The following is a 111,686-nucleotide window of genomic DNA, read 5'->3' as shown; positions in this document are numbered from 1 at the left end:
TTCGCCAGTGTGGTGATTTTAACAATGCTTGCTGCAGTAACTTTCGATCCCCGACTGATTTGGGATAACACGGAGTCGGACGACGACCATGACTGATTTGCCTAAAGCTAAAACTCGACCGGCTTCGAACTGGTCGGCCATTTGGGTTCTGCCCCTGATCGCCTTGATGATTGGCGGATGGCTGGGCTGGCGTGCTTACAATGAGACCGGTATCGAGGTTCAGGTTCGCTTTGAAAGTGGCGAGGGCATTCAGGTCAACAAGACTGAAGTAGTCTACAAAGGTATGCCGGTCGGCAAGGTAAAAAGCCTGACGCTGGATGACGAGGGAAAAACCCGCGGGGTTATCGCCACCATCGAAATGAACAAGGACGTTGAACAGTACCTGAGGACCAGTACGCGCTTCTGGCTGGTTAAGCCGAGCGTCACCCTGGCCGGGATTACTGGCCTGGAAACGCTGGTTTCAGGTAACTACGTGGCGATCAGCCCGGGTGAGGGTGAGCCAAGCCGCAAGTTCACGGCCTTGACCAAAGAGCCACCGCTTTCCGACTCCAAGCCCGGCTTGCACTTGACCATCAAGGCTGATCGTCTGGGTTCTCTGAACCGTGGAAGTCCGGTGTTCTATAAACAGATTCAGGTTGGTCAGGTGAAAAGCTACCTGCTGTCCGAAGACCAGAGCACCGTCGAGATCAAAGTCTTTATCGAGCCCACCTACGCCAATCTGGTGCGCAAACATACGCGTTTCTGGAATGCCAGCGGGATCAGCATCGATGCCAACCTGTCAGGGGTAAAAGTGCGCAGCGAGTCGCTGGCCAGTATCGTTGCGGGCGGTATCGCCTTCGCCACGCCGGACAACCGCAAAGACAGCCCGCCTACCGATCCAAGTTTGCCGTTTCGTCTCTATGAAGACTTCGACGCCGCTCAGGCCGGTATTCGTGTCAAAGTGAAACTCAGCGACTTTGAAGGCCTGCAGGCCGGCCGCACACCCGTGATGTACAAAGGCATCCAGGTCGGTAACTTGAAAGCGCTCAAGATCGACCCGGACTTGTCCAGTGCCACGGCCGAGCTGACCCTTGATCCACTGGCCGAGGATTACCTGGTGACCGGGACCCAGTTCTGGGTGGTCAAACCGTCAATCTCGCTGGCAGGGATCACCGGGTTGGAGGCGTTGGTCAAAGGTAACTACATTGCCGTGCGCCCAGGCGACAAGGGCGGCGCGCCGCAACGCGAATTCGAGGCCCGGCCGAAGCCGCCGCCTCTGGATCTGCGTTCTCCAGGTCTGCACCTGGTGCTGTTCACCGAAAACCTCGGTTCGCTGGAAGTCGGCAGCCCGATTCTCTACAAGCAGGTCAAGGTCGGGTCGGTGCAGAGCTATCAGTTCTCTCGTACCAAAAAGCAGTTGGTCATCGGTGTACACATCGAGAAGGAGTACGAAGGACTGGTCAACGCCTCGACGCGATTCTGGAACGCCAGCGGAATTACCCTGACCGGTGGCCTCACTGGCGGGATTCAGGTCAAAAGTGAATCTCTGCAAAGTCTGATGGCCGGCGGTATTGCGTTCGAAACACCGAAAGCTACGGCGCCGTTGCAGAAGCGGATTCCGCGTTTCCGTTTGTTCGCCAACCGTGACGAGGCGAGCCAGAAAGGCGCTGTAGTCACGATCAAAGTCGATCGTGCCGACGGTTTGCGTACCGGCACGCCGATTCGCTTCAAAGGTCTGGATGTCGGTAAGGTAGAAAACGTCGACCTCAGTGATGATCTGCAGTCGGTGCTGCTTACCGCACGCATCACCGAAGTGCCGGAGCGCATTGCTCGAGTCGGCAGCCAGTTCTGGGTGGTCAAGCCGGAGCTGGGGCTGATCAAAACGTCCAACCTGGAAACCCTGGTCACCGGGCAATACATCGAGGTTCAGCCCGCCGCGAAAAACCTCGGTCCACAGAAAAATTTTGTGGCACTGGCCAATCCTCCGGAGTCTGCCAAGGAAGAGGCCGGTCTGAGTCTGGTGTTGAGCGCCGCTCGCCGTGGTTCACTGAAAACCGGCGTGCCGGTGACTTATCGTGAGATCACCGTTGGCAAGGTCACTGGCTACGAACTGGGTCAAACGGCGGATCGCGTGTTGGTCCACATCCTGATCGAGCCGAAGTACGCGCCGTTGGTACGCAGCGGAACACGCTTCTGGAACACCAGTGGCTTTGGCCTGGACTTCGGCCTGTTCAAAGGCGCAACGGTGCGGACCGAGTCGCTGGAGACGCTGATTCAGGGCGGCATTGCGTTCGCTACTCCGGAAGGAGATCGCATGGGCAGTCCGGCACGGCCCGAGCAGACCTTCCCGCTTTTCAACAAGTTCGAAGATGAATGGCTGACCTGGGCGCCGAAGATTTCCCTCGGTAAATAACTCGCAACGACAAACCATAAAAAAAGGCCGCGATCCATTGGATCGCGGCCTTTTTCGTTACGACACCGGTGAAAGGATCAGACCTCGTCCAGTTCCGGTTCAGTCGACTCAACGTTGACCGTCGCCTTCACTTCGTCATGCCGGCGAATGTACTTCCAGTCCGCTTCGTCGATGTAGATACCGTGCGGCCCGCTGCCACCTTCCAGGTCAATGGCGACACTGGCGCAGACCTGCGGCTTCACACTGGCGAGGATCGGTACGAAGCCCAGTTGCAAGCTGGTTTCCAGCAAGGCGGCCTGGTTTTTCTCGTCGATGTCCGCGGCCTCATCGAGGTAGTACGGTAAACGCACGCGCCCGGCCTGGTCGCGATCCATCAAGTGCAGCAACAAGTACATGTTGGTCAGCGCCTTGATGGTCATGGTGGTGCCGTTGGACGCCGCGCCATCGATGTCGGTGTGAATCACCGGCTGGCCGTTGACCTTGGTGATTTCGAACGCCAGCTCGAACAGGTCCTTCAAGCCCAACTGGTTGTGGTTCGCAGCCACCAACCGCGCCAGGTATTCCTTGGCTTCTTCGTTCTTGTTGTCCTGATCGGCGCTTTGACTCAGGTCGAACACCGACAGGGTTTCGCCTTCCTCATACTGACCTGCGCTGTGGATGATCTGGTCGATGTGCTTGAGGGCTTCCTTGTTCGGCGCCAGCACGATGCGGAAGCTTTGCAGGTTGGAGACCTGACGTTTGTTGATCTCGCGGTTGAACAGCGCCAGTTGGTGTTCAAGGCTGTCGTAGTCGCTGCGAATGTTGCGCAGGGTCCGGGCGATGTCGGTGACCGCTGCACGGCGGGCCTTGCCGAGGGTCAGGGCTTCGTCGGTGCGGTGCGCGTAAGCGTTGATCAGCAATTGCAGGCGACGCTCGACATCGTCTTCGCTGTCGAACTTGGCCACGCCCTTGAGGCGAACCTGCGCGTAAAGCGCTTCAATCTGCCCGTCGACACGCAGCAGGCCTTGCCAGCTGTCCTGATAGTCATTGAGCAGCGGCAGCAGGTTGTCCATGGAATCGTCGATCGGGTCCATGAACGGCGTACCGAACGGCAGGTCTGCCGGCAACAGCTGCCGGCGGCGCAGGGCGTCGTCGAGGGTGCGTTGCTTGGCTTCCATGTCGCCGATCTGCCGGCCGACCAGTTGCAGCTTGGCCGACAGTTGCTGGACGCGTTCGGTGAAGGCATCGCTGGAGCGCTTCAACTCGTCCTGTGCAGCTTCCATCTGCGCCAGTTGTTCCAGCTTGTCGCCTTCCTCGGCGCTCAGGGTTTGCGAGCGGCGGAAGTCTTCCAGGGCTTTTTGCGCATCCAGCACTTGCTGGTACAGCGCTTCGGTCTGGGTCTTGCTGGCCGCGCGGTCCGCCACGACGGCCGCTTGGGTTTTCAGTTGCTTGAGTTCTTTGTCCAGACGGTCTTTCTGGTCACGCAGCGCGGCGCGGTCGGCCAAGGCTTGCAAGGCCGGTGGTTCGATGTGCGACAGGTCGATGGACAGGCCCGGCACTTCGAAGCGCTCGCCTTTGAAGCCATCGAGGATCAGCTCCATGGATTTGACCCACTGGCCGTCTTCGTCCAGGGCAATGCCATGTTCGCCCAGGGGCAAGCTGAACAGCGCACTGTTGAACAGACGCATCAGGCGTTCGACATCCTGTTGCGAGAACTCTTCGCGCAAGCGGGCGTAGCTATTGTTGTCGGCGTGATCGAGTTGCTGCTTGACCGACTTCAGGCGTTTTTCCAGATCCCGCAGACGCTCTTCGAGGTCTTCGGCACTGAATTGGCGGGACTGTGCCAGCGCACCGGCCAACTCATCGTGCGCGTCCTTGGCGGCGAGCAGTTGTTGCTCAAGCACCTTGACGTCGTCGACCAGGGCAAAGCGATGCTTGAGCACCGACAACTCGCCCAGCCAACGCTGGATGCCGGTGATTTCGCGCTCCAGGCGCATCAGTTCCTGAGTGCCACCGCGTTGATCGTTTTGCAGTGCGTCCTGCTCGTTGCGGTAGTGTTCGGCTTGAACCGTCAGCTCTTCCTTGCGCGCGCTGGCATAGTCCGACCAGGTGCCGAGCAACGAGTCGAGCAGCGGCGAGATGCGGTGCAACTTGCCACGCAGGATGTTGCGCTGAGTCACCCCGGCGGACAGTGCTTCGACCAATGGACCGGCAGTGACCAGCGAGTTGTAGTCCTGCTCCATGCGGCGCACGTCGCGGAAGGCTTCTTCGCAGGCGGCGATGTAATCGACACTGCCGGAACGCAGGCTGTGTTCAAAGGCATCGAGGAACAGTTGCTTGAGCTTGGCCGCAGTGATTTCGCGCATGTGCAGCAGGTTGATGAACAGCGCGCGGAAGGTCTTCAGGCTCTGCTCGCTGGTGGAGCGCAGCGGGATCAGTGTCAGGTCCAACGGAACTGACGTGTGGCCACCGACCAGCAAGCGGCGCAGCTCATCCGGCTTGAGTTCGTAAGCTTTCAAGCCTTCGCGCTCAAGGTTGGTGAACAGCTCTTTCTGGCGCAGGCAGGTATCGTTTTTCTGGTAATGGGCCAGGTCCAGTTTGCCGGCGTAGGCGAAGAACTGGTGACCGAAACCACCGCCCGGGCCACGTCCGACCACGCCAATCACGTGGGGGCCGTGGGGCAGGGCGACTTCGACCAGGATGTAACTGGTGTCGGTGGCGAAGTAGAACCGCCGCGATTGTTCAAGGCTGTACTTGCCGAAGCTCATGTCCGACATGCGCGCCAGGATCGGGAACTGCAAGGCGTTGATCGAGGCGGATTTACCGAGGTTGTTCGCGCCGTAGACCGACAGCGGCTCTTCCAGCGGGAACAGACCGAGGCTGTAACCGGCGGTGTTCAAAAGGGCAAAGCGGCGAATGCCGTAGCGTTCCTTGCTCATGCGTCGAGCTCCTGTTCTTCGGCAATGGCACGGGCCAGGGCGTCTTCTTCACTGTCTTCAGCGAAATCGCTCAGGTCGAGTGGATCATCGGTTTGCAGCAGTTTTTCGTCGCTGTCGTCATCGATCAACACCGGCGCCGGCAATGGCAGCACACTGTGCAAGCTGGCGGCCAGGTCGCGGTCTTGCTGGACCGACAGGCAAACGTCGAGGAAACGGTGCATCGGCGGCAGGAAACGGTAGATGCCGTTCTCTTCGCCGGCGAAACCGAGTTGGGTCATGCGGCGCATGATCTTTTCTTCGAGTTCTTCGACGGTCTGCACTTCGGCCTGAATGAACAGGTCGCGGTATTTTTCCAGCAACGACGGCAGTTCATCGCGACCGAGGCTGCCGCCATCAAGCACGGCAATCGGATCGCGGCCCTGGTCAGCCAGATGCTCGACGAGGATGAAGGTGAACAGTGCCAAGCGCTGGGCGGTCTTGTTCACCGCTGCAGCGGCGAGGTCCGGCACAAAGTAGTAGAAACCACGGGTGTCGCAGACCAGTTCAAACCCCAGGGCCTTGAACAGCGTGCGGTACTGGTCCTGAAAGTTCGACAGCTGCGCGTAGAGTTCAGGATCGCGACGGCTGACGTGGTAGCCCTTGAACAGCTCGCGAAAGATCGGTGCCAGCTGAGACAGTTCGGATAGATCAAGATGCATGAGGAGTGCTCGCGGAATTCTCGGCCACGTCATCGCGGGCCGAGAGCAGGGCGAAGGAGCGCAGGCTGACCTGGTGCTCGTGAGTGTGGTAATCGCGGCGTTCGAGGCGCTCGCGTTTGAAGCGTTTTTCCCGTGACAGGCGGGAGAACCAGTACAGCAACTCGTCGGTCGCGCCGTCCGGTTCCTGTTCCAGCAGCCAGGTCATCAAGTCCGGCATCGGCAGCGCGTCTTCGCAGCGTTCGAGCATTTCCCGAACGGTGCGTGGTGCCCGGGGGGCTTCGCCTTTTTGGGTTTTGTGGGCCTTGGGGAAACGTGCCGGTTTTGGCTCGAAACGCGCCAGTGCATAAACGTAGGCTTCGACCTGACTGGCGCTGCCGAGGAAGGTGCTTTGCGGGCGGGTGAACATCGGCATCGCCGCTTGTGGCACTGCGTCGATGCCCTTGCGGCGGATCATCGACAGCGCCAATGCCGCGCCACGGGTCACGGCGTTGTGCCGGCGGGCTTCTTCGCGCAGCGGCAGCAACAGCTCGCGAGCGTGACGCAAGGTTAGTTGGGCACTGGTCTGCATTTCGAGGATGCGCGCGTGGGTACGCAGCAACATATCGTCGTCGACCAGGTGGCCGAGACGCTGTTGTTCGCTGAGCATACGCAGCAGCACGTTTTCAACCTTGCGCACACCTTGCTCGAAGGCGCCGTCGGCGTTGACCAGTTGAATCATCGGCTCGACGTATTCGTCCCAGGTTGCCAACACTTCGGCATAACGCTGACGCAACGGGATCTGCCGGTCGCTGGTCTTGGCCCGCTCGGCAACGGCCACCAGGGCCTGTTCGTCGTTGGCGAGCTTTTTCAGGACATCGCGCACGCGCATGTCGAGCAGGCGCAGCTGGCGCGCCAGATCATTGCCGTCGCGGATGTCAAAGGCGTCCTGAATGTAACCGGCCAGCCGCTCCAGATGGCGCAGGTAGGCTTCGATTTCCAGGCACAGGCCAAGGCGGTGCTCGCGGCGCAGGTAGGCGAGGAAATCGTGAATCTGCGCGTTCAGTTCAAAACGGTTCGGGCTTTTGGCCACCGGAACCAGAATGTCGAGGCGGATCCACACGTCCAGCAGGCTGGTGATGTCCTGTGGCGTGCTGTCCAGTTGCTGGGCGGCCAGCTGTGAGCGCAGTTCGTTGAGGCTCAGGGTGCCTTGGTCGAAGTGCTCGCACAATGGCTCCAGAAGTGCCCAGTGTTCGGCGAGGGCGCGCAAGACGCGCTTGGGTTCGATCATTGGAATGGCCGGCTGGTTGGCGATTAAAAGCAGCGATTGTACTGCATCACGTGCGATGGGAATCACTCTCGAGGGATCGACGGGACGGACAGTCGCTTTTCTATCGATCAACTGCGGGCGATCTTGAGCGAAGGGCGGTAGAATCCCTGCATTATCCGTTATCCACAAGTGGCCGACCTTTGCTTATCGAGTCCCGTCGCCGCGCCTATTTGACCGCCATGCAGGTGGTCAACTGGCTGCCGCGCACCGAATTGCCCTTTGCCGCGCCGTCGCGGCCTGAGCTGCTGGAAGCGCCAGAGCCGTTGGTCGAGACGCCGATTGCGCCGGCTCAGGTCGCGAAAGCTGCTGCCGAGCCTGTGGCCAAGCCGGCCGAGCGAATCAAGGTTGAAGTGCCGCGCCCAACGCCTTCGGTCGCGCGCCCGGCGAGCAAGCTGGCCGAAGACGTCGACGACGCACCGGTCGTGACCAGGGTGCCGCTAGTACCGCCTCCACGGTTTGCCCTGCAATTGCTGCGGGCCGGCCGCTGCCTGCTGCTGGTGGAGTTACCCACAGGTGGTGCGTTCCAGACTCGCGATCCGGCCTACTTGCTGCTCAAGGACATGCTGCGCGCCGCCGGTCTGCCGGACAGCCCGCAAATTGTCGGCGAACCGGTCCGCTGGCCGCTGCTGGCACGTGGAACGATGGATCAAGGCCCGGAAGCTGCCCGTGATTTCGTTCAAGGGTTCCTTTCGGCTCGCCTGGAAGACGCGCCTTGTGTGTGTCTGTGGTTGATCGGCCTGCCGGCGGTGCGTTTTGCCGGTGAGGCGAATGCCGAGTCCTACAATCGCGAACTTCAGGTCGAAGGCCTGGGGTCGGTCTGGGCGCTGCCCGGCCTGGAATTATTAATGGAAGAGCCACAGCGTAAGGCTGATGTCTGGCAAGCCATGCGTCGGCTGATGGCGCGTTGGAAAGAATCGAATGAGTGACGCTGTATCGTTCCGCCCGATGACCGAAGCGGATTTGGACGCTGTACTGAGAATCGAATACGCGGCGTTCAGCCATCCCTGGACCCGTGGGATTTTTCTTGATGGTCTGGGCAAATACCAGATATGGCTGATGTTCGAAGGTCAGCAACAGGTTGGCCACGGTGTGGTGCAGATCATCCTCGATGAGGCGCATCTGCTGAACATCACGGTCAAGCCGGAGAATCAGGGGCGCGGGCTGGGTTTGAGGCTGCTTGAGCACTTGATGTCGATTGCTTACAAGGCGCAGGCACGGGAATGCTTCCTGGAAGTGCGCGACAGCAATCAGGCGGCTTTCCGTCTGTACGAGCGTTATGGTTTCAATGAAGTCGGTCGCCGTCGTGATTACTACCCGGCGGTCGGTGGGCGTGAAGATGCGGTGGTGATGGCCTGCACGTTAGTGGACTGATACATAACCATTGTGGCGAGGGAGCTTGCTCCTGTTGGGTCGAGAATCGGCCCTGAAATCTGCAACCGCAATTTATCAGAAAGAACGCGTTAGCCGATTTTACGGCTGCTTCGCCCGAGCGCGGACCGGCCGGCGGGAGCAAGCTCCCTCGCCACAGGATTACCGATTACCATCAACCGGATCGCGTTCTGCCAGTTCCGCCTCATCCAGCCCGTTACCACCGCCGATTTCGTCCTCATCGACAATGCTCAAGTCCCAATCGGCGCTGAAGTCTTCTCCGGCTTCATGAGCGTCACGGGCGCCATCTTCGCGGATCAGGTTTTCCGGGGTCATGTCGTCGTCATTGGGCTCGTCGTCATCAGCCGCGGTCCCGCCCATGCCTTTTTCACGTACGCGTTCGCTGGGCAGTTGTTGCTCACGCTCGTGCTCGCGGGTCAGGCCGCCGATGGTCTCGCCGGGTTCTTCTTCATCGAAATCCAGCTCGCGCATCGAACCCATGCGGTCTTCGTTGTCGTCGATAGGCTCGGGTTGGACCGCGCCGTAAGGACGTCGTGAATCAGTCATGGAAATTCCTCATAATGTGGGGCCTTATAGGGTGGACAGGCGATACCCTTAAAGATTCCAAGGCATTTCTGTTCGGCTACCTACAACACCCGCGTGACCCCGACGGGCGGTTGTCTGTCAAAGCAGTGCACCATTCTTGAGGCTTCAGAGCATGAACGAATTACAAGATCTGATTGATAACAACGCGCGTTGGGCCGATGCGATCAAGCAGGAAGATCCTGAGTTTTTCGCCAAGTTGGCGCGCCAGCAAACCCCGGAATACCTGTGGATCGGTTGCTCCGACGCGCGTGTACCGGCCAACGAGATCGTCGGCATGCTGCCCGGCGACCTGTTTGTACACCGTAACGTTGCCAACGTGGTGCTGCACACTGACCTTAACTGCCTGTCAGTGATTCAGTACGCGGTGGATGTGCTGAAGGTCAAACACATCCTGGTTACCGGCCACTACGGTTGCGGCGGCGTACGCGCCTCGATGCAGGACCGCCAGTTGGGCCTGATCGACGGCTGGCTGCGTTCGATTCGCGATCTTTATTACGAACACCGCGAAGAGCTTGGTCAATTGCCGACTGAAGAAGAGCGGGTCGACCGTCTCTGCGAACTCAACGTGATCCAGCAAGTGGCCAATGTCGGTCATACCAGCATTGTGCAAAATGCCTGGCACCGTGGGCAGAGCCTGTCGGTCCATGGTTGCATCTACGGCATCAAGGACGGTCGCTGGAAGAGCCTGAACGCGACCATCAGCGGTTTCGAGCAACTGCCGCCGCAATACCGTTTGCGTCCGGTCGGTGCCTTGTAAACGGCGCTCAGCCTCCGTTTATCAGTGGCTATGTCGATGCCAGTGTTGCAAGAACTTCTGGCCTTCGGCGTTTGGCGGATCATTGTAACCGGTGATCCAGCCACGGCAGTCGGGCGAGCAGCACTGACAGGCGAACTGATGCGTCAGCTTCTCTTCAGTGCTGGCGTAGTCCATGCACAGCACAGTGCCAGGTACGATGTCCTTCAGCGCCCATAACCACAGTTCGCTCATGTCGAGAAAGACGTTCGGGTCGCAGGAGTGCAGCAGCAGTCCGGAAAAAAACGGGTCGTAGACGTGGATACCTGGCGCCAGTTGCAGGGTATGCAAACGGCGGGTATGGATCAGCAGTCCCGATACCCGACAGATGCGACTGATGCGCAGATAATCGCGCTGTGCCGTGATTGCCGCGCCGCGCCCATCTTCAGCCTGGTTAACCGTGAAGTGAGCTGTGGAGGGGTAGCCCTGGCTGACTCTCAGTTCTTTGTACGGGTAAATGCAGCTGCTCGACAGCGTAGCTGCCTTGTCCCTGGCCTGGGGCTTCATAACGATCCTTGTTCATTGGGCGCTGCGACCACCGGAGGCTGGCGATCCTGCCAGCCCTGCAGCACATGGGTACGCTTAAAGAGTCTCGCAAATGAAACAGAGGGTCTACTGTCAGATCTGACAGGCGATAGAGGCTGCCTGCTGCGTCAGCGAATGCTTACGCAGCAGGCGTGTCCGCAGGATTACAGGTGCGATGTCGCCAGTTCGGGTGCAGGCTCCTTCAACTGGTTCAGTTGGGGTTTGATGTCGGGGGCCGAACACCTGGCTGCAGCTTGCTCGGGCGTCTGATGGCGGATCGAGGTGTAGAACAGCTCGCAGGTTTTCTCTTTCTGGGCCACTTGCCAGGTTTGCGTGCAGGTGTTGAGTTGTGTACTCGGGTCACTGGCGGGTTTGCTGCCCATCCCCGCTTGCCAGCAAGCCGCACTCAAGTCCTGGCCCATCACCTTCAAACCCGCTGCATCGGCCTTGGCCTGATCGTTGTCATAGTTCGCCGGGTCGGCCGCATACCAGATGTAGCTGGGATGGTTAGAGCCCAGTACCGGTACCTTCACGCCCGGGGTTGGGCTGATTTGTGCCAGCCCCAACACGGCCACGCTCTGCCCATACTGCTCCTTGACCCAGTTACGCACTGGTGCTCCGAACGCGACCATAGGCAAGGTCACGCCGCTGGCGGTCTGGCTGAATTGTTTGACCAGGGTGGTCTGGTAGTCCTTGAAATAGCCGTAGACGCCCACAAGGTCATTGCCGGCGGTGGACGGAGCGGCAATCGGCGCAATATCGATAATGGTCTGGTAGGCCGGTGTTTGTTCGGCAGCGATGCCGTTGGCGGTCAGCAGCGTCGCCCAGCGGTCGGTGGTCTTCGATTCCAGGTAATCCTGGGCCTGGGTCAGCGAATAGTCCGGAGGGAAATGCAGCAGCTCGACGCTTTTGCGGTTTTCCAGCGCCATGCCCAAGGGCAGGAACAGGTACCAGCTGTACGCCCACTTGCCGTCAGCATTCAGCTTGTTGGCGCCGGCGTGGGCCAGATCCCCGGCATCGAGCAATGCAGTCAACGGTTTTGCGTAGTCCTTTGGCACGCCGCTGATGTTTGCGTAGAGTTGATTGTTATCGGTTTTTACCTGGACTTTTGCCGTGGTGTAGCCATCTCGTTGAACACTTTGAGTCAGGTAGTGCTCGACCGTTTGCTCCAGCGTCCAGTTGCGATAGCAAATCACGTTGCAGTTGTTGGGGTAGGCAAACAGCTGAGTTACCCGTTCGGTACTGCCCAGTTTCAGGTCGGTATCGGCGTGGGCGGTAGCGCCCAAGGTAAGGGCGGCCAGGGTGAGACTCAATCCTGCGAGTTTGAACATGCTCAGATCCTTTTCAGCGTGGGTCCCCGGAAGCGAGGGCGGTTACATACTGAAACCACTTGCGTCGATAGGTCTAGTACCCACGCGAAAAGATCGCAAGACTGAAAATCAATCAGCCGGGAAAATGCAGCGCATTGCTCAAGTCGCCCATCGGCTTCTGACCCCGGGCAATCATTGCGGTATCACGCTGCTTGATCCCGTCGAGCGTCTCAAGCTGGAACACCCGGGTGATCAGCCGCAGGATCGACGCGGTGTCGTACACCGTGTGATCCACCGTACCTTTACGCGCGAATGGCGACACCACCAGCGCCGGTACCCGTGTGCCGGGGCCCCAGCGATCGCCTTGCGGCGGCGCGACATGGTCCCACCAGCCGCCGTTTTCATCGACCGTGACCACGACCACCATGTTTTTCCATTGCGGGCTTTCGCGCAGTACTTTCAGCGCTCGGACGATATGCCGGTCACCGGACGCCACGTCGGCGTAACCGGCGTGCATGTTCAGGTTGCCCTGGGGTTTGTAGAAGCTCACCGCCGGCAACTTCCCGGCTTCGGCATCGGCAAAAAACCGGTTGGTGCTCGACTCGTCACCCAGACCGCCATCGCGCAGGTGTTTACTGCGTTCGGTCGGGTTTTCCGGGCCCAGTTGCTTGAAGTAGTTGAACGGCTGATGGTGATACTGGAAGTTGGGGATCTTCGGAATGCCCCCCGAGTCCTTGAACTGCTCCAGCGTCGCCTGCCAGGCGCCGGCGTACCAGGCCCAGTCGATGTTCTTCTTCGACAGCTTGTCGCCGATGTGTTCGTGAGTTTGCGGCACCAGCACACTGGGTAGATCGGCTTTGGCATATTCCGGGCGTTCCGGGTCGCGGATCCAGGTCGGCCAATAAGGCGGGGCCATGGTGTTGACCGCATAACCATCCGGGGTCAGGGCGCTGGGGCCGAACTGCGGTGGACCAGTCATGGCGCTGGCCGGGGATTTCTCCAGTGGCTTGAGGCGCGTGTCGAGCGGGTCATCGCTTTGCAGTGAAGCGATTTGCGCCTTGGCCACCGAGTTGACGGCATCCGGGTAAAACGGCACGGCGGCACTGATCAGGTACTGATGGTTGAGAAACGAGCCGCCGAAAGCACCCTGGAAGAAGTTGTCGCACAGCACAAACTCCCGGGCCACGTCCCATAGACGCAGGGAATAACGGCTTTGGGCGTAATGCCCCATGGTCAAGCCGCCCGAGTCGGCCCAGGCGACAAAACGGTCGTTCTTGCCGCCGTTGATCTGCATCTGGTTCTGATAGAACACATGCCACAGATCCCGCGTCACCAGGCCAAGCGGCAGGTCTTCGCCATTCGGGCCCTTGAGGGCGTAGGGGGCGTTGGGCAGGTGTTGCTGAAATTGGGTTTCGCTCGGATACGCCACGCCATCGAGGGTTTGCGGGCCGATCTGCAACACGCCACCCCAGGCCGGCGGCAAGGTTTCCAGCAGGCTGCCATCCCGGTCGCGCTGTTGATAGTCCTCAGGCTTGAGCGCTGACAACGGTTTTTCAAGGCCCGGGAAGTCACCGAACAGGTTATTGAAACTGCGGTTCTCGGCAAAGATCACCACCACGTTTTTCACCTGATCGCGCAACGCCTTGTCCAGTTCGGCAGGCGACAGCGGCCGCTCTTCCGGCTTGCACGGCGTGTCGCCAGTGTTGCCGCAGGCACTCAGTGTCGCGCCGACACCCAGGACTGCAACGCCGCCCAGAAAGCGCCGACGGCTGGTGTCGGTGGGGCTGTCGTCTGCTGGAGGAGGTGCATCGTTGCCGGTTTTGTCGTCGTTCATCCTGAATCCTGTTTTGCGGAAAAGTGTTGCCGTATGTTTCGGCTGGACGCTAGCAGCGAGATATGACGGCGAGGTGACAATGGGGTTTCAAAGCTCTTTTGACTACGGCATCACTGGCGCCACATAAGTCAGCGTCGTCCCCAGCGCCCACAGCAGAAACAGCACCAGAGGCGTGTGCACCAGCAGTTGCACGAACGAAAAACCGATCAGGTCCCGCGCCTTCAAGCCGAGCACGCCGAGCAGCGGCAGCATGTAGAACGGGTTGATCAGGTTGGGTAGGGCTTCAGCGGCGTTGTAGATCTGTACGGCCCAGCCCAGGTGGTATTTAAGGTCGTTGGCGACTTGCATCACGTACGGCGCTTCGATGATCCATTTACCGCCGCCGGACGGAATGAAGAAACCCAGGATCGCCGAGTAAACGCCCATCAGCAGGGCGTAGGTGTCGTGGGAAGCAATGCTGACGAAGAAGGTCGAGATGTGGTGCGCCAGGGTCTGGCCGTCAGTGCCTTTGACCACGGTCATCAGCGCGGCGATGGAACCGTACAGCGGGAACTGGATCATCACGCCGGTGGTGGTCGGCACTGCGCGGGCCACGGCATCGAGGAAACTGCGCGGGCGCCAGTGCAGCAGTGCGCCAAGCATCAGGAACAGGAAGTTGTAGGTGTTCAAGCCCGAGATCGCGCTGATCGCCGGTTTGGTCGCAAACTCATGAAACAACCATCCGGCCGCCAGCAACACCAACAGAATGGTCAATATCGGGCTGTATTCCAGCCATTCGCCGGGGCGGGTACGTGCTTGTAGCGCCGGCATGCTGAAGCTGGGGTCGATGCCGCAGGCCTTGGCGTCACGGGCGGAGTTCGGGCCGGGGGCGGTGGCATAGGCGATGATCAACGAGACCACGATCAGCGCCAGCAACAGCCCACCGGACTGCCAGAGGAAAATCGTTTGGGTGAATGGAATCATCCCGGTGATCGACAGGATCGACGGCGGCAAACTGGCCGGGTTGGCCTGCAACTGCGCTGCCGACGAAGACAGTCCCAGTGCCCAGACAGCGCCGAGCCCCAGGTAAGCGGCGGCACCGGCGGCACGGTAGTCCATGCGCAAGTCGGTACGACGCGCCAGTGCACGCACCAGCAAACCGCCAAACACCAGCGACAGCCCCCAGTTGAGCAATGACGCGACCATGGAAATCAGTGCGACCCAGGCCACGGCCGAGCGACCGTTTTTCGGGATGCGCGCCAGGCGGTCGATCAGTTTCACCGCCGGTGGCGAGCTGGCGACCACATAGCCGCCGATCACCACGAAGGCCATTTGCATGGTGAACGGGATCAGGCTCCAGAAGCCGTCACCGAAAGCCATCGCGGCATCGGTGGGCTTGGCACCCATGATCATGGTGGCCACGGCTACGATAATGACCGCGAGCGCGGCAAACACCCAGGAGTCGGGAAACCAGCGTTCGGCAAAGTTCGAGCAGTGCAGGGCAAAGCGGGCGGAGCGGCTATCTTCGATTGCAGCGGCCACGGGAGTACCTCGATTTTTATGTTTATTGTGGTGCGAGCCGGGCCGTGCAGGCCCTTGCGGTCAGACATAAACAGTAAATCAATCAAGATGTATTTGCGGTGCTGTTTTGCACACTTGGGACTATGGTCTAACGGGTTGTTCGAACGCGTTTTTGCGTAGACCATGGGCGCCGTATTTTTTTGCCCATTTCAGAGCATTTTTATGACTGCCATCCTTGATGCACGACCGGCACCGTTCTCCCGGTCTGACTACAAGACCCTGGGTCTGGCGGCGCTCGGCGGGGCACTGGAAATCTACGACTTCATCATCTTCGTATTTTTCGCCCTGACCCTCAGCCAACTGTTCTTTCCTCCGGAAATGCCCGAATGGCTGCGTTTGCTGCAAAGTTTCGGGATTTTTGTCACCGGTTACCTGGCGCGGCCGCTGGGCGGGATTCTGATGGCGCACTTCGCTGACCGGCTGGGGCGCAAGAAGGTCTTCAGTCTGAGCATCCTGATGATGGCGCTGCCGTGCCTGCTGATCGGGATCATGCCGACCTACGCCCAGATCGGCTATTTCGCACCGTTGCTGTTATTGCTCCTGCGAGTGCTACAAGGCGCAGCGGTGGGCGGTGAAGTGCCAAGCGCCTGGGTGTTCGTGGCAGAGCACGCACCGGCCGGGCACCGGGGGTATGCCTTGGGCTTCCTGCAAGCCGGGCTGACCTTTGGTTACTTGATCGGTGCATTGACGGCGACCTTGCTGGCGCGGGTCTACACCCCGACGGAGATCCTCGATTACGCCTGGCGTTACCCATTTCTGTTAGGTGGCGTGTTCGGGGTGATTGGCGTCTGGTTGCGTCGTTGGCTGAATGAAACCCCGGTGTTCATGGCCATGCAGGCGAGTCGCGAACGGAATGTCGAGCTGCCGCTGCGCACAGTGTTGCGTGAGCATCGGCTGGCAATGCTGCCGGCAGTGCTTCTCACCTGCGTGCTGACCTCGGCGGTGGTGACCTTCGTTGTCATCACCCCGACCATGATGCAAAAGACTTTCGGCATGAGTGCCAGCCATACCTTCGCCCTGAGCAGTCTGGGCATCGTGTTTCTGAACGTCGGCTGCGTGATCTCCGGGTTGATCGTTGACCGCCTCGGCGCCTGGCGTACGGTGATGCTCTATAGCTTGCTGCTGCCGTTGGGGATTGGCGTGCTCTACACCAGCCTGATTGGCGGTGCACACTGGATTGGCCTGGCCTATGCCATTGCCGGTCTGGGTTGCGGGGTGGTCGGTGCGGTGCCGTCGGTGATGGTCAACCTGTTCCCGGCGCGGATTCGCGTCTCGGGGATTTCGTTCACCTACAACATTGCCTACGCCATTTGGGCCAGTATCACGCCGTTGTTGCTGATTGGCCTGATGCCGTGGAGCCCATGGATCTGCGTGATGTTTTGCGCGGTGATGGGGGCGGTCGGGATTGGCGCAGCGCTGTACTTCGGCTCACGCCTGCCGCGGGTCGATCATGCGGCTGGCGTGACCTGCAATCCCTGAGGCACTTCAATCGTAGGGTTCATCTTCCTCGATCGGTGTTGGTTCAGGCTCAAGCGCGACGATCATGTCGACTTCGACCGAGGCGTTTTTCGGCAACTGATACACGCCCACCGAGGTCCGTGTGTGCACACCGGCTTCGGCAAAAATCCGGTAAAGCACCTCCGACGCACCGTCGGCGACTTCACTTTGTTGCGTGAAGTCGGCGGCGCTTTGCACGTAGACGTTAATGCGCAAGATCTTCTTGATACGGTCGAGGTCGCCGAGCAACTGCATGAGGATCGCCAATGCGCGCATCGTGCAGATCTGCGCGGCATACCGGCCTTGATCCAACGACACTTCGGCACCGACCCGGCCCACCACCATTACCGTATTTTCAATGCGTGGAATCTGTCCGCTGACGTACACCTCATCACCGTTTTGCACCGCAGGCACGTAGTTGCCGCCAATGCGCATTTCACCGTCGAAGCGCTGTCCCAATTGCTGTGCCATGTCTTCAAATAGCGCTTTGCGTGACTGATCCATGCCTCGATTCTCCTAACGGTAGTGATTGTGCGTGGCCGACTATAGCGCGTTGAATCACCCTTCAAAACGCCGCTTTTGAGGCATTACGGGCGAATAGTGGCTAGGTGCCAACTATTTTTGTAGGACAACCCGGCAAAGCTCTTCAGAAAAGCTGCGTAAGGCCGATGGTAAGTCTGAAGGACGCTCTCAACCCTGCCCATCGGTGCATCGCAATGTTCAATAAACGCTTGAAGCAGGAGCTGTCGGCTCTTCGCGAGGAACTCTCCAGCCTTCAACAAGTGAAGGAAAGCCTGGAAAGCGAGATGCTCGTGCTAACCCTGGACCCTGATGGACGGGTGCAATCGATTAACCAGAATTTCGCCCAGGAAATGCTCTACAAGGGCAATGACCTGATTGGTCGGCACATCGAAGAGATCGTTCCGGCCCACGTCAAGACCGATGAATTTCACCAGCGCTTCAAGAATGCCATGACCCGTGGCGAGCACTTCGCGGGCGCTGTGCGCTTGCTCAGAGGCAATGGCGAGGAGGCGTGGTTGCGCTCTATTGCCCAGCCGATTCGTAGCTCGGACGGCCGGATCAAACACTTTTCGATTTACTCCAGTGACCTGACCCGCACCATCGAGGCGTCACGTGAACACGAGAACCTGATCGGGGCGTTGGTTCGTTCGACAGCCGTCATCGAGTTCGACCTCAACGGTAATGTGCTGACGGCCAATGATCGGTTCTTGAACGGTATGGGTTATAGCCTGGCGCAGATCAAAGGCAAACATCACCGCATGTTCTGTGAGCCCGAGGAGTACAACAGCTCCGCGTATCAGGACTTCTGGCGACGCTTGAACGCCGGCGAGTTCGTGGCCGACCGCTTCAAACGCGTCGACGGCCATGGTCGAGTGGTCTGGCTTGAAGCGTCCTACAACCCCGTGCACGACGCCAATGAAAAGCTCTACAAAGTGGTCAAGTTCGCCACCGTGATCACCGATCAGGTCAATCAGGAACAAGCGGTTGCCGAAGCGGCGAACATCGCTTACAGCACCTCATTGCAGACCGACAACTGTGCACAGCGTGGCACCGCCGTGGTGACCCAGGCGGTGGACGTGATGCGAGAGCTGGCCAAGCACATGCAGCAGGCTGGTGAAGGCATTGAGGCGCTGAATGAACAGTCGCTGGTGATCGGCACCATCGTCAAGACCATCAGCGGCATTGCCGAACAGACCAACCTGCTGGCGCTCAACGCCGCCATCGAAGCGGCCCGTGCCGGTGAGCAAGGTCGAGGTTTTGCGGTGGTGGCGGACGAGGTTCGACAACTGGCTTCGCGCACCAGCAAAGCCACCGACGAAATTGTCGGTGTGGTGCGTCAGAACCAGGACATGGCGCGTGATGCGGTGGTGCTGATGACGGACGGCAAGCTCCAGGCCGAACAAGGTTTGGCGCTGGCCGCCGAGGCTGGCACGGTGATCGTCGAGATCCAGGATGGTGCGCAGAAGGTGGTCAACGCGGTCGGGCAGTTCGCCAATCAGCTGTCAACCTAAGCTGGGCTCGAGCGAGCCTGTCCTCGTGTTTGAGGTGCAGGCCGCTGTTCAGTTTCGCTCTGCACTACGTCCGGGCCGATACCGTTACACTTCGCTCTTTTCTCCGGAGCAGATACCCATGAGCGTTTCCCATCGCCGGCCGGTTCCCTTGTCCAGGGCCTACCGTCTGCTCAACCATGGGCCGACCGTGCTGGTCAGCGCGGCCCACGACGGCAAGCGCAACATCATGGCGGCGGCCTGGGCCATGCCGCTGGACTTCGAACCGCCGAAAATCGCCGTGGTGCTCGACAAGCCGACCTGGACTCGCCAGCTGCTCGAAGCTTCAGGCAGCTTCGTGCTGAACGTTCCCTGTGTGGCCCAGGCCGACATCGTACAAACCGTCGGCTCGACGTCCGGCCTTGAGCGAGACAAGTTCCAGGCCTATGGTTTGCAAACATTCACCGGTGAACAGCTCGATGCGCCGATGCTCGACGGTTGCGTAGCCTGGCTGGAATGTCGTCTGCTGCCCGAGCCGCACAATCACCAGCAGTACGACCTGTTCCTGGCCGAAGTGATTGCCGCCCAGGCTGACGAGCGCGTATTCAGTGATGGCCGCTGGCACTTCGAAGGGCACGATGCGCTGCGCACGCTGCACCACGTCGCCGGTGGGCATTTCCTGAAAATCGGCGATCCGGTGACGGGTAAAAACCTGGACGATTGAGCCTCGTCAGACCCACTGATCATTCAGTGCCGTACGCTCCCCACCTTCGCTCCCGGTATTGAGCACGCCCTTGGGTTCGATCAGCAGCAGTTTGACTTCCTGTTCGGCAAACGGCTTGTGCTCGACGCCCTTGGGCACCACGTACATTTCGCCTGGGGACACCAGCACCTGGCCATCGCGAAAATCGATGCGCAGTTGGCCTTCGAGGACGATAAACGTTTCGTCAGTGTCCTGATGATCGTGCCAGATGAAATCTCCCAGCAGTTTCACCACCTTGAACTGGTAGTCGTTCATTTCGGCGATGACCCGCGGCGACCAGTGCTCGTTGATCTGCGCAAGCTTGTTGGCAAAATTCAGGCTTTGATACGGCTGCATGGCACGGCTCCCGTTGGTGATTGTGAGCCCACGGTAGCGCTGCGGCGCAGCGCACTTCTTGCACGATTGTGCGCGGCTCAGCGGCGGTGCATTTTCATCCAGCGGGCGGGTGACAGGCCGTAGGTTTTGCCAAACTGCCGGGTCATGTGGCTTTGATCGCTGAAGCCTGCGATCAGCGCGGCATTGGTTAGCGACTCACCTTGCATCAGCAATGAGCGCACCAGATCCAGGCGGCGCATGGTCAGGTAACGATAGGGGCTGGTGCCGAACAGCAGGCGAAAGTCCCGCGACAGACTCCAGCGATCACGCCCGCTGTGTTCGGCCAGTTGATCCAGGGTCACCGTTTGGTCCAGGGCGCTATGCATGAACTCGCGAGCGCGTTCTGCTGCGCGGTAATCAAAGCTCTGGTGATGGGCGGTCACTCCCGATATGGCGCTCATGGCCTGCGCCAGATCGAACAGCGCATCCTGCTGCTCCAGCGGGTGGAGAGGGCGATCGATGCTCTGCAGCAAGACCTCGGTTGCCGCGAACAAGCGCGGATCAGTGGAAATACCGGTCTTGATAAAGGGCAAAGGCTGGCCGCCGAGCATCTGCTGGATCAGTGCGGGCTCGACGTAAAGCATCCGGTATTTGAAGCCGTCCTCGGTACCGGCCTCGCCATCGTGGGCTTCGTCGGGATGCAACACCATAGTCCCGCCCGGCAAGCTATGTCGCCAGCCGCCACGATACTGAAAGCTTTGCACGCCGGACAAGGTGCGGCCAATGGCGTAGGTGTCGTGACGATGAAGGTCGTAACCATGACCGGAGAAAAATGCCTCGATACGCTCCAGCCCTCCCGAATCGGGGGCTCGCTGGAACCAGTCGGTGAGGATTTTCTGCTTGCCCATGGGGAGCCTTCGTGTCCGGGTGTTCGGTGGCGAACACGGTAGCTCAGGTGCGGGTTGGCTGTCAGCCGGATAACCGGTTGATTGCTGTGCCTAAGGTCGAGTAAAACCTGTGGACGTTGTTCTGCGGTTTTTCCACCGCTCACATAGAGGTGATTCACAGATAGAACTCCAACACCTGACCTATGCTGCCCCCTTGTTATCGCTGGCGTTGCTGTGGACCGTCGCGGTGGTCACTCCGGGGCCAAATTTTTTTACCACCGCGCAACTGGCCGCCAGTTGCTCGCGACGCCACGGAGTGGTGGCTGCGTTGGGTGTCGCTACCGGCACGGTGCTGTGGGGGCTGGCCGGCGGCTTGGGAATAAAGTCGCTGTTTACCGCCGCACCGACGCTGTACCTGGCGTTCAAGATTGCCGGTGGTTGCTACCTGATCTATCTGGGTTTGAAGCAGTTCAATCGCAAGCCAGCGCTGAGCCTCGGCGCAAGTGCGGGGGCGAGCGAGCCTTACCGCACGCTGTTTTCGGCCTATCGCCAGGGATTTCTGGGCAACATGACCAACCCGAAATCAGCGCTGTTCGTCGCCACCATCTTCGCCACTTCAATGCCGGCTTCGCCACCGCCGATATTGCTGACGCTGGCGGTGATCACTATGGCTGCGCTGTCCTTCAGCTGGTATTGCAGCGTGGCGCTGCTGTTTGCCAGCCACCGGGTCGCGGGGGCATATGGTCGTTCACGGCAATGGCTGGATCGCTTTGCCGGCAGTTGTTACGTGCTGTTCGGCGCCCATCTGGTGGCGAATCGTTGAGGTGTTATAGGGAGAAGGAGTTCTCTGCATGACTATCAGTTTTCGCCCGGTAAGCGAGCAAGACATCCGAAACGCTACTTTTAGAGACGAGGTTCGCTGATGACCGATTCCAGTAATACGCGGGTTTACCTGTTTTCCTACGGAACGCTGCAGGACAAGGCCGTACAGCTCACCAACTTCGGGCGCGAGTTGTCCGGTAGTGCGGATCAGATGCTCGGTTACGAGCAGTCCTGGGTCGAAATTACCGACCCCGAAGTATTGGCGACCAGTGGCAAGACTCACCATCCTATCCTGCGTCCCGGCACTGCTGACAGTGCGCCGATCCCCGGTACGGTGTTCCGGATCACGCCAGCGGAGTTGGCGGCTGCTGACAGCTATGAAGTCTCGGATTACAAGCGGGTCAGCGTGGTGCTGGCGTCCGGGATCGAGGCATGGGTGTATGTGAGTGCGTGAGTCTGCAGGCCAGGTGCTGCTTGAATGTTCGCGCCATGGCGGTGATCAAGGTCTCGCACATCATTCTGGATGTGCCGGCCTGATATCAGTGGAGCCTGGAGGAAAGCTCAAGCCTGCGTGTTTCGCTTTTTTCGAACGAAACGCGCAATGCTTAAATGTCTCTGACGGGCTTGATCAGGCTCTCTGCCGGAATCCCGAACAGTTCATGGAGTTTCCAGATCATGGGTAGTGTCAACGCCCGTTTGCCGTTGAGTACTTCATACACTCTGTTTGTCCGGCCAATGGCGGGTGCCAGGTCAGCAGCAGATAAGCCCGATTGTTCCATGCGAAATTTGATCGCATCTATCGGGTTGGGAAGGTCAACCGGGAACTGCTTCGCTTCGTAGGCCTGAATGAGGGTAATCATGATGTCGAAGTAGTCACCTTCAGACGTGCCCGGTTCTGGTTCGTTGTCGAATAGTGCAGATACTTCCTTGAGGGCTGCACGGTAGTCCTGTTCGGTATGAATCGGACGAATATTCATGGGTTACTCCATTTCAACGGCATCGGCATCGATAGCGTCGTATTGCTGGTGAGTGCCGACAAACTTTATGTATACGGCCCCGAAGCGATAGGCCACGGCGACGACAAGCCGATAGGCGTTACCCTTGATGTTAAACACCACCCTACGGCTCTTGAGGATACTGGCGCTGCCAAAATTGGCCTTGATATCCGCAGGGCTTGCCCAGTTAGCCTCCTTTGTTTCGTCAATCCAGGCCAGGAATGACTGCTCTGAGTCAGGGTATTTCTCCCAGAATCCTTTCATGTGACTGATAGCGATAATTCTCATGGCACGATCCTAGTCCCATGCTGGGACTGCTGCAAGTTGTTGTAGGTACATAGCGATGTACGGGCGGATCGAGTTTGCTGTCCATGTCACTCAATGCCCCGGTACTCAAGCATAGCGACCGTTGTTCGAGCCCTTGGATAGGTCAGGCGCAAATATCATTGCTGGATGTGGCCGTTCAGATATCTGCACTTCGCTATCGGGTAACGGCACGAATTGACCGTCATTTGCGACTACAATCGCGCGCTCGGTGACAGCAGGCGTGGGTGTCTGTCCTGGTCGAACGTGTCGGAGGGAGCAGATGAAGCGCAAACCAGGTGTCTTGAAGATTGCGTTGTTGCTCGGCGCTTTGCTGAGTGGTTGCCAGTCGCCCAGGCAGTCTCTGGAAGCGCTGGGGTCAGAGCATGGTCAGCATGTGGAAATAATCGTTACTCAAGCTTTTCCGCTGATCCTGAGTACGCCGTTGAAGCGTCCCGATACCCGCCGGATCCGTCTTTACCTGGAAGGTGACGGCCACGCCTGGGCGACGGCTTCCCAGCCGAGCCTCGACCCCAGCCCACAGCAGTTGCTGATCGCCGGGATGGCGTTCAATGATCCGACACCGAGTCTTTACCTCGCGCGTCCTTGTCAGTTCGTCAGTGCGCCAGGGTGCGTACCGGCACTGTGGACCGCGCGGCGCTTTTCGCCCGAAGTGCTGGACAGTCTCGATCAGGCGTTGAACCAGATCAAAAGCCGCTACGGCAACCAGGACTTTGAGCTGATCGGTTATTCCGGCGGTGCTGCGTTGGCCTTGTTGCTAGCGGCGCGCCGCGACGATATTGCTCAGGTGCAAACCCTGGCCGGTAATCTCAGCCCGAGGTTGTGGGCCGAGCGACTTAACCTCAGTCCGCTCACCGGCTCGCTGGAACCTTTGGATAACCGAGCGCGCTTGGCTCATGTTCGGCAACGGCATCTGGTCGGGGCTGATGATTCCATCGTGCCGCCGGCCCTGGTCGACAGTTATCGTCGGGCGCTAGGGCGGGCTGATTGCCTGGAAGTGGTGGTTTTGCCAGGTGTGTCCCATGCCGAGGGGCTGGACAAGGTATGGGGCGATTGGCGGGATCGACCGATCCAGTGTGCTGGCGCCAGATAATTAAAAAGGGCTTGCCTTGCGGTAAGCCCTTGGTCATTTCCAGAGCCGATCAATCCCCCAGCGCTTCACCTTCACGCCGTGGATCGGCGCCCCCGGCCCAGGATGCTTTGCCCTGCGCGTCGCGTACGCGAACGATGGCCTGGGTGCCGCTGGTCATGTCGATTTGATTGACCGTATGCCCTTTGTCCTTGAGGTCCTGAATCAGCGCCGGGCTGAACTGGCCCTGTTCCAGTTCGGTCGGGCCGTTGCGGCTGCCGAAGTTGGGCAGGTTGATGGCGGCTTGCGGGTCGAGGTTCCAGTCGAGCATTCCGACTACCGACTTGGCAACGTACTCGATGATTTGCGAGCCGCCGGGCGAGCCGACCGTCGCGACCAGTTCACCGCTCTGACGATCAAAGATCAGCGTCGGCGCCATGGAGGAACGCGGGCGCTTGCCGGGTTCGACACGGTTGGCCACGGGTTGGCCGTTTTCTTCGGGGATGAACGAGAAGTCGGTCATCTGATTGTTGAGCATGAAACCCTGCACCATCAGGTGCGAGCCGAAGGCCGCTTCAACGGTGGTGGTCATCGACACGGCAGCGCCCTGATCATCGACGGCAACCACTTGCGAGGTAGAGATCCGCAGAGGAGAGCGGTCAGGGGCGTAGGCCACCTGAATGCCCGGTGGCGTGCCGGGTTTGGCGCTGCCCATGCTGCGATCGCTGATCAACGTTGCGCGGCTGGCCAGGTAGGCGGGGGAGACCAGGCCGGCGACCGGGACCGGCACGAAGTCCGAGTCGGCGACGTACTGCGCGCGGTCGGCGTACGCCAGGCGCTCGGCTTCGGCGATCAGGTGCACGGCTTCAGGCGCAGGTTCGATTCCCGCCGGTTTATCGGTCTTGAGCGGTTTCAGTCGCGCCAGAGTGAAGCGACTGTCATAGCTTTCGAGTGCCTGCAAGGTGCCGAGGATCTGCGCCACGGCGATCCCGCCCGACGATGGCGGCGGCATGCCGCACACTTGCCAGCGCTTGTAGTCGGTGCACAGCGGAGCACGCTCTTTGGCGCTGTAGCCGTTGAGGTCGTTCAACGACAGGCTGCCGGGGTTGGCATTGCCTTGAACCTTGGCGACGATCTCCTGAGCAATCGGACCTTGATACAACGCACTCGGGCCTTCAGTGGCAACACGTTTGAGGACCTTGGCCAGTGCCGGGTTTTTCAGCAACGTGCCAACGGCTTTCGGGCTGCCATCAGCATTCAGGAAGTACGCAGCCATGTCAGGGGAGCGCGGCAGGAACGGATCGGAAGCGATCATCGTGTGCAGGCGCGGCGAGATCGCAAAGCCCTTTTCCGCCAGGGCAATGGCTGGCTCGAACAGCTTCGCCCATGGCAAACGACCGTGCTTTTGATAGGCCAGCTCCAATGCACGCAACACCCCTGGCGTTGCAACCGAGCGTCCGCCAATCTGCGCATCGGGGAATGGCATGGGTTTACCGTCGGCTTGCAGGAAGAGCTTTTCAGTTGCGCCAGCGGGTGCGGTTTCGCGGCCGTCGTAGGTGCGCACTGCCTTGCCGTCCCAGAGAACGATCAACGCGCCGCCACCGATCCCCGAGGATTGCGGTTCAACCAGTGTCAGCACCGCTTGCATGGCGATGGCGGCGTCGATCGCCGAACCGCCTTGGCGCAGCATCTCGCGTCCCGCTGCGGCTGCCAGTGGGTTGGCCGCTGCGGCCATGTGTTTGGCAGCGTATTGGGTGTGCAGGTCGGTGCGATACCCCGAGGCGATTTCCGGGGCCACGGGCAAGGCGCTGATGGACGGTGAAGCGGGCGGGGTGTTGCAGGCCGCAAGGGTCAGTGCGGTGGCTAGCAGCGACAGGGCAGTCAGGCGGTAGCGGTTCAAATGGAAGGCTGGGAACACGTGGAGCACTCCGTCCGTGGGATAAAGGATCAACGGACTGTATCTGCGCCACGACCCGGCTGCAACGCTGGTCTTGTGCGTATTGGTTGACGGATGGACACCTTTTCTCTTCTTCGGCGCTGGGTTTTTCTGTAGGGTCGGGGGCGCTGGATCTTTGCTAAAAACACATCAATAACAACAAGAGGCCGACATGCAGACCGAGTTCCCAACGCAGCCAAGTTACCGTTCGCAGCGCGAACAATTCCTGGCGGCAGCGACCGCAGCCGGCGCGACGTTGACCGAATACCCGCATCCACTCAAAGGGCCGTTTGGCGAGTCCTTGAGTACTGACGTGGCGGTGCTCGGCGACCCCGGCGCAAAGCGCCTGCTGGTGATGCTGAGTGGCACTCACGGGGTTGAGGGCTTCTACGGTTCGGAGTGTCAGATCAATTGGCTGAACGAGTTCGGCAAACGCCCACTGCCCGATGACGTCGCGGTGGTAATGATCCACTTGATCAATCCTTGGGGTACGGCGTGGCTGCGTCGTGTCAACGAAGACAACATCGACCTGAACCGCAATCACCTGAACTTTGATCGGCCGTTGCCCGACAATCAGGCCTACGCGGCGCTGCACCCTATTTATGCCTTCTCCCAGTTGCAGGGCCCGGAGCGTGAGCGCGCCGATGCTTTACTCGCCGCGCAGTTAAGCGAGCATGGCTGGCCGGCAGTGATGTCGATTGTCGAGGGCGGTCAGCACAGCCATCCCGACGGTCTGTTTTACGGTGGGCGGGCGCCGAGCTGGTCGAGCCGGACCTTGCATCAGATCATTGCGGCGCATCTCTCCCAGGCCGAGGTCGCCATGTGTTTCGACCTGCATTCCGGTGCGGGAGAGTACGGCCATCCGATGCTGCTGACCGTTACGCAAGCGGCTTACCCTGCGCTGGAACAGGCGCAGGCCATTTACGGTCCGTGGCTCTACACCATTCAGACCGGCGCGCAGACCCACAGCGAAACCGGGATTGCGGCATCGGCCACTGGTTACACTTCGCAGGCGCTGCTCGATGCGCTGCCGCAGGTGCGCCTGATGCCGTTTGTCATCGAGTGCGGCACCTACCCGGGAGAGGCGGTGCATGCTCATCTGCGTGACGATCACTGGTTGCACCTGCACGGCAATCCGGGGGATGCAGTGGGGCGGGCGATCAAACTGAAGCTTGTTGAGCAATTCTATCCCGCCGACAGTGACTGGCAGGAAATGGTCTGGGTTCGCACCCGGCAGATATGGGAAAAGGCGTTGTCGGCATTGCCCACGCTATAGTCGAACGCCTCGGCGCTTGATGAATACGCCGGCTCACATTGCGATGTGAGCCGGGTACTTTTCTTCAGGCATAAAAAAACGGCCTACCTTTCGGTAAGCCGTTTTTAGTACTTGGTGGCTACACAGGGACTTGAACCCCGGACCCCAGCATTATGAATGCTATGCTCTAACCAACTGAGCTATGTAGCCAAGTGGCGCGCATTATTGGCTCGTAACGATGAAGTGTCAAGCGTAAATCTAAAATATTTCTCTACGCTTTCAACCGCTTATCAACCCGGCCCATAAAAACGGATGAGTTTTCAGCTTCAACCCAGCTGAAACCGCCCGGTATTCTCGCTCAAAGCCTTGCTACCCGAACTCAAGGTGTCCGCTGCGAGGTTCACCGCCCGTGCGCCTTCAAGCAGGCGCACGGCGGCCTGATCGACTTGCTGGATGTTGCCACTGACCTCATCGGCGGTGCTGGCTTGCTCTTCCACCGCAGTCGCGATCTGCGCCAGGGTATCGGTGACGCTTTGCACTGCGCTGGCGATTTCCCCCAACCGTTCGCCGAGACCGGTAACCGCTTGTGCGTCGGTTTGGGCCTGGCCGCAGGCGGCTTCCATCAGGCTCACGGCTTCGTTGACAGTGCTGCGCAGGCTGTCGACGGTGCCGGCGATCTGTGCGGTGGAGGATTGGGTGCGCTGCGACAGGCTGCGTACTTCATCGGCGACCACCGCAAAGCCCCGGCCTTGTTCGCCTGCGCGGGCGGCTTCGATGGCGGCATTGAGCGCCAGCAGGTTGGTCTGCTCGGCCACACCGCGAATGGTGTCCACCACCAGTTGAATCTGCTGCCCTTGTTCGCTGACCCGGCCAAGGGCGGCGGCAGTATCGTTCAGGCGTTGATTGAGCTGCTGAATGCTCGCCGTGGTGCGTTGGCTGTCACGGCTGCTCTCGGCGGCAATGCGCTGGGTCTGCTGAGCGCTGCCTGAGGCTTGTTCGCAACTCTGGGCGACCCCTTGCGAAGTTGCGGCCAGTTGCGTGGCCGCAGCGGCGATCTGGCTGATCTGCAACTGTTGGGCTTCGACTTCGCCCAGAGCCTCGCTGGCGTGAGTATTGAGGGCTCGCACCGCGTTGCCCAGTTGCAGGGTTTCGTGATCGACCCCCAGCAGGCTGGTGCGCAGTTGCACCACTGCAACGTTGAGCGCGTTGCTGATCGCTGCCAGCTCATCGCGACCGTGCACAGGCACTTGCAGGCTCAGGTTGCCATCGCGCAGGGCTTCGGCGAGCAATGTGATGCCGCTGGCGCTGCGGTGGATCGAGGCTTGCAGGCAGATGAACAAATACAGCGCAGCCAGCAGCAAGCAGCCGAGGACGCTCGCCACCAGGATGAACTGGCGAATGGCCGAGCCGTGGTAATAGTCCAGACGCTGGTCCAGTGATACCAGCGATTGCTGGCGCAGCGAGGCGAGGTCAGAGAGGAGGGCGTCGAGGTTGCGTTCGAAGTCTTCCGGTTTAAGCGTGATGCTGGCGCCGAACATGCCGTCATCCAACCCTTTCAGTCCGGTGTCCAGATGCTTGAGGCTGTCGTGGTATTGCCCGGCCCAGGCCTGCAACGCACTCGGCAGCCGTGCTTCGAGCAGGCTGCCAGTCTTGATCAGTTGCTCGCGAGCGTCACCAATGCGGCCGCGCAGGTCGCGCAGTTGCAGGCGGCTTTGCAGTGAGAACTGTCCGGACACCACCGATGCCTGACCGATGCTGGCGAGGCGTCCGACCCGCTCGATCAGGTCGGGCGCGTGCTGGGTCGAGATCTGCGTCAGCAGGTAGGTCTCCAGCCAGGGAGCCAGTATCAGGCGGTTGTCCATGGCGATCTGTTCGCGCAGTGCTTGCAGCGCGCCTAGGGCCGCAGTGAAACGCTCATAGCCATCCGGCCACCAACCGACGCTGCTCAGGCTTTTCGAGTCCAGACCATTGAGTGCGGTTTGCAGGGTTTGATAACGACTCAGGGTATCGGCCTCGGCCCCTGCGGTTGTCAGCGCATGGCCAAGATCGTTCGCGGCTTGATTCAGAGCAGGCTGCACTGCATCGAACGCGGCCATCGCGGCGACAGTGGCGGGTGTTGGCTGGCGATTGGTTTCGGTGGCGCGCCAGCGGGCGGCGCGGTCGCGTTGGGCGGCGAGCAGGTTGTCCAGCGCGTCGAGGGCAATCAACTGGCGCACACCGGCACGCTCTCCTGCAATCAGGCTGAGCTTGTCGCGGTAATCCTGGCCAATCATCCACAGGCTGCCCGCCAGCGGCAGGATAAACAGTAGAAACAACAACTGAAACTTGCGGGCGAAACCGAAACGCCCAAGCAGTCCAATCCCCGGTGCCAGAAAAGCCTGCATGCCCGACTACTCCTCTGGGCACCACGCACCAACGGCGTGCGGTCGCGGCGTTGTGGCCGCACCCTGTGCCCTCATAAAAGGCCTCGAAAGTTCACCTCGGCGGGTCATGTGGGACCGGCGTTGTGGTGAAACTTCCCATTCTCGATCCCCTTTGTAAGGGGCCGCGTTGAAGCGGATAAGCAAGGCAAGATTCAGACCATGGCACTGCGCTATTACGTGACGGTCGACAATCCAGAGGTCGTTAGCAGGCTAAGGGGATGGCATTGCTGCACTGAAAAATGGCACATTGGCGCACCTGCAAGTACGCCCCCATCCGCTGTATGGAAACGCTCATGGCTACCAGTAACGCTCAAACGGCCGCATCGCCGGCACTCGCGACTTCGCAAAGCAGTCCGTTGGTCATGCGAATCATCGGCGCGGTGGCGCTGGCGCATTTGATCAACGACCTGATTCAGTCGGTGTTGCCGTCGATCTACCCGATGCTCAAGGCCAATTACGGGCTGACCTTCACCCAGGTTGGTCTGATTACCCTGACCTTTCAGCTCACGGCATCGCTGTTGCAGCCATGGGTCGGTTACTACACCGATCGCCATCCCCAGCCGTATCTGCTGCCGGCAGGAGCGATCTGCACCCTGGTCGGCATTTTGATGATGTCCCAGGTCGGCAGTTTTCCGTTGATTCTGTTGGCGGCGGGATTGATCGGAGTCGGCTCCTCGACCTTTCACCCGGAAGCTTCTCGCGTGGCACGGTTGGCCTCGGGTGGGCGTTTCGGGTTGGCGCAATCGACCTTCCAGGTCGGTGGCAACGCCGGCTCCGCATTTGGGCCGTTGCTGGCGGCGGCGATCATCATTCCGTTCGGTCAGGGCAATGTCGCCTGGTTCGGATTGTTCGCAGTGTTTGCGTTGGTGGTGCTGTACGGCATCAGTCGCTGGTACGCCAATCACTTGAGCCTGTTCAAGCTCAAGCAAGGTCAGGCGGCGACTCACGGGCTGTCGAAGGGCAGGGTGGTGAGCGCGTTGGTGGTGTTGGGGCTGTTGGTGTTTTCCAAGTATTTCTACATGGCCAGCTTCACCAGTTACTTCACGTTCTACCTGATCGAGAAGTTCGACCTGTCGGTGGCCAGTTCGCAGCTGCACCTGTTCCTGTTTCTCGGAGCGGTCGCGGCGGGGACCTTCTTTGGTGGGCCGATTGGCGACAAGGTCGGCCGTAAGGCGGTGATCTGGTTCTCGATCCTCGGTGTTGCACCGTTCACTTTGATCCTGCCTCACGTCGACCTGTTCTGGACCAGCATCTTGAGCGTGGTGATCGGCTTCATCCTGGCCTCGGCATTCTCGGCCATCGTGGTCTACGCGCAAGAACTGGTGCCGGGTAATGTCGGCATGATCGCCGGGGTGTTCTTCGGCCTGATGTTCGGTTTTGGCGGGATTGGTGCGGCACTGCTGGGGCATCTGGCGGACATTCACGGCATTGAATACGTGTACAGGCTGTGTTCGTTCTTACCATTGTTCGGGGTGTTGGCGATCTTCTTGCCGAGAACCAAAAAAATCTGACTCACCTCAAATCCCCTGTGGGAGCGAGCTTGCTCGCGATAGCAATCCAGCTGTCACATCAATGTCGGATGTGCCGACATCATCGCGAGCAAGCTCACTCCCACAGTTGTTCGGTGGTGTGGCGGATGATGTTTTCAGGCATAAAAAAGCCGCGTCTGAACGCGGCTTTTTCTTGAACGTGTGTTTTACACGTTGAAACGGAAGTGCATCACGTCGCCGTCTTTGACGATGTAATCCTTGCCTTCCAGGCGCCATTTACCGGCTTCTTTGGCACCGGCTTCGCCCTTGTACTGGATGAAGTCGTTGTAGGCGATGACTTCGGCGCGGATGAAGCCTTTCTCGAAGTCGGTGTGGATCACGCCGGCAGCTTGTGGTGCAGTGGCACCGACGCGGACGGTCCAGGCGCGGACTTCTTCAACACCAGCGGTGAAATAGGTCTGCAGGTGCAGCATTTCGTAGCCAGCGCGGATTACGCGGTTCAGGCCAGGTTCTTCGAGGCCCAGGGCTTCGAGGAACATGTCTTTTTCTTCGCTGTCTTCAAGCTCGGCGATTTCCGCTTCGATCTTGTTGCAGACCGGCACAACCATTGCGCCTTCTTCTTCAGCAATGGCCTTGACCACGTCGAGCAACGGGTTGTTTTCGAAGCCGTCTTCAGCGACGTTGGCGATGTACATGACCGGTTTGGTGGTCAGCAGGTGGAAGCCACGGATCACCGCTTTCTCATCGGTGTTCATGTTCTTCATCAGGCTGCGCGCAGGCTTGCCGATGGTGAAGTGAGCGATCAACTGCTCCAGCAGGCCTTTCTGAACCACGGCGTCCTTGTCACCGCCCTTGGCGTTGCGGGTGACTTTCTGCAGTTGCTTCTCGCAGCTGTCGAGGTCGGCGAAGATCAGTTCGAGGTCGATGATCTCGATGTCGCGTTTCGGGTCGACGCTGTTGGAAACGTGAATCACGTTCTCGTCTTCGAAGCAGCGGACCACGTGAGCGATGGCATCGGTTTCGCGGATGTTGGCCAGAAACTTGTTGCCCAGACCTTCACCTTTCGAGGCGCCGGCAACCAGGCCTGCGATGTCGACGAATTCCATGGTGGTCGGCAGGATGCGCTTTGGATTGACGATGGCCGCCAGGGCCTCCAGACGCTTATCCGGCATCGGCACGATACCGGTATTCGGTTCGATGGTGCAGAAGGGGAAGTTCTCGGCCGCGATACCGGATTTGGTCAGGGCGTTGAACAGGGTGGACTTGCCGACGTTAGGCAGGCCGACGATGCCGCAATTGAATCCCATGGTGTTTCCCCGAGGAGTTAGAGTCAGGCCTTCTGGCTGTGCAGGTTTTTCATCGCGCGGTTCCATTCTCCGGCGAGGATATCCGGCAGCACGCCGAGGGCAAAGTCGATGCTGGCATCGAGTTTTTCCTGTTCGGCGCGTGGCGCACGACCCAGGACAAAGTTTGAAACCATACTGGCAACGCCTGGGTGGCCAATGCCGAGCCGCAAGCGGTAAAAGGTATTTTGATTGCCCAGTTGCGCGATGATGTCGCGTAACCCGTTGTGACCGCCATGCCCGCCGCCCTGTTTGAGCTTGGCAACGCCGGGTGGCAAGTCGAGTTCGTCATGCGCCACCAGTATTTCTTCCGGTTTGATGCGGAAAAAACCGGCAAGAGCCGCCACGGCCTGGCCGCTACGGTTCATGTAGGTGGTGGGAATCAGCAGACGAACATCCTGACCCTGATGCGAGAAGCGCCCGGTCAGGCCGAAATATTTGCGATCGGCCACAAGGTTGACGCCTTGTGCTTGCGCGATGCGCTCAACAAAAAAGGCCCCTGCGTTATGCCGGGTCTGTTCGTATTCGGCGCCTGGATTTCCCAGGCCAACGATCAGTTTTATGGCAGTCACATCAGGGGCCCTTCTTTGGAGTGGTGGATAACATCGCCGCAATAGGTGTGTGCGGCGAAAGTGGACGAAAAATGCTCATTTACCATTATGTAAACTTCGCGTTCCCGCCCGCTTTCTCGCTACGTTCCAGTCCGCGATGTTACTGGGTCACTCCGGCGTACAGAGTGAATTACTCTGCAGCGCCTTCTGCAGCTTCTGGAGCAACACGTGGAGCGTGAACGTTGGCAACAGCCAGGTCGTTACCGTGAGCCAGAGCAACAAATTCAACGCCTTTAGGGGCCTTGAGGTCGGACAGGTGAATGATCGAGCCGATTTCGGCGTTAGCCAGGTCGACTTCGATGAATTCAGGCAGGTCTTTTGGCAGGCAGGAAACTTCAACTTCAGCAACAACGTGCGAAATTTCGCCGCCTTTTTTCACTGCAGCAGCTTCGTTGACGAAGTGCACAGGAACGTGAGCGGACAGTTTCTGACCAGCAACAACGCGTACGAAGTCAGCGTGCATCACGTGGCCTTTGGCCGGGTGACGTTGCAGAGCTTTGATGATTACGTTTTGCTTGGTGCCGCCAACATTCAGCTCGATGATGTGGCTGTAAGCCGCTTCGTTTTCGAGCAGTTTGGCAACTTCTTTGGCCAGCATGCTGATGGATTCAGGGGCTTTTTCGCCACCGTAAACTACAGCTGGAACCAGGCTTGCGAGACGACGCAGGCGGCGGCTCGCACCTTTCCCCAGGTCGGAACGCACTTCAGCATTCAGAGTAAAATCGTTCATGTTGTATCTCCAAAATAACCACATTCGCCACAGCGTTTGCGACCAGCGCTAAAGGCGATATGGGCAAAAAAGCCCCGCCCCGACAGGTTATGCCGGGGCGGGGCGCTTTTCGTCATCGAGATGTATCCGAAGGGCAGGGCCCTTAGCGGAACATCGCGCTGATCGATTCTTCGTTGCTGATGCGGCGAACCGCTTCGGCAACTACCGGTGCGATATCCAGTTGGCGGATACGTGCACAGGCTTGTGCTGCAGCGGACAGCGGGATGGTGTTAGTCACCACCAGCTCGTCCAGCACGGAGTTTTCAATGTTTTCGATGGCCCGACCCGACAGCACAGGGTGTGTGCAGTAGGCAAAGACTTTGGCAGCGCCATGCTCTTTCAAGGCTTTAGCCGCGTGGCACAAGGTGCCGGCGGTATCGACCATGTCATCAACCAGAATACAGGTACGCCCTTCGACATCACCGATGATATGCATCACTTCAGAGTGATTGGCTTTCTCACGGCGCTTGTCGATGATCCCGAGATCCACGCCCAGGGATTTGGCAACAGCACGTGCACGCACGACGCCGCCAATGTCCGGGGACACGATCATCAGGTTTTCGAAGCGTTGATCTTCGATGTCATCCACCAGTACCGGGGAGCCGTAGATGTTATCTACCGGAATATCGAAGAAGCCCTGGATCTGGTCAGCATGCAAATCAACCGTGAGAACACGATCGATGCCGACTACGGTAAGCATGTCAGCGACGACTTTCGCGCTGATAGCCACACGTGCGGAACGCGGACGGCGATCCTGACGGGCATAACCAAAGTAGGGGATCACCGCAGTGATTCGAGTGGCTGAGGAGCGACGGAAGGCATCAGCCATCACGACGAGTTCCATCAGGTTATCGTTGGTCGGAGCGCAAGTCGGCTGAATAATGAAGACGTCTTTACCGCGGACGTTTTCATTGATCTCGGCAGTGATTTCGCCGTCGGAGAACTTACCGACAGAAATGTCACCGAGAGGGATATGCAGCTGACGTACGACACGCCGAGCCAGATCGGGGTTAGCGTTCCCCGTAAAGACCATCATCTTGGACACGCGCAGTACCTGAAGGCTGAGGGTAACCTGGATGAGTATAGGAAAATGGCAGGGGCGGCTGGATTCGAACCAACGCATGGCAGGATCAAAACCTGCTGCCTTACCGCTTGGCGACGCCCCTGTATCTGTTGCAACGAGTACCCAGTACCCGGTTCTTTTAGAGCAGACTTTGCAGCTTGCGATGCAACATCGAAACGTTGCTTCCTTTTGCTACAAACCCTGTAAGGGTCTCTGTAAGAAGGGCCGAGACTTTATCAGCTTCAGCTTTGCTTGGGAAGCCCCCAAACACACAACTTCCAGTTCCGGTGAGTTTTGCTTCGGTAAATTTACCTAACAAATTCAAAGCGTTACGTACCTCTGGATAACGCCTTGTTACCACCGGTAAGCAGTCATTTCGACTGTTTCCCTTGGGAACGGGGCGCACTTTAATGGGAGAAGAGTTACGTGTCAACAGTGGATCTGAAAAAATTTCTGCTGTACTTACAGATACTTGCGGCACCAGCACGAGATACCACGGTTCTTCCGGGTCTACAGGGGTGAGCTTTTCTCCCACGCCTTCAGCAAAAGCCGCGTGCCCACGCACGAAAACCGGGACGTCCGCGCCGAGCGTCAGGCCCAGCGTGGCCAGTTGATCCTCGTCCCAGCCCAGTTGCCAGAGATGATTGAGGCCCAGCAACGTGGTGGCCGCATTCGAACTGCCGCCACCGATTCCACCGCCCATGGGCAGGATTTTTTCGATCCAGATATCAATGCCCAGCGAACAACCGGATTGTTCCTGAAGTTTTTTGGCGGCTTTGACGATCAGGTTACTGTCGTGAGGGACGCCTTCGAACTCGGTGTGCAGGCGAATGACACCGTCATCGCGTATGGCGAAGGTGATTTCGTCGCCGTAATCGAGAAATTGAAACAGCGTCTGCAACTCGTGGTAGCCGTCTTCACGGCGGCCCAGGATATGCAGCATCAAATTCAGTTTTGCCGGCGAGGGCAGGGTCAGGCGAGTGGCAGGCATGTCATTGCCCCAATTTGCGAGGTTGCCAGTCCTTGATCACCAGCGTGATATCAAGGTCGGTGCCGTGCAGTTTGATCCGCTCGGGCAACCAATAACCGTTTTGCTGGATGTAGCTGAGGTACTCGACTTGCCAGCCATCCTGCTCAAGCGTGGCCAGGCGACTGTCGGCATCCAGGTTCAGGCGGCTTTTACTGTCAGGTGCAGGCAATCCGCGAACCCACCAGACCAAATGCGAAACCGGTAGCTTCCAGCCCAGTTGTTCCTCGAGCAGGGCTTCGGGCGTTGGCGCCTCAAAGCGGCCCTGGTTGGCCACTTCCAGCGACACCTGACCGGGACGACCGGTCAAGCGTGCCGCGCCGCGACCCAGCGGGCCGGACAGGCGAATATCGTAGTAATCCTGTCGTTGCAGCCAGAACACGGTGCCGCTGCCCGAGTCTTTCGGGGCCCGGATACCGACCTTGCCGTTGATTTGCCAGCCATCGAGGCTGGTCAATTGCTGTTTGTGCTCGCGCCATTGCGCGGGATTGCCGTGGCCCTCGACGGATTCACGGGCGCCAAAGCCCGCGCAACCGGCGAGCAGGGCAATGAAGCTGAAAACAATGATGTGGCGCAAAAACATGATTTTAAAGAGTCTCGGAACCGGTCAGGCGCTTGATGGTACTGCGCAGGGTAGGGCTGTCGGGTTGTTCCTTGAGGAATTTGCCCCAGATTTGTTTGGCTTCGCGTTGCTTGCCATTGGCCCACAGGACTTCACCCAGGTGCGCCGCGACTTCCTGATCGGGGAAACGCTCCAGGGCCTGGCGCAAGTAGCGTTCAGCTACATCGAGGTTGCCCAGGCGGTAATTCACCCAGCCGAGGCTGTCGAGAACGGCCGGGTCTTCCGGGTTCAACTGGTGCGCGTGCTCAATCAACGTCTTGGCTTCGGCGTAACGCGTGGTGCGGTCGGACAGAGTGTAACCGAGGGCATTCAGCGCCATGGCGTTGTCCGGGTCACGCTTGATGATCAGTCGCAGGTCATTTTCCATCTGCGCCAGGTCATTGCGTTTTTCCGCCAGCATGGCCCGGGTATAGAGCAGGTTCAGATCGTCCGGATACTGCTTCAAGCCTTTATCGAGAACGGCCCAGGCGCGATCGTCCTGCTTGTTGGCAGACAGGGTTTCGGCTTCGATCAGATACAGCTGGATCGCGTAATCCGGTTGTTCGTCGCGCGCTCTGGCCAAGCGACTTTGGGCTTCGGCGGTGCGTCCGTTGTTCATCAGGATGTCGGACTGACGCAGTTGCGCCGGCAAATAGTCATTGCCCGGGCCGACCAGTGCGTACTCGATCAGGGCACCTTGCGGGTCATTGCGTTCTTCGGCGATGCGACCCAGGTTCAGGTGGGCCGAGTCGACATGGCTTTCCCGGGCGATCAGGTCTTCCAGGTAACCCTTGGCCTCGTTCCAGGCCTTGGCTTCCAGGCAAACCAGCGCCAGGGAATAGCGCAACTCGTCGTCTTCCGGATACTGCTGGACCAGGCTTGAGAACTGCTCTTTAGCGTCGTCCATGCGGTCGTGTTCGACCAGCAGCCGGGCATACGTCAGGCGCAAGCGCTTGTCGTCCGGGTATTTGCGAATGCTTTTTTCCAGCAGCGGCAGCGCTTCGTTGCCGCGATTAAGGCTTTGCAGCAGGCGTGCGCGCAACAGAATCGGGGCGATTTCACCGTCTTGCGGAGGGTTTTTCTCAAGCAGCGCCAGTGCCCCCTTGGTGTCACCGTCCTGTTGCAGCAACAGGGCCTTGCCGAAAATCAGCTGACCATTTTTCGGGTGACGCAGCAACAAACGGTCAAAACTCTTCATCAAACCGTTGCGGGTGTCCTGGTCGGTATCGGCCGCGGACAGGGCGAGGAAGTCGAAGTGAGTATCGCCCTTACCCTGCAGAACCTTCTCCATATAGGCCATGGAGTCGTCATAGCGCCCGGCGCGGGCCAGTTGCACGGCGGCGGCCCGTTGTGCTTCGAGGTCGTTCGGGGCGTTTTTCGCCCAGATCAGCGAGCTATCAAGCGCTGCCTGATCGGCGCCCAGGTATTCGGCAATGCGAAAGGCCCGCTCGGAGATGCCCGGATCCTGGGTGTTGACGGCCTGGGTCACGTAGTTGTCCAGGGCAATGTCGAAACGATTGCGCTGGCCAGCCAGTTCCGCGCTCAGCAGGCTGAAGATCGTATCTTCACTGAACGAGCTGTAAACCTTGGGCTTTTCAGGGGCCTTCGTGCTGCCTTCGACCGGCGGGGTACCGCTCGGCGAAACGGGTGCCAAGGCCTGGCAGCCGCTGAGGAAGACAAAAGCGAGGAGCAACGCGGAAGATCTATTCATATGGGAAGAGGACGACTAACCTGCGGTCGGATCATCATGACACAAGCCTTCGACCAAACATAACCGGCCTGTCAATTTACCCGCACACGCAGTCTGCAGCAGGAGCTGCCGAAGCAATAGATATCGAATGGTTGTTCTGAGTCAGGCGAAGTAGGACAATTGTCGGCTTCTCGACATCATCAGCGATCTTGAATGGCCTTCCTTGCACTCGGTATTAACCACAAGACTGCTTCCGTAGACGTCCGCGAGCGCGTGGCTTTTACCCCGGAGCAGCTGGTTGAGGCCTTGCAGCAGCTCTGCCGACTCACCGACAGCCGCGAAGCTGCGATCCTCTCCACCTGCAATCGCAGTGAACTCTATATAGAACAGGATCAGCTTTCTGCGGAAACCGTGTTGCGCTGGTTGGCCGATTATCACCATTTAAGCCTCGATGAGCTGCGCGCTAGTGCTTATGTGCATGAAGATGATGCGGCAGTTCGTCACATGATGCGTGTCGCCTCCGGGCTCGACTCGCTGGTGTTGGGCGAACCGCAGATTCTCGGCCAGATGAAGTCGGCGTACGCCGTGGCCCGCGAGGCCGGCACCATTGGTCCGCTGCTTGGGCGTTTGTTCCAGGCCACGTTCAATGCGGCGAAGCAGGTGCGCACCGACACCGCCATCGGTGAAAACCCGGTGTCCGTGGCGTTTGCCGCGGTCAGCCTGGCGAAACAGATTTTCAGCGATTTGCAGCGCAGCCAGGCATTGCTGATCGGCGCTGGCGAGACCATTACCCTGGTCGCCCGCCATTTGCATGAGCTGGGCGTGAAGCGGATCGTGGTCGCCAACCGGACCCTGGAGCGCGCCAGCATCCTGGCTGAGCAGTTTGGCGCCCACGCGGTGCTACTCTCGGACATCCCGGCAGAACTGGTACGCAGTGATATCGTCATCAGCTCGACCGCCAGCCAGTTGCCGATTCTTGGCAAAGGCGCGGTAGAAAGTGCCTTGAAGCTGCGCAAACATAAACCGATCTTCATGGTTGATATCGCTGTACCACGGGATATCGAGCCGGAAGTCGGCGAGCTGGATGACGTTTACCTCTATAGCGTCGACGATCTCCACGAAGTGGTCGCTGAAAACCTCAAGAGCCGTCAGGGTGCTGCCCAGGCGGCGGAAGAGATGGTTTCTATCGGCGCCGATGACTTCATGGTTCGTCTGCGTGAACTGGCGGCGGTGGATGTGCTCAAGGCCTATCGTCAACAGAGCGAGCGACTGCGCGATGAAGAATTGCAAAAGGCCCAGCGTCTGCTTGCCAATGGCAGCAGCGCTGAAGACGTGCTGGTGCAACTGGCTCGTGGCCTGACCAACAAACTGTTGCATGCCCCCAGCGTGCAGTTGAAAAAGCTTACCGCCGAAGGCCGCCTCGATGCGCTGGCCATGGCCCAGGAACTCTTTGCCCTCGGTGAGGGCAACTCGGATAGCTCTTCGGATAAAAAACCGCAATGAAAGCGTCACTGCTCAATAAGCTGGACATCCTCCAGGACCGTTTCGAGGAACTGACCGCCTTGCTTGGCGATGGCGAAGTCATTTCCGATCAGAACAAATTCCGCACCTATTCCAAGGAGTACGCGGAAGTTGAGCCGATTGTCGCCACCTATAAACAGCTGCTCAAGGTTCAGGGCGATCTCGAAGGTGCCCAGGCGCTGCTCAAGGACAGCGATCCGGACATGCGCGAAATGGCCGTTGAAGAAGTTCGCGAAGCCAAAGAGCAACTGATCGAACTTGAAGCCAGCCTGCAACGCATGCTGCTGCCCAAGGACCCGAACGACGGGCGTAACGTGTTCCTGGAAATCCGCGCCGGCACTGGCGGCGACGAAGCGGCGATCTTCTCCGGTGACCTGTTCCGGATGTATTCGCGTTACGCCGAACGGCGTGGCTGGCGAGTCGAGATTCTGTCGGAGAACATTGGCGAGCACGGCGGTTTTAAAGAAGTTATCGCGCGGGTTGAAGGCGACAATGTCTACGGCAAGTTGAAGTTCGAATCCGGCGCGCACCGCGTGCAACGGGTTCCGGCCACTGAATCCCAGGGGCGTATCCACACCTCGGCCTGTACCGTGGCGGTGTTGCCTGAGCCGGACGAACAGGAAGCGATCGAGATCAACCCGGCAGATTTGCGCGTCGATACCTATCGCTCCTCCGGCGCAGGCGGTCAGCACGTGAACAAGACCGACTCGGCGATCCGGATTACCCACTTGCCGTCGGGCATCGTGGTCGAGTGCCAGGAAGAGCGTTCCCAGCACAAGAACCGGGCGCGGGCGATGTCCTGGCTCTCGGCTAAATTGAATGACCAGCAAACCAGCGCTGCGGCGAATGCCATCGCCAGCGAGCGCAAGTTGCTGGTGGGGTCGGGCGACCGCTCCGAGCGAATCCGTACCTACAATTTCGCCCAGGGCCGGGTCACCGACCATCGGGTCAACCTGACGCTGTATTCCCTCGACGAAATCCTCGCGGGTGGCGTCGATGCCGTGATCGAGCCGTTATTGGCCGAATTTCAGGCAGACCAACTGGCAGCGATAGGTGAATAAATGACCATCATTGCCAGTTTGTTACGTGCAGCCGACCTGCCTGACTCGCCGACCGCGCGCCTGGATGCCGAGTTGCTGTTGGCTGCGGCCCTGGGCAAGTCCCGCAGTTTTCTGCACACCTGGCCGGAGCGCATCGTTCCCAGCGAAGCGGCGCTGATCTTCGCCGAGTACCTGCAACGTCGTCGTTCCGGCGAACCGGTGGCTTACATTCTCGGTCAGCAGGGTTTCTGGAAGCTGGACCTCGAAGTGGCGCCGCATACGCTGATCCCGCGCCCGGACACCGAGTTGCTGGTTGAAACTGCGCTGGAACTGTTGCCTGCAACACCCGCCAAGGTTCTTGATCTGGGCACCGGCAGCGGCGCGATTGCCCTGGCTTTGGCCAGCGAGCGTCCAGCCTGGCAAGTCACCGCGGTGGACCGGATCCTCGAGGCCGTGGCCCTGGCCGAGCGCAATCGCCAGCGTCTGCACTTGAACAACGTCACCGTGTTCAGTAGTCACTGGTTCAGTGCACTGAAAGATCATCGTTACACGCTGATCATCAGTAATCCACCTTATATAGCCTCCGCCGACCCGCATCTGGTGGCCGGTGACGTGCGTTTCGAACCGGCCAGCGCGTTGGTGGCCGGCACCGACGGGCTCGATGACTTGCGTTTGATCATCGCCCAGGCGCCACAGCACCTGGAGGCTGGCGGCTGGTTGATGCTCGAGCACGGTTATGATCAGGCCGATGCCGTGCGCGATTTGCTGCTGACCCAAGGTTTTGAAGAGGTCCACAGCCGCAAGGACCTCGGTGACCATGAACGTATCAGTCTGGGGCGTCTACCGTGCTGAATGATCAGGAGCTGTTGCGGTATAGCCGGCAGATTCTGTTGCAACACGTCGACATCGACGGCCAATTGCGACTCAAGCAAAGCCGCGTCTTGATCGTCGGCCTCGGCGGGCTTGGTTCGCCGGTCGCGCTGTACCTGGCGGCTGCCGGCGTCGGTGAGTTGCATCTGGCGGACTTCGACACGGTCGACCTGACCAATCTGCAACGGCAGATCATTCACGACACCGACAGCGTCGGGCTGAGCAAGGTCGACTCGGCTATCCAGCGTCTGACGGCGATCAACCCCGAGATTCAACTGATCGCTCATCGTACCGCGTTGGACGAAGACTCGTTGGCGGCTGCGGTGTCGGCGGTCGATGTGGTGCTCGACTGCTCCGACAATTTTTCCACTCGCGAAGCAGTGAACGCGGCGTGTGTAGCGGCGCGAAAACCCTTGGTCAGCGGTGCAGCGATTCGCCTGGAAGGGCAGTTGTCGGTGTTCGACCCACGTCGCGCCGAGAGCCCGTGTTACCACTGCTTGTACGGGCACGGCAGCGAAGCCGAACTGACTTGCAGCGAAGCCGGCGTGCTCGGTCCGCTGGTGGGGTTGGTTGGCAGTCTGCAAGCGCTTGAGGCGCTGAAACTGTTGGTCGGGTTCGGTGAGCCGTTGGTGGGGCGGTTATTATTAATCGATGCCTTGGGGGCGCGGTTCCGTGAGTTGCGGGTCAAGCGTGATCCAGGCTGCAGTGTTTGCGGGGGCAGGCATGCGTGAAGCGCCCATCGGCGTGTTCGATTCCGGGGTCGGCGGGTTGTCGGTGCTGGCCGAGATCCAGCAATTGTTGCCCAATGAATCGCTGTTATATGTCGGCGATTGCGGGAACATTCCCTATGGCGAGAAATCCCCAGAGTTCATTCGCCAGCGTTGCAGCGTAGTCGCGGAGTTTTTTGCCCGGCAAGGCGCCAAGGCCTTGGTCGTGGCCTGCAACACGGCAACCGTGGCCGGTGTCGCGGATTTGCGTCGCGACTACCCGGACTGGCCCATCATCGGCATGGAGCCTGCGGTCAAGCCAGCCGCCGCGGCCACTCGCAGCGGCGTGGTCGGTGTGCTCGCCACTACCGGGACGTTGCAGAGCGCCAAGTTCGCGGCCTTGCTCGACCGTTTTGCCACCGATGTACGGGTCATCACTCAGCCGTGCCCAGGGTTGGTGGAGCTGATCGAAGCCGGTGATCTGCACAGCTCGCAACTGTGCCAGCTACTGGCCGGTTATCTCGAGCCCTTGCTGGCGGCCGGGTGTGACACGATTATTCTCGGCTGCACGCACTATCCCTTCCTCAAGCCATTGCTCAAGCAGATGCTCCCCGCCGACATCAGCCTGATCGACACTGGCGCGGCTGTTGCCCGGCAAACCCAGCGCCTGCTGGCCGAACGTGAGTTGCTTGCTGAAGGGCCGCCTCGCGACGCGCAGTTCTGGACCAGTGCCAGCCCCGAGCACCTGAGAAATATCCTGCCGCTGCTCTGGCATAACGCCGGGGTTGTGCGAAGCTTCAGTCTGTAGAAAATCGTTTTGGGGAACGCTTCAAGTGGATGAACTTCCGTTGAAGCGTGGATTTTCATAGCGCGTCTGCTGAGCCATAAAAACCAAGCACAATCATTCGGAAAAGGATGTTTCTCATGAAGCGACTGTTCTGTTTAGCCGCGATTGCGGTCGCGTTGTTGGGGCACAGTTTTACCGCACAAGCGGCTGGCGTCGAGTTTGCGGTTGGCCAGACCTCCGGTTCGACCCAGACTTATCGCTTGGGCCTGCAATGGGATTGGGATAAAAGCTGGTGGCAGAGTGATGTCGGGCGCGTGACGGGCTACTGGAGCGGTGCGTACACCTATTGGAATGGTGACAAGACCGTAAGCAATCACAGCCTGTCGTTCTCTCCGGTGTTCGTTTACGAGTTTGCCGGGCAAACCGTCAAACCTTATCTGGAGGCCGGCATCGGCGTTGCGCTGTTCGCTCACGACGAAGTGGACGACCGCCGGTTAGGCGAGGCTTTTCAATTTGAAGATCGATTGGGGTTCGGCCTGCGGTTTGCTGGCGGGCATGAAATCGGGATTCGCGCGACGCATTACTCCAACGCCCATATCAACGTCACCAACGAGGGTATAGAAAGCTACGCGTTGCATTACACGATGCCGCTGTAACATCTGCGGCTCAGAGGTTTTTGTGGCGAGGGAGCTTGCTCCCGCCGGCCGGTCCGCGCTCGGGCAGAGCAGTCGTAAATCTTGCGACAGAATCTTCCCGGCAGGACGCAGGTGATGGTTTTTGGGGCCGCTTCGCGACCCCAGCGGGAGCAAGCTCCCTCGCCACAAATGAAGTGCAGCCCGATACTTACTTGTACGCCGTCGCAATCCCCTGACGCTCTTCGATGCATTCTGGCGCACCCATCTCGAACTCCCGGCAGATCAGCGGGCGCTTTTCATAAATGGTGCACATCATGCTGTCGCGATCCAGCGCGGCGCACCAACCGTCATCCAGGCGCAGCATGACTTCCCCGCCCCAATCGTCGGTGTCGATAAAACGTTCGGGCACGCCAGTGTCGGTGATCAGCATGACTTCGAGCTGGCAACAGCAGGCTGCGCAGGTCGAGCAGGTGACCGCCGGTTCAGTGATGGTCTTGATGGGGATCGTGTTCATAGGTGCGCAGTGTAAGGCAGCGCGCCGGTACTGTGTGAAAGGCCTGACGGACGCTCAACCGGATGAGGCTGCCGACAGGCGTTGCTCAGGACCTGTTTACGGCGTATCGATGCTTGGCGGCGAGCACCTGAGCATGCGTTTGCCGATCACTAATTTTGCGCGGTTGGACAGTTTCGACAGAGGCCAGAGTGCGGACATGGATAGGGCCAGGAGGGGGATTTCCTGCGGGCGCTGCTTGAGGGATTCGACGACATGGCGCGCGGCGTTGTCGGCTGACCAGATCTGTGGCATCGGATAATCGTTGCTCCCGTTCAGCGGGGTGTCGACGGAACCTGGGCTAACCAGAGTGATTTCAATACCTTCCGAGGCGGGATCGATGCGCAAGGACTCAAACAGATGCCGCAGCCCGGCTTTCGAGGCACCATAGGCTTCGGCCCGAGGCAGGGCCAGGTCGGTTACTGAGCTGGCGATACCCACCAGATGGGGCGCGATGCCAGCGCGCAGCAACGGCAGGGCGGCGTCGATGCAATAGCTGCTGGCGAGCAGGTTGGTGCGCACCACATGTTCGATGATCGAGGTGTCGAACTGCTGGGTGTCAACATATTCACAGGTGCCGGCATTGATAATCACGGTGTCCAGCGAGCCCCACTCCTGCTGGATTTGCTCGCCGATCTCGCGCACGGTCTGGCTGTTGGTCAGATTGCCCGCCACCACCAGCACTTGCCCCGGATACCGCTGGGCCAGGACTTTTAATGGCGCAATCGTGCGAGCACTGACCGCCAGGTGCATGCCTGACTTCAACAGTTCTTCGGCCAGTGCAGCACCAATGCCGTTGCCGGCCCCCGTCAGCCAATACCGCCGTGGCGTTGTATGACTCAATCCACTCTCCTTTTCAGTCATGTATCGCTCCGATATCCAGGCGCGAAGGCAAATGTTTGAACGCCGCGAGTGCGCGTTCGCGTGACTGGCCCAGATTGACGATTGGCAGTGGATAGTCGTCCACGCCAAACAGTCCGCCCATGGCCGCCGGATTGTGGATGGATTTGTTGTTCAGCCCCGCCAGTTCCGGCAGCCAGTGCTTGATGAACAGACCTTCAGCGTCGAATTTTTCCGACTGGCTCAGCGGGTTGAAAATCCGGAACCAGGGCGCCGAATCGGTGCCGGTGGAAGCGCTCCACTGCCAGCCGCCGTTGTTCGCGGCCAGATCGCCATCAATCAAATGGCGCATGAAAAAACGCTCACCTTCGCGCCAGTCGATCAGCAGGTTTTTTGTCAGGAACATCGCCACCAGCATCCGCAGACGGTTGTGCATCCAACCGGTTTCCAGTAGTTGGCGCATGGCGGCGTCGATGATCGGCAACCCGGTACGCGCCTCTTTCCAGGCCGCCAACTCATCCGGAGCGTCGCGCCAGGCCAGCGCTTCGGTTTCCGGGCGAAAGGCGCGGTGTCGGGAGACCCGTGGATAGCCCACCAGAATGTGTTTGTAAAACTCGCGCCAGAGCAGTTCGTTGATCCAGGCGACGGCACCGGCGCTGCCACTTTCAAACTCGCCTTGATTGCTTTGCAGGGCGGCGTGCAGGCACTGGCGTGGCGAAATCACCCCGGCTGCGAGGTACGCGGACAACTGGCTGGTACCGGGTTTTGCCGGGAAGTCGCGTTGGTCTTTGTAGTCACCCATCTGCCCTTGGGCGAAGTGCTCCAGACGCCGATGGGCTTCACCTTCACCGGCGGGCCAGAGCACGCGCAGATGTTCGCTTGGCGTGTCGAAATCCTCCACCTGCAATGGAATCGGGTCACGGTTGATGGCCGTTGGCACCTGAACCCCGGGGGCGGCAATCAGGCGCGGTAACGCACCGTGCAGGCGGGCGTAGCAGGCTTTGCGGAATTGGCTGAAGACCTGGAAGTACGTACCGGTTTTGGTCAGCACGCTGCCGGGCTTGAACAGCAATTGATCGAGATAACTGTAAAAGCCAATGCCTGCAACATCGAGAGTCTTGCTGACGGCCGCATCACGGCGACTTTCGTTCACGCCGTATTCCTCGTTGACGTGAACCGCCTCGACGTCCAGCTCTGTGCATAACTGGCCAAGTACCTGCGGTGCATCATCCCAGCGTGCGACAGTACGGATAAGCAAGGGGATGTTCAGCTCGCCGAGGGCGTGGCTCAACTCGCGCAGGTTACGCAGCCAGAAATCCACTTTGCACGGTGCATCATCGTGGGCATGCCATTGCAGTGGGCTCAACAAATACACCACCACGCACGGGCCACGAGCTGCGGCAGCCGAGAGGGCGGTGTTGTCATGCACGCGCAAGTCGCTGCGCAGCCAGATCAATTGCAGGGAGGTTTTGCGTACAAGCATTTAAATGAGCCCGCGCTGAAGCAGTGCCTGATGGGCCGACAACGGATCTTCGGCCAGAGATAAATCGGCTATTTCAGAGGTTTTGGCGGACAACTCGGCATGGTGGATGCACACCGCAGGGCCGGCCATGAGTTTTGGGCAACTGACATTGTTCAGAAGTTTCGACAAATGTTTGAGATTGATCGTTTTACTGGAATACAGCAGCACGCCACGCGCTTGCAGATACTCAACCGCCAGCGCCAATTCACCGGCTGGCAACGGCCAGTCGAACACTTCCACGGGGCAATCGGCGCTGCTGATCAGCCAGGCGGTGAGCCACAGATGCGGCTCCAGGGGCAGGTCGGAGTGATTGATCAGCAGCAACGGTGCGCCGCGCAACTGACGGTTGTTATGGTAGACCCTCGCACCGAACTTGCTGCGCAACCAGGAATAAAAGAATGTCCGCTCCATCTGCCCGCCGTACTGTCCTTGCCAGCGCTGTTCGAGTTCGTCCAGCAGCGGCATCAGCAGTCGCTCGCACAAGGTGCGCGGTGGATACAACGACATGGCCTGATTGAGCGCCTCATCGAGCTGGCGTTCGGCGAGTTGAGCGATCGCCTGCATCAGCTTGAGGCGCAGGACGTGCCAGTCATTTGTGACCGGTTCACGCAATGCTGGTGGCGTATCCAGCAGCTGTTTGATCTGGCTGACGGCCACGCCGCGATTGAGCCAGGTGAGAATGTCATGGATCCGCTGCACATGTTCGACCGAGAACAGTCGGTGTCCCTTGGACGTACGCAGCGGCACGATCAGGCCATAGCGACGTTCCCAGGCGCGCAGGGTAACGGCGTTGATGCCGGTGATTCGTGCAACTTCGCGAATCGGCAGCCAATCGTTCTCCGGGGGCTGTTGATCGCCGGTGCCTGGGCTGTCGTCATGGAGATGAGTGTCAGGTTCGGTTTTCATTTAAATCGCATTTCGCAAGCTGAGATTTTCTGGATGCGGTTGCAGGTACGCCTGCTGCATAACGTACGGATCGGGATGATGGCGCAAGTGATGCTTGAGCAGTGTCAGCGGCACCACCAGGGGCACGATGCCGTGGCGGTACTGACCGATCACATGCTGCACTTCCTGCTTGTCTTCGGCGCTGATGAGCTGTTTGAGATAGCCGCTGAGGTGTTGCAGCACATTGGCGTGGGTGCCGCGGGTGGCGCATTTTTTCAGTGCCGCCATCAGCTCGCTGAAATAACGCGGGCCGAGTTCATCGGGATCGGTCTGGCCCATATCACCCAAGAGCTTGCCCAAGGCTTTGTATTGCAGCGGGTTATGGGCCATCAACAGGTATTTGTAGCGTGCGTGAAAGTCGGTCAGACCATTGCGGCTCAAGCCGTTTTGCAGGAGCTCCTGCCAGGCTGAGTAGGCAAAGACCCGGGTCAGGAAATTCTCGCGTAGTACGGGATCGTTCAGTCGACCGTCTTCTTCCACCGGCAGGTCCGGGTGTAGGGCGCAAAACGCTTGAGCGTAGATGCCGCGTGCACCGCCGTCCTGCGGGCTGCCGTTGGCGTGGTAAACCTTGACCCGCTCCAGGCCGCAGGACGGTGATTTCTGCATGAAGATATAGCCGCAAATATCGCCCAGCGCGCCGGCCATTTGCTGGCCGTAGTTCGTCAGCGCCTGAGTGACATCCAGTTCGTGGTGAACCGTACCGACGGCGTGAGGTTGCAGCAGATCGCCGACCAGTCGAATCGGTTCGCGGGGAACCCCCAGGCCGATGGCCACTTCCGGGCACACCGCAATGAACTCGAAATAATCCGTGAGGGTTCGACTGCACAGCCGAGAGACTTTATGTCCGCCGTTGTAACGCACCTCGGCGCCCATCAGGCAGGCACTGACAGCGATTTTCGGTTTGCTTGCGCAGTTGCCGGGCATGGAGGCACCTCGGATCTATACTTGTACAGTCTGTGCATGCTGTACAACGTGGTTTGATCATAGATTCAAAGGTGTACAAGTCAAATTATTTGTATAAGTTTTTCCCGCCCCATCTTCCAGCAGATTTCATCGCGCAACGTCTGTGCGGGTTGATACGCTTCACTGCAGGTGTGCGTGCAGGCGACGAGCCGCTTCCTGACCGCTCATCCAGGCGCCTTCGACACGCCCGGACAGGCACCAGTCGCCACACACGTACAAACCCAGGTCTGCGTCGGCCAATACACCCCATTCATGGCTGCTGGACGGACGCGCGTAGAGCCAGCGATGGGCAAGACTGAAGACCGGCGCAGGCATGGAATCGTGCAGCAGCTCGGCGAAGGCGCCGTGCAGTTGCTCGATCACCGCTTCTTTAGGCAGGTCGATATGTTGTCGGCTCCAGTTGCTGTTGGCGTGCAATACCCACGTGTCGAGGGTGGTGTCGCGCCCCGGCTTGCTACGGTTACGCGCCAGCCAGTCGAGCGGGCTGTCCTGTACAAAGCAGCCTTCCATCGGCGTATCCAGCGGCGTGTCGAAGGCCAGCGCAATGGCCCAGGTCGGGTCCATTTTTACCCCCGCGGCGACCCCGGCGAGTTTCGGCGCGGCGGCCAGCAGGGCAGTGGCTTGTGGCGCAGGCATAGCAATGACGACATGGCTGAAGGGGCCATGGGTGAAGCCTTCGGCATCCTGTAAATGCCAATGCTCTTCGCCGCGATAGACCTCGGTAATCCGGCAAGCGAAATGCGCTTCCGTATCGCCGATCAGTGCGCGGGTGATGGCGCTCATGCGTGGGGTGCCGACCCAGCGGGTCTGTTCATCCGGCGAAGGGCTGAGCTTGCCGCCCTGATAGTGGTAGAGCTGCGGTGCCCATTCGGCGACCCAGCCATTGGCTTGCCAGCGCTGGACTTCAATGACAAAACGGCGATCACGGGCGGTGAAGTACTGTGCGCCCATATCCAGTGCGCCGGCGTCGCTGCGTTTGCTCGACATGCGACCGCCGCTGCCACGGCTTTTATCGAACAATTGAACGACATACCCCGCCTCTTGCAAGGCTTGGGCTGCCGAGAGTCCGGCGATGCCGGTACCGATGATTGCGATGGGTACAGTCATAGGGGCCTCGTTTACCTTTCTGTACAGGCTACGCTGCAGGTTAAACCTATACAACATTGTTTTCTGGTATAACTTTCAGCGTTCTCGTTCTGACAGGTTGGCCTATTGTTAAACACAGAGCCTGCCTGATCCGAAACATCCCTGCTTATAAAAATAGACTAGTGATCAGGGTAAAACGCCACGCGAGGAAGATGTCATGCACATATTGCTGACCGGCGGTACTGGTTTGATAGGACGTCAACTCTGCCGACACTGGTTGAGCCAGGGCCATAGCCTGACGGTGTGGAGTCGCAGGCCCGAACAAGTCGCCAAATTGTGCGGCACGCAGGTACGTGGTGTCAGGCGTCTGGAAGACATTGGCCAACGTCCGGTGGATGCGGTGATCAATCTTGCGGGTGCACCGATTGCTGATCGCTTGTGGACTCATCGACGCAAGGCGCTGCTTTGGAGCAGTCGAATCAGGCTTACCGAAACCCTTCTGGCGTGGCTTGAAAGCCTCGAGCAGAAACCGCAGCTGTTGATTTCGGGCTCCGCAGTCGGCTGGTACGGCGACGGCGGTGAACGCGAGTTGACTGAGAAATCGCCGCCGGTCAGCGAAGACTTCGCCAGCCAGTTGTGCATTGCCTGGGAGGAGACCGCACAGCGCGCCGAGACGTTGGGGATTCGGGTAGTGCTGGTGCGTACCGGGTTGGTGCTGTCGGCGGAGGGCGGCTTTTTGTCGCGGCTGTTACTGCCGTTCAAATTGGGGCTGGGCGGGCCGATCGGCAATGGTCGGCAGTGGATGCCGTGGATTCACATCGATGATCAAATCGCCCTGATTGATTTTCTTCTGCATCAGAAAGACGCCAGCGGTCCTTATAATGCGTGTGCGCCAAAACCGGTGCGCAATCGCGAGTTTGCCAAGACCCTTGCCAGCGTTTTGCATCGGCCGGCCTTCATGCCAATGCCGTCATTTGCCCTGAAGGTCGGTCTTGGCGAGTTGTCACTGTTGCTGCTGGGTGGTCAGCGGGCGACACCGACGCGCTTGCTGGCGGCGGGTTTCACATTCCGCTTCACTGATTTGCGTGCGGCCCTGGACGACCTGTCCAGCCGCCTTTGAAATAGGACGTTGCATGACCGATCACGCGTTGCTCCTGGTCAATTTGGGTTCCCCCGCTTCCACACAGGTGGCGGACGTGCGCAGCTACCTCAATCAATTTCTGATGGACCCTTATGTCATCGACTTGCCATGGCCGGTGCGACGTTTGCTGGTTTCGCTGATTCTGATCAAGCGCCCTGAGCAATCGGCTCACGCCTATGCCTCGATCTGGTGGGACGAAGGTTCGCCGCTGGTGGTGCTCAGTCGGCGTTTGCAGCAAGCGATGACCGCGCAGTGGACCCAGGGACCGGTCGAGCTGGCCATGCGTTACGGCGAGCCGTCGATTGAGTCGGTGTTGACCCGCATGGCTGCTCAAGGGATCAAAAAAGTCACCCTCGCACCGCTTTATCCACAGTTCGCCGACAGCACCGTGACCACGGTGATTGAAGAGGCCAGGCGGGTGGTACGCGAGAAGAAACTGGATGTGCAGTTCTCGATTCTCCAGCCGTTTTACGATCAGCCGGAATACCTCGATGCGCTGGTTGCCAGCGCCAGGCCGTACCTGGAGCAGGATTACGATCATCTGCTGCTGAGCTTCCATGGATTGCCGGAGCGGCACCTGAAGAAGCTCAACCCAGGCCATGGCTTTGAGGGGGGCGGTGATTGCTGTGCCGGCGCGCCGCCAGAAGTGGTTGCGACCTGCTATCGCGGTCAGTGCCTGCGTACCGCCGCAGCATTTGCCGAGCGCTTGGGCTTGCCGGACAGCAAATGGTCGGTGTCGTTCCAGTCACGGCTGGGCCGCGCCAAATGGATCGAACCCTATACCGAAGCGCGTCTTGATGCGTTGGCCAAGCAAGGCGTGAAGAAGATTCTGGTGATGTGCCCGGCGTTTGTGGCCGACTGCATCGAAACCCTGGAAGAGATCGGTGACCGTGGGCTCGAGCAGTTCCGCGAGGCGGGCGGCGAGGAGTTGGTGCTGGTGCCGTGTCTCAACGATAACCCGCATTGGGTGCAGGCGTTGAATACCCTGTGCGAGCGAGCGCCGTTGGCTTTGTAGGCGATGATCGTTCCCACGCTCTGCGTGGGAATGCCTCACCGGACGCTCCGCGTCCGCTCTTGAAGGTGACGCGGAGCGTCACTGGCTGCATTCCCACGCAGAGCGTGGGAACGATCTTTACCTCAAGCTATTTACAGCAACGGTTCATCCGCCTTCTTGTGCTTCCAGCTGTCATTGCCCGGCAGAATCAGGTTCAGTGCGATCGCCACGACAGCGCACAGCGCGATGCCCTTGAGGCCGAAGTCCTGTGCGCCGGTACCGGTGCCGACCAGCATGCCACCAATCCCGAACACCAGCGTGACCGAGACAATCACCAGGTTGCGCGCTTCAGCCAAATCGATCTTGTGGCGGATCATGGTGTTCATCCCCACCGCAGCAATCGACCCGAACAACAGGCAGAGAATCCCGCCCATGACGGGCACCGGGATGCTTTGCAGCAGCGCACCGAACTTGCCGATAAACGCCAGGCTGATGGCAAAGATCGCCGCCCAGGTCATGATTTTCGGGTTGTAGTTCTTGGTCAGCATCACCGCGCCCGTCACTTCGGCGTACGTGGTGTTAGGTGGGCCACCGAGCAGGCCGGCGGCAGTGGTTGCGATGCCGTCGCCAAACAGCGTGCGGTGCAGGCCGGGCTTCTTCAGGTAATCACGTCCGGTCACGCTGCCGACCGCGATCACGCCACCGATGTGTTCGATGGCAGGGGCCAGCGCTACCGGGACAATGAACAGAATCGCCTGCCAGTTGAATTCCGGCGCGGTGAAGTGTGGCAACGCAAACCACGGCGCGGCAGCGATCTTCGCGGTATCGACGACACCAAAGAAGAACGCCATGCCAAACCCGACCAGTACGCCGGAGATGATCGGTACCAGACGGAAGATGCCTTTGCCGAACACCGCCACGACCAGTGTCGTCAGCAGCGCCGGCATGGAGATCATCATGGCGGTCTGGTAATGAATCAGCTCCGAACCGTCACCGGCCTTGCCCATCGCCATGTTCGCGGCAATCGGCGCCATCGCCAGGCCGATCGAAATGATCACCGGGCCAATCACCACCGGCGGCAGCAAACGGTCAATAAAACCGGTGCCCTTGATCTTCACGGCCACGCCGAGAAAGGTATAAACGAAACCGGCCGCCATCACCCCACCCATGGTCGCCGCGAGGCCGAACTGGCCCTTGGCGAGAATGATCGGGGTGATAAAGGCAAAACTCGACGCCAGGAACACCGGCACTTGCCGCCCGGTGACCACCTGGAACAGCAGAGTCCCGAGGCCCGCCGTGAACAGCGCGACATTTGGGTCGAGGCCGGTAATCAGCGGCATCAACACCAACGCGCCAAACGCCACGAACAGCATCTGCGCGCCAGACAGCACCGTGCGCCAGAGCGGGTCGTTGAACTCATCCTGCATGCTCACGCGTCCTTCTGCTTGGTACCGAAGATCTTGTCGCCGGCATCGCCCAGACCAGGAATGATATAGCCGTGTTCGTTCAATTTTTGATCAATGGACGCGGTGTAGATGGTCACATCCGGGTGAGCCTTCTCTACCGCGGCGATGCCTTCAGGGGCCGCCACCAGGACCATCGCGCGGATGTCCTTGCAACCGGCCTTTTTCAGCAGGTCGATGGTGGCGACCATCGAGCCGCCGGTGGCGAGCATCGGGTCGATGATCATTGCCAGGCGTTCGTCGATTTCCGGAACCAGTTTCTCCAGATAGGTGTGCGCTTCGAGGGTTTCCTCGTTGCGGGCCACGCCCACGGCGCTGACTTTGGCGCCTGGGATCAGGCTGAGCACGCCTTCAAGCATGCCGATGCCGGCGCGCAGGATCGGCACCACGGTAATTTTCTTGCCGGCGATCTTCTCGACCGAAACCGTGCCGCACCAGCCTTCGATATCATAGGTTTCAAGGGGCAGGTCTTTGGTTGCCTCGTAGGTCAGCAGGGCACCGACTTCCTGAGCGAGCTCGCGGAAATTCTTCGTGCTAATGTCGGCGCGGCGCATAAGGCCAAGTTTGTGTCGGATCAGCGGATGGCGGATCTCACGGATGGGCATGGGGAAAGGCTCCGGCGGCGGGCAAAAAAACCGGCCTAGATTAATCTATCCGAGGGTGTTGTCCTATAGACATACTGTACGTTAGTCCAGAAACGCTTGATCTGACCCGGCTGGATGCGTACCTTTGCTCGCTTTTCCGAATCCGCCAACCCCCCTTGGAGAGCACCATGTCCGCTGATCTCGAGCATATCCGTCAAATCATGCGAGAGGCTGACTGCCTGTACACCGAAGCTGAAGTCGAGGCGGCCATTGCCCGCGTTGGTGCGCAAATCAACGATCAGTTGGCTGAAAGCAACCCGGTGGTGTTCTGCGTGATGAACGGCGGCCTGATTTTCTCCGGCAAACTGCTGACCCATCTGAACTTCCCGCTGGAAGCTTCCTATCTGCACGCTACTCGCTATCGCAACGAAACCAGCGGCGGCGACCTGTTCTGGAAGGCCAAGCCAGAAGTATCGTTCATTGATCGTGACGTGCTGATCATCGACGACATCCTCGACGAAGGTCACACCCTGGGCGCGATCATCGACTTCTGCAAACATGCTGGCGCGCGCGCTGTGCACACCGCCGTACTGATCGATAAAGACCACGACCGCAAGGCTCGCCCGGACCTGAAAGCCGATTTCGTCGGTCTGCCGTGCATCGACCGCTACATCTTCGGTTACGGCATGGACTACAAAGGCTACTGGCGCAACGCCGCCGGGATCTACGCCGTCAAAGGAATGTAAAACATGGTCACGCCGAGCTTTCTTGATCAAACACTGTTTACCGAGCTGGCCGAGAAGGCTGCGGCCAATCCTCGTGGCCGGCAGCATCACAACTTCCACCAGATGGATGAGTCGTGTCACCGCATGGCGGTGGGCTTGCAGCCATCGACATACGTTCCGCCACATCGGCATTTGAGCGACGACAAGGCTGAAACCCTGCTGGTCCTCAAGGGCCGCCTGGGAGTGCTGGTTTTCGACGACGCGGGCCAGGTGATTGCCAAGCGAATCCTGGAGTGCGGCGGCGATACGCTGGGAATCGACCTGCCGGCCGGTGTTTATCACGGTCTGGTCGTACTCGAAGCAGACAGCGTGATGTTCGAATGCAAGGCCGGCCCGTATCGCCCGGTGGGCGAGGGTGAACATGCGCATTGGGCACCCCGCGAAGGCGAGCCTGGCGTTGCCGAGTATCAGGCCTGGATGCGCGCGCAGTTCGATTGACGGTGCGAAGCGGGCATCAGCCCGCTTGATTCAGTTTCTCGCGGGTATACACCCCATCGACCAGCCGCAAAATCCCCAGCGGATTGGCGTTCTGCAGGGCGTCCGGCAGTAACCTGTCCGGACAGTTCTGATAGCACACCGGTCGCAGGAACCGTTCGATTGCCAGGCTGCCGACCGAGGTGCCGCGAGCGTCCGACGTCGCGGGATACGGTCCGCCGTGGACCATTGCATCGCACACCTCGACACCGGTCGGATAACCGTTGAGCAGCAGGCGCCCGGCTTTCTGTTCGAGGATCGGTAGCAGCTGCGCGCACAGCGCAAGGTCTTGCGGATCGGCGATCAGCGTGGCGGTCAGTTGCCCGTGCAAGGCTAGTAGTGCCAACCTGAGTTCTCGCTCGTCGGCCACCTCCAGCACAATGCTGGCTGGGCCGAATACCTCCTCTTGCAGCACTTCATCCCCTTCAAGCAGCAGGCTGACGTCAGCTTTGAACAATTGCGGCTGCACCTGATGGCCTGACGCGCAGGCGCCGCTCAAACGCGTCACTCGTGGATGCTCGAGCAAGCGCTGCACACCGCCTTCGTAGCTACGCCGGGTACCGCTGTTGAGCAGGGTCTGTGGCGGTTTTTCGTTGATCTGTGCCGTGAGCTGTTCAATGAGGGCGCTGAACGCCGTCGAGCGCAGGCCGATGATCAACCCCGGATTGGTACAGAACTGGCCGCCCCCCTGCACGATCGAAGCGCTCAACTCACCGGCGATGCTTGCGCTGCGGGCCGCAAGGGCGGCGGGTAGTAGCAGCACCGGGTTAATGCTCGACATCTCGGCGAACACCGGTATCGGTTGCGGTCTTGCAGCGGCCATGTCACACAGCGCCCGGCCACCTTTGAGCGAACCGGTGAACCCCACCGCCTGGATCGCCGGATGCTTGACCAGCGCCTCGCCGACGCCCACGCCATAAATCATGTTGAACACGCCCTCGGGCATACCACTGCGCTGCGCCGCGCGAATGATCGCTGCCGCAACCAATTCGGCGGTTGCCATATGCCCGCTGTGGGCCTTGAACACCACCGGGCAACCGGCGGCCAGGGCTGCGGCGGTATCGCCCCCGGCGGTGGAAAACGCCAACGGAAAGTTGCTCGCACCGAACACCGCCACCGGACCCAGACCGATGCGCCATTGGCGCAAATCGGGCCGCGGCAACGGTTGGCGCTCAGGCAGGGCGCGGTCGATACGAGCGCCGAGGAAGTCGCCTTGATGCAGCACCCGGGCGAACAGCCGTAACTGGCCGCTGGTTCGCGCTCGTTCGCCTTGAATCCGCGCAGCGGGCAGGGCCGTTTCGCGGCAGACGATGGCGATGAAGTCATCGCCGAGGGCGTCAATTTCTTCGGCGATGATCTCGAGAAAACCGGCGCGCACCATGGCCGGCAGGTTGCGATAAATCGGGTAGGCGCTGGCGGCGAAGTCTGCGGCGTTGTCGATTTCCTCTGCGCTGGCCTGGCTGAAGCCATAGGGCAGCGATTCACCGCTATGGGCGTCGACGCTGTACAGCAGTTGATCGCTGGTGGCGCTGCGGCCGAAGCCGATAAAGTTGTGGCCGATAATGGCTGACATAAAGAATGCTCGGCATGGCCGCGCCCGATGCCGAGCGCGGCAGTGGGGAGGGGCGGTTACAGACCGACGTCCGGCAAGGTCGGGCGATTGGCGAGCGCGGCCTTGACCAGCGCCTCGACCTCGCTGCGTTCATGGTCAAGCAGACCCAGGCGAGGCGGACGGGTCAGCGCCGTGCCGCGGCCCATCAGTTCTTCACAGAGCTTGATGCACTGCACCAGGTCCGGACGGGCATCGAGGTGCAGCAGTGGCATGAACCATTCGTAGATCGGCATGGCCTCTTTGAAGCGTCCATCGCGGGCCAGGCGGAACAGCGTTTCGCCTTCTTTCGGGAAGGCATTGGACATCCCGGACACCCAGCCCACCGCGCCGACGGCAATGCTTTCGAGCACCACGTCATCGAGCCCGGCGAACAGCACAAAGCGGTCGCCGACTTCATTGCGCACATCGATGAAGCGCCGGGTATCGCCCGAGGAGTCCTTGAAGCAGACGACGTTGTCGCAGTCGGCCAGGGAAATCAGGATGTCCGGGGTGACATCGTTTTTGTAAATCGGTGGGTTGTTGTAGACCATCACCGGCAGGTCGATGCTGGCGGCAACGCTGCGAAAATGCGCGGCCGTCTCGAAGGGTTTCGAGGAGTAGACCAGCGCTGGCATCAGCATGATGCCGTCGGCGCCCACGCGCTGGATTTCCTTGGCGACCTTGCTGGCGTTGGTGCTGGTGAATTCGGCGACGCCGGAGATCACCGGCACCCGACCTGCGGCGGCGTCCCTGGCGACTTCCACCAGGCTGATTTTTTCTTCGGTACTCAGCGAGGTGTTCTCGCCGACGGTGCCGCAGATCACCAGCCCCGACACGCCATCACGCACCAGCCCGCTGATGACCTTGTGCGTGCCTTCATAGTCGATGGAAAAGTCCGGGTTGAACTGGGTAGTGACCGCAGGGAAAACGCCGCTCCAATTAACGTGCTTGCTCATGTTGCCTCCGATGATGACTATTTAGTATTTCGTATACGTTTAAGTTGAGCACTGAAAGTGCCATGGGGTTCAAAAGGTTTTGCCAGGTACGGTGTTTCAAAGGGTCAGTTCGACGGGCCAGGTGTCGGACAGTCGATAACCGCCCGGCCAAGGATCGCTTGGGTCGAGCAGATGCTGATGGGTGCCGGTGATCCAGGCGCGCCCGGACAGGCAGGGGATAATCGCCGGACGACCGGCGATTTCGCTGGTGCTGTCGATCCGGCAACGAAACTCGGAACCGATGATCGAGCGCCCAATGAACACTTCACCCACTGCCAGTTGGCCTTTGGCGTGCAGCACCGCCATGCGTGCCGAACAGCCGGTGCCGCAGGGCGAGCGATCGATCTTGCCGGGACGGATCACCACCGCATTGGCGGCACTGGCCACGCCGTTGGTGCGATCGAGCGGCGCGGCGATCTGGCAGAACGAAATGTGCTCCCAGTCCGGGTTCAGCGGATGCACGAAACCCAATTGTTCATTGGCCGCTTGAGTAATCTTCAGACCGCTGGCGACCAGGTCCGCGGCTTCATCGGCGGTCAGCGAGAAGCCCAGGCGCTGGGCATCGACGATCACAAAGCTGTCGCCGCCATAGGCTGTATCGACCTGCAGCGAACCGAGGCCTTCGACTTCGATCCAGGCATCGAGTTTGTCGGCAAACGACACCACATTCCGCACCTCGACCCGCTCTGCCTTGCCGTTGCGACAGTGGGCGGTCACCTCGATCAAGCCGCCGGGCGCTTCGAGCACCAGCCGGGTCAGCGGCTCGGTCATCGGCAAAATGCCGCTGTCGAGCAGTACCGTGGCTACGCACAGCGAGTTGGAGCCGGACATCGGCGGCGTATCAGCCGGTTCCATGATGATCCACGCCATATCGGCGAGCGGGTTCCTGGACGGCACCAGCAGATTGACGTGGCGAAAGACTCCCCCGCGAGGCTCGTTCAGCACGAAGTTGCGCAGGGTCTGGTCCTTGGCGATCCAGCGCGACTGTTCCCATAGGGTCGCACCGGGCGGTGGTGCGACGCCGCCGACGATAACGTCACCGACTTCACCTTCGGCGTGGCAACTCACCACATGAATGATCTTGCTCGAACGCATGACTGTCTCCTGAGGCCTGACTGTGGGTTACAACACCGACTTCAGGAAGTCGGCGGTTTCCGCGCGTTGCGGTTGGCCGATCACCTGGTCTGGTGAACCGATTTCGTGGATCTTGCCGTCGCGAAAGAACGCCACCCGATCCGACACATCCCGGGCGAAGCGGATTTCGTGGGTTACCAGGACCATGGTCATGCCTTCCTCGGCAAGCAGGCGCATGGTGTCCAGCACTTCGCCCACCAGTTGCGGGTCGAGGGCGGAAGTGGCCTCGTCGAACAGCATGTAGTCCGGCGACATGGCCAGCGCCCGGGCAATCGCCATGCGCTGTTGCTGACCGCCGGAAAGCTTGCTCGGAAACACTTTGAGCTTGTCGCCGAGGCCCACGTGGGTCAGCTGCCGCACGGCGATTTCTTCCGCCTCCTGACGGCTTTTACCGAGCACCTTGCGCGGGGCGAGCATCACGTTTTCCATCACCGTGAGGTGCGGGAAGGCGTTCCATTGCTGGAAGACGATGCCGATTTTCTGCCGCAGCTTGTTCAGGTCGGTACCGCTGGCATGCACCGGCGTGCCGTCGACACGAATCTGCCCGCCTTGAATGGCTTCCAGGCCGTTGATGCACATCAGCAAGGTCGATTTCCCCGAGCCCGAGCCGCCGATGATCGACAGCACTTCGCCTTTGTTCACGGTCAGGTCGACACCCTTGACGACTTCCAGGTTGCCGAAGGATTTACGAACGTTCTCGATCTCAATCATTTTCCTGCCACCTCTGTTCGAGCCGCGCACCCAGACGAGCGATCACCAGGCTCATGACGTAGTAGATAAGGCCGGCCAGGGCCAGGACGAACAACGGTTCCTGGAGCCGGGTGACGATGGTTTGCGAAGCGCGCAGCAGTTCGACGATGCCGATCCAGAGCACCAGAGAGGTGTCTTTCATGACCGCCAGTGTCAGGTTGATCCAGCCCGGAAACGCCACCCGCGTGGCCATCGGCAGGACAATGTGCAGCAAGTCCTGGCGGTGACTCAGGCCCAGCGAACGGGCGGCTCGCCGCGTGCTCAACGGCACCGAGAGCACGCCGCCGCGAACGATTTCTGCGCAGTAGGCGGTGGAGTAGGCGCCGAGGATCACGCAGGCCACGGTGAACGCGCTCCAGTTCAGGCCGACGATCGACTTGAACGAGTTGAGCAACACAAACTGGATCAGCAACGGCACGCTGCGAAACACGTCCAGCACCCAGGCCAGCGGCAGGCTCAAACGCGGCAACAAGGCCCGAACCAGGCCGCACGCGACACCCAGCAACGTGCCGATCAACATCGCCCAGAACGTCAGCAACAGCGTGGTGCCGGCGCCTTGCAGCAGGTAGAGGAAGTCGCCCGAGGTAAAACTTGAGGTGTACATGCAGACCTCCTAGTACCGGAACAAACGCCAGGCCAGCAGGCGGGCGATCAACACCACCAGCTTGGCCAGGACGAAGTAGAGAACGGCGGCGATGGCGAAGAACTCGAAGGTGCGAAAGGTCTTCACGTTCAGCGCCTGGGTCACGCCGGTCAGGTCGCTGGTCAGGCCGACCACCACGCCCAGTGACGTCATCAGCAAGGCCCAGACCATTTGATTGGTCAGCGGGTAAAACACCACGCGCAGCAATTGCGGCAAGACCACCAGCCGATAAGCCTTCGGCGCGCTCATGCCCAGTGAGCGGGCTGCGCGCAATTGGGTTTCCGGCACGGCGTTGAGGCCGCCGCGAAAAGTCTCCGCCAGGTAGCCGGCGTTGTTGAAGGTGATGCCGATCAGCAACGCCAGCCATGAGCCCATGTGAATGCCAAAGGCGCCAAGGCCGAAGTACAGGATGTACACCTGAAACAGGGCTGGCGTGTTGCGTGCAATCGACACCCAACTGGCGGCCATCGTCCGCAACAGGCGCTTGTCGGACAGTTGGCCGAGGGCCAGGAACATGGCGATCAAAGTGCCGGCCAACATCGACAGCACCGCGATTTCCAGAGTGATCCGCGCGCCGTCGAGCATTTCCGGCAACGCCTGGAAGGCGGCGCGCCAATGGAAGGTGTAGTCGAACATCAAAGGAGTTCCTTGGTTTTCAACTGGTTTGGGGCCTGTGGGGGCCGGGCTTGACTGACATTCAGGGCAACCCCGTCCCCTCGGCTATCTAGTCCTTAGCGGTAAACGCCGCTGGCCGTCAGCTGTGGCGCGGTGCCGCCAACCCATTGCGCGAACAACTCCTGATACCGCCCGGAGCGCACCTGGTGGTTGACGAACAGGTTCAGGTAGTTGATCAGGCCGAACTCATTGCGCTTGGCACCCAGCGACACGTAGTCGATGTCATACGGCGCGGTGCCGGCGACGCTGAGGTTTTTGTATTTGCCGGACTTGATCAGCGACGAGGCGACCGTCGAGGTCACGGTCGTCGCGTCGATCTGCCCCTGACTCAGGGCAAGCACCGCGTCGGCCAGCGACTGGTAGGCATGGAAAGCGCCCTTGGCGTTGGCCCATTTCTTCACGTCGTTTTCCAGTGCGATGGCTTCGAACGTGCCGGCCGGGCCGCCCACCGAATGGCCCTTGAGGTCGTCGTAGGCCTTGATCCCGGCGTCGCTGCGGGTCAGCACCACCATCTGGAAGGCAAAGTAGGGAATGGTCATGCCCACGGTCTTGGCGCGTTCCAGGGTGTCGGAGGTGGAGGCAACGATCACGTCAGCGCGGCCGGAAACCAGTGCCGGGATTCGGTCCGGGAACGGGGTCTCGACAATCTCGGCTTTGACTCCGAGGGTTTTTGCCAGGTCATTGCAGTAGTCGACATCGAAGCCGGCCGGGGTGTTCTTCTCATCGCGAAAACCCATCGGGGGGAAGTCCAGGGTGACCGCGCAACGCAAGCTGCCGGACTCGATGATGTCGTCGAGTTTGTCGGCCTGGGCCTGGGCGATGAACGCGCTGCTCAGCAGGGCGGTAATGAAGACGGCGGATGCAGGATTTTTCATAAGGGGCCTCGTTGTCGGATGGTGTCGAGCGTTGGGCGGTTCTTATCAAATGTGTATTTGGGATTTCGTATACGATATTTTATATGCACTGGATATGCCAAAAACCCGCAAGCCACATCGGGTTAACCCTTCGACGGCCTGCGAGGCCCGAAACAGACGTCAGCAGCCAGCGACGCAGATTCCAGCCAAGGACATACGCGGCGAAGACGAACGCCTCGACGACGGGTGACGTGTCACAAAAGGGAGCAGGGTTTGGCGGGGTGCTCAGTAACGGGTAACAGTCAGCGATGGTTGTCGCGGTACTGCGAAGGGGACAGGCCGGTGAGCGCCTTGAACTGGCGGCTGAAGGCGCTGTGGTCGGTGTAGCCGCAACGCAGGGCGATCTCGGTGATCGGCAGTTCGCCCGACAGCAGCTGCGTGGCCGCGCCCAGGCGTGCCTTGTGAATCATCTGCCGGGGTGTCAGCTGGAAGATCCGTTTGCACAGGCGCTCCAGTTGCGCCACGGAAAAACCGCTGAGGGCGGTCAGCTCGCTCAGCGCGATGTGTTGCGCGTAATGCTCGCGGATGTGCCCGTCGACCGCCGCGAGTTTTTCGTAAGCCGGATGACTGGACTGGGGCGCGAGCAGATCGTATGAAATCCCCGCCATACCGATAATGCGGCCCTGTGTGTCGCGCAGCGCCAGTTTGTGGGTCAGGCACCAGCCAGGTTCGCGGCCAGGGTAAAGGTGCAATTCCAGCTGGTCGCTCAACGGGCTGCCGTCACTCAGTACTCGCCGATCCTGCTCGGTGTAATGTGGGCCGAAGTGCGAGGGAAACACCTGCTCAGCCGTCTTGCCGAGGAGCGCGTTGGGGTCTTTGGCGCCACAGCGCTGGGCCAGGGTCTGATTGATCAGCACGTAGCGGGCGGCGGTGTCCTTGATGAAGAACACCACGCCGGGCATGGCATCGAGCAGCGGAGTGATCAGTTGCAAACTGCCCAGCAGCTCGGGCAGGTCGCGGGGGCAGGGCAGTTGCAGGGGGAACGTCATCAGGTGGCGGCCCGCAGGGATGAGGGCCTTACTCTACGGTGACGGACGCGCCATTGGGAAGCTCGCTCAGCTGCAACAGCGTATCGATGCGCGTTGGGGAAAACGGCGGACGTGGTGCCGGTTGCGGCCAGTCGAACAGGTAACGGGTCGCTGCACCACAGACTCGCCCTTGGCAGACGCCCATGCCGCAACGGGTGTGCAGTTTGGCCTGGTTCCAGCCGGTGCAGGCCTTGAGCGCCGACAGCGCCACGTCTTCGCAACGGCAGATCAGCGTATCGGGCGTTGCCAAGTGTTTGAGTTCATCGCGCAGGGCAAAGCTGCGCCGTAACTGATCGGCGAACGTTTGCCAGCGTTGCCGTTGCGGCCAGAGCGCGCGAGCCTGCAGCACTTCGCCGACGGCCATCAGCCCGGCGATGGCACCTTCGACCAGCGCCAGCTCACTGCCACCGAAACCAGTGCATTCGCCCGCCGCATAGTGCCCGTTCAGGCTACTGAGCTGGCTGGTGTCGACGGCAATTGCGTCGTCCTTTAATTCGCAGCCCAGCGCTTGGGCCAGCTGGGTATTGGGGATCAGGCCGAAGCCGCAGGCCAGTCGCTCGCAGGGGATGTCGACGATCCGCCCCTGGCGGTTCAGGCGAACGCCTTGCAGGTGACTGTCGCCATAGGCTTCGAGGACATGACTGTCGCAGCGGTAGTGACGATCAAACAGTTGAACCGCTTGCAGGCATTTGGCCGGCCATTTTGGCAGTTGCAAGGCGAACCCGGCGACCGCACTTAGTGGCGCTTGTTCGGCAATCTGCAAAACCTGACCGCCAGCTTTTTTCGCGGTAGCGGCGCTGGCCAGCAACAGCGGACCACTACCGGCAATCACCAGCCGCTCGCCAGCCACCGGCACGCCGCCCTTGATCAGCGCTTGCAACCCGCCAGCGCCGGTGACGCCGGGCAAGGTCCAGCCAGGAAACGGCAGCAACAATTCACGGGCACCGGTGCACAGAATCAGTTGTTCGTACTCGATGATCCAGCCGTGCTCTGGGTCTTCCAGCAACAGTTTTTTGGGGCCGGCCAAGGCGACCACGCGTGTCGAGTTGAACACCTGCACGTTACCTGCCGCTGCCAATTTCTGGCGATGAGCTTGGGCACTGGTTGGCAGGTGTGCGTTAACGCCATCCCGCCAGATTTGCCCGCCGGGTGCCGGGTTGTCATCAATGATGGCGATGCGTGCGCAGCTCGGGGCGGCGGCCAAAGCTGCCGCCATGCCTGCCGGCCCTGCGCCGATAATCAGCAGCTCGACGTTCATGGTCGGGTCTCCACGCACATGCCGGTGCGGCAGGTGGTCTGGCAGGCAAGGCGGCGCTGACCGTCGATGTTCACCCGACACTCCTGGCAAACCCCCATCCCGCAAAAAGGTGCCCGGCGCTGACCGCTGACCGAAGTTCGACTGCAGCCGTCGCCTGCCAGATAGAGCAGCGCCGCAACCGTGGTGCCGGCATCGACCACTACTGTGCGGCCATCGAGATTCACTTCAATCATGCGCGTAACCCTTGTGCAGTGGACAGGAAACGCCCCGGCAGGTAAGGCGTCGGGTCGATGGCCGGAGTGGTTTTACACAGCTGCGCGGCCAACAGCTGTGCGCTGCCGGGGGCGGTGGTCACGCCCAACCCTTCATGCCCGGCCGCCAGCCACAAACCCGCTTGCTGTGGGTGTTCGCCGAGCAGCGGCAAGCCATCGGGCGTCGCGGCGCGCAGTCCGGTCCAGCTGCGGAGGGCGTTCATCCCGGCCAGTTCCGGCAAATAGTCGATTGCCCGACGCAGCATGCGCGCCAACACCGCCGGTTCGACGCTCAAGTCGGTGGTGTCGAACTGACGCGATGAGCCGAGAAAGAGTTGCCCGGTCGGGCGTGGCTGGGCATTGAAGGCCACCGAGGTGCCTTCGCTGGCGTGAGCACTGGTGACATAGCCCAGTTCGACTAACTGGTGATGGATCTTGCCGGGGTAACGGTCGGTGATCAGCAGATGACCCTTCTTCGGGCGAATCGGCAGGTCGGGGCACAGTTCGGTGGCGTGAATGCCGTTGGCCAGCACCACCGCTTCGGCGCGCAACCGCTCGCCACTGCTCAAGCGCAACTGGTTGCCGTCGACCTGCGTGACCTCCACCGTGCGCCGAGTGATCCGCCCAGCGCTTTGCTTGAGCAACCAGTGTGCTGCGTTCGGCGCGTAGAGAATGCCGTCGCCGCTGACCTTCAGTGCGCCGCTCAGGCCGGGACGGAGCATCGGTTCGGCCTTGTAGAGCGCACGCGGGTCGAGCATTTCGCAGTCGATGCCGCGGGCCTTGAGCGTCTGGCGTTTGTGCTCGGCGCCGGCCATTTCCTCGTCATTGGCGGCCAGCCACAGCGTGCCGCAATTGCGGTAGGCGCAATCGGGGTCCAGACGCGGCGCCCAGTGTCGCCAGAGTTCAATGGAGTATTGGCTCAGCGCCAGTTCGGCCGGGTTGTCATCCATCGCCACCAGGTGACCCATTCCGACCGCCGTTGCTCCGCCGCGCTGGCTGTCGAGTACCAGCACGTCGAGTCCGCGTTGCGCCAGCTCAAAGGCACAGGCACTGCCGACAATGCCGGCGCCGATGACGATAACGTCGGCATTCATGAACCGATGCCCCATACGAAGGGGTCGTCTTCCTCCAGCAACAAGTGGCTCTCGCTACTCATGTGGGCGCGACCGCGAATAGTCGGGATGATGCGTTGCTCGTCGAGCCACTCGTAGCTGGCTTCGAACTGGCTGCCAATCACACTGGCCTGGCGCCAGACTTCACCAGGCTGCAATTTCCCGTCGGCTGCCAGGCACGCCAGCTTGGCGCTGGTGCCGGTGCCGCAAGGTGAGCGGTCGTAGGCTTTGCCGGGGCAGAGAACAAAGTTGCGGCTGTCGGCCACCGGGTCGTCGGCAAACAGCTCGATGTGATCGATTTCGCCGCCGTCCTCACCACGAATGCCCTGGTTCTCCAGTGCTTCGCGGACCGCCCAGGTGTAGGCGGTCAGGGCTTCGAGGTTGTCGCTGGCGATGTGTTGGCCATGGTCGGCGATCAGGAAAAACCAGTTGCCGCCCCAGGCGATGTCACCGCTGACGGCGCCGTAACCCGGCAGTGCCAGCTGCACGGCCTTGCGGTAGCGATAGGCCGGGACATTGCGCACGCTGACCGAGCGATCCTCATGCAAGGTCGCCTCGACCGTGCCGACCGGGGTTTCGATCCGGTGCACGCCGGGCTCGATGTGTTTGAGATACGCCAGCGAGGCCACCAGGCCAATGGTGCCGTGACCGCACATACCGAGGTAACCGCTGTTGTTGAAGAAAATCACCCCGGCGCAGGCGCCGGGATCCTGCGGCTCGCAGAGCAGGGCGCCGACCAGCACATCGCTGCCGCGCGGTTCAAGTACCGTGGCGGCGCGCCAGTGGTCGTACTCCTCGGCAAGGCGGCGCTTGCGTTCGGCCATGGAGCCGCTGCCCAATTCCGGGAAACCGGTGATGACCAGGCGTGTCGGTTCACCACCAGTATGAGAGTCGAGGACGTGGATACGTTTCATGAAGGGCGCTACCTTGCACAGGAAATGTCTGTGCAAGACTGGCGTTTGAGGCGCGGGATGGCTTGAGGGTTTTAACCGTTACCGATGACGAAATCGGCACACTCGATCAGATCCGCGCGGGGGCATTGGGCAGGTGTTCATAGAGTGTGCGGCACACGCCAATGATGTGTTGCTCGATCAGTTCGGCGGCTTTGTCGGCGTCACCGGCCCGGCACGCGGCGATAATGTCACGGTGTTCGTGGTCTGCACGGTCCTTGCCTTCGGAAAAGCTCATCTGCATGCGCAGGTAGCGTTCGACCTTGTCGTGAATCGAGCGGATCAGGTTGAGCAGGAACGGCCGCTGCGCCGGCTCGTAGAGGCAGGCGTGCAGTGCCCAGTTCAACTCGGCCCAGCGCCCGATGTTGTTTTCGTCGAGGAACTCGGCACAAATACTGTCGGCGCGGGCGAACGTGGCTTCGGTCATGTTCGGCACGGCCAGGCGAATCGCCTGGACCTCGAGCAGCACCCGGACTTCAAAGATCTGCGCCAGCTCGGGCTCGGAAATCTTCGTCACCACCGCGCCCTTGTTACGCTGAAACTGCACCAGGCCTTCCGCCTCAAGGCGTTTGAGCGCCTCGCGCACTGGGATCTTGCTGACGTTGAACAAGCGGGCGATGTCGTCCTGACGGATCGGTTCGTCTTCGGCAAAGTGACCGCCGATGATGGCCTCGCGCAGATGCTTGACGATGACTTCCGAAGCCGAAGGCACAATCCCCAGATTGGGGGCATTGAAGCTGGGTAGAGGCACGTGAATGAATCCCGGCAGGCGTGATGGCGAATATTGTATACGAGCGCGTCAGCGCACCAAGCGCTTTTCCGCCAGGCGCATTGTCCGGGTGCACTTGCATACCGGTGTCGGGCGCACGCATTGAGTGCTGGTCGTTGAGGCTTGGGGCGAGGCGGGGGTAAACTGCCCGCCCCGTGAGATGTCTGCGAGCTGGAGTCGGCAATGCGTAAAGATAAGAAACAGGTGATTGGTGACGAGATCGGCGATGCGCAGATCAAATTGTTCCTCGATTTTGAACCGGTCGACGCGACATCACCGTCCCTGCACAAACTGATCAAGGCCTACCGTGGCCTGCGTATCGACGATTTCGAGCGTTTCCTGGCGTTCTTCGTCGAGGCCGGTTACGACCTGGACGGGAAGGACGAGCACGGCAAGGACTTCGTTGCCCTGATCCAGGATCAGCGTAATGCCGCCGACTACATCGAGTTGATCAACAAGGCTCGCGGCTAAGATCTTTTAAAACCATAAAAAAACGCCCCGCTCTCAACGAGAACGGGGCGTTTTCTTTTTTGGAGGAAGGGGGCGAGCATCAAGCGAAGCTTGGGGTCTCGCTGCTTTCTTCAACCAGTTCCAGCGCGATGTTGTTCTGCGCGTTGATCTTGCGATACAGCGCAGCATCGGTTTCCAGGACTTTTTCCCGGGCCGGGAAGATTTCGGCCAGCTTGGCTGCCCACTCACCCTTGGCTTTGTTCGGGAAGCACTTTTCGATCAGCTCAAGCATGATCGACACCGTGACCGACGCGCCTGGCGAGGCACCGAGCAGCGCGGCAAGGGATCCGTCCTTGGCGGCAACCAGTTCGGTACCGAACTGCAGGATGCCGCCTTTTTTCGGGTCTTTCTTGATGATCTGCACGCGCTGGCCAGCGACTTCCAGGCGCCAGTCTTCAGCCTTGGCTTGAGGGTAGAAGCGACGCAGCGATTCCAGGCGTTGTTCCATCGACTGCATCACTTCGCTGACCAGGTATTTGGTCAGGTCCATGTTGTTTTTTGCCACGGCCAGCATCGGGCCGATGTTACCGGCGCGAACCGACATCGGCAGGTCCATGAACGAACCGTGCTTGAGGAACTTGGTGGTGAAACCGGCGTAAGGTCCGAACAGCAGGGACTTCTGGCCATCGACGACGCGGGTGTCCAGGTGCGGCACCGACATCGGTGGCGAACCCACCGCTGCCTGGCTGTAGACCTTGGCCTGGTGGTGTTTGACCACTTCCGGGTTGTCGCAACGCAGCCATTGGCCGCTGATCGGGAAACCGCCGAAACCTTTGCTTTCTTCGATGCCTGAAGCCTGCAAAAGCGGCAAGGCCGCGCCGCCGGCACCGAGGAAGACGAATTTGGCATCGACGTCACGGCTGTTGCCGCTGTTGACGTCCTTGATGCTGACGGTCCAGCCGTTACCGTTACGCTTGAGACCGGTCACGCGCTTGCAGTACTTGACCTGGGCATCGGGTGCGCTGGTCAGGTGCTTGAGCAGTTGATTGGTCAGGGCGCCGAAGTTGACGTCGGTGCCGTTCATCACACGGGTTGCTGCGATGACTTCGTCGGCCGGACGACCAGGCATCATCAATGGCATCCATTCGGCCATTTTTGCCTTGTCTTCGGTGTACTCCATCTCGGTGAAGGCGTGGTGCTTGCTCAGCACCTTGAAACGTTCCTTGAGGAACGAAACGCCTGCCTCACCTTGTACGAAGCTCAGGTGCGGGACCGGGCTGATGAAGGATTTCGACGAGCCGAAGGTGCCTTTTCGGGTCAGGTAGGACCAGAACTGCTTCGACACCTCGAACTGAGTGTTGATGTGCACGGCTTTCTTGATGTCGACGCTGCCGTCAGCGGCCTGTGGCGTGTAGTTCAGCTCACATAGCCCGGCGTGACCGGTACCGGCGTTGTTCCACGGGTTGGAACTCTCCGCGGCACCGGAATCCATCAGCTCGACGACTTCCAGCTTGATCGCGGGGTCGAGCTCTTTGAGCAATACAGCAAGGGTGGCACTCATGATGCCGGCCCCAACCAGTACTACGTCGACTGCTTCGTTATGCGCCATTTAACGCGTCTCCAAAATCTGCAGCACCAAATTGTCGGCATAGCTGCCAGGAGTTACGGGGCATGCTCTGTAGAGCCCCGGGTCACCCATGGCCAGGATCGCCATGTCCGAATCTTCGCAATTTTTTGCAACTTCGACAGACGCTACCTACCGGGCTCAGGGTTCCTATGAACTCACTTCAGCGCGCGGGAGGCAATTCGACTTATGGTCGATACGTCTGTTTGTGCAACCAAATCCGTAGTGGACAGGCTTCAGGCTCCAGTTCTTGAGGAGTACTCGGTCCTGTGTCGTTGGGCTGTTGTAGACGCTAATGGTGCATATTCAGACGCAAAACTATTCATTTGCTCGCCACACTCTTGTGAAGTTGTGAAAACCCGTTTTTTTCACGCTCTTTTGAAGACGTGAACCTCAAAAAAGGGCTGTCCCAGCCTGGCACCGTGTCCGCACGGATTGCCGCCATGGGATACAGGGCAGGCAAAACGGGCAAACAGCTCAGTGACCGAGCGTAACGACAGCTCTGGCAGATTCGCGAAAAGTGGTGGTTTGCAGGATAAACAGCAAGCTCGCCAGCTTCACTCGATCTGTGTGGGCGGCTCTCTGTGGGCGGTGCGGGGTGTCAATACAAGCGCATTGACGATGCTGCGAGGCCCGATCAGGAGACGTCCTTATAATCGGGGGGAGATTGTAGCGAAGAAACGCAGGGAAATGGTCGTGTTTAATGACTTTTATTAGCCGTTCGGTCAGGTGGGCTACACGGCATGCAACCGTGCCGGAGCAATGTGCGGGCTCAGACGGGCGCTGGCCGGCAGTGGCTGGTGCAACCAGTTGAGACGAATCTCTTCGATTTCCACCCAACCATCGCCCTCTGGCGGCACGCGACAGTGCTTGAACGCCAGGCAGCATTGATTGCTGTCGAGCTGGGCGAAGTAGCGATATTTGCGGCGTGGAGCAAACAGCGACCAAAGAAATTGCATGGCAATGCCCTCGAGGTGAGACGGCCTTGAAGTTAGCAGTGTGGCATGACACTGGCGTTACGGAGCACCCGATACACGTGACATTGCATATCTCTTCAGCAAGTGTTCAGGGTTGCTGGTTCGAAGGTGCTGCCCCCCGCTATACTGCGGGTCTGTCTGTATTTGTATCTGGAGAGTAGCGCATGTTGCAACGCCTGTTGTTCGGTTTGATCACTGTGACCAGCTTGACCCTGGTTGGCTGCGCCAACAGCCCGCAACAACTAGCCCCGGAGCCGAAACTGACGACTCAGTTGGCGCCGGTCGGGCATGGTCAGCCGGTGGTGGTGAGGGTGGTCGATGGCCGTCCGTCGCCAACCTTGGGCACCCGTGGTGGCCTGTACCCTGAAACCAGTGCAATCACGGTGCAAGGTGCGCAAATCCTGCCGAAATTGCAGGCTCAGGCCGAAGCGGCTGTGCGTTTGTTGGGTTTCACGCCAACACCTAATGGTTACAACGCGCCGCAGTTGACGGTGACGCTGGCAGAACTGACGTATCAGTCGCCCAAAGAAGGCATGTATGTGACTGAGGCGACTATTGGCGCGGCTTTCCGCTCTGATGTGCAGAATGCCAACCATCGTTACAGTGGCCGTTATGCGGCGTCGCTGAATCAGCGTTTTGGTATGGCGCCGAATCAGGAAACCAACACCAAGCTGGTGAGCGATGTGTTGAGCGATGCGTTGACCCGGTTGTTCAAGGATCCGACGGTGGGTCAGATGCTCGGCCAATAACGGTTCGTTGTCTTCAAGAAGCCTGGCGCCAGTGATGGCACCGGGTTTTTTTGTGCCTGCCGGTTTTTGGGGGGAGGCTTTCTGTGGGAGCGAGCCTGCTCGCGATGGCGCCCTGACAGCCGACCAATCTCCCGCAGATGTACACCAATCAAAACTGTGGGAGCTGGCTTGCCTGCGATGTCGGCCCGACAGCCGACCAATCTCTTGCAGGTGTACATATCCATTTCTGCGATGATGGCCGCAGGTTGACGGACAGGCTCAGGGCGTGAAGGGGCGGGTGGATCAAGATCAACAGCACGGCGGCCTGACAGCCGGCCTGAGTGGTGGGGGTACCGCGGCCTCTAGGCGGCTTCCACATAAAAATCCAGCATGCTCACGCCGGTCAACAGGTCGGTTTCCGGCAGGTCGACATGTTGGTGGCCGCCCAGGGCGCAGTAGACGAGCCAGTGGCGGTCCTGGACGTTGAAGGCGAGGCTGCCGACGAGGTTTTGTTGTTCGTCGCTGGGGGTGATGAGGTAGAGGCGATCCTGGTTTTCTGCGTGCAGCATGACAGGCTCCGTGTCGGTTTCGAGGGGCGACAGACTGGCTTGTTAAGGTGACGTTCAGGTGACAGTGCGCATTAGTCAGTAAATTACCGGTCACTGGAGTGCAAAGCGCGGGGCGTAAAAAGCGTCTGGCCACAAGTGCTGTTTTTTACGTGAGGGGCATGATGTCGCTGCATATGAGCTGGTCTGCTGTCAGCGCTCATCCCGGGAGCCTGATGAATCTTTTTGCGTTGTTGATCGCCTTGCCCGGTGCCTGGCTGTTGCACGTGACCCGTCGCCGCGAACGGCTGGCGCTGAAGAACCTGGAGGCACAAAGCGCGGTGCGGGCGATTGATGAACCGCTGCTGTTTCTGGATATCGCGACGCTGCGTCTGAACCGGTTTTGCTACCGTTTCGGCTTTGCCTGCCTGGCCTTGGCGCTACTGCTGTCGTGGATCAGCCGGCATTTTTGAGGTTCGCATCGCACATGAAAACGGCGCTCTGAGGCGCCGTTTTTGTATTCATCGAAACCTTACAGCGGCAAACCCGCTTTGACACGGTACTGATTGCGCACCGGTGTTGCGTATTGCAGCACCAGGAACGGCCGATGTTCCTCGGGGCAGGCATCGAGGCGGCTTTGCCACTCTTGCTGGGCTTTGGCCAGTTCCTCGGCCGGGAACAGTGTGGCTGCGCTCGGCACCTGCAGTTGCGGGTCGGCGTCGCTCCATTGGGCGTACGCCAGATAGTGCACCGGGAACAACCGGTAACCGCCGAGGATCTGCCGGTCCATCTCGATTGCCAGTTGTTTGGTGTCTTCGAACAGTTCGCTGATCGGTGCCGCGAAGTTCACGTGGACCCGGCCTTTGTAGCCGGTGATGCCTTTGGCGATGCTCGCATCGTCCTCGCCGGGCACCTTGGTGTAGCTGCCGGTGGTGGCGCGGATGTACAGCTCGCGGGCCTTGGCCTGATCGCACGGGTCGTACTCGTAGCTGATCGACACCGGCGTCAGGTTCAGCGACTTGATGACCTCGCCAAACGGCTCGTCCTTACGGCTCATGTGGAACATCTTGAGGATCGCCGACTCGGTACGGTCGTCACCGTCCTTGGCGCGGCCTTCGGCCTGGGCGATCCAGATCGACTGGCAGTCGTTGAGGATCGAGTGATTGATGTAGGCCGAGAGCAACTGATACGCCGCCATCTTCTCGCGACGACCGCTGATGGAGCGGTGCACGATAAAGCTCTTGTTCAGGCGCATCAGATCGCTGACGAAGGGCTTTTGCAGCAGGTTGTCACCAATCGCGATGCGCGGTGTCGGCAGGCCGGCGTGGTAGATCGCGTAGTTGACGAAGGCCGGGTCCATCACGATGTCGCGGTGGTTGGCCAGAAACAGATAAGCGCTGCCGGACTTGAATTGTTCAACCCCGGTGTAGGTCACGCCGTCGGTGGCCCGCTCGATGGTGTGGTCGACATAAAACTCGACCTTGTCCTGCAAGGTCGCAACCGATGAGATGCCGGCAAACTCACGGCGTAGCCGATAAGCTATAAGTGGTTTGAGCATCCAGCCAAAAGCACCGGCAAAACGCGGGAAGCGGAAGTGGGTGAGGATATCTAGAAACGCCTTGTCGCCCAGCAACCGTGCCAGCACCGCTGGGACTTCGCTGTCGTCGTAAGGTCGGATGGCATCGAATTCGCCCATCATGCTCTCTTGTTAGAAACGGCTAGGGTAAGTAATGGATTAGATCGATTACGGCAGGAGTACAGTCTGAAAAATACGCTCAAACAAAAATGGCCCTGCAAATAGACCGGCGATTATACGCACAAGTCACTTGGGAGACCGCGATGCTGGAAACCGAGCGCTACGAATGTCCTTATTGTGGTGAAGAGTCAGAGGCGGTTCTGGATTTGTCGGGAGGGGATCAGACGTATATCGAAGATTGCCCCGTGTGTTGTCGGCCGATCAAATTTACTCTGCAGACCGATGGTCATGAATGGATGCTCGAGGTTCACAGCGAAAACGAGTGAAGGGTGGCTTCTATGCAGCGTATCTACGAACCGGAAAACCTGATGGAAGGCGAGTTGCTGCAAGGAATGCTGGCCAGCGAAGGGGTCGAGGCGCATCTGGTGGGGCGTGATCTGCTGGGCGGTGCGGGCGAGTTGCCGGTGTTCGGGCTGCTTGGACTGGCGGTGGATAACGATCAGGCGCAATACGCGCGCGAGTTGATCGCTGCGTACAATGCCGCGCTGCCGATGCCCGGCGACGAACCGGATAGCTTTCCCGACGTCCTGGTCTGTTAGGCTGGCGTCCGTTTTTGTTCAGAGTCGTGTTGCCCCATGTGTGGACGTTTTGCCCTGTTTCGTTGGAACCCCGCGTTCGCGGCCTTGCCCGGCTTCCCGGCCGATCAGCAGGCGCAGTGGAATATTTCGCCCAATGATTCGGTGCTGATCCTGCGCGCCGAGGCGGGGCAGCGCACGCTGGCCCGCGCGCGTTGGGGGCTGACGCCACCGTGGCTGACCGATCTGTCGAAGACTCCGGCCCATGCCCGGGCAGAGACCGTCGCCGAGCAACCGATGTTTCGCGAAGCTTTCCGTCAGCGTCGTTGCCTGCTGCCGGCCAACGGCTTCTATGAATGGCGTGGCACCACTCGTAAACGCCCGTACTGGCTGACGCCGGGCGAGGGCTCGGCGCTGTTTTTTGCGGCGATCTGGGAAGCGTATCCGGTGCAGGAACAGGTGTGGCTGAGCACGGCGGTGGTGACTCAGGCCGCCTCGAATCAGCGTCGCCCGCTGATTCTCGATGCCGCCGGTCAAGAGGCCTGGCTCAACCCCGAAGCCCCGTTGCACACCTTGCAGGCGCTGCTCGCCAGCGAACCTGCCGCCTTGCGCGAGCGAGTGCTGGCGAACCTGGTGAATGATCCGAAACTCAATGCGCCGGAATGCCTGACGCCGGGTTGACTGCGCGCTTCTGATCGTTCCCACGCTCTGCGTGGGAATGCATCCCGTGACGCTCTGCGTCACATCCAGAGCAGACGCAGAGCGTCTGTGGCGGCATTCCCACGCGGGAGCGTGGGAACGATCATTCTTGCCTTTAGACCTTGAACTGATTGATCAACCGCCGCTGCTGCTCGGCCAGTTTGGTCAGGTCGGCGCTGGCCGCGCTTGACTCATCCGCGCCGCCTGCGACTTCGTTGGCCACCTGACCGATGTTGATTACGTTGCGGTTGATGTCATCGGCGACCGCGCTTTGCTCTTCGGCGGCGCTGGCGATCTGGGTGTTCATGTCGTTGATTACCGACACCGCCTGAGTGATGGTCTCCAGCGCCTGCGCCGCCTTAGCCGCGTGCTGCACGCTTTCGTCGGTCTTGTTCTGGCTGTCTTCCATCACCCGCACCACGTCGCGGGTGCCTTGCTGCAACTGCTGAATCATCGACTGGATTTCTTCAGTCGCCTGCTGGGTTTTCTGCGCCAGGTTGCGCACTTCATCGGCCACCACTGCAAACCCCCGGCCTTGCTCACCGGCACGTGCGGCCTCAATGGCCGCGTTCAGCGCCAACAAATTGGTCTGTTCGGCAATCCCGCGAATGGCGATCAGGATCGCGTTGATGTTCTCGCTGTCCTTGGCCAGGGTTTGCACCACGCCGACTGCTTTACCAATTTCCACCGCGAGGATGCCAATCGAGGTCGAGGTGTCGCGCACGATTTGCATGCCTTGGGCGGCGGCCTGATCCGCATGGCTGGCGGCTTGGGCGGCCTGGGTCGCGTTGCGGGCCACGTCCTGGGCGGTGGCGGTCATTTCCTGCACCGCGGTGGCCACCTGATCGATCTCGGCCATTTGCTTGTGTACGCCGAGGTTGGTGCGAATGGCGATGTCGGCGGTGTGTTCGGACGAATCGCTGACACTCTGCACCGAGGTCACCACTTGGGTGATCATCGCCTGCAACTTGGTGAGGAAGGTATTGAAGCCCTTGGCGATCGAACCGAGTTCGTCGGCGCGGTCGCTGCTCAGGCGGCGCGTCAGGTCGCCTTCGCCCTGGGCGATGTCATCGAGCATCGCGACCATCTGCTTCAGCGGTCGGGCAATGCCGTGGCCCACCAGCCAGATCACCAGCAAGCCCAGGCCGGCAATCACCAGGCCGACCATGGCCATGCCAAAGGTGTCGGCCTTGCGCTGGGTGTTCAGGTCGCCCTGCAGTTGTTGCAGGTCAGCCATGACCGCGTTCAGCGGCAATTGCAGCAGCAGGGTCCAGCGCGCATCGGTCTGGCCAATACCGAATGGCAGGTACAGCTCGATCCTGCCATTGGCCTTGTCGACGTTATAGGTCACTTCGCCGCGATTGAGCTTGCCGAGGTTGGCCACCTGAGTGGCGTCGAGGATATCGCTGACCTTTTCGCCGAACTTGCTCGGGTCCTTGGTGTAGGCGACCAAACGCTGATTGCCACCAATCAGGGCCATTTCACCGGCACCGTTATAAAGCTTCTGGTTGGCGGCCAGGAGCATTTCCTGAATGAAGTTCACCGACAAGTCAGCGCCGACGATGCCCTGAAAGGTGCCGTTGAGCATGATCGGTTCAATAAAGGAGGCGAGCATGACGATCTTGTCGCCGACTTTGTAAGGCGCCGGATCGATCACGCAGGATTTTTTGCTTTCCTGGGAACACAGGTAGTACTCACTGGCGCGCACACCTGTGGACAACGCGGTGCGGTCGTTGACGTCCGCCAGCTTGTCGACGCCCAGGCTGCCGTCGTCGTTGCGGAACCACCACGGCAGGAAACGCCCGGTGGTGGCGTCGATGCCGACGACTTTGCTGCCGATGTAGGCCGCGTCATTGTGATCCAGTGCGTTCGGTTCCCAGCCGATGTAAGTGCCGAGAATCTTCGGATTCTTCGCGACGTTTTCCTTGATCAGGCTGATCAACTGCTCACGGCTGAGGGTAAGCGCCGGTTTGCCGTCGGCATCCTGGGAGCCCATCAAGGCGTTGACCCGAACCAGCCCACCGGCGATCAGCAGGGGCGCTTCGAGTTCGAGCTGGATCTGGCTGACCTGGGTTTGCGCCAGTCCACGCAGGCGTTGCTCGATGACTTGCTCGAATTGCGCCTGGGTCCGCTGCTGGACCATTTCCTGGGTCCGTGCGCCGGAAAACAGTGCATACAGCACCAGCGCAGCCACCACGCTGAGCACAATGGCGCCGGCAAGCGCGGCGACGGAAAACTGGATCGACTTGAATTTCATAAAGACTCCGCACGCAATATGACGTCTGCCGGGTTGTATCGGCGCACGTGAGGCGGTCCATGAGCGGTTTTTTTGCCGATGACTGTTTTTGATCTGTGCAGGTCGCATAGAGACAGGTGTCGGGCTTTCAGGTATTCGGGCCTGCGCTGTTTTATGAATTTATTGCGACAGTGAGGTGGGATGTATCTGGAAATGCCGCGCTACACGTCTGTTGTATCTGGCGCTGATACAATGCACCGCCTAGGATACGCGCCATATTTCCAGGGAGGCTGTTTATGAGTAAGGCATTGGTTTTGTGTGCACTGGGTGCAAGTCTGCTGCTCAGTGGTTGCCAGTCGGTCAACACCACCAACGGCGGCGCGGTGGGCGTGGAGCGCAAGCAGTACATGTTCAGCATGCTGTCGACCGATGAGGTTAATCAGATGTACGCCCAGTCCTACCAAAAGACTGTGGGTGAGGCGAGCAACAAGGGTGTGCTGGACAAGAACAGCAGCGAGGCCAAACGGGTCCAGGCGATTGCCAATCGGTTGATCGCGCAGGCACCGGTCTTCCGTCCGGATTCGGCGCAGTGGACGTGGGAAGTCAATTTGATCAAGAGTGACGAGCTCAACGCCAACTGTGGTCCTGGCGGCAAGATCATTTTCTACACCGGGTTGATCGACAGCCTGAAACTCACCGACGATGAAATCGCTGCGGTCATGGGCCATGAAATCGCCCACGCCTTGCGTGAACATGGTCGTGAAGCGATGTCCAAGGCCTATGGCATTGAAATGGCCAAGCAGGGCGCCGGTGCCTTGCTCGGGTTGGGACAGGACACGCTGGCCCTGGCTGACACCGTGGCCAACTACGGCATGACCTTGCCCAACAGCCGCGCCAATGAAAACGAAGCTGACCTGATCGGCCTGGAACTGGCCGCCCGCGCCGGCTACAACCCGAACGCGGCGATCACCCTGTGGGACAAGATGAGCAAGGCTTCCGAAGGTTCGCCGCCAGAATTCATGAGCACTCACCCGGCCTCCAGCAGTCGGGTTGCGTCGCTCCAGGCAGCGATTCCGAAAGTCATGCCGCTTTATCAGCAGGCCAAAAAGTCCTGATGGTTTTATATCGTCAGTAGTGGCCTCATCGCGAGCAGGCTCGCTCCCACATTTGATCTCTGGTGTACACGGGACCAATGTGGGAGCGAGCCTGCTCGCGATGAACGATAACGCGGTCTACCGACCTACCACGTCAAACCCACCCGCTGCTCTGCATCGCCTTGTACACCGCCACGATGGCCAGGATGAAGAACGCCGACGCGGCCAGGCGGCGGATCAGGGTCAGGGGCAGTTTGTCTGCGGCAAAATTACCCGCCAGCACCACCGGCACGTTGGCAATCAGCATGCCGAGCGTGGTGCCAATGACTACCAGCCACAGCTCAGGGTACTGGGCGGCAAGCATCACGGTGGCGATCTGGGTCTTGTCACCGATTTCGGCGAGGAAGAACGCAATCAGCGTGGTCAGGAAAGGCCCGAATTTGCGCGCAGTGCTGGCGTCGTCCTCATCCATCTTGTCCGGCACCAGGGTCCACAGCGCGGTTGCGGTAAAGCTTGCGGCGAGGATCCAGTGCAGCGTCGCATCCGAGAAGAAACTCCCGAACCAGGCACCGACAGCACCCGCAGCCGCATGGTTGGCCAGGGTTGCAGCGACGATACCGGCGATGATCGGCCAGGGTTTGCGAAAGCGTGCGGCGAGAATGAGCGCGAGCAATTGCGTCTTGTCGCCGATTTCGGCCAAGGCAACGACAGCGGTGGGAACGAGAAGAGAATCCAGCATCAGGGTTTTCCTAAGGGGCGGGTCGACACGGCTATGACACGTACAGCCTCCCCGCCCCGGGTAAGGTGTTCGTGTCATAGGTCTTGTCAAACCCTGCGATCCATCTGAGTGGACGCTTGGGTCGCATACGCCATGGTCTGAGGACCAAGTATGTTGACGTATGCCGGACGAGCATGGCGCTCGTGGGAGACTACTCCCCTAGGACGGAGCGGATTCTGCCTAGGCAAAATCCATTCGGCAAGCGCTAATTTCTAGCCGCGCTTGGCCCGGTAGATCCGGAAACCTTGCCCTTCGGCCTTGATCGCACACACACCGAGATGCTCCTCGATCAGCGGCTGATACTTCAGGAAACTGTTGGCTACCAACCGAAGTTCGCCGCCGTTTTTCAGATGCTTGGCCGCTTTTCGCAGCAGATTCTCGGTGGCGTGATAATCGGTGTGGACCCCGACATGAAACGGCGGATTGCTCAGAATCGCGCTCAACCCCATCGGTGCAGCGTCGATGCCATCGCCGGTCAGCACCTCGGCCTCCAGGCCGTTGGCCGCCAATGTCAGGCGACTGCTGGCCGCGGCGAACGCATCAACGTCGAGCAGGGTGACGGTGTTGTGTGGATAACGCCGTTTTACCGCCGCGCCCAACACGCCGGCACCGCAACCGAAATCCAGCAAGTGACCGCTTGGCAGCTTGTCGAGGTGTTCGAGCAGCAGCGCGCTGCCGCGATCCAGTCGACCGTGACTGAACACGCCCGGCAGGCTGATGACTTTCAGTGGGCCTTCAGCCAGCGGCAGTTCGTATTCCTGCGCCAGGCTTTCCAGCGATTTGGCCTCCGGCGCATTGGCCACGGTGACCTGCCAGAGCTGGCAGTGGCGTGCGCTGTCGAGCTTGCGCGGTTTGCCGAAGGGGTTCAGCTGTTTGGCCGCGCCTTCGATGCCGCTGCGTTTTTCACCCACCAGGTACAGCTCACGACCGGCCAGGCGCGAGGCGAGGGCGTTGAGGATGTAGTCGGTCAGGTCCTTGGATTTGGGCAGGAACACTACGGCCGTTTCAAACTCGCGACTCGGAGCATTCACGCCAAAGTGGCTGCGCTCGGCAAAGCGTGCGTCCAGCGCCGCTTGGTCGCCTGCGTGCCAGCACCAGCCGTGAGCGTTGGGCAATTTGCCCAGCAAGTCATCGGCGGGCAAACCGGCCAGCAGCAACTCGCCTTGAAACAACTCAGCCTGACGAAGCAGTACTTCACTGCGCGGATCCATACTCTGCTCCTTGAAAAAAAGTGCGGCAGTTTATCAACTGACGACCCGCAGCGCTGTACCGCTGAAGAAGCCTTGGGCGTTTTCGGTCAGTTGACCGACGATCCGCTGCCGCGCTTCGCGGCTGCCCCAGGCGTTGTGCGGGGTGACGATCAAGCGCGGGATGTCGGCGGCCAATAGTGGATTGCCGGCGGTGGGTGGCTCGACACTCAGGACGTCGGTCGCTGCGCCGCCCAGATGCCCGTTGCGCAACGCATCGGCCAAGGCTTGTTCGTCGATCAACCCACCGCGTGCAGTGTTGACCACAAAGGCGCCGGGTTTGAGCAGCGCCAGTTCGCGGGCACCAATGAAGTTACGGGTATGTTCGTTGAGCGGGCAGTGCAGGGTCAGCGCGTCGATTTGCGGCAGCAGTTCATCCAGCGGCAAGCGGTCGGCGCGGGCCGGGCGTCCTGGCAGTTGGCCGAGCAATACGCGCATGCCAAACGCTTCCGCCAGCCGCGCGACGGCGCTACCCAATTCACCATGGCCGAGCAGGCCGAGGGTTTTGCCTTCGAGTTCGACGATCGGGAAATCCAGCAGGCAGAACTGTTTGGCCTGCTGCCAGCGACCTTCAGCGACGGCTTTCTGATAGTCGCTCAGGCGGGTGGCGAGGTTCAGCAGCAACATGATCGTATGCTGTGCCACCGACGGTGTGCCGTAACCCTGGCAATTGCTCACGGTAATCCCTTGGGCGCGGGCGGCGGCCAGGTCGACATTGTTAGTGCCCGTGGCGGAGATCAGGATCAGCTGCAGTTCGGGGCAGGCTTTGAGGGTTTCGGCGTTCAGCGGGACTTTATTGCTGATCGCCACGCTGGCGCCTTGCAGCCGTTCGACGATGTTGTCGGGCGTGGTCAGTGAGCGCAGCTGCAAGTCATCGAAGCACTGCTGCAACCCACTGAGGTCGAGGTCACCGAGGTCCAGTGAGCTGTGGTCGAGGAATACGGCGCGGCGATTGTTCGTCATTAACTGTACCTTTTGCGCATGAGTCTGAAGGCGTAATCTGCCGAGCCTATCAGATGAAACAAATGGTTATGCACTGAGCTAAAACAGACACCAAAACTGTGGCGAGGGGGCTTGCCCCCGTTCGGCTGCAAAGCAGTCGTAAAACGGATGATGCGTTCTGTCTGAAAAAACACGGTTGCTGGGTTAGGGGCCGCTTCGCGACCCAACGGGGGCAAGCCCCCTCGCCACAGGTGTGAAGATTGTCTCGGATATTTTTATTTAATCGGCCTACCCCGGAGGAGCCCCCCCATGTACTGGACAGAGTTTTTGACCGTCGCCCTGATTCATCTGCTGGCCGTGGCAAGCCCTGGTCCGGACTTTGCCGTGGTGGTGCGTGAGGCCGTGACCCACGGTCGTCGCGCCGGGACCTGGACGGCGCTGGGTGTCGGCTCTGCGATCTTCCTGCACGTGGGCTACTCGTTGCTCGGTATCGGCCTGATCGTCTCGCAGTCGATCATGCTGTTCAACGCGCTGAAATGGCTGGCGGCCGCCTACTTGCTGTACATCGGCTTCAAGGCCCTGCGCGCGCAACCGGCGAAACCGGCCACTGAAAACCTGCACAAGGAAGCCGGCGAGCGCACCGCCCGCGGCGCATTTACCTCAGGTTTCGTGACCAACGGCCTGAACCCTAAAGCCACGCTGTTTTTCCTGTCGCTGTTTACCGTGGTGATCAACCCGCACACACCGCTGGCGATTCAGGCCGGTTACGGCGTTTACCTGGCTGCGGCCACCGCGATCTGGTTCTGCCTGGTGGCGATGCTGTTCAGCCAACAGCGCGTACGGGCCGGTTTTGCCCGCATGGGCCACTGGTTCGACCGCACGATGGGCGTGGTGCTGATCGCCATCGGCGTGAAGCTGGCCCTGACCGAGATGCATTGATCGGGAGTCGCTCTCGACGCTGACGAAGAGCGCTTCCGTAGGAGCTGCCGAAGGCTGCGATCTTTTGATCTTCGGCGTGATTGAAATAGCCAAAAGATCGAAAGCTGCGCCAGCTCCTACGGTTGATTGGGTGGCGGCAGGACAGGTGCTGGCGCAAAGCTAGCATTTGTACGGCTCTGCAAATCATCCCTTTGGCTGATTTAGCTGGCGCTCCGGCTGACTAAAGTGCTTACTTTTCAGTCACGACCGTGTAGTCAGATAAAGGGATGCTTATGTTGGAGACTCGCGTTATTCCGCCAGCCGAAGGCGCTTATCAATACCCGCTGTTGATCAAGCGGCTGCTGATGTCCGGCAGCCGTTACGAGAAAACCCGCGAGATTGTCTACCGCGACCAGTTGCGCTACAGCTACCCGACCCTCATCGAGCGTGTCGCACGGCTGGCCAACGTGCTCACGGCGGCCGGGGTCAAGGCCGGGGATACCGTGGCCGTGATGGACTGGGACAGCCATCGCTACCTCGAATGCATGTTTGCCATCCCGATGATCGGTGCGGTGATCCACACCATCAACGTGCGCCTGTCGCCCGAACAGATTCTCTACACCATGAACCACGCCGAGGACCGCTTCGTGCTGGTCAACAGCGAGTTCGTCGGGCTGTACCAGGCGCTTGCCGGGCACCTGACCACGGTCGAGAAAACCCTGCTGCTCACCGATCTGCCGGAGAAAACTGCCGACCTGCCCAACCTGGTCGGCGAGTACGAGCAACTGCTGGCTGCCGCGAGCACCCAGTATAGCTTCGAAGATTTCGACGAAAACTCGGTGGCGACCACCTTCTACACCACCGGCACCACCGGCAATCCCAAGGGTGTGTATTTCACCCATCGGCAACTGGTGCTGCACACCATGGGCGTGTCGACGATCATGGGCAGCATCGACAGCGTGCGCCTGCTGGGCACCAACGACGTGTACATGCCGATCACCCCGATGTTTCACGTGCATGCCTGGGGCTTGCCCTACGTGGCGACCATGCTTGGGCTCAAGCAGGTTTACCCCGGCCGCTACGACCCGGAATACCTGGTGGAGTTGTGGCGCAAGGAAAAGGTCAGCTTCTCCCATTGCGTACCGACCATCCTGCAAATGGTCCTCAACGCCAAGGCCGCGCAAGGCACGGATTTCGGCGGCTGGAAAATCGTCATCGGTGGCAGCGCCCTGAACCGTACGTTGTACGAAGCGGCCAAGGCCAAGGGCATTCAGTTGACCGCCGCTTATGGCATGTCGGAAACCGGGCCGCTGATATCCTGCGCGCACCTTAACGAAGAGCTGATGGCCGGCACCGAAGACGAACGCACCACGTATCGCATCAAGGCCGGAGTGCCGGGTCCCTTGGTGGAAGCCGCGATCATCGACACTGACGGCAACTTCCTGCCGGCCGACGGCGAGTCCCAGGGCGAACTGGTGCTGCGTGCGCCGTGGCTCACCGAAGGTTATTTCAACGAACCTGAGAAGGGCAAAGAGCTCTGGGCCGGGGGCTGGCTGCACACTGGCGACGTGGCGACCCTGGACAGCATGGGGGTGATCGACATCCGTGACCGGATCAAGGATGTGATCAAGACCGGTGGCGAGTGGATTTCCTCCCTGGACCTCGAAGACCTGATCAGCCGCCATTCGGGGGTACGCGAAGTAGCAGTGGTCGGTATCCCTGACCCGCAATGGGGCGAGCGTCCGTTTGCCTTGCTGGTGCTCCGTGAAGGCCATGCGATAGGCGCCAGGGAACTCAAGGAACACCTCAAGCCTTTCGTCGAACTGGGGCACCTGAGCAAGTGGGCCATCCCGAGCCAGATCGCCCTTGTTACTGAAATTCCCAAGACCAGTGTCGGCAAGCTCGACAAGAAGCGCATCCGCGTCGACATCGCACAATGGCAGGCCAGCAACAGCACCTTCCTTTCGACGCTTTAAGCGTCCTTTGCCGGGCCCGAAAGGGCCCGGCAAGCCCACCAAGCAAGCGCTTGGCTTGTTTATTCCAAATTTTCAGCCATCCTTGCCGGGCCGACATCGGTCGGATTGGCAACAGGACTGTTCCAGAGTGGTGGGGGCTGCAAATCACACTTTAGAGGGATCAAGCAGTACTACCTGCTGGCTATAGTCCGCTCAAGGATTTTTAAGAACGGGGCAAACGCACAAAACGGGGCGATGCAACTTTGAATGACTTCGGGACGACATGGGCTCCCCGTTATTCAGAGCGTTTTTAGAAGTGCTCAATGCCATAACAATAAAAGCACATGGAGTAGCGTCGATGACATCAGTAAACCAGTTCTGGCGCCGGGCGAAACTGCCTCTGGCGGTCAGTCTCGCCTCTACGCTCGCCGGACCCGCATTCGGCGTCAGTTTCAACGTCGGTGAAATCGAAGGTCAGTTCGACTCGTCCCTCTCCCTGGGCATGAGCGTGTCTACCCAAAATCCGAACAAGAACCTGATCGGTGTCAACAACGGTGGCAAGGGCCTGTCCCAGACCTCCGATGACGGGCACTTGAACTTCAAGAGCGGGCAAGCCTTTTCGAAAATCTTCAAGGGCATCCATGACCTTGAACTGAAATACGGCGATACCGGCGTCTTCGTGCGCGGTAAATACTGGTACGACTTCGCGCTGCAAAACCAGGACCTGGAGTTCAAGAACGTCAGCAACGACGGACGCAAGGAAGGTGCCAGATCGTCGGGTGGGGAAATCCTCGACGCTTTCGTCTACCACAACTACTCCATTGCCGATGAGCCGGGTTCCGTGCGCTTGGGCAAGCAGGTGGTCAACTGGGGTGAAAGTACCTTCATCGGCGGTGGCATCAACTCGATCAACCCGATCGACGTGTCCGCATTCCGTCGTCCCGGTGCCGAGATCAAGGAAGGCCTGATCCCGGTCAATATGTTCTACATCTCGCAAAGCCTGACCGAGAACCTGTCGGCTCAAGCGTTCTACCAGATCGGCTGGGACCAGACCGTTGTCGACAACTGCGGTACCTTTTTCTCGCAGCCAGACATCATTGCCAACGGTTGCACCGACAACCTGCGCGTCCTGAACAAGCGTTCGACCATCCCGGCCGTCGCCTTGGGGCCATTGGCCGCGAACGGTGTCAACGTCAACGAAGAGGGTGTGCTGGTGCGTCGCGGGCAAGACCGCGAGGCGAGCAACAGCGGCCAGTGGGGCGCGGCCTTCAAGTACATGTTCGATCCGCTGGACACCGAGTTCGGTGCCTACTTCATGAACTACCACAGCCGTGCACCGATCTTCAGTGCCACCGGCGCACCGCAATCGGTCTACAACGGCGTCAAGGCGTTGCCGGGGCCATTTCAGGCGCTGGGGCCGCTGCTTGTCGCAGGTAACTCGCAGTACTTCGTCGAGTACCCGGAAGACATCCGCCTCTATGGCCTGAGCTTCTCCACCACCCTGCCTACCGGTACGGCATGGAGCGGTGAGATCAGCTACCGGCCGAATGCGCCGGTGCAGTTGAACTCCACCGATATCCTGTTCGCCGGTGTTCGTCCGCTGGGTGGCGCGCTGACCAACGCTTCGTTGCTCCAGGGTGTTCCAGGGGAAGACCTGCATGGCTATCGCCGCAAGGAAATCACCCAGATCCAGACCACCTTCACGCACTTCTTCGATCAGGTCATGGGCGCCCAGCGTCTGACCGTGGTGGGTGAAGTCGGACTGACTCACGTCGGTGGCCTCGAAAGCACGTCCGATGTCCGTTATGGCCGCGATCCGGTCTTCGGCCCAGGCGAACTGCCCGCCACGGGTGGTCTGGACACCTGCTCGCAGATCCTTAACACCTCCACCATCAACGGTGCCGGGGCAGGCGCTGCGACCAACAACCGCAGCAGCAACTGCAACAACGACGGTTTCACCACCGCCAACTCCTGGGGCTACCGCGCCCGCGCCATCTGGGAATACCCGGACGTCTTCGCCGGTGTGAACCTCAAGCCGAACGTCGCCTGGTCCCATGACGTCAGCGGTTACTCGCCAGGCCCTGGCGGCAACTTCGAGGAAGGTCGCAAAGCGGTCAGCCTGGGTCTCGATGCCGAGTACCAGAACACCTATACCGCGAGCCTCGCCTACACCAACTTCTTTGGCGGCAAGTACAGCACCGTGGATGATCGCGACTTCGTTGCGCTCAGCGTCGGCGTGAACTTCTAAGCACTGCATCATCAGGACGAACAAGAATATGAAAGTAACCAAAAGTCTGTTGCAAGCGGGTGTCCTCGGGCTTTCGCTGTTGGCAACCGCGGTCATGGCAGCAGTTCCGGCCGCTGAAGCGGACAAGTTGGGCAAGAGCCTGACACCGATGGGCGCGGAAATGGCAGGCAATGCCGATGGCTCGATCCCGGCCTGGAAACCCATGGAAAAAAACGCCGGTGCCGTCGACAGCAAGGGCTTCCTGTCCAACCCGTATGCCAGTGAGCAACCGCTGTTCACCATCACCGCGCAAAACGTCGACCAGTACAAAGACAAACTGGCGCCGGGCCAATACGCGATGTTCAAGCGTTACCCGGACACCTTCAAAATGCCGGTTTACCCGTCTCATCGTGGCGCGACCGTGCCGGATCAGGTGTTCGCCGCCATCAAGAAGAACGCCACCAACACCAACCTGGTGTCCGGCGGCAACGGCTTGGAGAACTTCGAAACCGCAGTGCCGTTCCCGATTCCGAAAAGCGGCGTCGAAGTCATCTGGAACCACATCACCCGCTATCGTGGCGGCAGCGTGACCCGTCTGGTGACCCAGGCCACGCCGCAACCGAACGGCTCCTACAGCCTGGTGTACTTCCAGGACCAGTTCGTGTTCCGCGACAAGATGAAGGATTACGACCCGAAAAATCCGGGCAACATCCTGTTCTACTTCAAGCAGAAAGTGACTGCCCCGGCGCGCCTGGCCGGTGGTGTGCTGCTGGTGCACGAAACCCTCGACCAGGTGAAGGAACCGCGTTCGGCGTGGGTCTACAACGCCGGTCAGCGTCGTGTGCGTCGTGCCCCGCAAGTGTCTTATGACGGGCCGGGTACGGCTGCCGATGGCCTGCGTACTTCCGATAACCTGGACATGTACAACGGTGCCCCGGATCGTTACGACTGGAAGCTCGAAGGCAAGAAAGAGATGTACATCGCCTCCGACAGCTACAAGCTCGACTCGCCGACGCTCAAGTACGACGAAATCATCAAGGCCGGTCATATCAACCAGGACCTGGCGCGTTACGAACTGCGTCGCGTCTGGCATGTGGTTGCGACCCTGAAGGAAGGTCAGCGCCACATTTATGCCAAGCGTGACTTCTACATCGACGAAGACACCTGGCAAGCCGCGGTCATCGATCACTACGACGGTCGTGGTCAACTCTGGCGTGTGGCCGAGGCGCATGCCGAGAACTACTACGACCAGCAAGTGCCGTGGTATGCCCTGGAAACCCTCTACGACCTGCAGTCTGGCCGCTATCTGGCGCTGGGCATGAAGAACGAAGAGAAACGTGCGTATGACTTCGGCTTCACCGCGAGCACCAGTGATTTCACCCCGGCTGCACTGGCTCAGGACGGTGTTCGCTAACGTGTCGTAATACAGAGGCCGCATCCTCGAAAAACGCCCCGACTGGTTCGGGGCGTTTTTTTTTGTCTCAAAAAAGATCGGTGCATAACCAGCCCGGTAACTTTTGTTCGTAGTCTTTTTGTAGCCATTTGTAGCAGGAACCTTCAATCCGCTCCGGTTTACCGCTAGTCTGCGGACATCTGCAATGCCGACAACAGCACTTAAACAAGAGTTGGCTATGACTGACCTGTTCCGAATCCAAAGGCCATCCGGCGCGGCAATGCCTGTGCTGGAAGGGCGTTTTTACCGGCCCCCCTTACCCGACGGCTATGTGCTGCGGCCTCGTCTGTGCGAGCGGTTGAGCGCCGGGTTGCAGGGGCGATTGCTGCTGGTCAGCGCGCCGGCGGGGTTCGGTAAAAGCTCTCTGGCGGTGGAGTTCTGTCAGAGCCTGCCGGCGCATTGGCAAAGTCTCTGGCTGGGGTTGAGCCCGCGCGACAATGATCCCGGGCGCTTCCTCGAACGGCTGCTCGAAGGCTTGCAAAACTATTTTCCACAGTTGGGCAGCCAGGCCCTTGGCCTGCTGAAAATGCGTCAACGCCATCAACCGTTCGCCTTCGAAGAATGGCTGGACGGACTGCTCGATGAGCTGGCCATTCACCTGTCACCGAGCACGCCGCTGCTGCTGGTTCTGGATGACTACCATCTGGCCCAGGGCCCGGTGCTCGATCGCTGCCTGCAATTTTTCCTCAATCATTTGCCCGATGGCCTGCTGGTGCTGGTAACCAGTCGCCAGCGTCCCGATTGGCACCTGGCGCGTTTGCGCCTGTCGCGGCAATTGCTTGAGTTGAGCGAACAGGACCTGCGCCTGACCCACGATGAGTCCCAGGCCCTGCTTGATCGACACAGCAGCTCATTGCGTGGCGAGGCGCTGGAGAATCTGATCCAGCGCAGCGAAGGCTGGGTCGCGGGGCTGCGTTTCTGGTTGTTGGCCGCCTCTGAAGCGCGCAATGGCGGCGCGTTACCGCAGCCGCTGCACGGTGGCGAAGGCTTGATACGCGACTATTTACTTGAAGAAGTCATCGATTGCCTGCCCGCCGAAGTGCAGGCATTTCTGTACGACACCGCACCGCAAGAGCGCTTCTGCAGCGAGCTTTGCGACGCCGTGCGCGAAGCCCATGACAGCGCCGAGATCCTGCGCTTTCTGTTGTCCCATCAAGTGTTCCTGGTGCCGCTCGACGAGCACGGCCATTGGTACCGTTATCACCATCTGTTTTCTGATCTGTTGCGCAGTCGGCCGACCGCCAATGCGATGGTGCCCACCGCCAGCCTGCACCTGCGCGCCTGCCGCTGGTTCAACGCCCAGGGTTTGCTCGATGAAGCGGTGGAGCAGGCATTGCGCGCCGGGCACCTGGATGTAGCGGCGAACCTGGTGCAGAACCTTTCCGAAGAACAGCTGCTGGCCGAACAGAACGTCGGCATGCTGCTGCGCTGGAAAATGGACTTGCCCGACAGCCTGCTGATCAGCACCCCGCGACTGATCGTGCTGTACAGCTGGGCGCTGGGGCTGGCCTGTCAGCTCGATGCGGCTGAAGAGTTGGCCAGCCACTTGAGTCGCTTCCTGCCGGCACCGTCGGCCACCGCGCAGAAATCCATGCTGGCGCAGTGGCTGGCGCTCAGCGGGATCATCGCGCGTGGTCGCGGCCAGCGTGAACTGACGCAGCTGTATTGCACCGAAGCGCTGGAGAGCCTGCCGCACAAACGCTACGGGCAGCGATTGATGTGCCTGTCGACCTTGTCCAACCTGGCGATCGCCGACGCGGATCTGTGGCGCGCCCGTGGCTTGAACCGCGAGTCGCTGGAGCTGGCGCAACGGGTCGGTAATCCGCTGTTCGAGGCGCTGGCCCATTACGACCGCGCACGGGTGCTGCAAGCGCGCGGGGAAATTCTCCGTTCGCTGGATGAAGTGCATCAGGGCCAGCAACGTTTGCAGGGCCTATCGTCGCAGCGGCTGTATGCGATTCGCGCACGCCTGACCTTGTACGAAGGTTTTCTGCTGACCCTGCGCCTGCAACCCGAGGCCGGGCTGGCGCGATTGCGGACTGGGTTGAACGAAGCACGGGCCTGTCGCGATATCAGCGTGCTGATCGGTCATTGCGTGATCGCCAAGCTGGAAGGCTGCAACGGCGAGTTCGCCCGGGCGTTTGCCGAACTGGCCGAGGCCGAACGGTTGATGCACATCTGGGACGTGCCACCGATTTACTACCTGGCGATGATCACGCTGGTGAAATGCGAGCTGTGGCTGGCTCAGGGTCGCACCGATCTGGCCGAAGCCTGGCTGGCGCGATTGGGCCAAACCTACAACGGCGACCACGCTGCGGCGCCGCCGGAGTTTCATCCGCAAATGCCGCTGCACATCGAATTGCAACAGGCGCTGCTGGAGTCCATCCAAGGGCAGCCGATGCTGGCGGAAGGGCGTTTGAACGCCTTGCTGGAACATGGGCAGAAGACCGGAAGGCAGATGCTCAGCGTGATGGCGTTGAATCAGAAGGTCGCGCTGTTGCTGAATAATGGCCGTGAACCTGAAGCGCGCCAGGCCTTGGGGCTGGCCTTCGAGGCGGCGTCCGGTGGTGTCCTGCAACCTTTTGGAGGGTTACTGCGCGATCACCCGGACTGGCTGCGTGAGCAACTGGCGCAGTGTCCGGCCGGTGCACTGCGTGAGAGCCTGATCGAGCGCTTGCCCCAAGCCACTGCCCGCGAGACGGTTGAGTTGCAGCACCCCGGTGAAGCGCTCAGCGCCCGCGAACAGGCAGTCCTGCAATTGATCGCCCAAGGCTGCTCGAACCAGGAAATCAGCGATCAGCTGTTCATCTCGCTGCACACCGTCAAAACCCACGCCAGCCACATCAACGGCAAACTCGGTGTCGAACGCCGTACCCAAGCCGTGGCTCGGGCCAAGGAACTGGGCTTGTTGGTGTAACGCCTAACATACCGATGATCGTTCCCACGCTCTGCGTGGGAATGCCTCTGGGGACGCTCCGCGTCCAGTGACGCGGAGCGTCACGGGCTGCATTCCCACGCGGGAGCGTGGGAACGATCATCCACACACACACTCCTTACTAAATTTAACCGCAAGAAACGTAGTTCTTGCGTTTGAACCCACAATTACTCTGAATCGATTGTTGCGCCGTGCCATCGGGTGATTGGGGCTTCGGGGAGTTTGACCGGGTTTGCGGGTGGGTTGGGGGGTGAAGCAGTTGCTGCTCTCACTGGAAGGTAAAGAGACGCTGCAACTTGAGTTTTGATGGCCCCCGTTGCATGGATTGCTGCCGATGTGCTCAGAATCCAGCGGTTTTTTATATCCCGAGATCCGACATTCGGATTGAACATTACGCGCGCACCGAACATCAAACTCATTACCCCTACAAGGGTTGCGCCAATTATTTCAGTCTTGGCGACGGCGCAAAGACCGCCGAAAGCGCGGTCTGGACCTACGAAGACACGTACCCGACAGTGGCGTAAATCAAGGAACTCGGTCAGGGAAAGAACGTACGAAGCCCTGCCTCCTCTGAAACTACCAGAGAGTCGACAGACCAGCGGAACGACGACTCACCGGAGAGAGAACCTGATGACCAGCACCTTAAGTGAGCTATGCGACCTCCCCGCCAGTAGCGCGCTTCTCAAGCGCTACCAAACTATTCGCAGCAGGACAGAGTGCCTGATTGCACCGCTCAGCCCTGAGGACATGGTCGTCCAGTCAATGCCTGATGCCAGCCCCGCCAAGTGGCACATGGCGCACACCACCTGGTTTTTCGAGACGTTTCTGCTGGCCGAAAACGTCGTCGACTACCCCCTGTTCGATCCGGCGTTCGGTTACCTGTTCAACTCCTATTACGAAGCCATCGGCCCCCGTCATCCCCGGCCACAACGCGGGTTGATGACCCGTCCGACCGTGGCCAAGGTGCTGGACTACCGCAAGCATGTCGATAAACACATGCGTACCGTGCTCCAGTCGGCGTTGCCCAACGGCACCGCCGAATTGATCGAGCTGGGTCTGGCCCATGAGGAGCAGCATCAAGAGCTGTTGCTGATGGACATCCTGCATTTGTTCAGTACCTCCTCGCTCAAGCCAGCCTATGACCTGCGCTGGCCCAAAGACCTCTCCGGGCGTCGCGGCCAGTTCAAGCCGCTCAAGGGCGGGCTGACCGAAATGGGTCACAAGGGCAACGGTTTCGCCTTCGACAACGAAGGCCCAAGACACACCACTTACCTGCAACCCTTCGAGATCAGCGACCGCCTGGTGACTAACGGTGAATGGCTGGCCTTCATGGCGGACGGCGGCTACAGCAAAGCCTGCCTATGGCTGTCAGACGGCTGGGCGGCAGTGCAGCAGAACGGCTGGAACGCCCCGCTTTATTGGCAGCACGACGACCAGGGCTGGCGGCAGATGACGTTGCGCGGTCTGGAAGCCATCGACCCGGCGGCTCCGGTGATCAGCATCAGCTATTACGAAGCCGCTGCGTTTGCCCAATGGGCCGATGCACGCCTGCCCACCGAAGCCGAGTGGGAAGCCGCCGCTGAAGCGGGTCTGCTGGAACAAGTCGATAACGTGGCCTGGCAGTGGACACAAAGTGCGTACAACGCTTACCCGGGATTCCGTCCGGCGGACAGCGCGGTGGGCGAATACAACGGCAAGTTCATGATCAACGTGATGGTTTTGCGTGGGGGTGCCAGCATCACCTCCCCGGGCCATACCCGCTTGACCTATCGCAACTTTTTCGGCCCGGACAAGCGCTGGATGTTCTCCGGTTTGCGTCTGGCCCGAGATGCGCGTCAGCCGGGTGCGGTGAACAACCACGACAGTGAGTTCGGTCGTGATGTCATCGGCGGCTTGTCGGCCCCGGTGAAAAGCCTGTCGCCCAAATACTTCTACGATGCCGCGGGCTCCGAGCTGTTCGAGGCCATTTGCGAGACGGTCGAGTATTACCCGACGCGTGCCGAAACCGGTCTGCTGACCCGGGTTGCGCAACAGATTGCCGATGCGATTCCAGAGGGCGCGGCCCTGGTGGAGTTCGGCAGCGGCGTCAGCGAGAAAACCCGCCTGCTGCTCGACGCCGCGCCCCAGATTGTGCTGTACGTGCCCATCGACATCAGCGCGACTGCGCTGAAGAAGGCCGCCGCGCTGCTGAAAAAGCACTACAAGCAATTGAAGGTCGCGCCGCTGATCGATGATTTCAGTCGCGCACTGCAATTGCCGGCCGAAGCGGCCGGGCACCCCTGTGTAGGGTTCTTCCCCGGTTCGACCATCGGCAACTTCACCCATGATCAAGCCGAGAAGTTCCTGCGTTCGGCCCACAGGTTATTGGGTGATGAGGCCCACTTCATTATTGGCGTGGATTTGGTCAAGGACGCCGACATCCTGGTCGCTGCTTACGACGACGCCGAAGGGGTGACCGCGCGGTTCAACAAGAACCTGCTGATCCGTATCAACCGTGAATTGGAGGGGGACTTCAACATTGAGGCCTTCGACCATCTGGCGTTGTGGAACGACACCGATGAGCGCATGGAGATGCATCTGGTGAGCCGCCGGGAACAAGTGGTCAAGGTCGCCGGACACACCTTCCACTTCAGCGACGGCGAACGTTTGCATACCGAGAACTCGCACAAATTCACCGTGGAATCCTTCACCCAACTGGCAGCGCGTGCTGGCTGGTCGGTGAGCGGTTACTGGGTGAGTGAGACGCCGCAGGTGGCGCTGTTCAGTTTGAAGGTGTGATTTTCGTGTGGTCAACTCCGGGGTGAAAACGGTACGAGGTTATGTGCCTGATCGAGCACTTGCCCCAAGCCGCTACCCGCGAGACGGTTGAATTTCAGCACCCCAGTGAAGCACTCAGCGCCCGCGAACAGGCAATCCTGCAATTGATCGTCCAAGGTTGCTCGAATCAGGAAATCAGCGATCAGCTGTTTATCTTGCTGCACACCGTCAAAACCCACGCCAGCCACATCAACAGCAAACTCGGTGTCGAACGCCGCACCCAGGCCGTGGCCCGGGCCAAGGAATTGGGGTTGTTGGCTTAGCGATTGATCGTTCCCTCACAGTGCCCAGGGACGATCATCTTTGGGTTGCTGCACGATGATCTGGAGGAGGCGCACTGATGGAGGTTCAGGCGTCCGTTGCTTCCTGGAGTTGTTGCGGTGCCTGAGCTGAAAAGCTCAGGGTGACCGTGAAGCGGTTCTTTTCGGGCTCGACCTCGATGTGCCAGCCCAGTTTTGCGCAGAGCTGGTGCATCAGTTCGAGCCCGAGGCCGTAACCGAAATCGGTAGATTCCTGATGCTGTTGGGTGTCGCGTATCCGATTGACGATGCGCAGTTGCAGCTGTTCGAAGGTGATTTCGACGCTGCCATCGTCAGCATATTGCAAGGCGTTGCGCAGGAAGTTACCCACCACGATGCGGCACGCGGTCAGGGGCAGTCGGCAAGGCTCGTCGCTGATGTGCAGGATCAATTCGATATCGCGTTTGCCGATCAGGTAGCGGTGTTCCTTGATCAGTTCATTGAGCAACTGGCGCATGTCGAGCGGTTCTTCGCGCAGCGCTTCCGGGCTCTCTCGGCTCATCCACAACAAGGTCTCGGCAATCCGCTGCATGTTCAGCACCGAGCGCTCGATCCGCTGCAAGGGCGGGGGTAGTTCGCCGCCGGACTGCACGGCGAGCAATTCGACATTGGCCTTGAGCACCGCCAGCGGCGTACGCAGTTCATGGCTGGTATAGCGCAGCAGACGCTCTTCACGCAGGCTCGCGGCTTTAACCTGTTGCACGCTGTGGGCCAGCGAATCGGCCAGCACATTGAACTCGCGAAAGATGAAATGCGGTCGGCCATTCGGCGCCGCGCCGAGGCTTTCCAAGCGGGTCGACCATTGCGTCAGCCGACCGAGCGGCCGGACCACCCACCACACCAGCAGGGCGATGATGATCAGCGCGGGAATGAATACCGCCAGACCGATCATGCCGGTCATTGCCAACTCGTGTTCCAGGTAGGCATCGGACAACGGCGTCTCAACCACGCCGCCTGCTTCATGGTCGTGGTCGGTGTCGTACATATACAGCGTTTTACCGTCGTACAACGGGTGGATCAGAATGGCCGTGCCGTCATCCTCGTCGTCGGATTCCATGTCACCGAAGAACTGCACAGCGCCGAAGACCAATGTTGGCGTGGTGTCGAGCAGGTCGCGGATGTTTTTCGGCAAGGCTTCCTTGCCGATAGCACTCTTGACGAAGTAGTTATCGGGCGGCGGAGTCGTCGGGTCCTGTTGGTAATGCCGGGCGAAGTATTGCGCTTCCTCTTCCATCATCGCGCTGGCGGTAAACAGAAACCCGCGCATGGTGTACACCGGCAGCAGCTGGTTATAGATGATCAGCACCACGGCAATGATCAACAGCAGACTGCCACTGATCACCCACTTCAGGCTCAGACCTTTGCGCATGTCGCCCCCAACTGAACGCCGATACCCGGCAACGTCTGGATCAACGCCACGTCAAAGTCTTTGTCGACCGCCTTGCGCAGACGGTGCATGTGCACCTTGAGCGTGTTGCTGTCCGGCAGTTCATCACCCCAGATCGCCGCTTCCAGACGCTCGCGGTTGACGGTCGCGGGGCTGGCGCGCATCAGGCATTCGAGCAACGTCCAGCCGGTCGGTGACAGGTGCAGTTCCTGACCGTTGCGACTGACCTTGCGGGTTGAAAGGTCCATGATCAGGTCAGCGACTTGCAGCCGGCTGGCCTGGCCACTGCGGCGCAGGCTCAGGGCACGAATCCGGGCAACCAGTTCCGGCAGTTCGAAGGGTTTGACCAGATAGTCGTCGGCCCCGACCGAGAAACTGGCCAGTTTGTCGGCCAGGGCATCCAGGGAAGTGAGCATCAAGATGGGTGTCTGATTGCCGTGCTCGCGCAGCTTTTTACACACCTGCTGGCCGTCCAGGCGCGGCAGCATGATGTCGAGCAAGATCACGTCATAGTGCTGAGCGAGCGCCAGGTTCAGCCCCCTTTGCCCGTCACTGGCGTGATCGCAGACGATCCCGGTGATTTCCAGGTACTCGATGACAGTATTCGCCAGGTCGATGTTGTCTTCGACCAACAACAGATGAATATGCACGCACAGACCCACGGTTTTTTACTGGTGGAGCAGAGGATAGCGGAGTTGCGATTCTTCGCGACAATGTTCACCTGACGTTAACCCGCGGCTCCTTATTGTGGCGGCGTGTTTCAACAAAAGGACCTCGACATGCAACCCGCTCGCCCGGAAAAGGACAACGACCGCTACACCGCACAGTTTATTTTTTGCTTGCTGCTGGTGCTGTGCATCACCATTAGCATGGCCATCTACATCTCCCGGCTGAATGTCTGGATCGACAAGACACGACTGGACTCGGCCACCCAGCCGCTCGAGTGCGGCAAAGGGCAGGGCGCATTCATCATCGACCCAAGCGGTAAGCGCAATAATTGCTACTTTGTGGAAGATGCCGAAGCGGCTGACGATCAATAGCACAAACGCCGGTGGCATCAGCCTGCGAAATTCAATCGCAAGAAACGTAGTTCTTGCGTTTGAATCCACAATTACTCTGAATACGTCCTCTGACACAGATGAACGATCGCCTTCAACGTCCAATGACGCCTAAGGCCTCCGTCGGATCAAGGAGTCAACCATGTCGTACGTATTCAAACTGATGAAATCCCCCGTCGGTACCCTCACCCTGGTCGCCAGCGGCAGCAAACTCTGCGCGATCCTGTGGGAAAACGAAAAGCTCAACCGGGTTCGTATCGGCCCGTTGCAGGAAGATATCCACAGCCCCGTGTTGCTGGAGGCTGAGCACCAACTCAATGAGTACTTTGCGGGTGAGCGTGATTGCTTTGAGCTGGAACTGGATTTTGCCGGGACCGAGTTTCAGCTGAAGGTTTGGCAGGCGCTGCTGACTATTCCGTTTGGGGAGACGCGCAGTTATAGCCAGATTGCCCAGCAGATTGGTAACCCGAAAGCGGTTCGGGCGGTGGGTGCGGCGAATGGGAAGAATCCGATTTCGATTGTTGCGCCTTGCCATCGGGTGATTGGTGCTTCGGGGAGTTTGACCGGGTTTGCGGGTGGGTTGGGGGCGAAGCAGTTTTTGTTGAGTCTGGAGGGGAAGGAGACGTTGCAGTTGGCGTTTTGAGTAGGTGCGCAGACGGAATCAAGATGGGGTCGCCTGCGTTAATGTGATAGCGGTAGGCTACGCAAAAATGCTCAATCTTTGCTAGGCCCCCCATGAGTTCCGCCAAACCCAGCTTTTTCCGCGAAATATAATTTTGTCGAAGTAGTTCTATTCAGCGACGGCGTCGGGGGATGCTTACAGGGTGAGCAGGTTGATGAGCCTTTAGTCCTGCGTCTCCAGTCAGTATTTCAACGGTATAACCAGCTTTGGCATAGTACTCAGCTATGTCCTTGATGGTTGCGTCGCCAATAGTCAATTTTTGTGCAGCGAGCTCTGGCCAAGTATCAGCAAGGGAGAGGAGGCTGGTTGATTGCCATAGTTCTGTTTGCTCTGTGAAGGCTACCCATGGTGATGTGGCATTTGCTGCTTCGCGAAGGTAGCCAGCTAGAGCTGTAGAGCACTCAAAGCGATTAGCAGGCGCTTGGGCTATGTGATTACCCGTTTCAATCAGTGTCGCTAGAGGTAACACTAATGTGCTCTTTCTTTTCAATTCCAGGTCAAGCAGTTGGCTGATGCGCTCGTAATGCCAGCGGTCGTCTACTGGTCCAGCTTCTTCTTTTCCAGGGACTTGTAACCAGCAGCACAGCACCGAGGTGTCCAGTATCAGAATACGTTGGCTCATCCTGCAACTCCTTCGGCTGCTGCAGTCTGCGCACTTGTAATACTTTGCTCAATGAGTCCTTGACTGGAAAGACGACCAATGGGGCCCTGTGCTAGCAGCTTCGGTAGTTGAGCAATGCTCTCCAGCAGGGTCAGTACGCTATGTCCGGTAGACGGGTCGCGATTGGCTACCGTGATAAAGGGCACCATTTCGTTCCCCATGGCATCCAGCAACGCTGGATTGTGGGTAGTCACCAGAACATCCACGCCGCGTTGCGTACCGACTGTTTTGAGCATGTCTAGGAGTAAGCGAGCCCTGGATGGGTGCAAGCCGTTGTCCACTTCCTCAATTACTAGCAAGCTAGATTGCGGACGTGTCAACAGTGCAGTCAGAATGGCAAGAAATCTCAAAGTGCCATCGGACATGCCGCGGGCATCCACCGTCGGCGTCTCACCTTCATCCCGCCAATACTCTTCACAGTAGAGCATCGCGTCAGAGTTGAACTTTCCAACTGTTTCCGCGTAAACCCGCCGAATATCTCGCTCTGGAAGTTTGCTTGCGTATTGAGTCAGTACAGTCTCGATCTCTTGCTGCTTTTCTTTGGGGAGCGCGGCGAGCACGCCAGCGATGTTGCGTGCGTCGGACTCCAATCGTTCAGAAAGGGGGGAGTAGCCGCGCATGTGTGATGGGATCGGATCGAGAATGAATATATCCCGCAGAGCTCCAATAACGACATTAACGCCATCCTGGATTTCTTGACGTAACTTCTGACCAACCAGTTGAAATAGAACTGAATGTGCGCGGCTCAATTGACGTGGAGAGCCCTGCTTTTCGTTGTAAAGACGGGCTACGATTGTTGGGGAGTCATCTGTACAGGCATCGGTGCGGAACAACTTGATGTTGCCAACTGGTGATTTGCGGACGCCATCTTTACTCAATCGGTATTTGACTCGGGTTAGCTGCTCTGCGTGCAAATCACAACGGTTTTCCCGGATGCTACCTTCCAATCGGTACTCGTAATCTGTTAGGTCATCGGCGCGGCAGGTAACGGCCAGAGCGAAGATTGAGCCTGGCCGCCTGACCGCCCATTCGATACCGCCACGCAGCGGAATTTGTACGCCATCTCCTTGCAGTGCTGAAGTCAGCATGATTCCCGACGCTGTGCGATTTAGCAGCAGCAGGGCATCCAACGCATTCGACTTGCCGCTGGCATTGGTGCCCACCAAAACTGAGAGCGGATCGATATGCAGGGTGGCTTTCTCGTAGCTCTTCCAGTTATCGAGCAGCAGTTCAGTAATCATGGGTGGCTCCGTGCACGGGAAGTTTGATTAAGGTAAGGAGTCATTCTGGCAATTCCCCGTTCATTAGCCGAGGTACAAAGCAGGTCGCGGCTCATGTGAGCTTGTTGTTGGCATTCAGCTTTCTGACCTAAGCTGGCTGGCAACGATATCATCCTTTATCGCGAGGTAGCGACTGAAGGTACGGCGCAGGAAGACCAAACTCATCACAACCGTATGAGGACAGATCTATTTGTTACTGCTTCCCCAAATAGCCGCTTTAGTCCTAGGAAACGGCTACAAAAAACTCAATTCGGGAAGAATCTTCCGACACCTTTTCAAGGTTGCCAGGTGGGAAGGTCTGCGGATAACCTCCGGGTGTCGCTGCCAATTCAGCGACCGGGTTTAGCGACCTGAACAGGTATAGGTGATACAGCACCCAAAAACTTTGTTTAGGAGCTTCACCATGCACAAGGTCACTCCCGATTCCGTAGAAACCCCAAGCACTTCCCCTTACGCCTCCACCGACTCCAAAAAACTCCACGACGCTGCCGAGCGGGCGCTGGATCATTACCTCAAGCCGCCGTTTGTTCAGGCGCCGCTGTCCGATAAGCGTCCCTCCAATATTTTTACGGTGATTCCTGATCTGGATAACGAGACGCTGTTGGCGCATGCCTCGGAAACGTTGGCGTCGTTGAATGTGATGGCTAGTGATTTGGCGTTTGAGCTGGAGGGCACGCGTCGGCATGTGGCGCTGGCGATTCAGCAGATGATTTCGTTGGGGGAATTGTTGGTGAATCGGGCGTTGGATAATTTTGATCAGCCGGAGGCGCCGTAGCACCGCGTTATGGTGAGGGGGCTTTTGTGGCGAGGGGGCTTGCCCCCGTCGGGCTGCGAAGCGGCCCCCCAAATCTGCTATCGGGTTGCATCAGGTACACCGCGTTTAGCGGGTTTGCGAGTGCTTCGCGCTCGAACGGGGGCAAGCCCCCTTCGCCACGAGTTGGGTCTTCAGTGAAATCAGGCGGTGCGTTCTTTCAGGCATTCGGTGTATGCAGGTTTTTCGAGGACTTCGTCCGAACGCGGCCCGCCTCTAACGCAGCCTCGCGGGCTCGGCAGCTGCTACGGGGGGAATGTGCCGATCCTGAAATCCCTTAACTTACCGGCATCAGGCACATCGCGTTTAGCGGGTTTGCGAGTGCTTTGCACTCGAACGGGGGCAAGCCCCCTCGCCACGGGGGAGGTGTTCAGGTTTTGGGGATGGGATTGGTATTCCCCATTCGGGTTGTCGGTTTTGTAACAGGACAGCAATCGGCGGGGCGGGTGGGGTGTGCCAGAATAGGTGATCCATTTTTTCAGGAACGCCCATGGACGCTGCCAAACCCGCTCTGATTCGCGAAACCTTTCCCGTTGGGCCGTTGCAGTGCAACTGCACGATCATCGGTGATCCGATCACCAAGAAGGCCATCGTTGTCGATCCGGGTGGCAATCATGAGTTGATTCTGGCGCGGCTCGAGGCGTTGGGGTTGAAGGTGGTGAGCATCATTCATACGCACGCGCACCTGGATCACTTTCTAGCCTCGGGCCAGTTGAAGGAGAAAACCGGCGCGACGTTGCACCTGCATAAAGAGGATCAGTTCCTTTGGGACAATCTGGAGATGCAGTGCCAGATGTTCAGGGTGCCGTACACGCCGGTGCCGCCGCCGGATCGTTGGTTGGCCGATGATGAAGAGCTGGCCTGCGGTTGTGGTGTGGCGTTGCACACGCCGGGGCATACGCCGGGGTCCATGAGCTTTTGGTTTTCCGAGGCTAAGCTGCTGATTGCCGGTGACACGCTGTTTCGTCGCGGGGTAGGGCGTACGGACTTGTGGGGCGGTGATCAGGCGACCATCGTGCGTTCGATCAAGCAGCGTTTGTACACCCTCGATGAAGACGCGACGGTCATCACCGGGCATGGTCCCGAAACGCGTCTGGGCGATGAGATGCGTGAAAATCCTTTTGTGCGGGCCTGATTTTCCGGGCTGCGTAATGGCCTGATGGAATTTTTGCCTTAGGTCGTGTTCCAACGCCCGCAAGGGTCTATTGCCAACGTCCGTTGCACCACAGAATGTAAAAGTAGGAGCTCTCCATGTTCACCTCGAGTCGTTTGATTATTGTCGCTACTGCCGTGGCCATGTTGGCTGGCTGTGCCAACCAGAACCCGTATGACAATCAGGGTCAGGCCGACAGCGGCTCCACGGGCATGAGCAAAACCGCCAAGTACGGCGGCCTGGGTGCGCTGGCCGGTGCGTTGGCCGGTGCTGCCATTGACCACAACAACCGTGGCAAGGGCGCGCTGATTGGCGCCGCTGTTGTCGGTGCTTCCGCTGCCGGTTATGGCTACTACGCTGACCAGCAGGAAAAGAAACTGCGCGCCAGCATGGCCAACACCGGGGTTGAAGTGCAGCGTCAGGGCGATCAGATCAAGCTGATCATGCCGGGCAACATCACCTTCGGTACCGACTCGGCGAACATCGCTCCAAGCTTCTACCAGCCGCTGAACAACCTGGCCGGTTCGCTTAAAGAGTTCAGCCAGAACCAGATTGAAATCATCGGCTACACTGACAGCACCGGCGCTCGTCAGCACAACATGGACCTGTCCCAGCGTCGTGCTCAAAGCGTGGCCACTTACCTGACGTCGCAAGGTGTCAGCGGTGCCAACCTGTCGGCACGTGGTGCCGGTCCGGATAACCCGATTGCCAGCAATGGCGATGTGAATGGTCGGGCGCAGAACCGTCGTGTAGAGGTTAACCTCAAGGCGATTCCGGGTCAGCAGTATGGCCAACCTGCCCAGCAGCAAGGTCAGCAGTACCAGTAACAAAAAACCTGACTGAACCCCAGGTGTAAAAAGCCCGCCCGATTCTCAGCAGATCGGGTGGGCTTTTTTTTGTCTGTGCGGGCCTCATCGCGAGCAGGCTCGCTCCCACATTTGAATTTCAGTGACCACACGTTCCGCGACTAATGGAGATCCCCTGTGGGAGCGAGCTTGCTCCGGGCGGCGATCCGACGATGAGGCCCGCACAGGCGCTCGAACCCTCAGCAACAAAAAAGCCCTCGGACATCACCTGTCCGAGGGCTTTTTTATGTCGCGTGAAAGCGGGTTACTTCTTCAAGCCGTAATGCTCGTCGAGCATGCCTGGGGAGTTTGGCATTTTCGGCGCGTAATCGCGTGGTGGCTCCTGATTGCGTGGCGGCGTCAGGCGTTCCCGTGGTGCTTGCACGGCGACGTCTGCGTGCAGGGCGGCCAGCAGGCGTTGGCGAGTCTGTTCGTCCAGGGCCAGGCGATTGGCACCCTCGGCGAGGTGGTCTTGCACTTCCTGATAGCTCTGAGTGAGCTTCTTGACCAGCGTTGCGGTGCTGTTGAAGTGGGTGACCACTTCATTCTGATAGCTGTCAAAACGTTCCTGAATGTCATCCAGCTGACGTTGCGTGCTGCTAGGCGCGGCATTCGGCAGAAGGCGGGCAACCAGGAATCCAATGGCGACACCGGCAACCAGGGCAAGAGTCGGCAACAACCAAACTAAGAGCGAGTGTTCCACGAGTCCTTCCTCTATAAACGGCTTTGCTTTACGTTAACGGCTCGGACCTGCGCTGTATACCGCGACGAGATCGCAATCATGCCAGGCACAGACTTTTAGCTAGACGAGTCGACCCTTCGAGAGGTCACGGAGTTCCTTCCTTGCTTATGCGTGAAACCCCTGTATTGATTGATGGCCCGGTGGGCCAACTGGAAGCCTTGTACCTGGACTCCCCCGAGCCACGTGGCCTGGCGCTGATCTGCCATCCCAACCCGGTGCAGGGTGGCACCATGCTCAATAAAGTCGTTTCGACCTTGCAGCGCACCGCCCGCGACGCCGGTTTGATCACCTTACGATTTAATTACCGTGGCGTCGGCGCCAGCGCTGGTACGCATGACATGGGCACCGGCGAAGTCGATGACGCTCAAGCCGTGGCCGAATGGTTTCGCGCCAAACACCCCGATTTGCCATTGACCCTGTTCGGTTTCTCGTTCGGTGGTTTCGTTGCGGCGAGCCTCGGCGGCCGCCTGGAAGCCAAGGGTGAGCAGCTCAAACATCTGTTCATGGTCGCGCCGGCGGTGATGCGTTTGGGCGATCAGGATCAGTTGCCACAGCACGGCGAACTGACGCTGATCCAGCCAGAAACCGACGAAGTCATCGATCCGCAACTGGTTTACGATTGGTCTGACGCCCTCGATCGCCCCCATGAGCTGCTGAAAGTGGCAGAATGCGGACACTTTTTTCACGGCAAGCTGACCGATCTCAAGGATCTGATCCTGCCGCGCCTTTCGAATTGATTGCAGTCTGATAAGCGATTACCCATGACTACTCGTACGCGCATCCTCACCGGCATCACCACCACCGGCACCCCGCACCTGGGCAACTACGCCGGCGCGATCCGTCCGGCGATCCTCGCCAGCCGCGACAGCAATGCTGATTCGTTCTACTTCCTGGCCGACTACCACGCCCTGATCAAGTGCGATGACCCGCTGCGCATCCAGCGCTCGCGTCTGGAAATCGCTGCGACCTGGCTGGCCGGTGGCCTGGATGTGGATCGGGTAACGTTTTATCGCCAGTCCGACATTCCGGAAATCCCTGAGCTGACCTGGCTGCTGACCTGCGTCGCCGCCAAAGGCCTGCTGAACCGCGCGCACGCCTACAAGGCGTCGGTGGACAAGAACGTCGAAGCCGGTGAAGACCCGGACGCCGGCATCACCATGGGCTTGTACAGCTACCCGGTGCTGATGGCCGCGGACATTCTGATGTTCAACGCGCACAAGGTCCCGGTCGGTCGCGATCAGATCCAGCACGTGGAGATGGCCCGCGACATCGGCCAGCGCTTCAACCACCTGTTTGGCCAGGGCAAGGAATTCTTCACCATGCCGGAGGCGCTGATCGAAGAAAGCGTCGCCACGCTGCCGGGCCTCGATGGCCGGAAGATGTCGAAAAGCTACGACAACACCATTCCGTTGTTCTCCAGCGCCAAAGAGATGAAGGACGCGATTTCGCGGATCGTCACCGACTCCCGCGCACCGGGCGAAGCCAAGGATCCGGACAACTCGCACCTGTTCACGCTGTTCCAGGCCTTCGCCACTGCGGCGCAGGCCGACGAGTTCCGCAGCGAACTGTTGCAGGGCCTGGGTTGGGGCGAGGCGAAGAATCGTCTGTTCCAACTGCTCGACAACGAGCTGGGCGAGTCCCGCGAGCGTTACTACCAGTTGATCGAGCGCCCGGCAGACCTCGAAGACATTCTGCAGCACGGTGCCGCCAAGGCTCGCGCTGTGGCCACGCCGTTCCTCAACGAGCTGCGTGAAGCGGTCGGCCTGCGCTCTTTCGTCAAGCAGACGCAAGTGGCGGCTACCACCAAGAAGAAAGCTGCTAAAGCCGCACGTTTCGTCAGCTTCCGTGAAGACGACGGCAGCTTCCGTTTCCGTCTGCTGGCGGCCGATGGCGAGCAACTGCTGCTGTCGCGCCACTTCGCTGACGGTAAAACCGCAGGCCAGGTGACCAAACAACTGCAATCCGGCCAGGCGCTGGACGTTCGCAGTGAAGACCTGAGCTTCAGTGTCTGGCTCGAAGGCGAGTGCGTCGCCGACAGCCCGGCCTTCGCTGACAGCACTGCGCGGGATGTCGCCATCGACACCTTGCGGGTTGCGCTGACGCCTGTTCAGGAATAATCAACGGTTCGGCCCGACCAAGGGCTGATTGCCATTCTCAAGGGTCGTCGCTACAGTGTCGGCCCGTTTTTGTTGCCTTGCTAACGAATTATGACGCCCCTAGAACGATATCAAGCTGATCTGAAACGCCCGGAATTCTTCCATGACGCCGCGCAGGAAACTGCCGTGCGTCATTTGCAGCGCCTGTACGACGATCTGGTCGCGGCCTCGCAGAACAAACCCGGCCTGCTCGGCAAACTGTTTGGCAAGAAAGACCAGGCGCCGGTCAAGGGCCTGTACTTCTGGGGCGGCGTAGGTCGCGGCAAGACCTACCTGGTCGACACCTTCTTTGAAGCGCTGCCGTTCAAGGAAAAGGTCCGCACTCACTTCCACCGCTTCATGAAGCGCGTGCACGAAGAGATGAAGACCCTCGGTGGCGAGAAAAACCCGCTGACCATCATTGCCAAGCGTTTCTCCGATGAAGCGCGGGTGATCTGTTTCGATGAGTTCTTCGTGTCCGACATCACCGACGCGATGATCCTCGGCACTTTGATGGAAGAGCTGTTCAAGAACGGCGTGACCCTGGTCGCGACCTCGAACATCGTGCCGGACGGCCTGTACAAGGACGGTCTGCAACGTGCGCGCTTCCTGCCAGCCATCGCGCTGATCAAGCAGAATACCGACATCGTCAACGTCGACAGCGGCGTCGACTACCGTCTGCGTCACCTTGAGCAAGCCGAGCTGTTTCACTCCCCGCTCGACGAAGCGTCCCACGAGAGCCTGCGCAAAAGCTTCCGCGCACTCACGCCGGAATGCACTCAGGCCATCGAAAACGATGTGCTGATCATCGAGAACCGTGAGATTCGTGCCGTGCGTACGTGCGACGACGTGGCCTGGTTCGACTTCCGCGAACTGTGCGACGGCCCACGTAGCCAGAACGACTACATCGAACTCGGCAAGATCTTCCACGCCGTGTTGCTCAGTGGTGTAGAGCAGATGAGTGTCACCACCGACGACATCGCCCGACGTTTTATCAACATGGTCGACGAGTTCTACGACCGTAACGTCAAGCTGATCATTTCCGCTGAAGTCGAGCTCAAAGACCTCTACACCGGCGGTCGCCTGAACTTCGAGTTCCAGCGCACCCTCAGCCGTCTGCTGGAAATGCAGTCCCACGAGTTCCTGGCGCGGGCGCACAAGCCGTAACGGTTCACGTAAGGCATGGTTGACCCTTTCCTTGGGTCAACCGCGCATTCATTGAACCAGGGTCGGGAATTCCAGCAGATCCCCGTCGTTGGGGATCAGCAGGCGCGACTCGATGCCGGCCTGTCGGGCGGCGCTGGCCAGTGACTGGCGTGTCACGGGGCAGTGGCTGAGCGCTTCAAGGTGATTGGCGATCACTGTGCCTGACGACTGCCGAGTGAATTCAAGCACCTCATCAATCCCCATGATGATGTCCCCACCCAAATCGAATCGCGCGCCGCCCGCCGGCACCACGGAAACGTCCGGGTTGTGCCGCGCAACGAACGCCTGAACGGCCGGCGTGAGCAGCGTATCGCCCGTCAGGTAGAGGCTCGGCTCACCGGGCATTTCAATCAAATAGCCCACGCCATGTTCCATCATCTTGCCGACCAGTCCCCGACCATGGGTGCAGCGAATCGTGCGGATCTGGCCGCCGAGGAAGGCGCTCGGTTGCTCGTGATCGATCGGTAAGGGCTGAACATTCAAATCATGCTCGGCCAGATGGGCGGCGTCGTGCGGTGTGCAGGTGACCGGGATTCGAGTCTCGCGCAGCCACTTCTTTGCGGCGCGATCGAGGTGGTCGAAGTGCCCTTTCTGGCAATGGGTAATCAGGCAGTGGGTGACGGACTCCAGAGCGGCCGTTGCCGAGCCGGGTAGCTCGACCAGTGGGTTGCGGTCTCGTGCGCTGAAAATGCGCAAGGGTGGATGTGCGTGTTTTCGCGCCAGCATCGGGTCGACCAAAATACGCTGGGGGCCGAGTTCTACAATAATCGTCGCGTTGCGTAGCTGATGGATTTTCATAACGCTACCTCTGAGAAGAAGCGCCATTGTGTCCAGTCGCGTTGCGCCACAGAATGGCGGGCTCGGACATAATTAATTCGATTTCAGCCATGACCTCACCTCTTCGAATCGGTTTGCTGCTTTTCCCTCGATGCATGCCAGCGGGCTTGTTGGCATTTGCCGATTTGTTACACGCCGCCAATCGTCGTGCCTCGCGTGTGTTCTTTGAAACGCGCTTCATGGCCTTGCAGGCCGGTACGGTGGAATGCGCTCAGGGCCTGTCGTTACAGGTCGACAGCTCATTGGCGGAGGCTGATTGTGACGCGCTGTTGATCCCCGGTTTCTGGGCCGAGTCAGCCCGGCAGGTCGACGAGACATTGGCTGCCAATGTCTCTTTGGTTGCATTGCTGTCGGCTCGTTCGAAGAAGCAGCTGTGGAGTTATTGCAGTGGGGTCTGTCTGTTGGCTGCGAGCGGGAAGCTGGACGGTCAGCCGGCGACAGTGACGTGGTGGCTGGCAGACGTTATGGCGCAGCGGCATAAAGCCGTGAAGTGGCAAAGCGAGCGTCACAGCATCATTAACGAACGGACGGCTACCGCGTCCGGTGTGAACGGTTACTTGCCCATCGCTCAGGCCTTGATCGAGCGGTATGTCAGCGCGGAGGTGTTTCGCGACCTCACCAAGCTGATGGTGCTTGCGCGCCCGGCCCAGGCACATAGCGCCTTCGCGGCCATGAGCCTGATCGAGCAGTCGAGCACTCTGCTGCGCCAGTTGCATGCACTGGTCGAGCAGTTGCCGGCCGAACAGATAACCGTGCAGCGATTGGCGGAGCATCTCGGCATGTCTGAGCGCACGCTGTCGCGTAAGATGAGCGGTGAAACCGGTGTTGCCGTCGCAACCTATGCTCGCTGCATCAAGCTGAACCAGGTCAGCGAACGCCTCATCCTTACGTCCGCAGCGGTCAACACGATCAGCGCTGAGTTGGGTTTCAGCAGCGACTCCAACCTGCGGCGCATGTTCAAGGAACTGACAGCGTTGACTCCGCTGGAGTACCGGCAGCAGTTCGGGCGGTATTGAATAGTCGGGTTCGCCTCGCGCACGATCGTTCCCACGCTCTGCGTGGGAATGCCTCTACGGACGCTCCGCGTTCGGCTCTGGATGTGACGCGGAGCGTCACGGGCTGCATTCCCACGCAGAGCGTGGGAACGATCGGCTGTGTGATTACGCGGCCTGCTGGAACTGCTGCCGATACTGGTTCGGCGACAGCTCCGTGTGCTGGCGGAACAGCCGGGCGAAGAAGCTCGCGTCGTCGTAGCCGACTTCGTAGCTGATGGTCTTGATGCTTTTACGACTGGCGGACAGCAAGCCCTTGGCGGTTTCGATGCGCAGCCGTTGCAGGTAGTGCAGCGGTTTGTCGCCAGTGGCGGTCTGGAAGCGCCGCATGAAATTGCGAATGCTCATGCCGTGCTCGCGGGCGACGTCTTCGAAGCGGAACTTGTCGGCAAAATGCTCTTCGAGCCAATGCTGGATCTGCAGGATGATCACATCCTGATGCAGCTTCTGCCCGCCGAAACCAATGCGGCCAGGTGAATAACTGCGCTGCACTTCATACAGAATGTCGCGGGCCACGGCCTGGGCCACGTTGGCCCCGCAGAAGCGCTCGATCAGATAAATGTAGAGGTCGCAGGCCGAGGTGGTGCCGCCGGCGCAGTACAGGTTGTCGGCGTCGGTCAGGTGCTTGTCCTGATTGAGCTGAACGTTGGGGAAGCGCTCTTCGAAGGCGTTGAAGAAACGCCAGTAAGTGGTCGCTTCCTTGCCATCGAGCAAGCCCGCCTCGGCGAGCCAGAACACTCCGGTGGCTTCACCGCAGAGCACCGCGCCGCGTGCGTGTTGCTCGCGCAGCCACGGCAGCACCTGTGGATAACGTTTGCAGAGCGTATCGAAATCGTCCCAGAACGCCGGGAGGATGATGATGTCGGCGTTTTCCAGGCCGCCGTCCACCGGCATGATCACATCGCTGAAACTGTTGACCGGTTTGCCGTCGGGGCTGACCAGGCGGGTTTCGAACGCCGGGGTCAGGCCATGGCCCAGTTGTTTGCCGTAGCGCAGGCTGGCCAGATGGAAGAAATCCTTGGCTTGCATGAGGGTGGAAGCAAAAACCCGGTCGATAGCCAGAATGCTGACGCGCCGCAAGGGCGTGGAGAGTTGGATAGACATATTCAATTTATTCTTATAGGGGAAAGTGGTCACCAAGCGGCTGGATCGTCTTATTTTTTGTCTGATGTGTCCAGTGTCCTGTTACCTGCTGGAGGCTTAGGCTCAGGGTTCATTTGCGATGAGCCATAACCACAGGTGCCCCGATGATCCCCAGAACCTTGTTCAGTTCCGAGCACGAACTCTTTCGCGACAGCGTACGAACCTTCCTCGAAAAAGAGGCCGTGCCGTTTCATGGGCAGTGGGAAAAACAGGGGTATATCGACCGCACGCTGTGGAACAAGGCCGGGGAGGCGGGGATGCTCTGCTCCCATCTGCCGGAAGCGTACGGTGGGTTCGATGCGGACTTCCTCTACAGCGTGGTGGTGATCGAAGAGGTGGGGCGGCTGGGGTTGACCGGTATCGGCTTTTCCCTGCATTCGGACATTGTGGCGCCGTACATCCTGCATTACGGCAGCGAAGCGCTGAAGCACAAATACCTGCCGAAACTGGTCTCGGGCGAAATGGTTACCGCGATTGCCATGACCGAGCCAGGTGCCGGCTCCGACCTGCAAGGGGTGAAAACCACTGCGGTGCTGGAGGGTGACGAGTATGTGATCAACGGTTCGAAAACCTTCATCACCAACGGCTTTCTCGCGGACCTGGTGATTGTCGTGGCCAAGACCGATCCCAAGGCTGGGGCCAAGGGCACTAGTCTGTTTCTGGTGGAAGCGAACACCCCGGGCTTCGAAAAGGGCAAGCGCCTGGAAAAGGTCGGCATGAAAGCGCAGGACACTTCGGAGCTGTTTTTCCAGGACGTCCGTGTGCCCAAGGAAAACCTCTTGGGGCAGGCCGGGATGGGGTTCGCCTATCTGATGCAGGAATTGCCGCAGGAACGCCTGACGGTCGCCATCGGCGGTTTGGCCTCAGCCGAGGCAGCGTTGCAGTGGACCCTGGACTACACCCGCGAGCGCAAGGCGTTCGGCAAGGCGATTGCGGACTTTCAGAACACCCGTTTCAAACTGGCAGAGATGGCCACGGAGATTCAGATTGGCCGGGTCTTCGTCGACCGCTGCCTGGAGCTGCACCTGGAAGGCAAGCTCGATGTGCCGACGGCGGCGATGGCCAAATACTGGGGCACCGACCTGCAATGCAAGGTCCTCGACGAGTGCGTGCAGTTGCATGGCGGTTACGGTTTCATGTGGGAATACCCGATCGCCCGGGCCTGGGCGGATGCGCGGGTGCAGCGGATTTATGCCGGGACCAACGAAATCATGAAGGAGATCATTGCGCGGTCGCTTTGACCTGAGGTGACTGGTCGGACGCCATCGCGAGCAAGCTCGCTCCCACATGGATCACGCTGTACCTGTGGGAGCGAGCCTGCTCGCGATTGGGTTTATGAGTCGATCAAGGAGCCGGGTTCGGGTGATCCTTGTGAATCGCCTCAATCCCCGCCAGCACTTCATCCGACAGTTTCAGATCGAAACTGGCAATGTTGCTGTCCAGTTGTTCCAGCGTGGTCGCGCCAATGATGTTGCTGGTGACGAACGATTGCCGGGTCACGAACGCCAGGGCCATTTGTGCCGGGTCCAGGCCGTGTTCGCGGGCCAGAGCCACGTAACGGCTGCACGCGACTTCCGACTGCGGGTTGAAGTAGCGGCTGAAGCGGCTGTAAAGGCTCAGGCGAGCTTTTGCCGGGCGGGCCCCGCCTTCGTACTTGCCGGACAGAAAACCAAACGCCAGCGGCGAATAGGCGAGCAGCCCGCAGTGTTCGCGGATGGCGATTTCCGACAGGCCGATTTCAAAGCTGCGATTGAGCAGGTTGTAGGGGTTCTGGATCGACACCGCACGCGACCAGCCACGGGCTTCGGCCAGCGCAAGGAACTTCATGGTGCCCCACGGCGTTTCGTTGGAGAGGCCAATGTGGCGGATCTTGCCGGCCTTGACCTGTTCGTCGAGTGCTTCGAGGGTGTCTTCCAGCGGGGTCAGGTTGACTTCGCTCTTGTGCGTGTAGCCCAGCTGACCGAAGAAATTGGTGCTGCGCTCCGGCCAGTGCAGTTGGTAGAGGTCGATATAGTCGGTCTGCAGGCGCTTGAGGCTGGCGTCCAGGGCCTGGACGATGTGTTCGCGGTTGTGTTTGAGGTGGCCGCCGCGAATGTAGTCGATGGTGTTGCCGGGGCCGGCGATCTTGCTCGCCAGAATCCAGTCGGCGCGATCGCCACGACTCTTGAAGTAATTGCCGATGTAGCGTTCGGTGGTGGCGTAGGTTTCGGCTTTGGGCGGCACCGGGTACATTTCGGCGGTGTCGATGAAGTTGATCCCGGCGCTCTTGGCTCGTTCAATCTGTGCGAAGGCCTCTGCCTCGCTGTTTTGCTCGCCCCAGGTCATGGTCCCGAGGCAGATTGCACTCACGTTCAGATCGGTACGGCCCAGCTGTCGATAGTCCATCGGGTAGTCCTTGGCGGAAAACAATCATAAAAGCAGGTTGAATTTTTTTTCGCAATCTGCATAATTGCGCACCTCTTTCTGCAGTGGAAGTGATGCGCCGCCTGCCGAAGAATCTTGCCGTTGAACGGACGCGCCGACCCGAGCCCCCGATAGCGTCTGTACCCGGCTGCCTTTGACTTGTCAAAGTACGCACTATTCAGTAAGATCCGCCGTCTAAATTTACAGGGCGGCCCCTGAGGCTATAAAGAATGAAAACTTTTACTGCTAAACCGGAAACAGTAAAGCGCGACTGGTTTGTCGTCGACGCTGCTGGTCAGACCCTGGGTCGTCTGGCCACCGAGATCGCGAGCCGTCTGCGTGGCAAGCACAAGCCTGAGTACACTCCTCACGTTGACACCGGCGACTACATCGTCGTTATCAATGCCGAGCAGATTCGTGTGACCGGTGCTAAAACCACCGACAAAATCTACTACTCCCACTCCGGTTTCCCGGGCGGCATCAAGTCGATCAACTTCGAAAAGCTGATCGCTAAAGCCCCTGAGCGCGTGATCGAGACCGCGGTCAAAGGCATGCTGCCTAAGAACCCGCTGGGTCGCGACATGTATCGTAAGCTGAAAGTCTATGCGGGCGCTGCTCACCCTCATACTGCTCAGCAGCCCCAAGAACTGAAGTTTTAACGGAATAGTTCATTATGTCGGCGACTCAAAATTACGGCACTGGCCGTCGCAAGACCGCAACCGCACGCGTTTTCCTGCGTCCGGGCACTGGTAACATCTCCATCAACAACCGTTCCCTGGATAATTTCTTCGGTCGCGAAACTGCCCGCATGGTAGTTCGTCAGCCGCTGGAATTGACTGAGACTGTCGAGAAGTTCGACATCTACGTCACCGTGATCGGTGGTGGTGTAAGTGGTCAAGCTGGCGCAATCCGCCACGGTA

The 111,686-nt window shown here is 59.6% G+C and carries 108 protein-coding genes, 2 tRNA genes, 4 pseudogenes and 1 riboswitch (2 of these 115 running past the window's edge); of the genes and pseudogenes, 52 read left to right on the top strand and 62 right to left on the bottom strand.

Going from position 1 to position 111,686, the window contains the following annotated elements; genetic code table 11:
* Both BK658_RS14455 and BK658_RS14450 read left to right on the top strand, forming a co-directional pair.
* Window positions 1–96, top strand: the final stretch of a protein-coding gene (locus tag BK658_RS14455; protein WP_019693707.1) for a paraquat-inducible protein A. The gene continues 528 nt to the left of window position 1, outside the view; the window shows 96 of its 624 coding nt (coding positions 529–624); its start codon lies beyond the left edge, outside the window; it ends in the stop codon at window positions 94–96.
* Window positions 89–2,392 (top strand): PqiB family protein, encoded by a 2,304-nt coding sequence (locus BK658_RS14450; RefSeq protein ID WP_123582852.1) that lies wholly within the window; start codon window positions 89–91, stop codon window positions 2,390–2,392. Before BK658_RS14455 ends, BK658_RS14450 begins: the two co-directional genes overlap by 8 nt.
* Before the next feature lie 77 nt (window positions 2,393–2,469).
* Here the strand turns inward: BK658_RS14450 and mksF are convergent, their stop codons facing one another.
* From mksF to mksB, 3 genes are read right to left on the bottom strand one after another with little or no spacing between them, the layout of a single operon-like run.
* Entirely contained in the window at window positions 2,470–5,310 is a 2,841-nt protein-coding gene (mksF, locus tag BK658_RS14445) for an Mks condensin complex protein MksF (protein ID WP_123582851.1), read from the bottom strand.
* Entirely contained in the window at window positions 5,307–6,008 is a 702-nt protein-coding gene (gene mksE, locus BK658_RS14440) for an Mks condensin complex protein MksE (protein WP_123582850.1), read from the bottom strand. Before mksE ends, mksF begins: the two co-directional genes overlap by 4 nt.
* Complete coding sequence (mksB, locus tag BK658_RS14435; RefSeq protein WP_185019827.1) at window positions 5,998–7,275, bottom strand: Mks condensin complex protein MksB; 1,278 nt, start codon at window positions 7,273–7,275, stop codon at window positions 5,998–6,000. The genes mksE and mksB overlap by 11 nt, the downstream gene beginning before the upstream one ends.
* 218 nt (window positions 7,276–7,493) lie before the next feature.
* Between mksB and BK658_RS14430 the strand changes: the two genes are divergently transcribed.
* Both BK658_RS14430 and rimI read left to right on the top strand, forming a co-directional pair.
* Window positions 7,494–8,240: an energy transducer TonB gene (locus BK658_RS14430; RefSeq protein ID WP_123582848.1), complete on the top strand. Its 747-nt coding sequence runs from the start codon at window positions 7,494–7,496 to the stop codon at window positions 8,238–8,240.
* The gene (rimI, locus tag BK658_RS14425; protein ID WP_123582847.1) at window positions 8,233–8,685 is read left to right on the top strand and encodes a ribosomal protein S18-alanine N-acetyltransferase; all 453 of its coding nucleotides are present in this window, start codon (window positions 8,233–8,235) and stop codon (window positions 8,683–8,685) included. Before BK658_RS14430 ends, rimI begins: the two co-directional genes overlap by 8 nt.
* A gap of 159 nt (window positions 8,686–8,844) precedes the next feature.
* Here the strand turns inward: rimI and BK658_RS14420 are convergent, their stop codons facing one another.
* Window positions 8,845–9,249: a serine kinase/phosphatase gene (locus tag BK658_RS14420; protein ID WP_123582846.1), complete on the bottom strand. Its 405-nt coding sequence runs from the start codon at window positions 9,247–9,249 to the stop codon at window positions 8,845–8,847.
* 151 nt (window positions 9,250–9,400) lie between these two features.
* Here BK658_RS14420 and can point away from each other — a divergent pair, with 151 nt between their 5' ends.
* Window positions 9,401–10,045, top strand: a complete 645-nt coding sequence (can, locus tag BK658_RS14415) for a carbonate dehydratase (protein WP_123582845.1) — start codon at window positions 9,401–9,403, stop codon at window positions 10,043–10,045.
* Window positions 10,046–10,066: 21 nt separating this feature from the next.
* Here can and BK658_RS14410 read toward each other — a convergent pair whose 3' ends face one another.
* The 4 genes from BK658_RS14410 to BK658_RS14395 all read right to left on the bottom strand — a co-directional run bounded on the left by BK658_RS14410 (window position 10,067) and on the right by BK658_RS14395 (window position 15,271).
* Window positions 10,067–10,588 carry an SET domain-containing protein gene (locus BK658_RS14410; RefSeq protein ID WP_123582844.1) on the bottom strand — a complete coding sequence of 174 codons (522 nt, stop codon included), beginning with the start codon at window positions 10,586–10,588 and terminating at the stop codon, window positions 10,067–10,069.
* Window positions 10,589–10,770: 182 nt separating this feature from the next.
* Window positions 10,771–11,937: a hypothetical protein gene (locus tag BK658_RS14405; protein WP_123582843.1), complete on the bottom strand. Its 1,167-nt coding sequence runs from the start codon at window positions 11,935–11,937 to the stop codon at window positions 10,771–10,773.
* A 112-nt stretch (window positions 11,938–12,049) separates the two neighbouring features.
* Window positions 12,050–13,750, bottom strand: a complete 1,701-nt coding sequence (locus BK658_RS14400; RefSeq protein WP_123582842.1) for an acid phosphatase — start codon at window positions 13,748–13,750, stop codon at window positions 12,050–12,052.
* A gap of 102 nt (window positions 13,751–13,852) precedes the next feature.
* Window positions 13,853–15,271, bottom strand: a complete 1,419-nt coding sequence (locus BK658_RS14395) for a short-chain fatty acid transporter (protein WP_123582841.1) — start codon at window positions 15,269–15,271, stop codon at window positions 13,853–13,855.
* 201 nt (window positions 15,272–15,472) lie between these two features.
* Here BK658_RS14395 and BK658_RS14390 point away from each other — a divergent pair, with 201 nt between their 5' ends.
* The gene (locus tag BK658_RS14390; RefSeq protein ID WP_123582840.1) at window positions 15,473–16,789 is read left to right on the top strand and encodes an MFS transporter; all 1,317 of its coding nucleotides are present in this window, start codon (window positions 15,473–15,475) and stop codon (window positions 16,787–16,789) included.
* 6 nt (window positions 16,790–16,795) lie between these two features.
* Here BK658_RS14390 and BK658_RS14385 read toward each other — a convergent pair whose 3' ends face one another.
* On the bottom strand, window positions 16,796–17,311 hold the full coding sequence (locus tag BK658_RS14385; RefSeq protein WP_123582839.1) for a RidA family protein: 516 nt from the start codon (window positions 17,309–17,311) through the stop codon (window positions 16,796–16,798).
* A 164-nt stretch (window positions 17,312–17,475) separates the two neighbouring features.
* Between BK658_RS14385 and BK658_RS30775 the strand changes: the two are divergent.
* From BK658_RS30775 to BK658_RS14375, 3 genes and pseudogenes are all read left to right on the top strand, one after another.
* Window positions 17,476–18,300, top strand: a pseudogene (locus tag BK658_RS30775) (PAS domain-containing protein); the annotation flags it as partial.
* Between the two features lie 108 nt (window positions 18,301–18,408).
* A complete protein-coding gene (locus BK658_RS30770; RefSeq protein WP_237142992.1) occupies window positions 18,409–18,840 on the top strand; it encodes a methyl-accepting chemotaxis protein in 432 nt (143 codons plus the stop codon).
* Window positions 18,841–18,958: 118 nt separating this feature from the next.
* Complete coding sequence (locus BK658_RS14375) at window positions 18,959–19,540, top strand: flavin reductase family protein (protein WP_123582837.1); 582 nt, start codon at window positions 18,959–18,961, stop codon at window positions 19,538–19,540.
* 6 nt (window positions 19,541–19,546) lie between these two features.
* Here BK658_RS14375 and BK658_RS14370 read toward each other — a convergent pair whose 3' ends face one another.
* Together BK658_RS14370 and BK658_RS14365 are read right to left on the bottom strand one after the other, a co-directional pair.
* Entirely contained in the window at window positions 19,547–19,915 is a 369-nt protein-coding gene (locus BK658_RS14370; RefSeq protein WP_123582836.1) for a cupin domain-containing protein, read from the bottom strand.
* Between the two features lie 77 nt (window positions 19,916–19,992).
* Window positions 19,993–20,802 (bottom strand): AraC family transcriptional regulator, encoded by an 810-nt coding sequence (locus BK658_RS14365; protein WP_123582835.1) that lies wholly within the window; start codon window positions 20,800–20,802, stop codon window positions 19,993–19,995.
* Window positions 20,803–20,962: 160 nt separating this feature from the next.
* On the opposite strand from BK658_RS14365, the gene BK658_RS14360 reads away from it, so the two are divergent.
* Both BK658_RS14360 and BK658_RS14355 read left to right on the top strand, forming a co-directional pair.
* Window positions 20,963–21,604 carry a LysE family transporter gene (locus tag BK658_RS14360; RefSeq protein ID WP_123582865.1) on the top strand — a complete coding sequence of 214 codons (642 nt, stop codon included), beginning with the start codon at window positions 20,963–20,965 and terminating at the stop codon, window positions 21,602–21,604.
* A gap of 99 nt (window positions 21,605–21,703) precedes the next feature.
* On the top strand, window positions 21,704–22,057 hold the full coding sequence (locus tag BK658_RS14355) for a gamma-glutamylcyclotransferase family protein (RefSeq protein ID WP_123582834.1): 354 nt from the start codon (window positions 21,704–21,706) through the stop codon (window positions 22,055–22,057).
* 151 nt (window positions 22,058–22,208) lie between these two features.
* Here BK658_RS14355 and BK658_RS14350 read toward each other — a convergent pair whose 3' ends face one another.
* Both BK658_RS14350 and BK658_RS14345 read right to left on the bottom strand, forming a co-directional pair.
* Window positions 22,209–22,580 carry a helix-turn-helix domain-containing protein gene (locus BK658_RS14350; RefSeq protein ID WP_103318411.1) on the bottom strand — a complete coding sequence of 124 codons (372 nt, stop codon included), beginning with the start codon at window positions 22,578–22,580 and terminating at the stop codon, window positions 22,209–22,211.
* 3 nt (window positions 22,581–22,583) lie between these two features.
* The gene (locus BK658_RS14345; protein ID WP_123582833.1) at window positions 22,584–22,886 is read right to left on the bottom strand and encodes a type II toxin-antitoxin system HigB family toxin; all 303 of its coding nucleotides are present in this window, start codon (window positions 22,884–22,886) and stop codon (window positions 22,584–22,586) included.
* A gap of 298 nt (window positions 22,887–23,184) precedes the next feature.
* On the opposite strand from BK658_RS14345, the gene BK658_RS14340 reads away from it, so the two are divergent.
* Window positions 23,185–24,015 carry an alpha/beta hydrolase gene (locus BK658_RS14340; protein ID WP_123582832.1) on the top strand — a complete coding sequence of 277 codons (831 nt, stop codon included), beginning with the start codon at window positions 23,185–23,187 and terminating at the stop codon, window positions 24,013–24,015.
* A 49-nt stretch (window positions 24,016–24,064) separates the two neighbouring features.
* Here BK658_RS14340 and ggt read toward each other — a convergent pair whose 3' ends face one another.
* Complete coding sequence (gene ggt / locus BK658_RS14335; RefSeq protein ID WP_123582831.1) at window positions 24,065–25,909, bottom strand: gamma-glutamyltransferase; 1,845 nt, start codon at window positions 25,907–25,909, stop codon at window positions 24,065–24,067.
* A 190-nt stretch (window positions 25,910–26,099) separates the two neighbouring features.
* Here ggt and BK658_RS14330 point away from each other — a divergent pair, with 190 nt between their 5' ends.
* Window positions 26,100–27,203 (top strand): DUF2817 domain-containing protein, encoded by a 1,104-nt coding sequence (locus BK658_RS14330; protein WP_123582830.1) that lies wholly within the window; start codon window positions 26,100–26,102, stop codon window positions 27,201–27,203.
* A 112-nt stretch (window positions 27,204–27,315) separates the two neighbouring features.
* Here the strand turns inward: BK658_RS14330 and BK658_RS14325 are convergent.
* Both BK658_RS14325 and BK658_RS14320 read right to left on the bottom strand, forming a co-directional pair.
* A tRNA-Met gene (locus BK658_RS14325) sits at window positions 27,316–27,392 on the bottom strand.
* Window positions 27,393–27,508: 116 nt separating this feature from the next.
* A complete protein-coding gene (locus BK658_RS14320) occupies window positions 27,509–29,566 on the bottom strand; it encodes a methyl-accepting chemotaxis protein (protein WP_123582829.1) in 2,058 nt (685 codons plus the stop codon).
* A 332-nt stretch (window positions 29,567–29,898) separates the two neighbouring features.
* Between BK658_RS14320 and BK658_RS14315 the strand changes: the two genes are divergently transcribed.
* Window positions 29,899–31,116, top strand: a complete 1,218-nt coding sequence (locus tag BK658_RS14315; protein ID WP_123582828.1) for an MFS transporter — start codon at window positions 29,899–29,901, stop codon at window positions 31,114–31,116.
* A 185-nt stretch (window positions 31,117–31,301) separates the two neighbouring features.
* On the opposite strand, the gene ychF is transcribed toward BK658_RS14315, so the two are convergent.
* The 8 genes from ychF to BK658_RS14275 all read right to left on the bottom strand — a co-directional run bounded on the left by ychF (window position 31,302) and on the right by BK658_RS14275 (window position 38,220).
* Entirely contained in the window at window positions 31,302–32,402 is a 1,101-nt protein-coding gene (gene ychF, locus BK658_RS14310) for a redox-regulated ATPase YchF (RefSeq protein ID WP_123582827.1), read from the bottom strand.
* Window positions 32,403–32,425: 23 nt separating this feature from the next.
* Window positions 32,426–33,010, bottom strand: a complete 585-nt coding sequence (gene pth, locus BK658_RS14305; RefSeq protein ID WP_123582826.1) for an aminoacyl-tRNA hydrolase — start codon at window positions 33,008–33,010, stop codon at window positions 32,426–32,428.
* 169 nt (window positions 33,011–33,179) lie between these two features.
* Window positions 33,180–33,779, bottom strand: a complete 600-nt coding sequence (locus BK658_RS14300; protein WP_054595617.1) for a 50S ribosomal protein L25/general stress protein Ctc — start codon at window positions 33,777–33,779, stop codon at window positions 33,180–33,182.
* Window positions 33,780–33,921: 142 nt separating this feature from the next.
* The gene (locus BK658_RS14295; RefSeq protein WP_003171603.1) at window positions 33,922–34,863 is read right to left on the bottom strand and encodes a ribose-phosphate pyrophosphokinase; all 942 of its coding nucleotides are present in this window, start codon (window positions 34,861–34,863) and stop codon (window positions 33,922–33,924) included.
* A 46-nt stretch (window positions 34,864–34,909) separates the two neighbouring features.
* Window positions 34,910–34,984: transfer RNA gene (locus BK658_RS14290), tRNA-Gln, on the bottom strand.
* Window positions 34,985–35,020: 36 nt separating this feature from the next.
* Window positions 35,021–35,872, bottom strand: a complete 852-nt coding sequence (gene ispE / locus BK658_RS14285; RefSeq protein ID WP_123582825.1) for a 4-(cytidine 5'-diphospho)-2-C-methyl-D-erythritol kinase — start codon at window positions 35,870–35,872, stop codon at window positions 35,021–35,023.
* Window position 35,873: 1 nt separating this feature from the next.
* A complete protein-coding gene (gene lolB, locus BK658_RS14280; protein ID WP_123582824.1) occupies window positions 35,874–36,491 on the bottom strand; it encodes a lipoprotein insertase outer membrane protein LolB in 618 nt (205 codons plus the stop codon).
* 4 nt (window positions 36,492–36,495) lie between these two features.
* Entirely contained in the window at window positions 36,496–38,220 is a 1,725-nt protein-coding gene (locus tag BK658_RS14275; RefSeq protein WP_123582823.1) for a tetratricopeptide repeat protein, read from the bottom strand.
* Window positions 38,221–38,412: 192 nt separating this feature from the next.
* On the opposite strand from BK658_RS14275, the gene hemA reads away from it, so the two are divergent.
* The 6 genes from hemA to BK658_RS14245 all read left to right on the top strand — a co-directional run bounded on the left by hemA (window position 38,413) and on the right by BK658_RS14245 (window position 43,780).
* On the top strand, window positions 38,413–39,702 hold the full coding sequence (gene hemA, locus BK658_RS14270; protein WP_123582822.1) for a glutamyl-tRNA reductase: 1,290 nt from the start codon (window positions 38,413–38,415) through the stop codon (window positions 39,700–39,702).
* Complete coding sequence (prfA, locus tag BK658_RS14265) at window positions 39,699–40,781, top strand: peptide chain release factor 1 (protein WP_054595622.1); 1,083 nt, start codon at window positions 39,699–39,701, stop codon at window positions 40,779–40,781. The genes hemA and prfA overlap by 4 nt, the downstream gene beginning before the upstream one ends.
* Window positions 40,782–41,612: a peptide chain release factor N(5)-glutamine methyltransferase gene (gene prmC, locus BK658_RS14260; RefSeq protein ID WP_123582821.1), complete on the top strand. Its 831-nt coding sequence runs from the start codon at window positions 40,782–40,784 to the stop codon at window positions 41,610–41,612. It begins immediately after the preceding gene.
* Window positions 41,606–42,361, top strand: coding sequence for a molybdopterin-synthase adenylyltransferase MoeB (locus BK658_RS14255; RefSeq protein ID WP_123582820.1), 756 nt, complete (start codon window positions 41,606–41,608; stop codon window positions 42,359–42,361). The genes prmC and BK658_RS14255 overlap by 7 nt, the downstream gene beginning before the upstream one ends.
* Window positions 42,354–43,145, top strand: a complete 792-nt coding sequence (gene murI, locus BK658_RS14250; protein WP_123582819.1) for a glutamate racemase — start codon at window positions 42,354–42,356, stop codon at window positions 43,143–43,145. Before BK658_RS14255 ends, murI begins: the two co-directional genes overlap by 8 nt.
* Before the next feature lie 116 nt (window positions 43,146–43,261).
* Window positions 43,262–43,780 carry an acyloxyacyl hydrolase gene (locus tag BK658_RS14245; protein ID WP_123582818.1) on the top strand — a complete coding sequence of 173 codons (519 nt, stop codon included), beginning with the start codon at window positions 43,262–43,264 and terminating at the stop codon, window positions 43,778–43,780.
* Between the two features lie 187 nt (window positions 43,781–43,967).
* On the opposite strand, the gene BK658_RS14240 is transcribed toward BK658_RS14245, so the two are convergent.
* The 6 genes from BK658_RS14240 to BK658_RS14215 all read right to left on the bottom strand — a co-directional run bounded on the left by BK658_RS14240 (window position 43,968) and on the right by BK658_RS14215 (window position 49,686).
* Window positions 43,968–44,273 (bottom strand): YkgJ family cysteine cluster protein, encoded by a 306-nt coding sequence (locus tag BK658_RS14240; protein ID WP_123582817.1) that lies wholly within the window; start codon window positions 44,271–44,273, stop codon window positions 43,968–43,970.
* Between the two features lie 96 nt (window positions 44,274–44,369).
* Window positions 44,370–45,152, bottom strand: coding sequence for an SDR family NAD(P)-dependent oxidoreductase (locus tag BK658_RS14235; RefSeq protein WP_123582816.1), 783 nt, complete (start codon window positions 45,150–45,152; stop codon window positions 44,370–44,372).
* A gap of 13 nt (window positions 45,153–45,165) precedes the next feature.
* Window positions 45,166–46,611, bottom strand: a complete 1,446-nt coding sequence (phrB, locus tag BK658_RS14230; RefSeq protein WP_185019832.1) for a deoxyribodipyrimidine photo-lyase — start codon at window positions 46,609–46,611, stop codon at window positions 45,166–45,168.
* A 21-nt stretch (window positions 46,612–46,632) separates the two neighbouring features.
* Window positions 46,633–47,577 (bottom strand): MerR family transcriptional regulator, encoded by a 945-nt coding sequence (locus BK658_RS14225; RefSeq protein WP_123582814.1) that lies wholly within the window; start codon window positions 47,575–47,577, stop codon window positions 46,633–46,635.
* Window positions 47,578–48,540 carry a YbgA family protein gene (locus BK658_RS14220; protein ID WP_123582813.1) on the bottom strand — a complete coding sequence of 321 codons (963 nt, stop codon included), beginning with the start codon at window positions 48,538–48,540 and terminating at the stop codon, window positions 47,578–47,580. It lies immediately after the preceding gene.
* 159 nt (window positions 48,541–48,699) lie between these two features.
* Entirely contained in the window at window positions 48,700–49,686 is a 987-nt protein-coding gene (locus BK658_RS14215) for an NAD(P)/FAD-dependent oxidoreductase (RefSeq protein WP_123582812.1), read from the bottom strand.
* 196 nt (window positions 49,687–49,882) lie between these two features.
* On the opposite strand from BK658_RS14215, the gene BK658_RS14210 reads away from it, so the two are divergent.
* Window positions 49,883–50,785: a TIGR01777 family oxidoreductase gene (locus BK658_RS14210; protein ID WP_123582811.1), complete on the top strand. Its 903-nt coding sequence runs from the start codon at window positions 49,883–49,885 to the stop codon at window positions 50,783–50,785.
* A gap of 13 nt (window positions 50,786–50,798) precedes the next feature.
* Window positions 50,799–51,821, top strand: a complete 1,023-nt coding sequence (hemH, locus tag BK658_RS14205; protein ID WP_123582810.1) for a ferrochelatase — start codon at window positions 50,799–50,801, stop codon at window positions 51,819–51,821.
* Between the two features lie 131 nt (window positions 51,822–51,952).
* On the opposite strand, the gene BK658_RS14200 is transcribed toward hemH, so the two are convergent.
* Window positions 51,953–53,227: a uracil-xanthine permease family protein gene (locus tag BK658_RS14200; RefSeq protein ID WP_123582809.1), complete on the bottom strand. Its 1,275-nt coding sequence runs from the start codon at window positions 53,225–53,227 to the stop codon at window positions 51,953–51,955.
* A 2-nt stretch (window positions 53,228–53,229) separates the two neighbouring features.
* Window positions 53,230–53,868, bottom strand: a complete 639-nt coding sequence (gene upp, locus BK658_RS14195) for a uracil phosphoribosyltransferase (protein WP_019693615.1) — start codon at window positions 53,866–53,868, stop codon at window positions 53,230–53,232.
* Between the two features lie 167 nt (window positions 53,869–54,035).
* Here upp and BK658_RS14190 point away from each other — a divergent pair, with 167 nt between their 5' ends.
* Both BK658_RS14190 and BK658_RS14185 read left to right on the top strand, forming a co-directional pair.
* Entirely contained in the window at window positions 54,036–54,593 is a 558-nt protein-coding gene (locus tag BK658_RS14190; protein WP_123582808.1) for a hypoxanthine-guanine phosphoribosyltransferase, read from the top strand.
* 3 nt (window positions 54,594–54,596) lie between these two features.
* Window positions 54,597–55,070: a WbuC family cupin fold metalloprotein gene (locus BK658_RS14185; RefSeq protein ID WP_123582807.1), complete on the top strand. Its 474-nt coding sequence runs from the start codon at window positions 54,597–54,599 to the stop codon at window positions 55,068–55,070.
* Between the two features lie 16 nt (window positions 55,071–55,086).
* Here the strand turns inward: BK658_RS14185 and BK658_RS14180 are convergent, their stop codons facing one another.
* The 13 genes from BK658_RS14180 to BK658_RS14120 all read right to left on the bottom strand — a co-directional run bounded on the left by BK658_RS14180 (window position 55,087) and on the right by BK658_RS14120 (window position 67,158).
* The gene (locus tag BK658_RS14180) at window positions 55,087–56,679 is read right to left on the bottom strand and encodes an aldehyde dehydrogenase (NADP(+)) (protein WP_123582806.1); all 1,593 of its coding nucleotides are present in this window, start codon (window positions 56,677–56,679) and stop codon (window positions 55,087–55,089) included.
* A 56-nt stretch (window positions 56,680–56,735) separates the two neighbouring features.
* A complete protein-coding gene (locus tag BK658_RS14175) occupies window positions 56,736–57,653 on the bottom strand; it encodes a dihydrodipicolinate synthase family protein (RefSeq protein ID WP_123582805.1) in 918 nt (305 codons plus the stop codon).
* A 96-nt stretch (window positions 57,654–57,749) separates the two neighbouring features.
* Window positions 57,750–58,787, bottom strand: coding sequence for a trans-3-hydroxy-L-proline dehydratase (locus BK658_RS14170; protein WP_123582804.1), 1,038 nt, complete (start codon window positions 58,785–58,787; stop codon window positions 57,750–57,752).
* A gap of 27 nt (window positions 58,788–58,814) precedes the next feature.
* Window positions 58,815–59,537, bottom strand: a complete 723-nt coding sequence (locus BK658_RS14165; RefSeq protein ID WP_103318455.1) for an amino acid ABC transporter ATP-binding protein — start codon at window positions 59,535–59,537, stop codon at window positions 58,815–58,817.
* Window positions 59,530–60,180 (bottom strand): amino acid ABC transporter permease, encoded by a 651-nt coding sequence (locus BK658_RS14160; RefSeq protein ID WP_123424966.1) that lies wholly within the window; start codon window positions 60,178–60,180, stop codon window positions 59,530–59,532. The genes BK658_RS14165 and BK658_RS14160 overlap by 8 nt, the downstream gene beginning before the upstream one ends.
* 9 nt (window positions 60,181–60,189) lie before the next feature.
* Window positions 60,190–60,855 carry an amino acid ABC transporter permease gene (locus tag BK658_RS14155; RefSeq protein WP_123582803.1) on the bottom strand — a complete coding sequence of 222 codons (666 nt, stop codon included), beginning with the start codon at window positions 60,853–60,855 and terminating at the stop codon, window positions 60,190–60,192.
* Between the two features lie 95 nt (window positions 60,856–60,950).
* Window positions 60,951–61,769: an ABC transporter substrate-binding protein gene (locus BK658_RS14150; protein ID WP_071553362.1), complete on the bottom strand. Its 819-nt coding sequence runs from the start codon at window positions 61,767–61,769 to the stop codon at window positions 60,951–60,953.
* A 281-nt stretch (window positions 61,770–62,050) separates the two neighbouring features.
* Window positions 62,051–62,797: an AraC family transcriptional regulator gene (locus BK658_RS14145; protein ID WP_185019826.1), complete on the bottom strand. Its 747-nt coding sequence runs from the start codon at window positions 62,795–62,797 to the stop codon at window positions 62,051–62,053.
* Window positions 62,798–62,825: 28 nt separating this feature from the next.
* Window positions 62,826–64,094, bottom strand: coding sequence for an NAD(P)/FAD-dependent oxidoreductase (locus BK658_RS14140; protein ID WP_123582802.1), 1,269 nt, complete (start codon window positions 64,092–64,094; stop codon window positions 62,826–62,828).
* Complete coding sequence (locus BK658_RS14135; protein WP_123582801.1) at window positions 64,091–64,327, bottom strand: (2Fe-2S)-binding protein; 237 nt, start codon at window positions 64,325–64,327, stop codon at window positions 64,091–64,093. The genes BK658_RS14140 and BK658_RS14135 overlap by 4 nt, the downstream gene beginning before the upstream one ends.
* Window positions 64,324–65,439, bottom strand: a complete 1,116-nt coding sequence (locus tag BK658_RS14130) for an NAD(P)/FAD-dependent oxidoreductase (RefSeq protein ID WP_123582800.1) — start codon at window positions 65,437–65,439, stop codon at window positions 64,324–64,326. The genes BK658_RS14135 and BK658_RS14130 overlap by 4 nt, the downstream gene beginning before the upstream one ends.
* On the bottom strand, window positions 65,436–66,371 hold the full coding sequence (locus BK658_RS14125) for a 4-hydroxyproline epimerase (protein WP_123582799.1): 936 nt from the start codon (window positions 66,369–66,371) through the stop codon (window positions 65,436–65,438). Before BK658_RS14125 ends, BK658_RS14130 begins: the two co-directional genes overlap by 4 nt.
* A gap of 106 nt (window positions 66,372–66,477) precedes the next feature.
* Window positions 66,478–67,158, bottom strand: coding sequence for a GntR family transcriptional regulator (locus BK658_RS14120; protein WP_123582798.1), 681 nt, complete (start codon window positions 67,156–67,158; stop codon window positions 66,478–66,480).
* Window positions 67,159–67,359: 201 nt separating this feature from the next.
* Here BK658_RS14120 and BK658_RS14115 point away from each other — a divergent pair, with 201 nt between their 5' ends.
* Window positions 67,360–67,647: a PA4642 family protein gene (locus BK658_RS14115; protein WP_123582797.1), complete on the top strand. Its 288-nt coding sequence runs from the start codon at window positions 67,360–67,362 to the stop codon at window positions 67,645–67,647.
* 79 nt (window positions 67,648–67,726) lie between these two features.
* On the opposite strand, the gene mqo is transcribed toward BK658_RS14115, so the two are convergent.
* Window positions 67,727–69,235: a malate dehydrogenase (quinone) gene (gene mqo / locus BK658_RS14110; protein ID WP_123582796.1), complete on the bottom strand. Its 1,509-nt coding sequence runs from the start codon at window positions 69,233–69,235 to the stop codon at window positions 67,727–67,729.
* Window positions 69,236–69,984: 749 nt separating this feature from the next.
* Window positions 69,985–70,209, bottom strand: a complete 225-nt coding sequence (locus BK658_RS14105; RefSeq protein WP_123582795.1) for a hypothetical protein — start codon at window positions 70,207–70,209, stop codon at window positions 69,985–69,987.
* 182 nt (window positions 70,210–70,391) lie between these two features.
* Between BK658_RS14105 and BK658_RS14100 the strand changes: the two genes are divergently transcribed.
* Complete coding sequence (locus tag BK658_RS14100; protein ID WP_123582794.1) at window positions 70,392–70,976, top strand: YajG family lipoprotein; 585 nt, start codon at window positions 70,392–70,394, stop codon at window positions 70,974–70,976.
* A gap of 341 nt (window positions 70,977–71,317) precedes the next feature.
* Here BK658_RS14100 and BK658_RS14095 read toward each other — a convergent pair whose 3' ends face one another.
* Window positions 71,318–71,524, bottom strand: a complete 207-nt coding sequence (locus tag BK658_RS14095; protein WP_123582793.1) for a hypothetical protein — start codon at window positions 71,522–71,524, stop codon at window positions 71,318–71,320.
* A gap of 161 nt (window positions 71,525–71,685) precedes the next feature.
* Here BK658_RS14095 and BK658_RS14090 point away from each other — a divergent pair, with 161 nt between their 5' ends.
* Window positions 71,686–71,973 carry a hypothetical protein gene (locus BK658_RS14090; RefSeq protein ID WP_185019825.1) on the top strand — a complete coding sequence of 96 codons (288 nt, stop codon included), beginning with the start codon at window positions 71,686–71,688 and terminating at the stop codon, window positions 71,971–71,973.
* Window positions 71,974–72,032: 59 nt separating this feature from the next.
* Here BK658_RS14090 and BK658_RS14085 read toward each other — a convergent pair whose 3' ends face one another.
* Window positions 72,033–73,199: a 1-acyl-sn-glycerol-3-phosphate acyltransferase gene (locus tag BK658_RS14085; RefSeq protein WP_123582791.1), complete on the bottom strand. Its 1,167-nt coding sequence runs from the start codon at window positions 73,197–73,199 to the stop codon at window positions 72,033–72,035.
* 140 nt (window positions 73,200–73,339) lie between these two features.
* On the opposite strand from BK658_RS14085, the gene BK658_RS14080 reads away from it, so the two are divergent.
* From BK658_RS14080 to BK658_RS14070, 3 genes are read left to right on the top strand one after another with little or no spacing between them, the layout of a single operon-like run.
* A complete protein-coding gene (locus tag BK658_RS14080) occupies window positions 73,340–73,522 on the top strand; it encodes a CPXCG motif-containing cysteine-rich protein (RefSeq protein ID WP_123424980.1) in 183 nt (60 codons plus the stop codon).
* A 12-nt stretch (window positions 73,523–73,534) separates the two neighbouring features.
* The gene (locus BK658_RS14075; RefSeq protein WP_054595657.1) at window positions 73,535–73,795 is read left to right on the top strand and encodes a putative signal transducing protein; all 261 of its coding nucleotides are present in this window, start codon (window positions 73,535–73,537) and stop codon (window positions 73,793–73,795) included.
* 36 nt (window positions 73,796–73,831) lie between these two features.
* The gene (locus tag BK658_RS14070; protein ID WP_123582790.1) at window positions 73,832–74,452 is read left to right on the top strand and encodes an SOS response-associated peptidase; all 621 of its coding nucleotides are present in this window, start codon (window positions 73,832–73,834) and stop codon (window positions 74,450–74,452) included.
* A 133-nt stretch (window positions 74,453–74,585) separates the two neighbouring features.
* Here the strand turns inward: BK658_RS14070 and BK658_RS30765 are convergent, their stop codons facing one another.
* Together BK658_RS30765 and BK658_RS30760 are read right to left on the bottom strand one after the other, a co-directional pair.
* A complete protein-coding gene (locus BK658_RS30765; protein ID WP_404943181.1) occupies window positions 74,586–75,329 on the bottom strand; it encodes a methyl-accepting chemotaxis protein in 744 nt (247 codons plus the stop codon).
* A gap of 111 nt (window positions 75,330–75,440) precedes the next feature.
* Window positions 75,441–75,638: pseudogene (locus BK658_RS30760) on the bottom strand (HAMP domain-containing protein); the annotation flags it as partial.
* Between the two features lie 1,364 nt (window positions 75,639–77,002).
* On the opposite strand from BK658_RS30760, the gene BK658_RS14060 reads away from it, so the two are divergent.
* The gene (locus BK658_RS14060; protein ID WP_123582788.1) at window positions 77,003–77,821 is read left to right on the top strand and encodes a M48 family metallopeptidase; all 819 of its coding nucleotides are present in this window, start codon (window positions 77,003–77,005) and stop codon (window positions 77,819–77,821) included.
* 133 nt (window positions 77,822–77,954) lie between these two features.
* Here the strand turns inward: BK658_RS14060 and BK658_RS14055 are convergent, their stop codons facing one another.
* The 3 genes from BK658_RS14055 to BK658_RS14045 form a co-directional block, all read right to left on the bottom strand.
* Entirely contained in the window at window positions 77,955–78,539 is a 585-nt protein-coding gene (locus BK658_RS14055; RefSeq protein WP_123582787.1) for a TMEM165/GDT1 family protein, read from the bottom strand.
* An 88-nt stretch (window positions 78,540–78,627) separates the two neighbouring features.
* Window positions 78,628–78,751: riboswitch (yybP-ykoY riboswitch) on the bottom strand.
* A gap of 39 nt (window positions 78,752–78,790) precedes the next feature.
* On the bottom strand, window positions 78,791–79,789 hold the full coding sequence (locus tag BK658_RS14050; protein WP_123582786.1) for a class I SAM-dependent methyltransferase: 999 nt from the start codon (window positions 79,787–79,789) through the stop codon (window positions 78,791–78,793).
* 33 nt (window positions 79,790–79,822) lie between these two features.
* Window positions 79,823–80,788: a 2-hydroxyacid dehydrogenase gene (locus BK658_RS14045; RefSeq protein WP_123582785.1), complete on the bottom strand. Its 966-nt coding sequence runs from the start codon at window positions 80,786–80,788 to the stop codon at window positions 79,823–79,825.
* Between the two features lie 288 nt (window positions 80,789–81,076).
* On the opposite strand from BK658_RS14045, the gene BK658_RS14040 reads away from it, so the two are divergent.
* The 9 genes and pseudogenes from BK658_RS14040 to BK658_RS14000 all read left to right on the top strand — a co-directional run.
* A complete protein-coding gene (locus BK658_RS14040) occupies window positions 81,077–81,706 on the top strand; it encodes a LysE family translocator (RefSeq protein WP_054595664.1) in 630 nt (209 codons plus the stop codon).
* 272 nt (window positions 81,707–81,978) lie between these two features.
* Window positions 81,979–83,661 carry a fatty acid--CoA ligase gene (locus BK658_RS14035; protein WP_123582784.1) on the top strand — a complete coding sequence of 561 codons (1,683 nt, stop codon included), beginning with the start codon at window positions 81,979–81,981 and terminating at the stop codon, window positions 83,659–83,661.
* A 337-nt stretch (window positions 83,662–83,998) separates the two neighbouring features.
* Window positions 83,999–85,888: a DUF1302 domain-containing protein gene (locus tag BK658_RS14030; protein ID WP_123582783.1), complete on the top strand. Its 1,890-nt coding sequence runs from the start codon at window positions 83,999–84,001 to the stop codon at window positions 85,886–85,888.
* A 28-nt stretch (window positions 85,889–85,916) separates the two neighbouring features.
* A complete protein-coding gene (locus tag BK658_RS14025; RefSeq protein WP_123582782.1) occupies window positions 85,917–87,281 on the top strand; it encodes a DUF1329 domain-containing protein in 1,365 nt (454 codons plus the stop codon).
* Between the two features lie 217 nt (window positions 87,282–87,498).
* Window positions 87,499–90,237, top strand: a complete 2,739-nt coding sequence (locus BK658_RS14020) for a winged helix-turn-helix domain-containing protein (protein ID WP_123582781.1) — start codon at window positions 87,499–87,501, stop codon at window positions 90,235–90,237.
* A gap of 195 nt (window positions 90,238–90,432) precedes the next feature.
* A pseudogene (locus tag BK658_RS14015) lies at window positions 90,433–90,562 on the top strand (MGMT family protein); the annotation flags it as partial.
* A gap of 13 nt (window positions 90,563–90,575) precedes the next feature.
* On the top strand, window positions 90,576–90,779 hold the full coding sequence (locus tag BK658_RS30755; RefSeq protein ID WP_123582780.1) for a DUF427 domain-containing protein: 204 nt from the start codon (window positions 90,576–90,578) through the stop codon (window positions 90,777–90,779).
* 106 nt (window positions 90,780–90,885) lie between these two features.
* Window positions 90,886–93,033, top strand: a complete 2,148-nt coding sequence (egtB, locus tag BK658_RS14005; protein WP_123582779.1) for an ergothioneine biosynthesis protein EgtB — start codon at window positions 90,886–90,888, stop codon at window positions 93,031–93,033.
* A 113-nt stretch (window positions 93,034–93,146) separates the two neighbouring features.
* A pseudogene (locus BK658_RS14000) lies at window positions 93,147–93,335 on the top strand (response regulator transcription factor); the annotation flags it as partial.
* Between the two features lie 85 nt (window positions 93,336–93,420).
* Here BK658_RS14000 and BK658_RS13995 read toward each other — a convergent pair.
* The gene (locus BK658_RS13995) at window positions 93,421–94,740 is read right to left on the bottom strand and encodes a sensor histidine kinase (RefSeq protein WP_123582778.1); all 1,320 of its coding nucleotides are present in this window, start codon (window positions 94,738–94,740) and stop codon (window positions 93,421–93,423) included.
* Window positions 94,725–95,408 (bottom strand): response regulator transcription factor, encoded by a 684-nt coding sequence (locus tag BK658_RS13990; protein ID WP_123582863.1) that lies wholly within the window; start codon window positions 95,406–95,408, stop codon window positions 94,725–94,727. The genes BK658_RS13995 and BK658_RS13990 overlap by 16 nt, the downstream gene beginning before the upstream one ends.
* Before the next feature lie 129 nt (window positions 95,409–95,537).
* On the opposite strand from BK658_RS13990, the gene BK658_RS13985 reads away from it, so the two are divergent.
* Both BK658_RS13985 and BK658_RS13980 read left to right on the top strand, forming a co-directional pair.
* Window positions 95,538–95,798 carry a hypothetical protein gene (locus BK658_RS13985; RefSeq protein WP_123582777.1) on the top strand — a complete coding sequence of 87 codons (261 nt, stop codon included), beginning with the start codon at window positions 95,538–95,540 and terminating at the stop codon, window positions 95,796–95,798.
* A gap of 160 nt (window positions 95,799–95,958) precedes the next feature.
* Window positions 95,959–96,459, top strand: a complete 501-nt coding sequence (locus tag BK658_RS13980; protein WP_123582776.1) for a methylated-DNA--[protein]-cysteine S-methyltransferase — start codon at window positions 95,959–95,961, stop codon at window positions 96,457–96,459.
* A 151-nt stretch (window positions 96,460–96,610) separates the two neighbouring features.
* Here BK658_RS13980 and BK658_RS13975 read toward each other — a convergent pair whose 3' ends face one another.
* Complete coding sequence (locus BK658_RS13975; protein ID WP_123582775.1) at window positions 96,611–97,120, bottom strand: hypothetical protein; 510 nt, start codon at window positions 97,118–97,120, stop codon at window positions 96,611–96,613.
* On the bottom strand, window positions 97,117–98,400 hold the full coding sequence (locus BK658_RS13970) for an AAA family ATPase (RefSeq protein ID WP_123582774.1): 1,284 nt from the start codon (window positions 98,398–98,400) through the stop codon (window positions 97,117–97,119). The genes BK658_RS13975 and BK658_RS13970 overlap by 4 nt, the downstream gene beginning before the upstream one ends.
* Window positions 98,401–98,842: 442 nt before the next feature.
* On the opposite strand from BK658_RS13970, the gene BK658_RS13965 reads away from it, so the two are divergent.
* The 3 genes from BK658_RS13965 (at window position 98,843) to BK658_RS13955 (ending at window position 101,230) form a co-directional block, all read left to right on the top strand.
* Entirely contained in the window at window positions 98,843–99,214 is a 372-nt protein-coding gene (locus BK658_RS13965; RefSeq protein WP_123582773.1) for a DUF6124 family protein, read from the top strand.
* Between the two features lie 526 nt (window positions 99,215–99,740).
* Window positions 99,741–100,385, top strand: coding sequence for an MBL fold metallo-hydrolase (locus BK658_RS13960; protein WP_123582772.1), 645 nt, complete (start codon window positions 99,741–99,743; stop codon window positions 100,383–100,385).
* Window positions 100,386–100,501: 116 nt separating this feature from the next.
* On the top strand, window positions 100,502–101,230 hold the full coding sequence (locus BK658_RS13955) for a YiaD family glycine zipper/OmpA-like lipoprotein (protein ID WP_123582771.1): 729 nt from the start codon (window positions 100,502–100,504) through the stop codon (window positions 101,228–101,230).
* Window positions 101,231–101,513: 283 nt separating this feature from the next.
* Here the strand turns inward: BK658_RS13955 and BK658_RS13950 are convergent, their stop codons facing one another.
* Window positions 101,514–101,951: a Z-ring associated ZapG family protein gene (locus tag BK658_RS13950; RefSeq protein ID WP_123582770.1), complete on the bottom strand. Its 438-nt coding sequence runs from the start codon at window positions 101,949–101,951 to the stop codon at window positions 101,514–101,516.
* A gap of 146 nt (window positions 101,952–102,097) precedes the next feature.
* Between BK658_RS13950 and BK658_RS13945 the strand changes: the two genes are divergently transcribed.
* From BK658_RS13945 to zapE, 3 genes are all read left to right on the top strand, one after another.
* Window positions 102,098–102,727, top strand: coding sequence for an alpha/beta hydrolase (locus BK658_RS13945; RefSeq protein ID WP_123582769.1), 630 nt, complete (start codon window positions 102,098–102,100; stop codon window positions 102,725–102,727).
* Between the two features lie 24 nt (window positions 102,728–102,751).
* Complete coding sequence (locus BK658_RS13940; protein WP_123582768.1) at window positions 102,752–104,107, top strand: tryptophan--tRNA ligase; 1,356 nt, start codon at window positions 102,752–102,754, stop codon at window positions 104,105–104,107.
* Window positions 104,108–104,197: 90 nt separating this feature from the next.
* Entirely contained in the window at window positions 104,198–105,292 is a 1,095-nt protein-coding gene (gene zapE / locus BK658_RS13935; protein WP_054595692.1) for a cell division protein ZapE, read from the top strand.
* 48 nt (window positions 105,293–105,340) lie between these two features.
* Here zapE and BK658_RS13930 read toward each other — a convergent pair whose 3' ends face one another.
* Entirely contained in the window at window positions 105,341–106,129 is a 789-nt protein-coding gene (locus BK658_RS13930; protein WP_123582767.1) for an MBL fold metallo-hydrolase, read from the bottom strand.
* Window positions 106,130–106,218: 89 nt separating this feature from the next.
* On the opposite strand from BK658_RS13930, the gene BK658_RS13925 reads away from it, so the two are divergent.
* Window positions 106,219–107,184 (top strand): GlxA family transcriptional regulator, encoded by a 966-nt coding sequence (locus BK658_RS13925; RefSeq protein WP_185019824.1) that lies wholly within the window; start codon window positions 106,219–106,221, stop codon window positions 107,182–107,184.
* Between the two features lie 144 nt (window positions 107,185–107,328).
* Here the strand turns inward: BK658_RS13925 and BK658_RS13915 are convergent, their stop codons facing one another.
* Window positions 107,329–108,225 (bottom strand): GlxA family transcriptional regulator, encoded by an 897-nt coding sequence (locus BK658_RS13915; RefSeq protein WP_173859988.1) that lies wholly within the window; start codon window positions 108,223–108,225, stop codon window positions 107,329–107,331.
* Window positions 108,226–108,467: 242 nt separating this feature from the next.
* Between BK658_RS13915 and BK658_RS13910 the strand changes: the two genes are divergently transcribed.
* Window positions 108,468–109,604, top strand: a complete 1,137-nt coding sequence (locus BK658_RS13910; protein WP_123582764.1) for an acyl-CoA dehydrogenase family protein — start codon at window positions 108,468–108,470, stop codon at window positions 109,602–109,604.
* A 103-nt stretch (window positions 109,605–109,707) separates the two neighbouring features.
* On the opposite strand, the gene BK658_RS13905 is transcribed toward BK658_RS13910, so the two are convergent.
* Complete coding sequence (locus BK658_RS13905; RefSeq protein ID WP_123582763.1) at window positions 109,708–110,748, bottom strand: NADP(H)-dependent aldo-keto reductase; 1,041 nt, start codon at window positions 110,746–110,748, stop codon at window positions 109,708–109,710.
* Window positions 110,749–110,996: 248 nt separating this feature from the next.
* On the opposite strand from BK658_RS13905, the gene rplM reads away from it, so the two are divergent.
* Both rplM and rpsI read left to right on the top strand, forming a co-directional pair.
* Window positions 110,997–111,425, top strand: coding sequence for a 50S ribosomal protein L13 (gene rplM, locus BK658_RS13900; RefSeq protein ID WP_019693576.1), 429 nt, complete (start codon window positions 110,997–110,999; stop codon window positions 111,423–111,425).
* Between the two features lie 14 nt (window positions 111,426–111,439).
* Window positions 111,440–111,686 carry the 5' portion of a 30S ribosomal protein S9 gene (gene rpsI, locus BK658_RS13895; RefSeq protein WP_002555064.1) on the top strand. It continues 146 nt past the right edge of the window, so only the first 247 of its 393 coding nucleotides appear in the window; its start codon is at window positions 111,440–111,442; the stop codon falls past the right edge of the window.

The organism is Pseudomonas brassicacearum (assembly GCF_003732175.1).
GTDB lineage: Bacteria > Pseudomonadota > Gammaproteobacteria > Pseudomonadales > Pseudomonadaceae > Aquipseudomonas > Aquipseudomonas brassicacearum_G.
Note: the sequence above shows the minus strand (reverse complement) of the source record. Positions and strands in the feature narration are given on the sequence as shown.

Excerpts from the sequence above, each read along its gene's own strand:
- BK658_RS14420 (WP_123582846.1), bottom strand. The coding sequence starts at position 9,249 with ATGACTGATTCACGACGTCCTTACGGCGCGGTCCAACCCGAGCCTATC.
- BK658_RS14245 (WP_123582818.1), top strand. The coding sequence starts at position 43,262 with ATGAAGCGACTGTTCTGTTTAGCCGCGATTGCGGTCGCGTTGTTGGGG.
- BK658_RS14060 (WP_123582788.1), top strand. The coding sequence starts at position 77,003 with ATGAGTAAGGCATTGGTTTTGTGTGCACTGGGTGCAAGTCTGCTGCTC.
- hemA (WP_123582822.1), top strand. The coding sequence starts at position 38,413 with ATGGCCTTCCTTGCACTCGGTATTAACCACAAGACTGCTTCCGTAGAC.
- ychF (WP_123582827.1), bottom strand. The coding sequence starts at position 32,402 with ATGGGATTCAATTGCGGCATCGTCGGCCTGCCTAACGTCGGCAAGTCC.
- BK658_RS14025 (WP_123582782.1), top strand. The coding sequence starts at position 85,917 with ATGAAAGTAACCAAAAGTCTGTTGCAAGCGGGTGTCCTCGGGCTTTCG.
- BK658_RS14345 (WP_123582833.1), bottom strand. The coding sequence starts at position 22,886 with ATGAGAATTATCGCTATCAGTCACATGAAAGGATTCTGGGAGAAATAC.
- BK658_RS14040 (WP_054595664.1), top strand. The coding sequence starts at position 81,077 with ATGTACTGGACAGAGTTTTTGACCGTCGCCCTGATTCATCTGCTGGCC.
- rimI (WP_123582847.1), top strand. The coding sequence starts at position 8,233 with ATGAGTGACGCTGTATCGTTCCGCCCGATGACCGAAGCGGATTTGGAC.
- BK658_RS14105 (WP_123582795.1), bottom strand. The coding sequence starts at position 70,209 with ATGCAATTTCTTTGGTCGCTGTTTGCTCCACGCCGCAAATATCGCTAC.
- BK658_RS14340 (WP_123582832.1), top strand. The coding sequence starts at position 23,185 with ATGAAGCGCAAACCAGGTGTCTTGAAGATTGCGTTGTTGCTCGGCGCT.
- prmC (WP_123582821.1), top strand. The coding sequence starts at position 40,782 with ATGACCATCATTGCCAGTTTGTTACGTGCAGCCGACCTGCCTGACTCG.
- BK658_RS13945 (WP_123582769.1), top strand. The coding sequence starts at position 102,098 with ATGCGTGAAACCCCTGTATTGATTGATGGCCCGGTGGGCCAACTGGAA.
- egtB (WP_123582779.1), top strand. The coding sequence starts at position 90,886 with ATGACCAGCACCTTAAGTGAGCTATGCGACCTCCCCGCCAGTAGCGCG.
- BK658_RS14430 (WP_123582848.1), top strand. The coding sequence starts at position 7,494 with ATGCAGGTGGTCAACTGGCTGCCGCGCACCGAATTGCCCTTTGCCGCG.
- zapE (WP_054595692.1), top strand. The coding sequence starts at position 104,198 with ATGACGCCCCTAGAACGATATCAAGCTGATCTGAAACGCCCGGAATTC.
- BK658_RS14125 (WP_123582799.1), bottom strand. The coding sequence starts at position 66,371 with ATGAAACGTATCCACGTCCTCGACTCTCATACTGGTGGTGAACCGACA.
- BK658_RS14300 (WP_054595617.1), bottom strand. The coding sequence starts at position 33,779 with ATGAACGATTTTACTCTGAATGCTGAAGTGCGTTCCGACCTGGGGAAA.
- BK658_RS13905 (WP_123582763.1), bottom strand. The coding sequence starts at position 110,748 with ATGGACTATCGACAGCTGGGCCGTACCGATCTGAACGTGAGTGCAATC.
- BK658_RS14240 (WP_123582817.1), bottom strand. The coding sequence starts at position 44,273 with ATGAACACGATCCCCATCAAGACCATCACTGAACCGGCGGTCACCTGC.
- can (WP_123582845.1), top strand. The coding sequence starts at position 9,401 with ATGAACGAATTACAAGATCTGATTGATAACAACGCGCGTTGGGCCGAT.
- BK658_RS14190 (WP_123582808.1), top strand. The coding sequence starts at position 54,036 with ATGTCCGCTGATCTCGAGCATATCCGTCAAATCATGCGAGAGGCTGAC.
- BK658_RS14050 (WP_123582786.1), bottom strand. The coding sequence starts at position 79,789 with ATGGATCCGCGCAGTGAAGTACTGCTTCGTCAGGCTGAGTTGTTTCAA.
- BK658_RS14055 (WP_123582787.1), bottom strand. The coding sequence starts at position 78,539 with ATGCTGGATTCTCTTCTCGTTCCCACCGCTGTCGTTGCCTTGGCCGAA.
- BK658_RS14020 (WP_123582781.1), top strand. The coding sequence starts at position 87,499 with ATGACTGACCTGTTCCGAATCCAAAGGCCATCCGGCGCGGCAATGCCT.
- BK658_RS14140 (WP_123582802.1), bottom strand. The coding sequence starts at position 64,094 with ATGAACGTCGAGCTGCTGATTATCGGCGCAGGGCCGGCAGGCATGGCG.
- BK658_RS13925 (WP_185019824.1), top strand. The coding sequence starts at position 106,219 with ATGACCTCACCTCTTCGAATCGGTTTGCTGCTTTTCCCTCGATGCATG.
- BK658_RS14045 (WP_123582785.1), bottom strand. The coding sequence starts at position 80,788 with ATGACGAACAATCGCCGCGCCGTATTCCTCGACCACAGCTCACTGGAC.
- BK658_RS14215 (WP_123582812.1), bottom strand. The coding sequence starts at position 49,686 with ATGACTGTACCCATCGCAATCATCGGTACCGGCATCGCCGGACTCTCG.
- BK658_RS14370 (WP_123582836.1), bottom strand. The coding sequence starts at position 19,915 with ATGCAGCCGTATCAAAGCCTGAATTTTGCCAACAAGCTTGCGCAGATC.
- BK658_RS14225 (WP_123582814.1), bottom strand. The coding sequence starts at position 47,577 with ATGAAAACCGAACCTGACACTCATCTCCATGACGACAGCCCAGGCACC.
- BK658_RS14405 (WP_123582843.1), bottom strand. The coding sequence starts at position 11,937 with ATGTTCAAACTCGCAGGATTGAGTCTCACCCTGGCCGCCCTTACCTTG.
- BK658_RS14080 (WP_123424980.1), top strand. The coding sequence starts at position 73,340 with ATGCTGGAAACCGAGCGCTACGAATGTCCTTATTGTGGTGAAGAGTCA.
- BK658_RS13940 (WP_123582768.1), top strand. The coding sequence starts at position 102,752 with ATGACTACTCGTACGCGCATCCTCACCGGCATCACCACCACCGGCACC.
- mksB (WP_185019827.1), bottom strand. The coding sequence starts at position 7,275 with ATGATCGAACCCAAGCGCGTCTTGCGCGCCCTCGCCGAACACTGGGCA.
- BK658_RS14075 (WP_054595657.1), top strand. The coding sequence starts at position 73,535 with ATGCAGCGTATCTACGAACCGGAAAACCTGATGGAAGGCGAGTTGCTG.
- BK658_RS14145 (WP_185019826.1), bottom strand. The coding sequence starts at position 62,797 with ATGACGTTCCCCCTGCAACTGCCCTGCCCCCGCGACCTGCCCGAGCTG.
- BK658_RS14400 (WP_123582842.1), bottom strand. The coding sequence starts at position 13,750 with ATGAACGACGACAAAACCGGCAACGATGCACCTCCTCCAGCAGACGAC.
- BK658_RS14070 (WP_123582790.1), top strand. The coding sequence starts at position 73,832 with ATGTGTGGACGTTTTGCCCTGTTTCGTTGGAACCCCGCGTTCGCGGCC.
- BK658_RS14200 (WP_123582809.1), bottom strand. The coding sequence starts at position 53,227 with ATGCAGGATGAGTTCAACGACCCGCTCTGGCGCACGGTGCTGTCTGGC.
- BK658_RS14320 (WP_123582829.1), bottom strand. The coding sequence starts at position 29,566 with ATGCAGGCTTTTCTGGCACCGGGGATTGGACTGCTTGGGCGTTTCGGT.
- BK658_RS14390 (WP_123582840.1), top strand. The coding sequence starts at position 15,473 with ATGACTGCCATCCTTGATGCACGACCGGCACCGTTCTCCCGGTCTGAC.
- BK658_RS13965 (WP_123582773.1), top strand. The coding sequence starts at position 98,843 with ATGCACAAGGTCACTCCCGATTCCGTAGAAACCCCAAGCACTTCCCCT.
- BK658_RS13995 (WP_123582778.1), bottom strand. The coding sequence starts at position 94,740 with ATGCGCAAAGGTCTGAGCCTGAAGTGGGTGATCAGTGGCAGTCTGCTG.
- lolB (WP_123582824.1), bottom strand. The coding sequence starts at position 36,491 with ATGTTTTTGCGCCACATCATTGTTTTCAGCTTCATTGCCCTGCTCGCC.
- BK658_RS30765 (WP_404943181.1), bottom strand. The coding sequence starts at position 75,329 with ATGGCCGAGATCGATCAGGTGGCCACCGCGGTGCAGGAAATGACCGCC.
- BK658_RS14085 (WP_123582791.1), bottom strand. The coding sequence starts at position 73,199 with ATGATGGGCGAATTCGATGCCATCCGACCTTACGACGACAGCGAAGTC.
- BK658_RS14220 (WP_123582813.1), bottom strand. The coding sequence starts at position 48,540 with ATGCCCGGCAACTGCGCAAGCAAACCGAAAATCGCTGTCAGTGCCTGC.
- BK658_RS14115 (WP_123582797.1), top strand. The coding sequence starts at position 67,360 with ATGCGTAAAGATAAGAAACAGGTGATTGGTGACGAGATCGGCGATGCG.
- BK658_RS14275 (WP_123582823.1), bottom strand. The coding sequence starts at position 38,220 with ATGAATAGATCTTCCGCGTTGCTCCTCGCTTTTGTCTTCCTCAGCGGC.
- BK658_RS14170 (WP_123582804.1), bottom strand. The coding sequence starts at position 58,787 with ATGCGTTCGAGCAAGATCATTCATGTGGTGAGTTGCCACGCCGAAGGT.
- BK658_RS14175 (WP_123582805.1), bottom strand. The coding sequence starts at position 57,653 with ATGAGCAAGCACGTTAATTGGAGCGGCGTTTTCCCTGCGGTCACTACC.
- BK658_RS13910 (WP_123582764.1), top strand. The coding sequence starts at position 108,468 with ATGATCCCCAGAACCTTGTTCAGTTCCGAGCACGAACTCTTTCGCGAC.
- BK658_RS14160 (WP_123424966.1), bottom strand. The coding sequence starts at position 60,180 with ATGTACACCTCAAGTTTTACCTCGGGCGACTTCCTCTACCTGCTGCAA.
- BK658_RS13975 (WP_123582775.1), bottom strand. The coding sequence starts at position 97,120 with ATGAGCCAACGTATTCTGATACTGGACACCTCGGTGCTGTGCTGCTGG.
- BK658_RS14130 (WP_123582800.1), bottom strand. The coding sequence starts at position 65,439 with ATGAATGCCGACGTTATCGTCATCGGCGCCGGCATTGTCGGCAGTGCC.
- BK658_RS13970 (WP_123582774.1), bottom strand. The coding sequence starts at position 98,400 with ATGATTACTGAACTGCTGCTCGATAACTGGAAGAGCTACGAGAAAGCC.
- BK658_RS14180 (WP_123582806.1), bottom strand. The coding sequence starts at position 56,679 with ATGTCAGCCATTATCGGCCACAACTTTATCGGCTTCGGCCGCAGCGCC.
- BK658_RS14375 (WP_123582837.1), top strand. The coding sequence starts at position 18,959 with ATGAGCGTTTCCCATCGCCGGCCGGTTCCCTTGTCCAGGGCCTACCGT.
- BK658_RS14410 (WP_123582844.1), bottom strand. The coding sequence starts at position 10,588 with ATGAAGCCCCAGGCCAGGGACAAGGCAGCTACGCTGTCGAGCAGCTGC.
- rplM (WP_019693576.1), top strand. The coding sequence starts at position 110,997 with ATGAAAACTTTTACTGCTAAACCGGAAACAGTAAAGCGCGACTGGTTT.
- BK658_RS13985 (WP_123582777.1), top strand. The coding sequence starts at position 95,538 with ATGCAACCCGCTCGCCCGGAAAAGGACAACGACCGCTACACCGCACAG.
- BK658_RS14100 (WP_123582794.1), top strand. The coding sequence starts at position 70,392 with ATGTTGCAACGCCTGTTGTTCGGTTTGATCACTGTGACCAGCTTGACC.
- ispE (WP_123582825.1), bottom strand. The coding sequence starts at position 35,872 with ATGCCTGCCACTCGCCTGACCCTGCCCTCGCCGGCAAAACTGAATTTG.
- BK658_RS14210 (WP_123582811.1), top strand. The coding sequence starts at position 49,883 with ATGCACATATTGCTGACCGGCGGTACTGGTTTGATAGGACGTCAACTC.
- BK658_RS13930 (WP_123582767.1), bottom strand. The coding sequence starts at position 106,129 with ATGAAAATCCATCAGCTACGCAACGCGACGATTATTGTAGAACTCGGC.
- BK658_RS14090 (WP_185019825.1), top strand. The coding sequence starts at position 71,686 with ATGTCGCTGCATATGAGCTGGTCTGCTGTCAGCGCTCATCCCGGGAGC.
- BK658_RS14330 (WP_123582830.1), top strand. The coding sequence starts at position 26,100 with ATGCAGACCGAGTTCCCAACGCAGCCAAGTTACCGTTCGCAGCGCGAA.
- mqo (WP_123582796.1), bottom strand. The coding sequence starts at position 69,235 with ATGGCGCATAACGAAGCAGTCGACGTAGTACTGGTTGGGGCCGGCATC.
- BK658_RS14165 (WP_103318455.1), bottom strand. The coding sequence starts at position 59,537 with ATGATTGAGATCGAGAACGTTCGTAAATCCTTCGGCAACCTGGAAGTC.
- prfA (WP_054595622.1), top strand. The coding sequence starts at position 39,699 with ATGAAAGCGTCACTGCTCAATAAGCTGGACATCCTCCAGGACCGTTTC.
- BK658_RS13980 (WP_123582776.1), top strand. The coding sequence starts at position 95,959 with ATGTCGTACGTATTCAAACTGATGAAATCCCCCGTCGGTACCCTCACC.
- mksE (WP_123582850.1), bottom strand. The coding sequence starts at position 6,008 with ATGCATCTTGATCTATCCGAACTGTCTCAGCTGGCACCGATCTTTCGC.
- BK658_RS14095 (WP_123582793.1), bottom strand. The coding sequence starts at position 71,524 with ATGCTGCACGCAGAAAACCAGGATCGCCTCTACCTCATCACCCCCAGC.
- murI (WP_123582819.1), top strand. The coding sequence starts at position 42,354 with ATGCGTGAAGCGCCCATCGGCGTGTTCGATTCCGGGGTCGGCGGGTTG.
- BK658_RS14035 (WP_123582784.1), top strand. The coding sequence starts at position 81,979 with ATGTTGGAGACTCGCGTTATTCCGCCAGCCGAAGGCGCTTATCAATAC.
- BK658_RS14355 (WP_123582834.1), top strand. The coding sequence starts at position 21,704 with ATGACCGATTCCAGTAATACGCGGGTTTACCTGTTTTCCTACGGAACG.
- BK658_RS14030 (WP_123582783.1), top strand. The coding sequence starts at position 83,999 with ATGACATCAGTAAACCAGTTCTGGCGCCGGGCGAAACTGCCTCTGGCG.
- BK658_RS30755 (WP_123582780.1), top strand. The coding sequence starts at position 90,576 with ATGGATTGCTGCCGATGTGCTCAGAATCCAGCGGTTTTTTATATCCCG.
- BK658_RS14450 (WP_123582852.1), top strand. The coding sequence starts at position 89 with ATGACTGATTTGCCTAAAGCTAAAACTCGACCGGCTTCGAACTGGTCG.
- hemH (WP_123582810.1), top strand. The coding sequence starts at position 50,799 with ATGACCGATCACGCGTTGCTCCTGGTCAATTTGGGTTCCCCCGCTTCC.
- mksF (WP_123582851.1), bottom strand. The coding sequence starts at position 5,310 with ATGAGCAAGGAACGCTACGGCATTCGCCGCTTTGCCCTTTTGAACACC.
- BK658_RS30770 (WP_237142992.1), top strand. The coding sequence starts at position 18,409 with ATGCGAGAGCTGGCCAAGCACATGCAGCAGGCTGGTGAAGGCATTGAG.
- BK658_RS13955 (WP_123582771.1), top strand. The coding sequence starts at position 100,502 with ATGTTCACCTCGAGTCGTTTGATTATTGTCGCTACTGCCGTGGCCATG.
- BK658_RS14155 (WP_123582803.1), bottom strand. The coding sequence starts at position 60,855 with ATGTTCGACTACACCTTCCATTGGCGCGCCGCCTTCCAGGCGTTGCCG.
- BK658_RS14150 (WP_071553362.1), bottom strand. The coding sequence starts at position 61,769 with ATGAAAAATCCTGCATCCGCCGTCTTCATTACCGCCCTGCTGAGCAGC.
- BK658_RS14315 (WP_123582828.1), top strand. The coding sequence starts at position 29,899 with ATGGCTACCAGTAACGCTCAAACGGCCGCATCGCCGGCACTCGCGACT.
- BK658_RS14365 (WP_123582835.1), bottom strand. The coding sequence starts at position 20,802 with ATGGGCAAGCAGAAAATCCTCACCGACTGGTTCCAGCGAGCCCCCGAT.
- BK658_RS14135 (WP_123582801.1), bottom strand. The coding sequence starts at position 64,327 with ATGATTGAAGTGAATCTCGATGGCCGCACAGTAGTGGTCGATGCCGGC.
- BK658_RS14185 (WP_123582807.1), top strand. The coding sequence starts at position 54,597 with ATGGTCACGCCGAGCTTTCTTGATCAAACACTGTTTACCGAGCTGGCC.
- BK658_RS14350 (WP_103318411.1), bottom strand. The coding sequence starts at position 22,580 with ATGAATATTCGTCCGATTCATACCGAACAGGACTACCGTGCAGCCCTC.
- upp (WP_019693615.1), bottom strand. The coding sequence starts at position 53,868 with ATGCCCATCCGTGAGATCCGCCATCCGCTGATCCGACACAAACTTGGC.
- BK658_RS13960 (WP_123582772.1), top strand. The coding sequence starts at position 99,741 with ATGGACGCTGCCAAACCCGCTCTGATTCGCGAAACCTTTCCCGTTGGG.
- BK658_RS14385 (WP_123582839.1), bottom strand. The coding sequence starts at position 17,311 with ATGGATCAGTCACGCAAAGCGCTATTTGAAGACATGGCACAGCAATTG.